Origin of the sequence: Pantoea sp. MT58 (genome assembly GCF_014495885.1) — a bacterium.
Classification (GTDB): domain Bacteria; phylum Pseudomonadota; class Gammaproteobacteria; order Enterobacterales; family Enterobacteriaceae; genus Pantoea; species Pantoea eucalypti.
This window is the reverse complement of sequence record NZ_CP061083.1, coordinates 1,312,747-1,428,089: the sequence shown is the minus strand read 5'-3', so window position 1 is coordinate 1,428,089 and position 115,343 is coordinate 1,312,747. Positions and strand designations below refer to the sequence as shown.

Genomic DNA, 115,343 nt, shown 5'->3' with positions numbered 1-115,343 from the left:
CCGGTGACCATGTCCGCTATCTCTGCGGTCGATATGGCACTGTGGGATATCAAAGGTAAAGCCGCCAATATGCCGCTTTACCAGTTGCTGGGTGGTGCCTCACGCACTGGCGTTATGGTCTATTGCCACACCACCGGCCATTCCATTGATGAAGTGATGGATGACTACGCGAAACACAAAGAGCTGGGCTTCAAAGCGATTCGCGCCCAGTGCGGCGTGCCGGGCATGAAAACCACCTATGGGATGGCGAAAGGCAAAGGCCTGGCTTACGAGCCGGCAACCAAAGGTCACTGGCCGGAAGAGCAGTTCTGGTCAACCGAGAAATACCTCGATTTCACGCCGAAACTCTTTGCGGCTATCCGCGACAAATTTGGTTTCGATGAGCATCTGCTGCATGACATGCACCATCGCCTGACACCGATTGAAGCCGCGCGTTTTGGTAAAAGTGTGGAAGATTATCGCCTGTTCTGGATGGAAGATCCGACGCCTGCTGAGAATCAGGCGTGTTTCCGTCTGATCCGCCAGCACACCGTCACGCCGATTGCGGTGGGCGAAGTGTTTAACAGCATCTGGGATTGTAAGCAGCTGATTGAAGAGCAGTTGATCGACTACATCCGCACCACCATCACACATGCGGGCGGCATTACCGGTATGCGACGTATCGCTGATTTTGCCTCGCTCTATCAGGTGCGCACCGGCTCCCACGGTCCTTCAGATCTCTCCCCGATTTGCATGGCGGCGGCACTGCACTTTGACCTCTGGGTGCCGAACTTCGGCGTGCAGGAGTACATGGGCTTCTCTGAACAGATGATGGAGCTATTTGACGCAAACTGGACCTTTGATCAGGGCTATATGCATCCCGGCGACAAACCGGGCCTTGGCATAGAGTTCAACGAGAAACTGGCTGCGAAATATCCCTATGAACCTGCCTATCTGCCGGTCGCCCGTCTTGAAGATGGCACCCTGTGGAACTGGTAAGGAGAAGCTCATGAAAAGTGTTGTTATTGAACAGCCAGGCGAACTGGTGATAGCTGAACGTCCACTGCCACAACCGGCGGCAGGTGAAGTCCGGGTCAAAGTGGCCTATGCCAGTATCTGCGGTTCGGATGTGCATATCTGGCACGGCCATAACCCGTTCGCGAAATATCCTCGGGTTATTGGTCACGAATTTTTTGGTGTGATCGATGCGGTAGGTACGGGAGTCGATGCGGCCCGACTGGGTCAGCGCGTGGCGGTCGATCCGGTGGTGAGCTGCGGCAGCTGCTATCCCTGCTCGGTAGGCCGCCCCAATGTCTGTACCACACTGCAGGTGATTGGCGTGCATCGCGACGGCGGCTTCAGCGACTATGCGCTGGCCCCGGCAAAAAATGCCTGGGAGTTGCCGGACGCCATCCCCGACAAGCTTGCCAGCCTGGTTGAGCCCTTTACCATCGCAGCCAACATCACGGCGTTTCTTAAGCCGCAGCCAGACGATGTCGCCCTGATTTATGGCGCCGGACCAATGGGGCTTACCGCGATTCAGGTACTGAAAAACGTCTATAAAGTGAAAAAAGTGATGGTGGTGGATCGTCTGCCGGAACGCCTGGCGCTGGCTGAAGAGAGTGGTGCCGATCAGCTGTTCGATAACAGCGAAATCCCACTGGCAGCACAGCTTGAGGGCGTCCAGCCCACGCTGATTATCGACGCCGCCTGCCATCCCGCTATTCTGGCAGAAGCCGCCGCGCTCGCCTCACCGGCCGCGCGTATCGGTCTGCTGGGCTTCTCCGGCGAACCGTGCAGCATTACTCAGCAGAGCCTGACCAGCAAAGAGCTGTCGCTGTTTACCTCGCGTCTCAACAGCAACCGCTTTCCACAGGTGATCGCGTGGATGGAAAAAGGCTTGATCCAGCCAGAGAAACTCGTGACGCACTACTTCCCGCTGCAGGAGATTGAACGCGCGATGAGCCTGTTCGAAAAAGATCCGCGCACCTGCTGCAAAGTGATCCTGCAAATGGGTTAACTCCCGCTGAACACCAGGTCTCCTTCGCCGGTGCGTACCCGCCGGCCTGATTAAAAAAGAAAACAGATCACGGAGTTTGTATGTTCAAGAATCTGCGCTGGACCCTCGTTTTGCTGCTCTTCCTGGTTTACATGATCAACTACCTCGATCGTGTTGCCCTGTCACTGACGGTGCCGCTGGTGGAGAAAGATCTGGCGATCAATGCTGAGCAGTTCGGCATGATATTCGGCAGCTTCTTTTTCGGCTATGCCCTGTTTAACTTTGTCGGCGGCCTCGCCACTGACCGCTTTGGCCCGAAAATCGTGCTGGCCGTGGCGGTGGGTGCCTGGTCCATTTTCTGCGGCATGACCGCACTGGCGACCGGCTTCTGGTCGCTGCTGATTCTGCGTGTGCTATTCGGCATGGCGGAAGGCCCAATCTGCTCCTCAGCCAACAAAGCCATTAACGGCTGGTTCCCGAAAAAACAGGCCGCAACAGCGATGGGCTTACTGAGTGCCGGCTCACCTTTGGGTGGCGCCGTCGCCGGCCCGATCATTGGCTATCTTGCTCTGGCCTATGGCTGGCGTCCGGCGTTTGTGATCGTCTGCTGTATCGGTCTGGTCTGGATGGCGTTCTGGCTCTTCTTTGCCGCTGATAACCCGGCAAAAAGCAAAATTGTCACCGAAAAAGAGCGTCTGCTGATTGATCGCCTGAAAGCCACCAATCCGAATGATGAGGTTGACCTGGCTGAAACGCCGCATCCGTTTGGCTACTACCTGCGCCAGCCGATTATCCTGGTCACGGCGTTTGCCTTCTTCTGCTACAACTACATCCTGTTCTTCTTCCTGAGCTGGTTCCCGGCCTATCTGGTGCAGGCGCACGGCCTGGATATCAAATCCATGAGCATCACCACCATGATCCCGTGGATAGTCGGATTCGTTGGTCTGGCGCTGGGTGGCTGGATCTCCGATAAAATCTTCAATATCACCGGCAAACTGTTGTTGTCCCGTAAAATTGTGCTGGTTGTCTCACTGCTGGCAGCCGCAATTTGTGTGGCACTGGCGGGTACGATAAAAGAAGTGGTTCCCGCCGTTATGATGATGTCGGTGTCGATTTTCTTTCTCTATATCACCGGCGCGATCTACTGGGCGATTATTCAGGATGTGGTACACAAGAGTCGTATCGGCAGCATCAGCGGCTTTATCCATCTGGTGGGTAGCCTCTCCGGCATCATCGGGCCGATCGTCACCGGCTTTATTGTCCAGCACACCGGTAAATTCGATAGCGCCTTTGTACTGGCGGGTTGTGTCGCCGCGCTGGGGGCTTTCCTGGTGCTGTTCGTGATTCGCAGTCCGAAATCCCAGGATAAACCGGTTTCGGTCTGAGTGTTGTTCCGCTAACAGAACGATGATTTCGGGGCGCCATGCGCCCCGTTTGCCATAAGGACGGAGTATGTTACAGATTGATCGCCTGCCCGCTGAGGTCCAGCGCCCCACTTACGACCGCAGCAATTTAAAGACTCGCATGGTACATATTGGTTTTGGTGCGTTTCACCGCGCGCATCAGGCACTCTGCAGCGATAAGCTGGCTGAACAGGGCAGTGACTGGGGCTACTGCGAAGTTAACCTCAACAGCGGCAATCTGATTCAGGCTCTGCGTGAGCAAAATCTGCTCTATACCCTGACAGAGATGGCCGATGACTCACTGCAAACCCGGGTCATTGGCGTGATTACTCAGGCGCTGCACGGCAAAAGTGATGGGATTGAGGCGGTGATCAACGCAATGAGTCAGCCAGAGGTGGCCATTGTCTCTATGACCGTCACCGAGAAAGGCTATTGCCATCAGCCCGCCAGTGGAAATTTAAACCCCGATCATCCTGACATCGTGCACGATCTGCAGAATCCAGACTCGCCTCGCTCGCTGCCGGGTCTGATTCTGGCCGCGATTCGCCGCCGGCGGAAGCAGGATCTGCCTGCGTTCAGCGTCATGTCCTGCGACAACATGCCGGAAAATGGTCACGTCATCCGTAATGTGATTGTGCAGCTGGCACAGTATCAGGATCCGGCGCTGGCAGACTACATTCAGCAGCACATCACCTTCCCCTCCACCATGGTGGATCGCATCGTTCCGGCCATGACCGATGCGGCATTTGCCGCGCTGAACGCGCGCCTGGGTTGCAGCGATCCCGTTGCGGTTGAAGCGGAACCCTTCTTCCAGTGGGTGATCGAAGATAACTTCGTTAATGGTCGTCCGGCGTGGGAAAAAGCAGGCGCAGAGCTGGTCAGCGATGTCCTGCCCTATGAAGAGATGAAACTGCGGATGTTGAATGGCAGCCACTCTTTCCTGGCCTATCTTGGCTTCCTGGCCGGTTATGAGTACATCAGCGACTGCATGGCCGATCCTCATTTCCGCGCCGCCGCCCGTTCACTGATGGTGGATGAGCAAGCCCCGACGCTGCGCACTCAGGGCGTGGATCTCAATGCATACGCCGATTCGCTGATTGCCCGTTATGAAAACCGTGCGATTAAACATCGCACCGGACAGATTGCCACTGACGGCACCCAGAAGCTGCCACAACGTATGCTTGATAGCCTGCGCTGGCACCTGCAGCGCGGCAGCGACTGCGACCTGCTGCTGCTGGGCGTGGCGGGCTGGATGCGCTATGTCGGCGGCATTGATGAGAAGGGTCAGCCGATTGAGATTCGTGATCCGATGAAAGCGCAACTGGCAGAATGCGTCGCCAGCAGCGAAGAGGGTGAAGCGCGTGTTCGGGCGTTACTCTCCATGCGCGAAGTGTTTGGCGACGATCTGGCGCAGAATGCCGATGTGGTCGGCCGACTGACCGCCTGGTATAACAAACTGACCGCTCAGGGCGCGCGCACGACGGTGCATCAGTCTCTCAACCGCAGCTAAAAGGGCTGGCGCAGACGCAGCGCGCTGATTAGACTGGCACTTTCCCATCGCGCTGGCTTTTGCCAGCCGTAATATGGATATTGCTGCATGTCGATCGCCTATACCATTACGACCAGCGAACCGGTAAATCAGCAGATTTACCGGTATCTGCGCAAAGATATTGTCACCTGCGCAATTCAGCCAGGCTCGCTGCTTTCTGAAAAGGAAGTGTCCGCGCGCTTCAACGTCTCACGCCAGCCGGTGCGCGAAGCGTTCATCAAGCTGGCTGAAGCCGGACTGGTACAGGTATTGCCGCAGCGCGGCACCTTTGTGCGCAAAATCTCCGCTAAGCGGGTAGCGGATGGCCGCTTTATCCGTGAAGCGGTGGAAGTGTCGGTGGTTCGTCGTGCGGCGCTGGAGATAGACGATTCGTCGCTGATGGCGCTGGAACATAACCTGCAGCTGCAGCGCATGGCTGCTGAGCGCCATGACAGCCAGGCTTTTCTTACGCTGGACGATGAGTTTCATCGCCTGATCGCTGAAAGTATCGACTGCAAGCTGGCCTGGGAGACGGTGGAGAACATCAAAGCGGCAATGGACCGCGTGCGCTTTCTGACGCTGAGTGAAGTCTCGCCGCCAGAAAAGCTGATTGAGCAGCATGAAGAGATTTTTGCCGCGCTCAAGGGCCATGACGACAATGCCGCCGAAGCGGCGATGCGTCGCCACCTGCAGGAGATGATCTTCTCAATCACCCCCATTGCCGAGCGTAACAGCGCCTGGTTTGAAGCACCCTAATCGCTCATCACCCGCACCGCCTGAATGTCAGGCCGGTGCGGGTCTTCGCCGTCACCACCATTGATGAAAATGGTGAACCGGCCCGATGCCCTTCCCGACCTCCAGCGTATCTGCCATTAACAACGCCTGTTGTAACCAGTTTTTGGCTTCCCCAATCGTCTCTGCCCAGTCAGCATGACGCGGACGCAACGCGGCTAAGGCGGCCGACAGCGTGCAGCCGGTGCCATGGGTGTGACGGGTGTTGACGCGAGACGTGCTGAATCGCTGCTCAGTGGAATGCGTGATCAGCCAGTCCGGGCTCTCTGCCGCCGTAAGATGTCCGCCTTTCATCAGCACAGCCTGACAGCCCAGCGCCAGCAATGCCCGTCCCTGCTCGCGCATCTCCGCCTCATCGCTGGCGACAGCACAGTTGAGCAACGCCGCCGCTTCCGGCAGATTCGGTGTGATCAACGAGACCTGCGGCAATAACAGCTCACGTACGCTGGCCACGGCGTCTGGCGAGAGCAGCGCATCGCCACTTTTTGCGACCATCACGGTATCCAGTACCACAAACGGGATATCAGCCTTTCTCAGCCGGGCAGCAACCTGCTCTACGATAGCCGTTTCTGACAGCATGCCAATTTTTGCGCTGTCGATGCGCACATCACTCAGCACCGAATCGAGCTGGGCGGCAACAAAGTCAGGTGCAATCCGGTAAACAGACTGCACGCCTTGCGTGTTTTGTGCCACCAGCGCGGTTATGACGCTGGTGCCATAGGCGCCCAGAGCCGAGAAAGTTTTCAGATCGGCCTGAATGCCTGCCCCGCCGCTGGGATCGGTACCGGCAATCGTCAGGGCATTAATGCGCTTCATTGCCGACCTCCAGCGTCCAGAGGGCATCAATAAACGCGGTGGCAAAACTGCCCGGCCCGGCAGCCTGCGCCGCTGCCTTTTCCCCCGCCAGGGCCATGAACTGACAGGCGGCCGCGACATTCATTAGACGATCACCAGGCAGACTGCTGAAGCCCGCTACCACGGCGGAGAGTGCACAGCCGGTGCCCACCACCCGTGTCATTAACGGGCTGCCACCGCTTATGGCGAGGATCCGCTGACCATCCGTGGCGTAGTCCACTTCACCGGTGACGATCACCAGCGTTTTCCAGGTCTCAGCGAGTTGCTGTGCTGCATCAATTGCCGCATCCGCCTGATGCAGTGTATCAACGCCCCGCCCGCCACTGGCCTGCTGTGCCAGCGCCAGAATCTCTGATGCATTGCCGCGGATCACCGCCGGTTGCTGACTCAATAACTGCTGACAGAAGTCACTGCGCAGCGTCAGCGCGCCGACCGCAACCGGATCGAGTGTCCAGGGTGTGCCCGCCAGATTAGCGGCAGTGATGGCAGCCTGCATCGCCTGCTGCCGTTCGCGGGTTAACGTGCCCACATTAATCAGCAGCGCATCGGCCAATTCACTGAACTCTGCGGCTTCTTCCGGATCGATCACCATCGCCGGTGAGGCATTAAGTGCCAGCAGTACATTGGCGGTGAAGTTCTGAACCACGTCATTGGTCATGCAGTGCACCAGCGGTGACTGACGGCGGAAAGTGTGCAGGATGGGCGCGAAGTGCGCGGCAGAAAGGTGTTGAGATTGATGTGTCATCGTAGCTCCCAACCGGCGAACAAGAAGGCGAATGCGGTCAGGCATCAGACTTCCCTACGCTGGCATTATCCAGTTCAGGTCAGCGGGTTTTTCTCAGCCCTTTCCGTGTGGAAAGCGGCACCCCGAGTCGTGTTACGGCTTGCAGCATAGGAGAGCTATACGGTGAAAGCAAGCGACACCTGTCGGGGAAATAATCCGTGCTGAAACAATTCATATGATCCCGATCAACGCCTGAGGTCACAAAAAAAGGCTTAATGCTGCGGGTTAACGAAACACCTCTTTATAGTTAGCTTTATTTATCCCCTGACAGGAAATATTTCCTGCAGTGTCTCTGACTGCATAATAATAATTAACCTGCTTGCAGCATCATCGTAAAAAATATTTTATTTCATGAGGTTAGTTACCTCCTGAAGCGGAACTTCATACTATGCAGGATGTATGATGCGATTTTTAGCGCTTATTCCACACCGTCATCGATGGCAGGATATTATTATTGAACGTCAGGGTGCCGTCGCACCCAGTGGCAGATATTATTTTTCAACCTATATTTCCGCACGCTGCTCAGGCTGTAACGAAATAATCCATCGCGTCTATTATCGTGATATCACCGATGAACAGGCGCGTCGCTGGTTAGATTAGTCGCCCTCACGGCGGAGGGTTCAGACACCGTTCCAGTTAACAGTTAGTTAGCAATTTGTTAGTCTGGTAACTAATCATCGCCTGATCAGACGCCCTCTATGCCACTGCTGTTTGAAAGCTTAAGCCATCAAATTTATCTTTCTGCCCCGCTATTTATCCTGATCTTACTGGGATACTGCCTGACACGCCTCGGAAAATGGCCTGCCAGCATCAGCGAAGGGATGAACCGCTTTGTGTTTAACGTTGCACTGCCCTGCATGCTGTTTCGGGTAATGAGTACCTTCTCACAAAGCCCGCCGGTGGATGCGCGCCTGTTACTGGCCTTCTTCGGCAGTTGCCTGCTGGTGTTTATCGTGGGGCGACTGCTGGCAACAAGGCTGTTCGATCTGGATGGCGTGGCGGCTTCAGTCTTTGCCCTGGGCGGTATCTTCTCTAATAACGTGATGCTGGGGATCCCGGTGGCCACCGTGTTACTCGGGCCAGAAGCGCTGCCACCGGTGGCACTGGTATTGGTGTTTAACAGCCTGATCCTGTGGACTTTACTGACCGTCTCAGTCGAGTGGGCGAAACAGGGCAGCTTCTCGCTGAATGGCCTTTGGCGCACATTGATCGGTGTGCTGAAGAATCCGCTCATCATTGGCATTCTCAGCGGCACAGCCTGGAGTTTTCTGCAACGCCCGTTGCCACTGCTGGCCGCTGAACCATTAAAGATGCTGGCCTCGCTGGCCGCGCCGCTGTCGCTGGTCACGCTGGGCATGAGCCTGGCGCACTATCGGGTGCGGGACGGCTTAAAAGAGAGCTACACCATTTGCCTGCTGAAGCTGGTGCTGCAACCGATGACGGTATGGGCTATCGCGTGGCTGACCGGTCTGCCGCCGCTGGAGAGTAAAGTGGTAGTCCTGCTGGGATCAATGGCGGTGGGAGTAAACGTTTATCTGATGTCGCAGAAGTTTAATGTCATTACCGGCCCGGCGGCGGCCAGCATGCTCTTTTCTACGGTGTTTGCCGCGGTAACGACGCCGATATGGATGATGCTGATGACGCTGGCGGGCTATTAACAGACTAAAAAAAGCCCCTCAGCACGAATGCTGAAGGGCTATTGTCTGTCTGGCTAAACGTTATTAAGCTGATTTAGTGCGAATCAGATAGTCAAAAGCGCTCAGTGAAGCTTTTGCGCCTTCGCCGCTGGCAATAATAATCTGCTTGTACGGCACGGTGGTGCAGTCGCCCGCCGCGAACACGCCTTTCAGGCTGGTTTCGCATTTACCATCAATGATGATCTCACCCATTTTATTGCGCTCAACCGCGCCTTCCAGCCACGGGGTATTTGGCAGCAGACCGATCTGAACGAAGATACCAGAGAGCGGCAGCTCATGGGTGGTCTGCGTCGTACGGTCAAGATAGTGCAGGCCGGTCACTTTAGTGCCGTCGCCTTTCACTTCGGTGGTCTGCGCGTTCAGGATGACATCAACGTTCTTCAGGCTACGCAGCTTATCCTGCAATACCTGGTCGGCACGCATCTCACCGGCAAACTCCAGCAGCGTAACATGTTCAACGATACCCGCCAGGTCAATGGCTGCTTCAACGCCGGAGTTACCGCCGCCGATCACTGCCGTACGCTTGCCTTTAAACAGCGGGCCATCGCAGTGTGGGCAGTAGGTGACGCCTTTGGTGCGATACTCTTCTTCACCCGGCACACCCATGTTGCGCCAGCGTGCGCCGGTCGCCAGAATGATACTGCGTGACTTCAATACTGCGCCGGAGGCGGTTTCGATGGCATGCAGTCCGCCCTCTTTCGCCGCCGGGATCAATTTAATGGCGCTCTGGCTTTCAATGACATCCACATTGTAATCATCAACGTGTGCGCGCAGTGAACCTGCCAGTTTCGCGCCTTCGGTTTTCGGTACGGAGATGTAGTTTTCGATATCCACCGTATCCAGTACCTGGCCGCCAAAACGTTCGCCCATCAGGCCAGTACGGATACCCTTACGCGCTGAGTAGATGGCTGCCGCTGCACCCGCCGGGCCACTGCCGATAATCAGGACTTCATAGGCGTCACGCTTGTTCAGCTCTTCCGCTGCACGTTTATCCGCGTTGGTATCTACTTTGCTGACGATTTCCGCCAGGCTCATGCGGCCCTGACCAAACTCCTTACCATTCAGGTAAACCGCTGGCACGCCCATCACGTTGCGTTCCTGAATCTCGTTCTGGAACAGGCCACCGTCGATAGCGGTATGGCTGATGCGTGGGTTAATCACCGCCATCAGGTTCAGCGCCTGGACGACGTCCGGGCAGTTATGGCATGAGAGTGAATAATAGGTTTCGAAATGGAAGTCACTGTCCAGCGCGGCGATCTGGTCCAGCAGGCTCTGTGCTTCTTTAGACGGATGCCCACCGGTCTGTAACAGTGCCAGCACCAGTGAGGTAAATTCGTGACCCAGAGGTGAACCGGCAAAACGCGGGCCGCTGTTCGAACCTGGGTTGGTGATCAGAAATGAGGGCTTACGCACCTGACGATCGTTCTCTTCGCGGAAGCTGACTTTGTCAGACAAGCCGGCGATATCAACCAACAGTTCACGGATCTCGGTTGATTTTGCACCCTCATCCAGGGTGGCAATCAACTCAACAGGTCTGGTTAATTTCTCAAGGTAGGCCTTGAGCTGGGTTTTCAAATTTGTGTCGAGCATAGTGATATCCTGGTCAAAAAATCGGGTGCCGCAGCACCCGATTGGAGAATGATCGAAAGAGCAAAGCGGGATTAGATTTTGCCAACCAGGTCCAGAGACGGAGCCAGTGTTGCATCACCTTCTTTCCATTTAGCCGGGCACACTTCACCTGGGTGAGAAGCCACGTACTGAGCCGCTTTCACTTTACGCAGCAGGTCAGAGGCGTCACGGCCAATGCCTTCAGCGGTGATTTCGATTGCCTGGATTACGCCTTGCGGGTCAACGATGAACGTACCACGGTCAGCCAGACCTTCGTCTTCACGCATGATTTCGAAGTTACGGGTCAGCGCGCCAGTCGGGTCACCGATCATTGTGTATTTGATCTTCGCGATGGTGTCTGAAGAACCGTGCCAGGCTTTGTGGGTAAAGTGGGTGTCGGTAGAAACGGAGTAGATGTCTACGCCCAGTTTCTGGAACTCTTCGTAATGGTCAGCTACGTCGCCCAGTTCGGTCGGGCAGACGAAGGTGAAGTCAGCTGGATAGAAGAAGAACACACTCCATTTACCTTCAACGTCTTTCTCGGTTACGTCGATGAATTCGCCGTTTTTGAATGCTGCGTTTTTGAACGGCTTAATTTTGGTATTGATAATAGACATCTGGTGGCCTCCGTTAAAATATGTGATGCAGGTTACATAATTTTCGGGCCAACATCTAATATGCGGACGTTATCAATCTGATAAACGAAAGCTATCAAACGCTGAGAGCCTGATGCTCTCTGGCCCGGCAGGCAGTGTACAGCGATTTACGTGACATTTAACCCGCTTTATCTTTTACGCGATCTTTTAGGCACGTCTCCGCTAATCACTGCTAGTTTTGTAAGACCAGATGATAAGGAGCTGACCCGTGGAGATTCGTCCGTTTACTGAAGCCGACCGTCCTTTCCTGCGTACGCTGTTTCTGGCAGCGCGACGACATAACTGGCGCTGGCTGGAGGGCAGCGAGTGGCAACTGGAAGATTTTGATGGCGTTATTCTGGGGGAGACCGTCCTGGTTGCGGAGGCTGATGGCCATCGGGTCGGCTTTGCAGGTCTGCTGGAGAACGACAACTTCCTGCACAGTCTCTATGTCGATCCAGACTGGCAGGGGCGCGGCGTGGGCAGCGCGTTGCTGGAGGCGGTAGAGGCGCGTTTTACCTCAACCGGCGCGCTTAAGTGCCTGCAGAAGAACAAAGCGGCGCAGGCATTTTATCTGAAGCATGGCTGGAAGATGATTTCACAGGGCGAAGGCGAGCACGGCGGTTATGTGCTGATGCACTACCCGCTGGCCTCACAATACGCCAGCGGGTCGGGCCGGGCTTAAAGCGCGCGGAAGGCGATATCGCCAGGGATGACCTCGCCCTGCCAGTAAAGCTGGGCCGCGACGCGTCCGGCCAACTGGCGATACAGCGTGGTAAACTCGCTATCGGGCCGGCGAATCACTGTCGGTTCACCTTCATCAAGATCCTCGCGCAGATCAATGTGCAGTGGCAACTGGGCCAGCAGTTGCGTCTGGTAATCTTCCACCAGTTTCTGCGCGCCGCCGGTGCCGAAAATCGGCTCGTGGAAGCCACACTGGCTGCAGACATGCAGGCTCATATTCTCTACCACGCCCAGCACCGGCACATTGACCTTTTCAAACATGACCAGTCCTTTGCGGGCATCAATCAGGGCGATATCCTGCGGCGTCGTGACCACCAGCGCACCGGTTACCGGCACGTTCTGCGCCAGCGTCAGCTGAATGTCGCCCGTGCCGGGCGGCATATCCAGCACCAGATAATCCAGCTCAGGCCACAGAGTCTCATTCAGCAACTGCATAAGCGCTTTACTGGCCATGGGTCCGCGCCACACCATCGCATTGTCATCCGTGACCAGATAACCAATGGAGTTGGTGGCCAGCCCATGTGCCATGATCGGCGCCATATGGGTCCCATCCGGCGAGGTTGGCCGCTGGTCCTGAGTCCCAAGCATGCTCGGCACAGACGGGCCGTAGATATCCGCGTCAAGAATGCCGACGCGCGCGCCCTCAGCTGCCAGCGCCAGTGCCATATTTACGGCGGTGCTGGATTTACCCACGCCGCCTTTGCCGGAGCTGACCGCAATAATGTTTTTAACCCCGTTAACGCCCGGCTGGTTTTTCACCCGCTTCAGGGTGGCGATATCGTGGCTGAGCCGCCAGTCGATGGCGCGTGCGCCGGTCTGACGCAGCAGGTCGGCGCTGACCTGCTCTTTCAGGGCATCGAACCCGCTGGCCCACGCAAACGGCATCAGCAGTTCAACATGCAGCGTTCCATCCAGCTGCGCCACGTGGTGCAGCGCTTTCAGCGAGGTGAGATTCTGTTTAAGGGTCGGATGCTCAAAGCTTCTCAATACGCCCGCTACGATGGCGCGCAGGCCCTCTGGCGTATGCGGTTCCCGGGATTGTACTGTCATCCCCTGCTCCTTATTTCTGCTGTGCTTACGCTGTGTTTCAGCGATGTATTGTCAATGATATCAGATGCTCGTGGATCTGCGGCGACTGGCGGGGTGAATCCCTTATGTTTACGCAGGAGAAGCCATCAGTTACCATCTAAGCCCGTTTTTTCAATCAACAGAAAGCTACGCAAACTATGACTCAAGTCGCTAAAAAAATTCTGGTAACGTGCGCACTGCCTTACGCGAACGGATCAATCCATCTCGGCCACATGCTCGAGCATATCCAGGCAGATATTTGGGTGCGTTACCAACGAATGCGTGGCAATCAGGTTTATTTCATTTGCGCCGATGATGCGCACGGCACGCCTATCATGCTGAAAGCTCAGCAGCTGGGCATTGCGCCGGAGCAGATGATTGCAGAAATGAAAAGCGAGCATGAAGCCGACTTTGCCGGTTTCAACGTCAGCTATGACAATTATCACTCCACTCACGGCGATGAAAACCGCGAGCTGTCTGCGCTGATTTACGGCCGCCTGAAAGAGAACGGTTTTATTAAAAACCGCACCATTTCCCAGCTTTACGATCCGGAAAAAGGGATGTTCCTGCCGGACCGTTTTGTGAAAGGCACCTGCCCGAAATGTAAGTCACCTGATCAATACGGCGACAACTGTGAAGTCTGCAGCGCGACCTACAGCCCGACCGAGCTGATCGATCCGAAGTCTGTGGTTTCTGGTGCGACGCCAGTTCTGCGCGACTCTGAGCACTTCTTCTTTGATCTGCCGTCCTTCAGCGCCATGCTGCAGGCGTGGACCCGCTCCGGTGCGCTGCAGGATCAGGTGGCGAACAAAATGCAGGAGTGGTTTGAGTCAGGCCTGCAGCAGTGGGATATCTCACGCGATGCGCCTTACTTCGGCTTTGAAATTCCGGATGCGCCAGGCAAATACTTCTACGTCTGGCTGGATGCGCCTATCGGCTACATGGGCTCGTTCAAGAACCTGTGCGACAAGCGCGGCGACATCGACTTCGACGAATTCTGGCGTAAAGACTCCACCACCGAGCTGTATCATTTCATCGGTAAAGATATCGTCTATTTCCATAGCCTGTTCTGGCCAGCGATGCTGGAAGGCAGCAACTTCCGCAAGCCGAACAATCTGTTTGTACACGGCTATGTCACCGTTAACGGTGCCAAGATGTCGAAGTCGCGCGGCACCTTTATCAAAGCCAGCACCTGGCTGCAACATCTGGATGCCGACAGCCTGCGTTACTACTACGCGGCGAAACTCTCTTCACGTATCGACGACATCGACCTGAATCTGGAAGATTTCGTCCAGCGCGTAAATGCCGACATCGTCAACAAAGTGGTTAACCTGGCGTCACGTAACGCAGGCTTCATTACCAAACGCTTTGACGGCAAACTGGCGGCAGAACTGGCCGATCCGGCGCTCTATCAGACCTTCGTTGATGCGTCAGAGAAGATTGGTGATGCCTGGGCTGCGCGCGAATACAGCCGTGCTATCCGTGAAATTATGGCGCTGGCCGACCTGGCGAACCGTTATGTCGATGAGCAGGCTCCGTGGGTGGTCGCGAAGCAGGAAGGCCGTGATGCCGATCTGCAGGCCATCTGCTCAATGGGCATTAACCTGTTCCGCATTCTTATGACCTGGCTGAAGCCGGTGCTGCCGTCACTGAGCGCCCGTGCAGAGGGCTTCCTGAACTGTGAATTGAGCTGGGATGCCATTGCGCAGCCGCTGCTGGATCATCAGGTTGCGCCATTCAAAGCACTCTACAGCCGCATTGAAATGGCGAAGGTTGAGGGACTGATTGACGCCTCAAAAGAGGATGCTGCCGCAGCAAGTGCACCAGCCGCAACCGGTCCGCTGGCAGATGCGCCGATTGGTGACACCATCACCATCGACGATTTCGCCAAAGTGGATATGCGCGTTGCGCTAATCGAGCAGGCGGAACGGGTTGAAGGTTCAGACAAGCTGCTGCGTCTGCAACTCGACCTGGGCGGTGAAAAGCGTCAGATTTTCTCGGGCATCCGCGCCGCTTATCCTGATCCCTCTGTGCTGGTCGGTAAAATGACCATCATCGTGGCCAACCTGGCGCCGCGTAAAATGCGCTTCGGCATCTCCGAAGGTATGGTGCTGTCAGCGGGTCCGGGCGGGAAAGATCTGTTCGTGTTGTCCGTTGATAGCGGTGCTGTACCGGGCATGCCGGTTAAGTAAAGGTCTGCCCTCTGCGGTTTAAGCTGCAAAGCACACTGCCGTTCTGAAACCCTTCGTGCCTTAGCTCTGGCGCGAAGGGTTTTCTCTTCTCTGTTCCCACGACTACCCAACCTCTCCTTTTCTTTCCCGGCACGCTTCACCCGGCACTGCCCTGTACCCATAAGTGTGATCGCTAGCACGCTAAGCGGTTAATGCGTATGATGAAGCTCAGTGAAAACAGGAGCCTGCCATGCTCACCGTGCTGTCTGTCTGCGGACGTTATCTTCGCGCTTTTATCATCATTTATCTCTGCTTATACGCCGGTATCGGTATCGCCTCGCTGCTGCCTATCAAAATGCCCGGCAGCATTCTGGGGATGTTAATTCTGTTTGCCCTGCTTGCGTCACAGATTCTGCCAGTGAGCTGGGTGAAGCCGGGATGCCATCTGCTGATTCGCTATATGGCGCTGCTGTTTGTGCCGATTAGCGTCGGGGTAATGAGCTACACCGATATTCTTACCGCGCAGTTCGGCCCTATCGTTGTCTCCTGCGTCGTCAGCACCCTGCTGGTCCTCTCCATTGTTGGCGTAAGTGCCCACAAGCTTCACAGCCGCCGTCCGGCCGGGGAGTCTGCTGATGAGTGAGATATGGTGGTCGCTGCCATTGACGCTGGCTGCCTTTTTTCTGGCACGCAAGCTGGCGATAAAACTGAAGATTTCGCTGCTCAATCCGCTGCTGGTGGCGATGGCGATCATTATCCCGATACTGCTGCTGTTACAGCTGCCCTACTCGCGCTATTTCGCAGGCAGTGAGATTCTCAATCAGCTGTTGCAACCGGCCGTGGTTGCGCTGGCATTGCCGCTGTATGAGCAGATGCACCAGATTCGTGCCCGCTGGAAGTCCATTATCGGCGTCTGCTTTATTGGCAGTGTGACCGCCATGAGTTCAGGTACTGCTATTGCTCTGTGGATGGGTGCCACGCCCGAAATTGCCGCCACGATCATGCCCAAATCCGTGACCACACCCATCGCGATGGCTGTCTCCGGCTCGCTGCATGGTATCCCCGCTATCAGCGCTATTTGTGTACTTATTGCCGGGGTGCTGGGTGCGGTGTTCGGGCACACGGTACTGAATCTGCTGGGCGTGAAGTCTAAAGCCGCGCGCGGACTGGCAATTGGCAATGCGTCACATGCCCTGGGCACAGCACGCGCGGCCGAGCTCGACTATCAGGAGGGCGCCTTCAGTTCACTGGCGCTGGTGATCTGCGGCATCATCACCTCACTGCTGGCGCCCTTTATTTTTCCGCTCCTGCTGCACTGGTTTGGCTGAAACTTTGCGATAGATCTCGCAAAGTTGAAACATGCAACACAGGTTACATTGTCAGAGCGATGTGGATCACATATAAACCGGTGACTGGCACATCGCCCTGCTGAATTTAATGAGGCTCACATGCAATCCCGTTTCCTCTCCGCTTTTGAGGCATTGCCGTCAACGCTGCAAACTGCACTGGCTCCCCTGCTGAACGAGGCTGACTTCAACGCCGTGCTCAGCGCCGACCAGGTCGCCTCGCTGCAACAACAGACCCAGATGGATGCCGATGCACTGGCGCTGGCGCTGCTGCCTCTGGCGGCGTCCTGCGCCGTGGCTACCGTGTCGCATTTTAACGTCGGGGCGATTGCCCGTGGCGTCAGCGGCAACTGGTACTTCGGGGCCAACATGGAATTTGTCGGCACGGCGATGCAGCAGACGGTTCACGCCGAGCAGAGCGCCATTACCCATGCGTGGCTGCGTGGCGAGCGCCAGCTTGAGACGATAACCGTTAACTACACGCCGTGCGGGCACTGCCGTCAGTTTATGAACGAGCTGAACAGCGGCACCAGCATTCGTATCAGCCTGCCAAAGCGCGCGATCAGCACCCTGGCCGACTATCTGCCCGATGCCTTTGGCCCACGCGATCTCGACATCACAACCTTCCTGATGGACGAGGTTGATCATGGTTACGTGGCCGTGGGCGATGAACTGGTACAGGCCGCCGTGGCCGCCGCCAATGCCAGCCATGCGCCTTACAGTCAGTCACACGCTGGTGTTGCCCTGCTGACCCAGGATGGCGCGATTGTCGCGGGTCGCTATGCGGAAAATGCCGCGTTCAACCCAAGCTTCCCGCCACTTCAGGCGGCGCTGGTCTTGCTGAACATGCAGGGCGGCGATGTTCATCAGATAAAAAAAGCGGTTTTAGCTGAAGTAGAAAATGCCACGTTAAGCCAGTTCGCCGCCACACAGGCAACACTTGAGACATTTGGTTGCGGTGAGCTGCTGCAGGTGACGCTGTACAAAGCATAACCCGCTGTCAGAGAGGCCACAGTTTTGTGAGCTTTTATGAACAAACGCTGTACTTCTGCGGGAAATTTCATAGGATCTGGCGCCAGAATTCACGTGATCACAAATTACTCTGAATAATTCAGGTTGCAGGATGGCACCGCGGTCGTGAATCTTTCTGGAGCGGTTACCCTGCCGCTGCCGGGCCTGCAGTCTGAGCTATAACGGGTAAGAAAACTGGCGCTACCTTTCCGGCGTGACGCCAGACAACACTGCAACCGGAGCATCACTGCATGGAACTCGACTACGAAAGTAAACGCCCGCTGTATATCCCTTATGCTGGCCCGATTTTGCTGGAATTTCCCCTGTTAAACAAAGGCAGCGCCTTCAGTATCGAAGAACGTAACGAATTCAACCTCAATGGTCTGCTGCCAGAAGCCGTAGAATCGATTGAAGAGCAGGCGCAGCGTGCCTGGCGTCAGTTCCAGGACTTCAAAAACAATAACGATAAGCATGTCTACCTGCGCAACATCCAGGACACCAACGAAACGCTGTTTTACCGCCTGCTGGATAACCATCTCGAAGAGATGATGCCGATTATCTACACCCCGACCGTTGGCGCAGCGTGTGAACACTTCTCTGAAATCTACCGCCGTGCGCGTGGCGTGTTCATCTCCTACCCAAACCGCGATCGCATCGAAGATATGCTGCAAAACGCCACCAAGCAGAATGTGAAGGTGATTGTGGTGACTGATGGCGAACGTATTCTGGGCCTCGGCGATCAGGGCATCGGTGGCATGGGTATCCCGATTGGTAAGCTTTCGCTCTATACCGCCTGTGGCGGCATCAGCCCGGCGTACACGCTGCCGGTTGTGCTGGATGTCGGCACCAACAATCAGCAGTTGCTGAACGATCCGCTCTACATGGGCTGGCGTCATCCGCGTATCACTGGCGAAGAGTATGATACGTTCGTGAATGAGTTTATTCAGGCCGTTAAGCGCCGCTGGCCGAAAGTGCTGTTGCAGTTTGAAGATTTCGCCCAGAAGAATGCCATGCCACTGCTGAACCGCTATCGCGATGAAGTCTGCTGCTTTAACGACGATATTCAGGGCACCGCCGCCGTGACCGTTGGCACGCTGATTGCGGCCAGCCGCGCAGCCGGTAGCCGCCTGTGCGAGCAGAAAGTGGTGTTCCTGGGTGCCGGTTCTGCGGGTTGCGGAATCGCTGAACAGATCATTGCGCAGATGAAATCAGAAGGTCTGAGTGATGATGAAGCGCGTGGCCGGGTAATGATGGTGGATCGCTTTGGTCTGTTGACTGATAAGCTCCCCAACCTGCTCGACTTCCAGAGCAAGCTGGTGCAGAAAAGCGAAAACCTGCAGACCTGGGATATCACCAATGATTCCATTTCGCTGCTGGATGTCGTACGCAATGCGAAACCCGATATTCTGATTGGTGTCTCCGGCCAGCCGGGTCTGTTCACCGAAGAGATCATTCGCGAGATGCACAAGCACTGTAAGCGCCCTATCGTGATGCCGTTGTCGAACCCGACATCACGCGTGGAAGCCACACCTGCGGATATCATTGCCTGGACTGACGGTGCCGCGCTGGTCGCCACGGGCAGCCCGTTCTCACCGGTGAGCTGGAATGGTAAAACCTATCCGATTGCGCAGTGCAACAACTCCTATATCTTCCCCGGTATTGGGCTGGGTGTGATTGCGTCAGGCGCCAGCCGCGTTACCGATACCATGCTGATGACCGCCAGCCGTGCGCTCGCCGACTGTTCACCGCTGGTGAATGAAGGCGAAGGCCCGGTGCTGCCTGAGATTAAAGATATTCAGGGTGTGTCGAAAATCATTGCGATGGAAGTGGGTAAAGCGGCTCAGCTGGCGGGTGTCGCCGTAGTGACCTCAGAGGATGTGTTGTCACAGGCTATCGCCAACAACTTCTGGCTGCCGCAGTATCGTCATTATCGTCGTACCTCGATTTAACCTTCAGACTGCCGGATCGCAGGCGATCCGGCAGTGTTCAAAAATAGCACAGCCAGCCGGCAGTAACTTGCTTCACTGCGACAGCTCAAGTAGCCTTGTCCCATCTCAACATTCTGACATCGAGTCTCCAGGCGCATGCTGAAACGCGTTTCCATTGGTCTGCTTTTCATCATCTTACTGATGATGGCAACGGCGCTCTGCCTTGATCGTTGGATCAGCTGGAAAACTGCGCCTTTTATCTACGAAAATGTCGCCTCTTTACCCCATCGTCAGGTTGGCGTGGTGCTGGGTACGGCTAAATATTATCGTACCGGCGTCATCAATCAGTATTACCTCTATCGCATTCAGGGCGCGCTGAACGCCTACAACAGCGGCAAGGTCAATTACCTGCTGCTGAGTGGTGATAACGCGCTGCAAAGTTATAATGAGCCGATGACCATGCGACGCGACCTCATCAAAGCTGGTGTCGATCCGGCTGATATCGTGCTCGATTATGCCGGGTTCCGTACGCTGGACTCCATCGTTCGCACACGTAAAGTGTTTGATACCAACGATTTCATTATTATCACGCAGCGTTTTCACTGTGAGCGTGCGCTGTTTATCGCCTTACAGCTGGGTATTCAGGCGCAGTGCTATGCGGTGCCCTCACCGAAAAACATGCTCAGCGTGCGCTTCCGTGAAGTCGGTGCCCGACTGGGCGCGCTGGCGGACCTCTTTCTGCTCAAGCGTGAACCTCGCTTCTTAGGTCCGCTGGTACCTATTCCCGCCGTACGCGATGTCCCTGAAGATGCGCAGAGTTACCCTGCGGTGACGCCGGAGCAGTTGCTGGAGCTGGAACAAAAACTGCGGAAATAGCTGGCGCTCAGCGGCTTCTTTTAGCTTTGCTGAAATCGCATTGTTAGCAGTTTGCTGCGGTCTGGCAGCAAGGTACAAGGTTCAGGGAATTCTGACAGCAACGACTAAGCTCAACGCGCAGGGAACAGGGTCAGAAGAGGAAAGCGTCCCGCGCCATGAATGGCGCGGGCCGAGCGTGTCATGGATGACGGCCTTTGCGACTTTCCGATCTGACCCTGTTCCCTTCGCTGACTCGATCTCACAGCAATGCCTCCAACACTCTCCCTCATAAAAAGCGTTCTGCAGAGGAATAACACGAGCCGAGCGTGTCATGGATGACAGGTTTTGCGTCTTTCCGATCTGACCCTGTTCCCTTCGCTGACTCGATCTCATAGCAATTCCTCACAACATCTGCCCATAAAAAAAGCGACCCGAAGGTCGCTTTCTTAGCGTTGAATCAGACTTACTTCTTACGAGAGTATTTCAGTGAATCCAGCGCAACGGCGAAGATAATGATGCCGCCTTTAATGATGTACTGCCAGTAAGGGTTGACGCCGATATAGGTCAGACCGTAGTTGATAACGGTGAAGATCAGTACACCGGTCACGACGCCCGCTACGCTACCCACACCACCGGCGAAGGAGACGCCGCCGACCACACAGGCCGCAATCGCATCCAGCTCATACATAAAGCCGAGGTTGTTGGTGGCAGAACCGATACGACCCGCTTCCAGCATCCCGCCGAAGGCGTAGAATACACCTGACAGGGCATAGATCATGATCAGGTTCATCGGGACGTTCACGCCTGACACTTTCGCCGCTTCCGGGTTACCGCCGATAGCAAAAATGTTTTTGCCGAAGCGGGTTTTGTTCCACAGCACCCAGACGAAAATAATGGCAATCACAGCGTAGAACGTGATGAACGACAGTTTGAAATCACCAAAGCGCAAGAAGCCCTGGGTGAATTTCGAGAAGCCTGCGTCAAAACCGGCAATCGGTGATGCGCCAACAAAGTCATAATAGAGTGAGTTGATACCGTAAACGATAATCATGGTGCCCAGCGTGGTGATAAATGGCGTTACCTTCAGGTAAGCAATAATCACACCGTTGACCAGACCAATCACACCGCCGATGATGCACACGGTCAGAATAACCAGTGGAATCGGCACGGTATCCAGCGTCGGGAAGACTTTGTTCGCGTTATCCATCGCCTGCAGCAACGTCGCGGCGACAACCGCAGCCAGACCAACCTGACGTCCGGCTGACAGGTCAGTACCCTGGGTCACAATCAGACCCGCCACACCCAGTGCAATAATAATGCGCACTGAAGATTGGGTCAGAATATTACTCAGGTTCATTAAACTTAAGAACGATGGATCCTGGAAGATAATAATAGCCAGCAATACCAGCAGAACGACGTAAATGCCGCCCTCTTTTAACCAGGTTAGCGCATTCTTTTTTGTGGTCGCTTTCATGTTAACAGCCCTTGCTTCATTAAAGGTGTAATGACGCTAAACGCAATATTTCGTTCTGCGTGGTCGTTTTGGTATCAACTATGCCTGCTACCAGTCCATTACTCATTACCAGAATACGATCGGTAATGCCTAACAGCTCCGGCATTTCAGAAGAGATAATAATGATGCCCTTTTCTTTCTTCGCCAGCTCAGCAATCAACTGGTAAATTTCGAATTTTGCACCAACATCAATACCGCGAGTTGGTTCATCAAGCATCAGGATTTCAGGCTGGGTCAATAACCAGCGGCCAATAATCACTTTTTGCTGGTTACCGCCCGAAAGCGAACCAATTTGAGTATGATGGCCTGGTGTCTTAACGCGCATAGAATCGATCACCCACTGGGTATCACTCTTCATGCGTTTATTATCCAGCAGCCCCATACTGTTTTTATATTTTTTAATATTGGAAATAAGCGAGTTAAAACCAATATCCAGATAAGCATAAATACCGGTTGAGCGACGCTCTTCCGTCACCAGCGCGAAACCGTGGTTAATGGCTTCGTTGGCACTGTGATTATTAATCGGTTTACCATGCAGTTTAATGGTGCCACCCGATTTTTCGCGAATGCCAAACAGCGTTTCGACGATATCGGTACGTTTGGCGCCAACCAGCCCGGCAATGCCGAGTATCTCCCCTTTACGCAGATCAAATGAGATGTCACGAATCGATGGCTGACGCAGCGACGTCAGATTGCGCACCTCAAGAATGGTCTCGCCTGGCACGTTGGTACGGTCAGGGAAACGCTGGTTCAGTGAACGGCCGACCATCATAGCGATGATCTTATCCATATCCAGCCCTTCCAGCGGCTGAGAGGTAATCCACTGACCATCACGCAGAATGGTGATCTCATCGCACAGCTGGAAAATCTCTTCCATCTTGTGCGAAATATAAACAATGCCGCAGCCGCGATCTTTCAGTTTGCGAATAATCGTGAACAGGTGATTAACCTCTTTCTCAGTCAGCGAGGAAGTCGGTTCATCCATAATCACAATTTTCGCGTCGTAAGAGAACGCTTTGGCAATTTCAATCATCTGCATCTGAGATACAGAAAGATTGGCAACTTTGTCGCGCGGATCGATATCGATATCCAGCTCGTCAAAAATCGCTTTTGTATCCTGATACATTTTATCCTGATCGACAAAAAAGCCTTTGCGCGGATAGCGCCCAAGCCACATGTTGTCCATCACGGTACGTTGCAGTACCAGGTTTAATTCCTGATGCACCATCGACACGCCATTTTCCAGCGCCTCTTTGGAGCTTTTATAATCGATCTCGTTACCCTGAAACAGGATACTGCCGGTATCTTTTTTATAGATACCAAACAGGCATTTTAATAATGTGGATTTCCCGGCACCGTTCTCGCCCATTAATGCATGAACAGAGTGAGGCCGCACTTTCAAATTAACATTATCTAACGCTTTAACGCCGGGAAATGATTTTGAAACATTCGTCATTTCCAGCAAATATTCTCGCTGCGCGGTCGTGTTATCACTGGCCATATTTTACCTGGCTAAAAAACGGTGGTGACATAAAAAAGGCGCGACCGCGGTCGCGCCCGTAATCGATCTTATTTCACGAACTGAGACAGATTTTCTTTATCAACCGGCACGTAAGGAACGCGGACGATCTTATCAACCATCTTGAAGTTAGTGCCGTCAGTTGCCGCTTTGCCGTTCGCCAGGTTATTGGCAATATCCAGCGTCGCTTTCGCCTGGTTTTCCGCATCGTTCAGCACGGTACCGGCCAGCGCACCGGATTTAACCAGCGCCAGCGCTTCTGGCAGGGCATCGACGCCGAACACAGGGATTGACGTCATGTTGTGCGCTTTCAGCGCTTCAACCGCACCCATTGCCATCGCATCGTTGTTGGCAATCACCACTTCGATTTTTTTGGCGTTCGGGCCTGACAACCATGCATCCATCTTATCTTTAGCCTGAGCGGTATCCCACATGGCCGTATCCATTGCTAACTGCTGGGTTTTCAGACCATCTTTGTTCAGGGTGTCGATCACATATTTGGTACGGGCTTCTGCATCAGGATGACCCGGCTCGCCTTTCAGCAGCACGAACTGAATGGTGCCATCTTTGTTCAAATCCCAGGCTGGTGTCGCTTTCCAGTGTTTCTCGATCAGCTGACCCTGAATGATGCCGGACTCTTTAGAGTCGGTACCGACGTAGTAGGCTTTGTCATAACCCGCCAGCACTTTGGCGTTCGGTTCTTTGTTGAAGAAGACAACCGGCACATCGTTAGCACGCGCTTTGTCTACGATCACCGCAGCGGCAGCCGGGTCAACCAGGTTAATCGCCAGCGCTTTCACGCCTTTTGCCATCAGCACGTCAACCTGATCGTTCTGTTTGGACTGGTCGTTCTGTGAGTCATTCATCAGCAACTGTACGCCACCGATCGCTTTCGCTTCTTTCTCGATGTCTTTACGCACCATTGACATGAAGTTGTCATCGTATTTGTAAATGGTCACGCCGATACGGGTGTCAGCTGCGTGAGCGGTTGCACCAAACATCATGCTGGCAACCAGTGCTGTAAGCGTGAAAACCTTCTTATTCATGGTATCTCCGGTTTTATTATGCAGGGTCTTTTTAGCGCTACCGCGCAACATGCGGGAGAGCAATCGGTAAAACAGATCGGCACGTCGGCTAACGTAATGGGGATGGTGAGCCGTTGAATACCGTCTAAAACCTGACATCCTTGTGCCTGAATGCTTCCATGAAGAGGGGGTGAACCCTATAACCGGCTACTGAGACCACAACTGATGCCGTTACACTGGCGTTACATAATGTTTCAGTCCGGTAAGACGCTGCCATCATAGTGAGAGCAATGTTAATTAACTGTGAATGTAATCACAGATTGAAAACGGTTACATGCCTGAATCGCCTGAATTAGTGACGGACTCCACATTTTGCCGCTGCGCCACCGAATGACGCCGCACCAGCGTCGGCATAAAGATATGTGTTGCGGTGTCATCAAGCAGGCCTGCTGCGCCCTGCAATGCCAGTTCTGTGGCGATTTTCGCCATAGATACAATGGGATAGCGAACAGTCGTTAACTGTGGGTCGGTGTAACGGGAAATGGGAATATCATCGAAGCCAATGACAGAAAAATGCTGTGGAACCTGAATGCCGTTGTCTTTCAACGCAGTGAGCGCGCCAGCAGCCATGCCGTCGTTATAGGCAAACACCGCCGTAAGGTTGAGATTGCGCCCCAGCAACTCCACCATCGCTGCTTCACCGCCCTGCATGTCGGGCTCTGCACTGGCTATCCAGCTCTCCTGGGGCCGAATGCCCTGCTCTGCCATTGCCTGCATCCATCCTTCACGACGCTGGGCCACATCTTCGATCGGATGACTGGAGCAGAGATAGCCGATGCGGCTATGTCCCTGTTGTAACAGGGTTCTTGAAGCCATCAATGCGCCAGTGACGTTATCCAGACTGACGCTGCGGTGTTCAAAACCGGGAACGATACGGTTAATGACTACCATGCCGGGTACGTGCTGCATAAAGTCCGCCAGTTCCGCATCCGGCAGTGTTTTTGCATGCACCACCAGCGCGCTGCAGCGCTGACGGATCAGCACTTCAATGGCATGACGCTCTTTCTCTTCCTGATGCCAGGAGTTGCTGATTAACACATGTTTGTGCACGCGCTGCGCTACGGTATCGACTGCTTTAACCAGCGCCCCGAAGAAGGGATCGGAGACATCCATCACCACCACCCCAATCGTGTCGCTGACCTGCGTCGCTAGCGCCTGGGCGTTGGCGTTAGGGCGATAGCCCAGCGCTTCAACCGCCTGTAACACGGTGTCACGGGTATCTGAGGTCACGGCGTTGCTCTGATTAAGGACGCGCGACACGGTCGCCACTGACACGCCAGCCTGACGGGCAACATCACGAATAGTTATCATGCAGCAGTTCCAGAAAGGAAAATTAGGCATCACGCCGGGTTGAACACCGGCGCTATTTTGTCAGGGGCGGGAGGCGAGCAGCGTGAATTGCGTCACATCAATGAAAACGGTTACATACAATTCTGCAACCTTTGTGATGGCGGTCATTATCCTGCGTTGTCAGTGATGCGTGATTTACCGGCTGAGAGCAGCGTAAACCGCCGCCACAGCCATTCCAGCGGACCCTGTGCGAAGAAATGTAACCAGATGAGAGAAAACAGAATATTGATGAGCCACACCGCAGGCACCATCAGCACCAGCTCCAGCCGGGTGAAGTGCATATAGAAGCCAAAGCGATAGAACAATGTAGTGCAGATCACGGTCTGAAGCAGGTAGTTGGTCAGCGCCATCCGGCCCACGCACTGGATGGCATAGCTGATGCGCCAGCGCGCGATCTGCGGCCAGTAAGCCAGGCAGAGTGCGGTGTAGCCCAGACTAATTAGCGGGCTGGCAAGGTCGCGCGGCGCTTGCAGGTAAAATGCGGTCCAGCGAAACTCCCAATGTAACAGCCATTGCGCTGCCACACCGGCCACCGCAATGGAGAACCCAATGATTAACAGCAGCGCCGCCGCCTGACGATAATGCCGTGCAGGGAATTCGCCAATCAGCCAGCCGCTGCGCAGCAGTGCGCCACCGATCATCATCAGACCTGCCAGCTGCCAGCCATACTGCGCTGCAAGCGCCATCAGCCCTGACGAAAGATGGTCCAGCCGGTTCTGTATCGCGTCCCAGCCGCCAGCAAGTTTCCAGAACTGTTCATATTGCAGTTCTGCTGCACCCGGCAGCCAGGAATTAGTCGGCTCAGGAGAGGAGATCGACCCAAACACCAGCAGCACCCCGCAGCCGACCAGGTAGAGCAGAATGCCGGTATTCATCAGGCTGCGGGTGGAGGGAACATCACGCAGCACCCGCCACACCACCAGCCCGATAATGCCGTAGTCCAGCAGGATGTCACCTTCCCAGAGAAAAACCCCGTGTACAAAACCGATCAGGACCAGAAGGGAAAGCCGGGCTGTGAGCCAGCGACTGCCGCGCGGCAGCTGCATTTGCAGACCCGCGCCAAACAGCAGCGCAAACAGCGTGAGGAATTTGAGCTGAGCAAAAACGTCAGAGAGTGCCCATGTCCAGGCATCGGAAAGCGTGACGCTACCCTGCCAGGCTGGATTAAGGTAGGCGGCTGAAGGCAGACCGAAGCCGACAATATTGAGCAGCAGAATGCCGAGAATGGCACATCCACGAATGAAATCCAGCGCGTGATAGCGTTGCATGCGGCACCTGCACATTGAGGCGGGCAACGTTATGCGCCCGCCATAAACTCAACTATGGCGCACCGCGCGCAAAAATTCCTGACGGGTGTTCTGACTTGACTTGAACAGGCCACCCAGCGACGTCGTGGTAGTGGCGCTGGTGGCATCTTTTACGCCACGCGCTTTGACACAGTAGTGCACCGCATCAATAGAAACAGCCACATTGTTAGTGCCCAACAGCGTCTGCAATGCAACCAGAACCTGCTGCGTCAGCCGCTCCTGCACCTGCGGACGCTGAGCAAAGAACTGCACGATGCGGTTAATTTTCGACAGGCCAATCACCTTTTCTTTGGGAATATAGGCGACGGTAGCCTTGCCATCGATGATCACAAAGTGGTGTTCACAGGTGCTGGTCAGGGTGATATCACGCACGGTCACCATCTCATCGACCTTCATTTTGTTCTCAATGACGGTGATTTTCGGGAAGTTTGCGTAGTCGAGGCCGGAAAAGATTTCATCCACATACATTTTGGCGATGCGATGTGGCGTTTCCATCAGGCTGTCATCTTCAAGATCCAGATTCAGCAGCTGCATAATCTCGGTCATGTGCCCGGCAATCAGGCTCTTACGCGTTTCGTCATCAATGTCGCGCGTCGGTGCACGTAACGGCGTTTCCAGTCCACGCGCCAGCAGCGCTTCGTGAACCAGGGCAGCTTCCTGACTTAAGGTGCTCATCTACTCTTCTCCGGCTGGTGTTGCGCCCGCAAGCCTTTGCCTGCGGGCCCTGTAATCAGGCGCGTATTGTGAAACTTTCTTTGCGGGGAATCCAGCAATCAATCAGATTGGTGATGAAAGCTTTTCACTCAATTCTTCGCCAGACCAGCAGGCCTGCCCAGACCAGACTCACCCCTGCCACCCAGAGCGCAGGCTCAAGCCGATGTAACAAGGCCGTTGAGAGAAAAGAGAGCAGCGGGCCGACAAGTTGTCCAATCGCATAGCCGGTCGTCAGCAGGCCAGCCATGAATCGCAGATGGTTGGGCGCCAGTTCGCGGGCGCAGAGCATAGACAACTGCACCACACTCAGGAAGCCGCCTCCGACCAGCAACGCACCGGCCAGCAGGCCACTAAAGCCGGGCAGCAGCGCCGCAGCAAACACACCCAGCGCCTGTGCCCAGAGCACCAGCGCCAGGCGGACATGGCTGTGCCCCCAGCGCCGCGTCAGAATACCCAGCAGGATGCCGATCATTGCCGCCCCGCCAAATATCGGCCAGACAAACTGCGCGAAGATGCCGTCAGGAAAACGTGTGGCGGCCATCTGCGACAGAAAAGTCGCGGGCAGGATGTAGCCAAACCCTGCCAGACTGTAACTCAGCACCAGCCGTTTAAGATTGCGGTTCAGCACCAGCGGCTCGGGTGCCTGATCCGGACGATGCAGTTCGCCGCGACGCGGTAAATTACGGGTGATTAACGCAATCAGCAGCAGCGCCAGCGCCCCGTAAGCAGCCCAGGCAAGACCGGCGGAGACCTGGAATGTGTGCAGCGCTACCCCCAGTAAACCACTGACAAAAATGCCGCAACCCGGCCCGGCGAACACCGCCGCCGACAACCCTGCCCGCCCATGCCGATGCAGCTGTTCGTTGCTCCAGGCCGCCACCAGCACCATCGCCCAGCCGCTGGCCCAGCCAATCAGAAAACGAATAGCGCCATGCAGCCACGGGCCGGTTGCCAGTGCCGAGAGCAGCGTCAGGATTACCGCTCCCCATACACCCGCCTGCAGCCGCAGTTCGACCCTTTGATGCGCCCGCATCGCATCAAAGGAGCCACACAGGTAGCCTAAATAGTTGAGGGCTGCGACCAGGCTGGCACTGGTAAGCGTCAGCTGGTGAGCCTGAATCATCAGTGGCACCTGCGGCGTAAAGGCAAATCGCCCTATGCCCATCGCCACAAATAAAGTTAAAAATGCACTGAGCGCGACGCGTAACGCCATTGCTGAACTCCTGTTGTTCTGCCCTGAGATCTCTTCTGACTTGCTAATAGCATGCAGGATGACTAAACTCACGGAAAGTGAATAATATTAACCAACTTGCTTACAGGAAGAGAAGATATGGATTTAGTTCAGCTGCGTATGTTCTGTTCCGTCGCCGAAACGGGTTCACTGGCGCGCGCAGCAGAACATCTGCATCGCGTCCCCTCTAATCTCACCACGCGGCTGCGTCAGCTGGAAGAGGAATTAGGTGTTGATCTCTTTATTCGTGAGAAGCAGCGCATTCGCCTGTCGCCGATGGGCCATAATTTCCTGAATTATGCGCAACGCATTCTGGCGTTAAGTGAAGAAGCGATGAGCATGACCCGAACCGGCGAACCGGCGGGAAACTTTGCACTGGGCTCCATGGAGAGCACCGCAGCGACCCGTCTGCCTGGCCTGCTCGCCGCCTATCATCAGCGCTTTCCTAAAGTGGCGCTGTCGCTGATTACCGGCACCTCAGGCGAAATTATTGATCGGGTCCGTGAAGGCACCCTGGCCGCTGCGCTGGTGGATGGCCCGGTTTCTCATGATGACCTGAATGGCTGCATCGCTTTTCGCGAGGAGATGGTGCTGATCACCGGGCTGGATCATGGGCCAATCACCACGGCGCGCGACGTGCAGGACGATACTCTGTTTGCGTTCCGCAACAGCTGCTCTTACCGGGTGAAGCTGGAGAGCTGGTATCGCGACAGCCAGACCGCACCCAACAGTGTGATGGAGATTCAGTCCTATCACGCCATGCTGGCCTGCGTAGCGGGCGGTGCAGGGGTCGCGATGATTCCGGCTTCGGTGCTGAAGCAGATGGCGGATCGGTCGCGGGTGCAGGCGCATACCCTGCCCGCAGCTTATCGCGACACCGCCACCTGGCTGATGTGGCGGCGTGACGCCTTTACCCCGAATGTCGAAGCGCTGAAATACCTGATTATTGAACAGTTTGACGATCGTCCGCTCAACGATGAGCTGATCCACCCATTGCAGGCGACGGAATAAGCGTTCCACGCTATGTTTAACTCACGAAAAAAGGCGCTATTACGCGTCACAATCTGACTGGAAGAGGGATTGCATGAACATGATCAAAACCCGTGCCGCGGTTGCCTGGGCTGCTGGCGAACCACTGAAAATCGAAGAAGTGGATTTAATGCCACCGCAAAAAGGTGAAGTGCTGGTGCGTATTGTCGCGACCGGTGTCTGTCATACCGACGCCTACACGCTCTCCGGCACTGACCCGGAAGGTGTTTTCCCGGCGATCCTTGGCCATGAAGGCGGCGGCATCGTGGAAGCGGTGGGCGAAGGAGTAACCAGCGTGGAAGTGGGAGACCATGTCATCCCGCTTTACACCCCGGAGTGCGGCAAATGTAAGTACTGTCTGTCGGGCAAAACTAACCTCTGCCAGGCGATTCGCGCCACCCAGGGTAAGGGCCTGATGCCGGACGGCACCACCCGCTTCTTCAAAGATGGCAAACCGATTTTCCATTACATGGGCACCTCGACCTTCTCTGAATACACCGTCATCCCGGAGATCTCACTGGCAAAAATCAGTAAAGAAGCACCGCTGGAAGAGGTTTGTCTGCTGGGCTGTGGCGTCACGACCGGCATGGGCGCGGTAATGAACACCGCCAAAGTGAAAGAAGGCGACACCGTGGCGATCTTCGGTCTCGGCGGCATCGGTCTTTCTGCGGTGATTGGCGCGAAAATGGCGAAAGCAGGCCGTATCATTGCCATCGACCTCAACACCAGCAAATTCGATCTGGCACGTAAACTGGGTGCCACCGATCTGATTAACCCGAAAGATTACGACAAACCGATTCAGGATGTGATTGTCGAGCTGACCGACGGCGGCGTGGACTTCTCGTTTGAGTGTATCGGTAACGTCAACGTAATGCGTTCCGCACTGGAGTGCTGCCACAAAGGCTGGGGCGAGTCTGTGATTATCGGTGTTGCCGGTGCCGGTGAAGAGATCTCTACCCGTCCGTTCCAGCTGGTTACTGGTCGCGTCTGGCGCGGTTCCGCGTTTGGTGGCGTAAAAGGCCGTTCACAGCTGCCAGGCATTGTGCAGGATTACCTCGACGGTAAATTTGCCCTTAACGACTTCATCACTCACACCATGCCGCTGGAAGAGATCAACGACGCCTTTGATTTGATGCACGAAGGAAAATCGATTCGCTCGGTCGTGCACTTTAACAAGTAATCAGGAGGCGTTATGGCATCCACTCTGGAGCTACTGGAAGAACACCGTATTTTTGGCGGCTGGCAGCAGCGCTGGCGTCATCAGTCAGCCGTGCTGAACTGCCCGATGACCTTTAGCATCTATCTGCCCACCCCGCACGGTGATGCACCGCCGCCGGTGGTCTGGTTTTTAGCCGGCCTGACCTGTAACGACGAGAATTTCACCACCAAAGCGGGCGCGCAGCGCGTTGCGGCGGAACTGGGTCTGGTGCTGATTATGCCGGACACCAGCCCGCGCGGTGACGGCGTGGCGAACGATGAGGGATACGATCTGGGTCAGGGTGCGGGATTTTATCTCAATGCCACCCAGCAACCCTGGGCGAGTCATTTCCGCATGTTCGACTATCTGAGCAGCGAGTTACCTGCCCTGATTGCGGATAACTTCAAGGTCAGTGAACGCCAGTCAATCATGGGTCATTCTATGGGCGGACACGGCGCGCTGATGCTGGCGCTGCGTCTGGGTAACCGCTTTGCCTCGGCTTCAGCCTTTGCACCGATTGTGAATCCAATGCAGGTGCCTTGGGGCCAGAAAGCGTTTCAGGCCTATCTGGGCGACGATCGTGCGGCGTGGCGGGAATATGACAGCTGCCAGCTGATGGCGGAAGTCTCCCATCGGTTGCCAATGCTGATCGATCAGGGTGACAGCGATCAGTTCCTGGCCGATCAGCTGCAACCAGAGCGGTTAGAGGAGATCGCCCGCGAGGTGGGTTTCCCGCTGACGCTGCGTATTCAGCCGGGTTATGACCATAGCTACTTCTTTATTGCCAGTTTTGTGGAAGATCATCTTCGCTTCCATGCCCAGCATCTGCTGGCGTAAATAATCAGGGCCGCTATTGCGGCCCTCTTTTTTTGCATGCTGTAGAGGCGGGAACATGGTTGCAACGTCAGCGCCCTGCCAGCCCTGCACTCTCCTTTCCGAAAGAGGCGGATACTTCAGCCGCCGCAACCTTAACCTGACGCTCAGACTAAGGCCGGACCGGTCAGCCCATCGATCATCACCTGCGGAATGCCGCGTGAGCAGTGTTCGATACGCCCGTTGACGCCATACACTTTTGCCAGCGTAGCCGGCGTAATCACTTTATCCGGCTGCCCTTCTGCGACCAGCGCGCCCTGCTTAAGCATCAGGGCATGTTGCGCATGACGCAGCGCGATGTTGATGTCATGCACCACCACCACCGTCACGATGTTGCGCTGGGCCGTTTCGCGGCGCACCAGGTCCATGACGTGGAACTGGTAATTGAGATCCAGCGCGCTCAGCGGTTCATCCAGCAGCAGCAGTTTAGGGCGACGGATTAAAGATTGCGCCAGCCCGACCAGCTGCTTCTGTCCGCCCGAAAGCTGATCAAGGTAGCGCATCGCCAGATGGGCAATGCCCAGTTGTTCCAGCAGATGCATGATTTCCGCTTCACTGCTGGCACTGTGCAGGCCACCGGAGGCACGCTGTGCCACGATAATCGATTCCAGCACATGCAGATGCACGCCCGCAGGCAGCGACTGTGGCAGATAGACTACGTTTTTCGCACGGCGGGCAAACGGCTGAGTCATGAGATCTTCACCGTTAAGCCACATCTCGCCCTGACCTTTATTCAGACCAGCCAGTGCACGCAACAGCGTCGATTTACCGCAACCATTCGGTCCCAGCAGAACGGTAATCTCACCGCGTGGCAACGGAGCCACGTTGAGGTTTTCAATCACTTTATGTTTGGGATAACCGGCACTGAAGCCGCGTAATGTCAGACCCGTTTCCATTATACCGTCCCCCGATGACGCAGAATAATACTCAGGAAGAACGGCACACCAATCAGTGACGTCACAATACCCACGGGAATAATGACACCCGGCAGCAGGTTTTTCGACGCGACTGACGCCAGGGAGAGCACCAGCGCGCCAACCAGCGCACTGGCAGGCAGATAGAAACGGTGATCTTCACCAAACATCATGCGGGCAATGTGGGGTGCGACCAGGCCGATGAAGCCGATGGGGCCCACAAACGCCACCGCCAGCGCCGAAAGGATACTGATGCGCAGCAAGGTGGTCAGGCGCAGCCGGCGCACGTCGATACCAAAGCTCACGGCGCGATCTTCACCCAGACGCAGCGCCGTCAGCTTCCAGCTGCTCATCATTGAGAACGGCACCAGGATGGCCAGCGCCACGGTCAGCACGCCCAGCTTCTCCCATGAGGCGCGCGCCAGGCTGCCCATGGTCCAGAACACCAGACCCTGCAGCGTATCTTCGCTGGCAATGAACTGCATCATCGAGACCAGTGCGTTAAAGGTAAAGACCAGTGCGATACCGAACAAAACGACGCCCGCAGAGGAGACCTGCGTCCAGCGGGTCACGGCATCCAGCATCAGCGCGGCAAACAGTGCAAAGACAAAGGCGTTGGCTGAGATTAACCACTGATCAGGAATGCCAGGAATACCGACGCCGAGAATGATCGCCAGCGCGGCACCAAATGCCGCCGCCGATGAGACACCGAGCGTAAACGGGCTGGCCAGCGGGTTATTCAGGATAGTCTGCATTTCTGCGCCGGCCAGGCCCAGCGACAGCCCGACCACCAGCGCCATCAGTGCATAAGGCAGACGAATATCCCAGACGATAACACGGGTACCGGCATCGACACTGTCGGGGCTGAGCAGCGTATTCCACAGCGTGTCCAGTGAGAGCCCGGCCGGACCGAGCGTAAAGTCGAGGATTAACGAGGCAACAATCGCCACCAGTAATACGCCAATCCAGATCAGGCGGCGGCGCAGCACCTGATGATAGTTTTGCATGGTGTGGTGAAGCGTCTCTTCCCCCGCCAGCAGCGAAGTTTCGGTAGTCATTTTTGAACCCTGTGTGGCTATCACGTCAGAAAACGCAGTCACAATAGTGCAGGTGATAATAATTATCAATTCGTTCGCATAAGCGAGGCGAGAAAAAGCAGTAAAAAATGGTGTTGTTAGGGGAACGATAATGGCAGATATAGCGCCTTGACGTTAAAGATGGGGAAGATGCTCAGGGCGCATACGTCTTTCGCAAAGACGTATGCGCCTATCGCTTTAAGGCCGGGAGCTGCCTCAAGGCGCTGTGTCAGGTACCTGACTTAACAGCGCCAGCGCACAGTTCTAATCTTTATGAACCGGGAACTCCATCTCGCTGTACTTCACGAAACGGCTGCCGCGCGTCAGCCTGTAGCCGAACCAGATAATCAGGAACAGCGGAAGGCCAATGTAGGTGGCCGCTACGCTGTACCAGTCAATGCTGTCGTTAAGGAATGCCTGATAGTTCTGACCCAGCGTAATGATCAGGCAAAGCACAAAGGCGAAGATCGGCCCCAGCGGGAAGAAGCCGGAACGGTAAGGCAGATCGTTAAGATCATGACCCTGGGCAACATAGCCGCGGCGGAAGCGATAGTGACTGATGGCAATACCCAGCCAGGCGATAAAACCGGTCATGCCTGAGGTATTTAGCAGCCACAGATAGACTTCCTGATTGCCAAACTTAGAGGTCAGGAAGCACAGCCCGGCCACGACGGTCGTCGCCCATAAGGCATTGCGCGGAACGCCGCCTTTAGAGAGTTTCGCGAAAATGCGCGGCGCTTTGCCTTCACTCGCCAGGTTGTAAAGCATACGCGTTGAGGCGTACATACCGGAGTTACCGGCTGACAGCACCGCCGTCAGGATCACCGCATTCATCACCGCTGCCGCAGAGAGCAGACCGGCGTTCTGGAACACCAGGGTGAACGGGCTGACGCTGATATCGTCAATGTCGTTATGCAGCAACTGCGGATCGGTGTACGGCAGGATCAGACTGATAATCAGGATGGCGAACACATAGAACAGCAGGATACGCCAGAAAATCTGCCGCACCGCGCGCGGGATATTTTTCGCCGGATCTTCAGATTCGCCCGCCGCGATACCGATCAGCTCGGTGCCCTGGAAGGAGAATCCCACAATCATCGCCACGCCAATCATTGCCGCAAAGCCACCCGCAAACGGCGCATCGCCAACCTGCCAGTTATGCCAGCCCGCATGCTCCGCACCGCGCATAATGCCGGTAATCATCAGCACGCCAACAATGATAAAGATAATCACGGTGGCCACTTTAATCAGCGAGAACCAGTATTCCGCCTCGCCAAAGCCTTTCACCGAGATGTAGTTAAGCAGGAATATCAGACCCAGGAACAGCGCGCTCCAGATCCAGCCTGGCGTGTCAGGGAACCAGTAGGTCATCACCAGCTGGGACGCCACCAGGTCAACCGCGATGGTCACCGCCCAGTTGTACCAGTAGTTCCAGCCGAGGGCGAAGCCAAAGCCCTCTTCAACATATTTCGCGCCGTAGGTGGCGAAAGAACCCGATACGGGCATAAAGGCGGCCAGCTCACCGAGACTGGTCATCAGGAAGTAGACCATCAGGCCGATGAGCATATAGGAGAGAAGTGCTCCACCGGGGCCAGCCTGTGCGATGGTTGCGCCAGAGGCGACAAACAGGCCAGTACCGATTGAGCCGCCGATGGCGATCATCGTCAGATGACGGGCTTTTAACGCACGTCGTAATGCAGGTTGTTGTGTTGTATTTGGGTCATTATGCATGTGTTAACGCTACGCTGGGTAAAAATGAGGCGCGATTGTAGCAGCCAGACCGCCTCTGTATAGCTGATGCCATGCTGTTATAAGTTATGTTCATGATCGCGCCCGAATTATTAGCGGTCACTCACGGCAATAGGACAAAAAGCGCGTCAGAGCTTTTGAAATATGCTTCTGCCGGTGATGAATGCGGTAGAGCGTTCGGGTCAGACGCGGCAACGGAATCGTCAGTTCTGTCAGCGTGCCCGCCTCCAGCAGATCGGCAATCACCCGGCGTGAAAGACAGCTGATCCCCATGCCATGCCGCACTGCATGCTTGATCGCTTCGGAGTTGCCCAGCTCCATGCCCAGCTGAAAACTTGGCAGGTGTGACAACAGCAGATAGTCGACGATTTCACGGGTGCCCGAGCCGCGCTCGCGCAGGATCCAGGGCGCTTCGGCCAGCGTTTTCAGCGTCACCGGCTGTTGCAGAATCGCGGCGTCAGGTGCGGCAAACACCACCAGTTCATCTTCCAGCCAGGGTTCACTGACCAGCTCGGTCATGTGACACGGCCCTTCAATCAACCCGACGTCTACGCGAAAATCGGAAACCGCCTGAATCACATCCTGACTGTTTCCGACGCTCAGCTCCAGCGGCAACCCCGGAAAATCACGGCGATAAGCGGCCATCATGCCCGGCAGCAGATAGTTACCGATGGTGCTGCTGGCGAAGATGCGAATTGCGCCGTTATCCTCTTTGAACAATTGCTCAATTTCACCTGCCTGCTCCAGCAGTCCTACCGCACGCGGATAGAGCAGCCGCCCGTGCTCATTTAGCACCAGCCGTTTGCCGACCCGATCAAACAGCTGCACCCCAAGTTGACTCTCCAGATCGGCCAGCGCCGCGCTGACTGCGGACTGCGACAGCGCCAGCAACTGCGAAGCCTGCGTCGTTGAACCGCTTTTGAGCACTTCGGTGAACACTTCGATTTGCCGCAGCGTAATGTGCATTGTTGCCTCTTAACTCAATGAATGCCTGACAAGATAAATCATTAATGCCAGCCAGAGCAGCCCGGCGATGCCCAGCCAGCCTGCCATTTTTTTACCGCGCGCACGCTGAGACTGCGCTTTCGCGATGCTGCTGATACGCACGTCTTTCGGCAGCAACCGCATCAGCACCATGACGCCCGTCGGGATAATCACCGCGTCATCCAGCAGACCAACAAACGGGATCACATCCGGGATGAGATCGATCGGGCTGACGCCATACGCGACCAGCCCCAGCATCGCCACTTTGTTCCACCAGGGCGTGCGCGGATCGCGAAAGGCAAACCACAGCACCCGGGCATCTCTTTTGATCAGCGTCGCCCAGCGGCGCAGACGCGAAACTATCATGATTGCGGCCTTATCGTTTATTCTGGTCAATTATAAATATATTATCAATTTCACTTTTAAGCCAGTCGCCGTCATGATCATGACTCAACCATGAGGAGTGACCACCATGACCGAACTGAGCATCGCTAAACCCCATCATCCTGTTACGCTCTGGTTCCCCGGTCTGCTGCTGACTGCCGCGATTGCCGCGGCTGCCAGCTGGCTCGCACAGCAACCGGTGGTGGCAGCAGCGGGGCTGGGTTCACTGACCCTGGCAATCATGCTGGGCATCCTGGTCGGCAATAGCGTCTATACGCCTCTGGCGTCGCGCTGCGACAGCGGCGTGATACTGGCTAAGCAGAAGCTGCTGCGGCTGGGGATCATCCTGTTTGGATTTCGCATCACCTTACAACAGATTGCCGACGTTGGTTTTAGCGGCATCCTGATTGATGCGCTGACGCTGAGCAGCACCTTCTTTATTACCTGCCTGCTGGGCATCCGGCTGCTGAAACTGGATCGCGATACCGTCTGGCTGATTGGCGCGGGCAGCAGCATCTGTGGGGCAGCGGCCGTACTGGCGACCGAGCCAGTGGTAAAAGCCGCCTCCTCGAAAGTGGCGGTGGCTATTGCAACCGTGGTGCTGTTCGGCACGCTGGCAATCTTTATCTATCCAATGCTGTGGCCGCTGGCGCACCATCTTTTTCCAGGCCTGAGTGCATCGCAGTTTGGGGTATTTACCGGTTCGACCATCCATGAAGTGGCACAGGTCGTGGCTGCCGGACACAGCATCAGTCCCGATGCCGAGAACAGCGCGGTGATTGCCAAAATGCTGCGGGTGATGATGCTGGCCCCGTTCCTGCTCTGCCTGAGTGCAGTGCTACGCGGCAAACGCAAAGCGCGCAACGCGCGTCAGCCGGTGACGTTTCCCTGGTTCGCCCTGCTGTTTATCGCAGTCGCGCTGTTTAACTCGCTGCAGCTGCTGCCTGCCACGGTAGTGGCCACGCTGAACGAGCTGGCGGGTCTGCTGCTGGCGATGGCGATGGCGGCTCTGGGATTAACCACCCGTTTTAGCGCATTACGTGAGGCGGGCGTTAAACCGCTGCTGCTGGGCGCACTGGTATTTGGCTGGTTAATCGCGGGTGGCGGCACCATCAATCTGCTGGTGCAACATTTCATGGGCTAACAGCATCGGGTATCATGCCGTTTCATCCGTGCATAGCCCCAGGAGAAAGGCATGAAATATATCGGCGCACACGTGAGTGCGGCAGGTGGTGTGGATCAGGCAGTGATTCGCGCCCATGAAATAGAAGCCACCGCCTTTGCCCTCTTTACTAAAAATCAGCGTCAGTGGAAGGCCGCCCCGCTCTCCACTGAGGTGATTGATGCTTTTCGCGCCGCCTGCGAGACGTACAAATTCAGTCCGCAGCAAATTCTGCCGCACGACAGTTTTCTGATTAACCTCGGTCATCCGGTTGAAGAGGCGCTGGAGAAATCCCGCGCGGCCTTTATTGATGAATTAAAACGTTGTGACCAGCTCGGCCTGACGCTGCTGAACTTCCATCCCGGCAGCCATCTGCATCAGATTGAAGAAGAGGCCTGCCTGAAGCGGATTGCGGAGTCGATCAACATCGCCCTCGACCAGAGCCAGAATGTGACCGCCGTCATTGAGAATACCGCCGGTCAGGGCAGTAACCTCGGATTCCGCTTCGAGCACCTCGCCACCATTATTGAACATGTCGAAGATAAGTCGCGCGTCGGCGTCTGCATTGATACCTGTCATGCGTTTGCTGGCGGGTATGACCTGCGTACCGAAGCGGACTGCGAGGCAACCTTTGCTGAGTTTGAGCGCATTGTCGGCTTTGATTATCTGCGCGGTATGCACCTTAACGATGCCAAAAGCGCCTTCGACAGTCGCGTTGACCGCCATCACAGCCTGGGTGAAGGGAATATCGGCAAAACGGCGTTTAGCTGGCTGATGAAAGATCCGCGGTTTGATGGTATTCCGTTAATTCTTGAGACTATTAATCCCGACATCTGGAAAGATGAGATTGCCTGGCTGAAAGCCGAACAGCAGGGATAGAAAAAGGGAGCCAGCTGGCTCCGAGATTTTTGACAAAGTCAGGCCTGGTTGCTGTAAGACTGAGCCTGCACAGGGAACAAGGTCAGATCGGAAAGACGTAAAAGCAAACAGGGAGCCATCGGCTCCCTGTTATTATCACTTCAGCAGATTATGCATTTCTGCACATCAGGCTTTCGCCAGCTGCTCTTCCGGACGTTTCAGTATCGCATAGCCCAGACCCGCAACCGCAGTACCGATGACAATCGACATCAGATAACCGACAACCGGGGTAATGGCGCCAGGGATCAGCAGTACAAACAGTCCACCGTGCGGTGCCATCAGTTTCGCGCCAATCGCCATGGAGATCGCGCCGGTGATTGCGCCGCCCACGATACAGCAAGGCAGAACACGCATCGGGTCACGGGCTGCGAATGGAATCGCACCTTCAGAGATAAAGCAGAGACCCAGAACCAGTGCCGCTTTACCACCTTCCTGCTGACCTTTGTTGAATTTACGACGGGCAACCAGCGTAGCCAGACCCATCGCCAGAGGTGGCACCATACCGGCTGCCATGATGGCGGCCATCGGTGCATACGTCTGCGAACTCAGTAAGCCGACGCCAAATGCGTAAGCCACTTTGTTCACCGGACCGCCCATATCGGTACACATCATGCCGCCCAGGATTGCGCCCAGCAGGACCGCATTCGCCGTGCCCATGTTAGCCAGCCAGTGTGTCAGGCCACTCATGATGCCCGCAACCGGTTTGCCCACCACGTAGATCATCAGCAGGCCGGTGATCAGACTCGCGAACAGCGGGATAATCAATATCGGTTTCAGCGCTTCCATACTCTGCGGCAGTTTGACTTTGCCGCTGATCAGCTTCGCTGCATAACCGGCAATAAAGCCCGCGATAATACCGCCTAAGAAGCCTGCATTGATGCTGGTGGCGATCATACCGCCAATCAGACCTGGCGTCAGACCCGGACGGTCAGCGATGGAGAAGGCGATAAAGCCCGCCAGCACTGGTACCATCAGAGCAAAAGCGCTGCCCCCACCGATTTGCATCAGCGCAGCGGCCAGAGTGCCCTGTTCTTTAAACGCTGTGATACCAAAAGCAAACGACAGGGCGATGCTCAGACCACCCGCGACCACCATCGGCAGCATGTAAGAAACACCGGTCAGCAGGTGACGATAAGCCCCTGCCCCGCCTTTTTTCTCTTCTTCACTGCTATTGCTCTGTCCGCCAGCCACCTCTTTATATGGCTTCGCTTCTGCAACCGCTTTATCCAGTTCCTGCGCGGTTTTCTTCAGCGCCAGACCGGTTGAGGTGCGGTACATCGGCTTCCCGGCAAATTTCGCCAGATCCACTTCGATATCAGCTGCGACGATCACCAGATCGGCGGCAGCAACTTCTTCCGGGGTGATGGCGTTACCCGCACCCACTGAACCGCGAGTTTCAACTTTCACCCACCAGCCGCGACGGGTCGCTTCAGCCTGAATAGCTTCGGCAGCCATAAAGGTGTGTGCCACGCCGGTCGGACAGGCGGTAACGGCCACAACGCGTTTCTGCGCGCCAGCCTGAGCCGGTGCTGCAACTGATGCACCTGCAGGTGTTGCCACAGCCGCAGGAGCCTGCCAGGTTTTAGCTTCAGCTTTGGCGCGGTTAAGGAAGGTTTCCGGCTCGCGGACCGCCAGCTGGATATCACCCAGCCAGACCGCTTTGCCGTTCAGCGCCGCATCATCCGGCACGTTTTTACCCAGCACAATCGCCAGTTCAGCGTCGGCAGGGTTCTCAGTCAGGGTCAGGCCCGCAGCAGCTGCGGCGGCAGCCAGACGTTGTTGCGCCATATATGCGGAAGCCAGTCCCAGTGTAGGGTCTTTAATCAGCAGCGTTTTCATTATCGCTCTCCTGCTGTCAGTTAACGGGTTGTAAGTCGACACGCGCCATCATTGCGGCCAACTGCGTACGATCGGAAACGCCAACGTTGCTCTGGCTGACGGCCATCGCCGCCACGGCAGTCGCAAGACGCAGCGTGTGTTCGCTGGATTCACGCATCAGCAGGCCATAAATCAGGCCGCCCACCATCGAATCACCGGCACCCACGGTGCTGACGACTTCACACACCGGCGGTTTAGCAATCCATTCGCCTGACGCGTTGACCCACAGTGCGCCTTCCGCGCCCAATGAAATCACCACATGGGCGATGCCCTGCTCGCGCAGTTCGTGCGCAGCGCCAATCACATCCTGCAGACCAGGCAGTTTGCGACCGGCCCAGATCTCCAGCTCACGGCGGTTAGGTTTCACCAGCCATGGTGCGGCTTTCAGTCCTGCAACCAGCGCCTCGCGGCTGCTGTCAAAAATGATGCAGGGGCAGTGAGTACGCAGTTCGGTCATCCAGCGGGTAAAGGCATCGTGATCAACGCCTTCTGGCAGGCTGCCGCTGACGCAGACCATGTCGAACTGGCCCAGCCAGGTCAGAGAATCAGCCGTAAAACGATCCCAGTCCTGACCCGTGACCTGGAAACCGGAGAAGTTGAGATCGGTAACGTCGCCGGTCTGTTCAGTGAGTTTAACGTTAATACGGGTACGGCCCGGCACCACCTGGAAACGGTTGGCAATGCCCAGCTCGCTGAACAGCTGCTGGAAGCCGTCCTGATTCTCTTTACCCAGAAATCCACCCACGGTGACATCGATACCCAGGTCTTTCAGGACTTTAGCAACGTTGATGCCCTTGCCCGCCGCGTGCAGCCCGGTGGTTTTCACCAGGTTGACTTCGCCGCGTTCAATTTCAGGGGTATATCCCACCAGGTCATACGCCGGATTCAGCGTGATGGTGGCGACGCGTCTGCTCATGCTGCCCCCTCGCCCAGACCGCTGTTGATCGCCTCTTCAATGGCGGTCAGCGCCTGCTGTGCATCGTCACCGCTGGCGGTGAAGCGCAGGCGATGGCCTTTCTTCACGCCCAGCGCAACCACTTTCATCAGGCTACGGCCGTTAGCAGGTTTACCGCTGCCGTCGAGATTGGTCACAGTGATGTCGCAGTTGAACTGCTTGATTACGCTAACCAGCGCGGTGCCTGGACGGGCATGGAGACCATGCTCGTTGCGAATAGTGAATTCTGCGGTCAGCACCTCAGCCTGCTCATCAACTTCGCTGGTCAGCAGTGCGTAAACGCCTGCTGCATCCGCTTTAAGCAGGCGATCTGCTTTGTTCTGCTGCAGTAATGCGCTGAGGTAACCCAGCACTTCCAGTGGACGTTCATCGGTCGCTGAAACGCTGATTAACATCGCCGCGGATTCGCCCTGATGGTCGAATGCATGTTCAGCGCGGCTGATGGCAACACCGCTGCGCAGGTTGCCGAGGCTGCTGTCGCTGAGCCAGATGCCCTGACCCAGATTCAGCGGAGCCGTCGAGACCACGTCTGCGACGTAGCTCGCATCCACCACACCCGCGGACTGCAGCCGGCCAGCATTCATTGCCTGCAGAGTCATCAGATCGCTGGCAGCGACGTTGAGCGTAATTAATGAGGTGTCGAAGCTGAACTCGGCGGCCTGTTTTTCGCCCATCAGCAACGCACGAAGATCTTCAGCAGAGGCGGTTTTGAGCTGTTCAGCAATGGTGTCATCGCTCAGAACATGGGTCAGCTGACGCAGTAGCGCCAGATGCTCATCCGACTTAGCGGCAATCCCGATGGCGACATAAGCAGTCTGATCGTCACCCCAGGCAATGCCCTGCGGGAACTGAAACACCTGAACACCGGTTTTCAGGACCATGTCGCGGGTATCGGTGGTGCCATGGGGAATTGCGATGCCGTTGCCGAGGAACGTTGAGGTTTGCTGTTCGCGGGCCAGCATGCCATTGACGTAGCCTTCCGTCACATTACCCGCAGCGGTTAACGCGGCAGCAACCTGACGAATGGCCTCTTCTTTATTCTGGGCGCTGGCTCCGGTATGGATGGCCTGCAATTCGAGCTGGAACATAATTCTCCTCGCTTGCTGAGATTGAATCGTTTCAGCCAGTGGGGATTTTTTTACGCCATGCTGTTGAAAACAGGTGGCGTAGTCACCGCTGAAACGTTTCAGGGATTGTGGTACAGCAATTTTCCGGAGGCAAGAGAATGCGCAAACGGCGTAACAGATTTTTGACGTTACGCACATTTCAGGGGGATTATGGGGAATAAAAAGTGAACAGGCTGACGCGGTTGCTGTAATGCAGAGATCTGTGGACCGAAAATGTCAGCAGCGTCAGCGCTTCAGGGGGCAGTATCGGCTTCGAGCTGAAGTAAGTATGTCATCGCCTCCTGGCGTGAGTTGCCACACATGCTGTATGCAGGCTGCAGGCCTGCGCAGACGGCAGGACGCAATGGCGAACCAAACAGTTTGCAGCGCAGTAAGTCATCGAGCTGAACGCAGGGCGTGTTCGCGGGCTTGCCGTCAGGCATGCCAGGAATGGGTGAAGAGATCGAGGGCGCTGTACAACAGGCACCGCACTGGCTACGGCATTGCATGCTGTGCTCCGGCAGAGAAAGTCGCGGCGACAATAGCAGTCCGGGGCAGAAATTGCCATGAAAGCCGCGGCCTGACACAAAATTTCGCCTCCACCATATTGCCAGTTTTCACCGGCACGCGTAACGTTGCGCGCACTTCACTCTCAAGATAGCGAGAACAGCAATGCCAAAAGCCAATGAAATCAAAAAAGGGATGGCCGTCACGCACAACGGTAAACTGCTGCTGGTTAAAGACATTGATGTGCAGAGCCCCAGCGCACGCGGTGCTGCCACCCTGTATAAAATGCGCTTTACCGATGTCCGCACCGGTTTAAAAGTTGAAGAGCGGTTCAAAGGCGACGAGATTATTGATGCGATTTCGCTCAGCCGTCGCAGCGTCACCTTCTCTTATATAGATGGTGACGAATATATTTTCATGGATGACGAGGATTACACCCCTTACTCCTTTAAGCAGGAGCAGATCGAAGAAGAGCTGCTGTTTATCCCTGAAGGCGGCATCCCTGGCATTCACGTGCTGACGATGGAAGGTCAGGTACTGGCGCTGGAACTGCCACAAACTGTGGATATGGAGATCGTGGATACTTCACCAGGCATTAAAGGAGCTTCCGCCAGCGCCCGAACCAAACCAGCCGGAATGAGCACAGGCCTATCTATTCAGGTTCCGGAATATTTGAGCAACGGTGACCGCATCCGCATCCATATCGCTGAACGCCGTTACATGGGCCGCGCTGACTAACCGCCAGCCTGCTGCTGATCGCGATAGTGTTATAGTATTACACTATTGCGTTATTTTCTGGCGGAGGCGTCCCATGACACGCGTTAATCTGATTACCGGTTTTTTGGGCAGCGGCAAAACCACGCTGCTCTGCCATCTGCTGGCAGCGCGGCCCGCAGGAGAAAAGTGGGCGGTGCTGGTCAATGAATTTGGCGAGATTGGGATCGACGGTGCCCTGCTGGCCGATCGCGGTGCCACGCTGAAGGAGATTCCCGGCGGCTGCCTGTGCTGCGTTAACGGTCTGCCGATGCAGGTTGGGCTGAATATGCTGCTGAAGAGCAAGCCCGACCGACTGCTGATTGAGCCAACGGGTCTGGGCCATCCGCGTCAGGTGTTGCAGATGTTAAGTGCGCCGGTGTATCAGGCGTGGCTGCAACTGAACGCCACTCTGACGCTGCTGGATGCTCGTCAACTGGCTGAGCCGCGTATTGTTGCCAATGAAAACTTTCGCGATCAACTCGCTGCCGCCGACATTATTATTGCTAATAAGCGCGACTGCTGGAGCGAAGAGGACCGTCAGCGCCTGGCTGACTGGCAGCAGCAGATGCAGCCTGCTCGTCCTCTGATACAGACCGAATTCGGTCAAATCCCCCTTTCCCTGCTTGATGCCCCTTATCTGCCGCGCGACCTCCCTGCGCCGCATCATCATCATTCGTCGCCCCCGACCAGCGGTCTGGCGGCATTACGACTGGATGGCGAGGCGCGATGGCGTCGGGCGCTGAACCACGGCCAGGGCTATAGCGCCTGCGGCTGGCTGTTTGATGCTGACACGCTGTTTAGCCGCGATGCGCTGCTGGAGTGGGTCCGGCTGGCAGCGGTCGATCGCATTAAAGGGGTAATGCGCACGCCAGAAGGCACAATGCGTATTAACTGCCAGGCAAAAGAGTTGCAAAGTGAGACATTCACCTCACTGCCGCCCGATAGCCGTATTGAGATCATCCATTCTCAGCAGGTCGACTGGAATCAGCTACAATCGGCATTGTTGAAGTGCCGTTTACGCTAAGACAGGTATTGTCGGCGGTTATTTTTTTAATGAGTTTTAATTATGCGCGTAACCCGCCTTATTACTATCCTGCTGCTCAATGCACTGGGCATAGTGCTGTTTCTTTCCTGGTATTTGCCGCCTGAACACGGTTTCTGGTTTGGCATCGATAAATCTGTTTTCTTTGGCTTCAATAATCAGATGGGCACTCATCCGCTCTTCGCGCTGATCGTCGCTATCACCAATTTTCGTGGTTTTGATGCGGTATCCCTGCTGGCGATGGGTCTGCTTTATCTGTCGATCTGGCGGCAGGAAACGCCAGAGGCCAGGCGTCGGATGCTGGCCATTGGTATCACCATGTTGTTAACCGCCGTGGTGCTTAATCAGCTGGGCCATTTATTGCCCGTGAAACACTCGAGTCCGACGCGATTCTTTGATCACGTTTATCGCGTCAGTGAATTAACCGGTATTCCCGCTAAAGATGCCTCAAAAGACAGTTTCCCTGGGGACCACGGTATGATGCTGATCATCTTCGCCTGCTTTATCTGGCGTTATTTTGGTTTCAGCCGTTTTATCGTTGCCGCCGCTATTGTGGTGATATTTTCACTGCCGCGCGTCATGGCGGGCGCGCACTGGTTTACCGATATTGCCGTCGGTTCACTGTCGGTCGTTTTAGTCGGACTGAGCTGGTGGCTATTAACACCAGCGAGTGACGTATTGGTTAACTGGTTTTATCGCAAATTACCGGGTAAATATAAGCCCGTGACGTAAATGTTAAGCGCGGTCGGTTTACCCGCTAGGTTCATAACCGCCCGCGCTTATAAAAAACAGCTCCTCACTATTAGGCTGCTAATTAAATTCACGAAAAGAAAAGGTTATGACCCGGCTTACGCGTTAACGGGTCTTCACACCAGGCTGTCAATTAAGAAAACACTGAAACAGCAGGCTATGCCCCGAATTGACCTCCCTTTCATCCCCTGTTCTCACCATTATTTCCCCACAATTGTCTCTAAAATAGTCAGTGTGTTACGGTTTGATTCTCATCAAAAAAACCTATATGAAATTGATTAAAAGCACTCGCCACGGCGTCTGTAATCAGTTAACCTCAGTCGCAGTGAGACTACAGCGGCAGAAAATTCAGATTTTTTACCGTTAAAGTGTGTCCATTAACACATTTTAGTAATTAAGGATTTGTCTTAGCCTGTTTCGCTTATTAATCTCCCTGTTTTGTCATCTGGCTGGCGACAATTTTGTCGTAAGGAAATCGAAGGAAAACCCGAATAATGGTCAAGTCTCAACCAATACTGAGATATATAATGCGGATCGTGCCCGCATTGGCGCTAGCCACACTCCTCTCAGCTTGTAGCAGTACCCATAGCAGTCAAAACGCGAATAACGAGAATCATGAAGTTAACAACCACAATGGTTTTTTACTTCAGGCGTCTCAGGATGAGTTTGAAGAAATGGTGCGTAACGTCGATGTTAAGTCGCGCATCATGGAACAATACGCCGTCTGGAAAGGTGTGCGCTATCGCCTCGGTGGCGATACCAAACGCGGGATCGATTGTTCCGCCTTTGTACAACGCACCTTCCGCGATCAGTTTGGCTTAGAATTACCTCGTTCTACCTCTGAGCAACAAGACACAGGCAAAGAGATCACCCGCAGTAAATTACGCCCTGGCGATCTGGTGATGTTCCGTGCCGGTTCAACGGGCCGCCACGTGGGCATTTACCTGGGTAACGATAACTTTGTTCATGCATCTACCAGCAGTGGCGTGATGATCTCCAGTCTCAATGATGACTACTGGAAAAAGCGTTACCGTGAAGGGCGTCGTGTATTAAGTCGTAACCCGACCTGATTATCACCTTCGATTTTCTCTCGCCAGAGAATAAGAAACGCTGCCTGTGCAGCGTTTTTTTTCGTGCCTGAAGATGGCAGGCAGATTTTTATCAGATAAAAGCATTGTATTTCAGATAAATAACGAGACATTTCAGACTCTCTCGTTATATTCTCGGTCGCTTAAACCGAAGCAGTCGTGCGCAATAACATAATAATAATTTATCAGGAGCACCTCATGCCATTGTCGGGGGCACTACGGCGCCGTGACACTACTCCTCGCCGTATCGCATGCAGTAGCGCGATGGCTGGCGGCTTATTCTTTCTTTTGTTCGCCGTACTCTCTTTTCACCAGACCTGGCAGAAGCGCGAACGGCAGCATCAGCAACTGCTGGAGAACAGTCGCACGGCATTGCAGCAAACGCTCTCCACGTTGATTAACAGCACTCTCACTCCCCTGCTTCCGTTTACCCACACTGCCTGCCATAACATAGATCGTGAACTGACCTCACGCGCCGCCTTTGCCGGAAACCTTCGCGCCATTCTGCTGGTTGATAACGGTACAGCCTTTTGCTCGTCAGCGACCGGCAGTTTTAGTCTGCCACTTAATGTGATTGCGCCGCACAGTGACATTTCTCGCGATACCGACCTGCAACTGATGCCAGGCACGCCGTTGCAGCCGAATAAACCGGTGCTGGCCTTGTGGATCAAAAATCCAGGCAGCCTGCAGTCAGGCGTTTTCGCGACGCTCAATATCACTCTCGCGCCTTATCAGCTGCTGGCGTCCCGGCGACCGGAAATCACCGGCATGGCACTCGTGGCACAGCGCAGCGCCTTAACCAGCTGGCAGCCCGGCCTCATTGAGAATAAAAACCTGCCGACGCCCCTGCACCAGCAGGCGCTGACAGGATATCCGCTCCAGTTTGTCGTGTACGGCTCCACTCTGGCAGTCAGCGACTATCAAACTATCCTGCTAAGTGGCCTGTTGCTGTCGCTGCTGTTTGCAGGGGGATGGTGGCTACTGTTGTCGGTGTATCAGCGTCCCGGCAGAGAGCTGATTCGGGCCATGAAACGCGGCGAGTTTCACGTTGAGTATCAGCCGCTGGTGACGTCTCATGATGGCCAGCCTTATGGTATGGAAGCATTATTACGCTGGACTCACCCGACGAAAGGCCCGGTTCCGCCCGATGTCTTTATTCATTTTGCAGAATCACAGAATCTGATTATTCCGCTGACGCGGCATCTGTTTCAGCTGGTTTCCCGTGATGCACATCTGCTGTGTCATACCATTCGCCGTCATGCCAGCCTGAGTCTCAACATTTCGCCCCTGCATCTGGCTGACAGTGGTTTCCGTCAGGATGTGCTGCACTGGCTTGATACCATGCCTGCGGGACACTTTAACTATGTGTTTGAGATTACTGAGCGAGCCATGGTGCGGGATGAAAACGTCGGAGAACTGTTTGACTGGCTGCATCAGCAGCAGATTCATATTGCTATTGATGATTTTGGTACCGGGCATAGCGCGTTAATCTATCTGGAACGTTATGACTTTGATTACCTCAAAATCGATCGCGGTTTTGTTCAGAGCATCGGTACAGACACCCTGACCTCACCGGTTCTGGATTCCGTGTTGCAACTGGCGAAGAAACTCAACTTAAAGAGTGTGGCCGAAGGCGTTGAGACCGGTGAGCAGGCCACCTGGTTAATTAATCGTGGTGTAACGCATTTGCAGGGTTATATCTTTAGCCGTCCGTTACGGCCAGAAACGCTGATAGACTATTTCCGTCGTCATAAGGCCTGACATGACCTGGCCTGAAACGCCCCGGACATCTGACTGGAGGAATCATGCTGTTTCGCTTTGGACTCATACTGCTGTGTGGCCTGCTCAGCGCCCCGCTGCTGGCTGCCTCTGTCCAGCAAAGCTATGCATTCACCCAGGCTGGTGAAGCAAAATATCCGCCCGGTTTCAGCCATTACGACTATGCCAACCCCAGCGCGCCCAAAGGAGGCAGCATCACCCTGGCGGTGATCGGTACCTATGACAACTTCAATCGCTATGCCTCACGCGGCAATCCAGGCATTAACACCGGCACGCTTTATGACGGGCTTTACACCAGTTCAGACGATGAACCCGGCAGCTATTATCCGCTGATTGCCGAGTCGGCGCGCTATGCCAGCGATTTTTCGTGGATCGAGATCCAGATGAATCCCCACGCCCGCTTCCAGGATGGCACACCGATCACCGCCCGCGACGTGGCGTTCACCTTTGAAAAATTCATGACTGAGGGCGTGCCCCAGTTCCGCGTCGCCTACCGTGGCGTTAGCGTAAAAGCGCTGAACGACCTCACAGTGCGTATAGAAGCACAGAAGCCGGATAAAGATCTGCTGCTTGGATTACTGACGCTGCCGGTGATCGCCGAGTCGTTCTGGCACGATAAAAATTTTAACGAGCCGTTAAGCGCACCGCCGTTGTCGAGCGGACCCTATCGCATTACCCGCTGGAAGCTGGGCCAGTTTATTGAGTTCAGTCGGGTAAAAGATTACTGGGCCGCCGATCTGCCGGTAAACCGCGGACGTTTTAATTTTGATCGCATGCGCTATGACTACTATCTGGATGACAATGTGGCGTTTGAGGCCTTTAAGGCTGGCGCTTTCGACTGGCGTGAAGAGACTTCGGCGAAGAAATGGGCCACCCAGTATCGCGGCCGCCATTTCGACGATGGCAGCATCGTCAAAGAGACCACGCCCAATGACGCTGCTATTGATACCCGCTGGCTGGCATTTAACAATGAAAAACCGCTGTTTCAGGATCGACGCGTGCGTCAGGCTTTCTCACTGATGTTCGATTTCGAGTGGATGAACAAAGCGCTTTACTACGGAGCCTGGCATCGCGCCAGCAGCTATTTCCAGAACACGGAGTATGCTGCCAGTGGTGTGCCGGATGCACAGCAACGGGCGCTGCTTGAACCCTGGCGCGCACAACTGCCGCCAGAGCTGTTCAGCCAGCCCTATCAGCCACACAAAACGGATGGCAGCGGCTATGACCGCGCCAGTCTGTTAACCGCATTTGACCTGTTAAAACAGGCGGGCTGGCAGATTAAAAATCGCCGCCTGGTCAATGATAAAACCGGTCAGCCGTTCACCGCAGAGTTGCTGTTACGCAGCGGTTCTGACATCGACTGGGCACTCCCGCTGCAGCACAATCTTTCGCGGCTTGGCATTACGCTGAATCTGCGGCAGATCGACAGCTCGCTGTATCTGCGGCGCAAACGGGAAGGTGACTACGATATGATTGCCACCGCCTATTCAGCGATGCCCATCCCGACGTCCAGCCTGCAGATCCTCTGGCACTCCGACTACATCAACTCGTCGTGGAACAGTGCGCGGGTTAAAGATCCGATAGTGGATCACTTTGTGAAACAGATTGTGGCGCATCAGGACGATCCTGCTGAACTTCGCCCTCTGGCACAGGCGCTGGATCGGGTGCTGCTGTGGAATGCCTATATGATCCCAATGTGGTACAACGCTGAACAGCGGCTGGCATACTGGGATAAGTTTTCTCACCCTGCACGCAAGCCCGCCTACAGTACAGGGCTGGAAAACTGGTGGTACGACACAAACAAAGCCGGACGCCTGCCGGCCAGTAAACGCTAAGGAGATCACCGTTGGCCGCTTACTTTCTGCGCAGACTGCTGCTGATTATCCCGACCTTGTGGGCGATCATCACGCTTAATTTTTTTATCGTGCAAATCGCGCCCGGCGGCCCGGTCGATCAGGCGCTGGCAAATATTGAGTTTGGTCAGACAACCGGCCTGCCCGGCAGCGGGGCGGAGAGCGCCAGTTCACGCGCCAGCTTCAGTCACATTAATCCTGGCGATAATCAGTATCGTGGCGCACGCGGGCTGGATCCTGAAGTGATTGCTGAGATTAAAAAGCGTTACGGCTTCGATAAACCTCTCTGGCAGCGCTACGGCGAGATGCTGTGGAATTACCTGCGTCTGGATTTTGGCGACAGCCTGTTTCGCAGCGCCTCGGTGATCGGGCTGATCAAAGAGAGCCTGCCAGTCTCGATCAGCCTGGGACTCTGGAGCACCCTGATTATTTATCTGGTGTCGATTCCACTGGGGATCCGCAAAGCGGTGCGCAATGGCAGCGCCTTTGATGTCTGGAGCAGCGCCTTTATTATCATCGGCTACTCCATTCCGGCCTTTCTGTTCGGCATCATGCTGATTGTGCTGTTTGCCGGTGGCAGCTATCTCGACTGGTTTCCGCTGCGTGGGCTCACCTCTGCGCAGCACGATACACTGCCCTGGTATGGCAAAGTGCTGGACTACTTCTGGCATATCGCTCTGCCGGTGCTGGCGACAGTGATCGGCGGCTTCGCCACGCTGACCATGCTGACCAAAAACGCCTTTCTGGACGAGATCCGCAAACTCTATGTGGTGACCGCGCGCGCCAAAGGGGTGCCAGAGCGACGCATTCTCTATCATCATGTGTTTCGCAATGCGATGCTGCTGGTGATCGCCAGCTTCCCGGCCACGTTTATCAGCATGTTCTTTACCAGTTCGGTACTCATCGAAGTGATGTTCTCGCTCAACGGGCTTGGGCTGCTCGGCTATGACGCGACATTGCAACGCGACTACCCGGTGATGTTTGGCACGCTCTATATTTTCACGCTGATCGGTCTGCTGATGAATATCCTCAGCGATCTGACTTATACGCTGGTCGATCCCCGCATCGACTTCGGGAGCCGCTCATGACGCTCTCACCGCTGAATCAGCAGCGCTGGCAGCGCTTTCGTCACAACCGACGCGGCTACTGGTCGCTCTGGATCTTTCTGATCATTTTTCTGCTGTCGCTGGGTGCTGAACTGATCGCGAATGACAAGCCGTTGCTGGTGCATTACCAGCAGCGCTGGACGGTGCCGCTGCTGTTTGACTACAGCGAAACCGACTATGGCGGTGTACTGGCGACAGCGGCGGATTATCAGGATCCCTGGCTGCGGCAGCGCATCAGGCAGAATGGCTGGGCGCTGTGGGCACCGATTCGTTTCAGCGACGGAACCATTAATTTTGCTACTCAGGTGCCCTTCCCTTCTCCGCCTTCTGCGCAGAACTGGCTCGGCACGGACGCCAACGGCGGCGACGTACTGGCTCGGCTGCTCTATGGCACACGTATCTCTCTGCTGTTCGGTCTGCTGCTGACGCTTCTCTCCAGCGTCATCGGGATTGTGGTCGGCGCGGTGCAGGGCTATTTCGGCGGCAGAATTGACCTGATTGGGCAGCGGATGATTGAAGTCTGGTCTGGCATGCCCGCGCTGTTTCTGCTGATTCTTCTCTCCAGCGTGATTCAGCCTGGCTTCTGGTGGCTGTTGCTGGTCACCGTGGCGTTTGGCTGGATGAGTCTGGTAAGTGTTGTCAGGGCAGAGTTTCTCCGTACCCGAAATTTTGATTACATTCGTGCCGCGCAGGCGCTGGGCGTCAGCGATGGCCGGATTATGTTGCGCCATATGCTGCCTAACGCGATGGTAGCCACACTGACCTTTCTGCCGTTTATTTTGTGCGGATCGATTACCACGCTGACCTCACTCGACTTTCTGGGCTTCGGCCTGCCGCTGGGTTCGCCCTCGCTGGGCGAGTTACTGCTGCAGGGCAAAAACAACCTGCAGGCTCCCTGGTTGGGTCTGGCAGGCTTTTTCACGCTGGCGATCCTGCTTTCGCTGCTGATTTTTATCGGCGAAGCGGTGCGCGACGCCTTTGATCCGGGCAAAGGAGCCTGAATGACGACGCCATTGCTTGCTATCAATCATCTCTCAGTCGCCTTTCGTCAGGGCAAGCAGCTTCGACAGGTCGTGAATGACGTGTCGCTGCGCATTGACGCAGGTGAAACGCTGGCGCTGGTGGGTGAGTCTGGTTCCGGCAAGAGCGTCACCGCGCTGTCGGTAATGCGACTGCTGCATGAGGCTTCAGTGATTTATCCCAGCGGCGAGATTCTGTTTAACGGTGAAGATCTGCTGCGCGCCCGCGAGCAGCGTCTGCGGGGTATTCGCGGCAACCAGATCGCGATGATTTTTCAGGAGCCCATGGTGTCACTGAATCCGTTGCACACCGTGGAGAAGCAGCTGTATGAAGTGCTGTCACTGCATCGCGGGATGCGTCGTCCGGCCGCACGCGGTGAGATTCTCAGCGTGCTCGATCGGGTCGGTATCCGGCAGCCCGCCACCCGGCTCAATGATTTTCCCCACCAGCTTTCCGGCGGTGAACGCCAGCGGGTGATGATTGCCATGGCGCTGCTGACCGAGCCGCAGCTGCTGATTGCCGATGAGCCGACCACGGCACTGGATGTGACGGTTCAGGCCCAGATCCTGACGCTGCTGCGCGAACTGCAACGTGAGCTGAACATGGGCATGCTGTTCATCACGCATAACCTGAATATTGTGCGTCAGCTGGCAGATAATGTCAGCGTGATGCGCAACGGTCACATCGTGGAGCAGAATCGCTGCCAGACCCTGATGAACCAGCCGCAGCATCCTTACAGCCAGCAGTTGCTGGCTGCGGAACCGGAGGGAAAAGCCGTTCCGCTGCCCGCAGCGTCGCCCATTCTTCTTCGTGTCGAGCAGCTTCAGGTGAGCTTTACACAGCGGCGCGGGCTGTTCCGTCGCCAGAACAGTGAAAAGCGGGTGCTTTCCGGATTGAGTTTTAGCCTGCGGCGTGGCGAAAGTCTGGGCCTGGTGGGTGAGTCCGGCTCGGGTAAAAGCACCACCGGGCTGGCACTGCTGCGGCTGATTGCCTCACGCGGCGAGATCTGGTTTGACGGTCAGCCGCTGCATCAACTGTCGCGTCAGCAACTGTTGCCGCTGCGTCAGCGTATTCAGGTGGTGTTTCAGGACCCTAACTCCTCACTCAATCCGCGCATGACGGTGCAGCAGATTATTGCTGAGGGTCTGGCGGTATATCAGCCTGAACTCGACAGTGTGCAGCAGACGCAGCGGGTTATCGCCGTCATGGAGGAAGTGGGGCTTGAAGCGGAAAGTCGCCATCGTTATCCGGCCGAATTTTCTGGCGGTCAGCGACAGCGTATTGCTATTGCGCGGGCATTGATTCTGGAGCCGGAGTTGCTGGTGCTGGATGAACCGACTTCATCGCTGGATCGCACGGTGCAAAAGCAAATTCTGACGCTGTTACGCCGTTTGCAGCAGCAGCGGCAGCTCAGTTATCTGTTTATCAGTCACGACCTGGATGTGGTTCGCGCGCTGTGCCACCAGCTTATCGTGCTGTGCCAGGGAGAGGTCGTGGAACAGGGCGAGTGTGAAAGGCTGTTTGCTTCACCCGTGGCAGATTATACCCGCGAGCTACTGCAGTCGGCGCAGCTTAACCTCCAATAAAGGTTTCTGCTATCGCCACGCCCTGATTTTTCAAACAGCAGTTAGTGGCACTTTCGTCACGACGCTGAATGAACAGGCAGGGCTGCCCTTCGCACTCAGCAACTTTGCAATCAACCTGAATATCCGCCAGAACCTCTTTTAACTGCTGCAGAATCTCCCACGCCGGAATGCCGTCATGGCTGATCAATCGCAGCGCCACGAAATCCTGCTCATCCAGCGTTGCATCATCGGAATCAATGGCGCTGTGGTGATCGCTGGCCCAGCGAAAATGCTGTGGCAGACGATGCACAATTGAAAGTTGCAGCATAGTTTACTTTCCCCGGATGAGTTTATGTCGCAACACCGACCTGCCCGCAGCCAGCGGGTCATTCACCGCAGAGTCCGGACAGGGAGGCCCATCCGTGCGGATTGCAGAAGCGCATTTTTGCGACTTACATCGCACTTCAGCCTATATGTACCGCGTTCACTCACCGTTAACAATCATTTTAGACGCATTGTGATTACTTTTTTAACTAAAAATTTTCACAATAAAGAAACAAAACCGTCGGGATATGCATCACTGCGGGCAATCGGGGAAGAAACCACTGCGCCCGGTTAACGGGTCGCAGTGCGGGGACGTGAAGCGTAGAAGAAGAGCAGCAGAGAAATTGTCGCGCACAGGGCAATTGTGCCGACCATCGGCCAGGCGCTGTTGAAACTCACCAGCGACAGCAGTGCACCGACAAAAGCACCCACGCCAAAACGCAGCGTGCCCGCCAGAGAGGATGCCGTTCCGGCCATATGCGGAAACTCATCCAGGATCACCGCCATCGCATTCGATGAGACCATCGACACGCAGCCGATAAACATCGCGATTCCCATCACCAGCGGCAAAAAGCCGAGGCTGAAGGCGCTGACAACCAGCAACCAGATGCCCATGCAGAACTGTATCAGCAGCCCCAGCCGGAACATCGCCACCGGGCCAAAGCGGCGCACGGCACGGCTGTTAATCAGCGTCAGGACAAACAGAAACACCACGTTGAGACCAAAGTAGTAGCCAAAGTTTTGCGGTGAGACGTGATTCAGCTCAATGTAAACAAAGGGGCCGGCATTGAGAAAAGTAAAGAGCCCGGCAAAGGAGAAGCCGCTCGACAGCATGTAACTGAACGCCCGTTTGTGGCGAAACAGCGTCACGAAGTTGCCGAGCGTGGTGCGCAGATGAAAACGCTGTCGCTGCTCCGGCTTCAGGGTTTCGCGGATTTGTGTGGTTACCAGCACAGTGGTCACTAATGCCGCACCCGCGAGCGCCCAGAAAATTGCGTGCCAGCTCCAGAGCACCAGCAGCCAGCCACCGATGATCGGCGCCAGCAGCGGCGCGATGGTGGTAATCAGCATCACAAAGGACATCATGCGCGAGAAGTCCTCTTTCGAGTAACTGTCACGCATCAGCGCGTTGATCACCACACTGGCTGCGGCGGCAGAAAGTCCGTGCAGGAAGCGCATCAGAATCAGCTGATCGATGGTCTGTGACAGTGCACAGGCCGCAGCGGCGCAGGCAAAGATCAGCGTGCCGAGTGCAATTACCGGCTTACGCCCATAGCTGTCTGCCAGCGGACCATAGATAAGCTGGCCAATCGCGAAGCCAAGGATGTAGAGGTTAAGCGACATCTGCACGCTACCGGCTGACACCCCGAACTCACGCGCAATCTGCGGCATGGCAGGCAGATACATGTCAATCGACAACGGCATCAGCATGGCTAACAGACCGAGGATGACGACCAGTCCTGTTGGCGAGTTCTTTTCCTTACGCACACCTTCTCCTGCACAAATGAGTCTGGGTCGGGCCGCCTGGCCCGCCCGGTTATTTTGTCTGCAGCTCTTTCGGCAGACCAATACTGGCGATCTCGTCTTCTGTCAGCGCACGGTATTCGCCCGGTTCCAGATCCTCGTCCAGCACGATGTCACCGATGCGTTCACGATGCAGCTCAATGACCCGATTGCCGACGGCTGCAAACATCCGTTTCACCTGGTGGTAACGACCTTCGCTCAGTGTCAGCCGCACATCTGTGGGGGTAATCACCTCCAGCTGTGCCGGTTTCGTCAGGCTCTTCTCATTGTGCAGCTGCACGCCCGCTGTAAACTGCGCGGCCGTATCGTCACTGATCGGCGATTCCAGGGTGACACGATAGGTTTTCTCGCAGTGATGACGTGGCGAGGTAATGCGGTGTGACCACTGGCCATCATCTGTCAGCAGCACCAGTCCGGTGGTGTCGATATCCAGACGCCCTGCCGCATGCAGTTTGAATGACATCGGCTCTTCGATGAAATAGATGATGGTGGGATGATCGGGATCGTCGGTTGAGCAGACGTAACCCTGCGGTTTGTTCAGCATAAAGTAGCGAGGACCGGTCTGCATCTGCAGTACGTTGCCGTCATAGACGACTTCGTGGTCGGGCAGCAGTTTGAACGCGGTATCGCGGACAACTTCCCCGTTAACGGTGACACGCTGGCCACGGATCTCGCGATGAGCGATGGCGCGGCTGATTTCCAGTTGCTGAGAGATGAATTTGTCGAGTCGCATGAATTCGTTTTGCCTGTTACTGCGGAGGGAATCTGAAACGGCCTGGTTAACCGTTGAAAATGTGCGGGAAGTATAACGTGATCCGCGCCAGCCTGACAGCGCGTTTACCGCACTTTCATGGCATAATTGCCGCCAGTTAGACAAAAGTGAGCAACATGTCTTTTACCTTACGCCCCTATCAACAGGATGCGGTGAATGCCACCGTGGCGCATTTCCGTCGCCATCAGGAACCTGCCGTCATTGTGCTGCCAACCGGTGCCGGCAAGAGTCTGGTGATTGCCGAGCTGGCCCGGCTGGCCCGTGGCCGGGTGCTGGTGCTGGCGCACGTCAAAGAGCTGGTGGCGCAGAACCACAGTAAATATCAGGCCTACGGGCTGGAGGCGGATATCTTTGCTGCCGGACTTCAGCGCAAAGAGAGTCAGCGCAAAGTGGTGTTTGGCAGCGTGCAGTCAGTGGCGCGTAACCTCGACCAGTTCGACAGCGCCTTCTCGCTGGTGATTGTCGATGAGTGTCACCGCATTGGCGATGATAAAGAGAGTCAGTATCAGCAGATCTTTAATCATCTGCGTCAGCACAATCCTCAGTTGCGTTTACTGGGACTGACCGCTACGCCGTTCCGTCTGGGTAAAGGCTGGATTTATCAGTTCCATTATCACGGCATGGTGCGTGGCGATGAAAAATCGCTGTTTCGCGACTGTATCTATGAACTGCCCCTGCGCTACATGATCAAGCATCAGTTTCTGGTGCCGCCGGAACGACTGGATATGCCGGTGGTGCAGTATGACTTCAGCCGTCTCACGGCGCAGTCCAACGGCCTGTTCAGCGAAGCCGATCTGAACCGTGAACTGAAGCAGCAGCAGCGCGTGACGCCCCATATCATCCGCCAGATCGTGGAGTTCGCTGAAGATCGGCTGGGCGTGATGATTTTCGCCTCAACGGTGGAGCATGCACGCGAAATCCTGCGGCTGCTGCCAGAAAACAGCGCGCTGGTCTCGGCCGAAACGCCAGCCAGAGAGCGCGATGCCCTGATTCTGGCGTTTAAGGCGCAGCAGCTGAAATTCCTGGTGAATGTGGCGGTGCTGACCACCGGGTTTGATGCGCCGCACGTTGACCTGATTGCAATCCTGCGGCCGACCGAGTCGGTCAGCCTCTATCAGCAGATCGTCGGACGCGGCCTGCGGCTCTCACCGGGTAAAACCGACTGCCTGATCCTCGATTACGCGGGTAATCCGCACGATCTCTTTACGCCCGAAGTTGGCGCCCCCAAAGGGGCCAGCGACAATCAGCCGGTTCAGGTTTTCTGTCCCGCCTGCGGTTTCGCCAACACCTTCTGGGGCAAGGCGACCGAAGATGGCATGGTGATCGAGCATTTTGGCCGGCGCTGTCAGGGCGTACTGGAAGATGACGAAGGTGAGCGCGAACAGTGTGATTTCCGCTTCCGGTTTAAAAGTTGTCCCGACTGCGGCGCAGAGAATGATATTGCCGCCCGACGTTGTCACCAGTGCGACAAAATTCTGGTCGATCCGGACGATATGCTGAAAGCGGCGCTGAAACTGAAAGACGCACTGGTGCTTCGCTGTGGTGGCATGACGCTGGAACAGGGCCATGACGCCAAAGGGGAATGGCTGAAGGCGACCTATTTTGATGAGGAAGGCACCAGCGTCAGCGAACGCTTTCGTCTGCAGACGCCGGCCCAGCGTAAGGCGTTTGAACAGCTCTTTATGCGTCCCCATCAGCGCGCCCCCGGCGTGCCGCTGGGCTGGCAGACCGCCGCTGACGTCCTGGCACTCCAGCCGCTGCTACGTCATCCCGATTTTGTCGTCGCACGGGCCAAAGGCCAGTTCTGGCAGATCCGCGAGAAAATGTTCGATTATCAGGGCCGCTATCGCCGCGCCAATGAGCTGCGTTAACAGGTGATGCCAGCGAGGGCTGACCGGATGCTGAACCCGGCGAGCGGGTATATCGTTTGCTACCACCCGGCATAACGGCTATACTGCCGCCCGCTTTTGCATGTGCATCAGCGGTATTGAATAACCTGCCTGTTACTGGGTCGCCTGTAGCAGGATTTAAATAAAGAGATATATTAATGCTCACTATCAATGCAGTAGAACGTAAAGAGCAGGGTAAGGGTGCGAGCCGCCGCCTGCGTACAGCAAACCGTTTCCCGGCCATCATCTACGGTGGTTCTGAAGCGGCTGTTGCCATCGATCTGGATCACGACTCAGTAATGAACCTGCAATCTAAGCCAGGTTTCTACGACGAAGTTCTGACCCTGTCAGTTGACGGCAAAGAAACTAAAGTGAAAGTTCAGGCTGTTCAGCGTCACCCGTTCAAGCCAAAACTGTTCCACATCGACTTCGTTCGCGCTTAATCGCGAATTACGTTGAAATGTAAAAGGGCCGGTTGAGAAACCGGCCCTTTTATTTTGTCCCTGATACACAGAGATAATCGACGTGTCAGAGAACAGAAGCCGGGCTAAGCCCGGCTTTTTTTATTTGCTGCTGGTACGGCGCTGAAGCTGGTCGCGCAGATTGGGTGGTGTGCCCTTAATCGTCAGGGTATCCGTGGCCGGATCCCAGAAAATGCGCTCGCCCAGTAACATCGCATCAAAATTCAGGGTCAGTCCCCCGCCGCTGCCGGCAAACTTCGTCAGCTGACGCAGCGTACTGCGATCCGCCGGGAAGCTCTCTTCCAGCTCGTAGCCCTGCTCCTGGGTAAAGGCCTGGAAGGTTTTCTCGCCCAGTGGTGGCAGCTCGCTCGACAGATCTTCCAGTGCAATTTCCTCGCCCGCCTGCAACTGTTCGTTGCAGTAGCTGTAAACCTGCTGGCGATAGTTCTGCCGTTCCTGCTTATCCAGTTCGGATTCGTTGCAGTAATCATCAACGGCCTGCAACAGACCGCGGTTCTGCGCCTTCGTGTCTAATCCCACTTCGGCACCCAGGAAGTCCATAAAGAAGTCAGCCACTTTACGTCCGACGCGGCCGCGCAGGAAGGTCAGGTAACGGGTCGATTCCGGGTTGGTTTCCCATTCGGTTAAATCAATTCGCGCCACGATATCCGCATGATTGATGTCGAGATAGTGGGTGCTGCTGATATCCATCTGCTCATTGACGCGCATACTGGACTGGCTGTTCAGCACCGCAATCAGCAGATATTCCACCGCCAGATAGCGATAGTGAATAAACAGCACCACGCCGCCTTCAGCGAACGGATATTTGGCCAGCTCGTCGCGCAGACGACCTGTTGCAGCGCGGCTAAAAGCGAGAAAATCATCGTTGCCCTTACGACAATTACGCAGCGCTTCTGCCAGTTCACTTTCTGCATTGAACAGGCCATAGGCTTTGCTTTTTGCGCTGTAAACCCGGTGTAACTCCTCCACCATCGCGTTAACCGTGTTGGTGGCAGGCAGCAGTGAATCGCGCAGCGCCAGTTCAAGCTGGTTTTCATCGCGTTTGATTAACTGATGCAGGGCAATCTGGTCGATATCCAGACTCATGGTAGACTCTCCTTTTAGCACAGGCGCGTATTCAAACACCGCCAGCATCGGCTTTCAACTCTATGCGTGAAGCGAACGTACTGCTTTCGATAAAATTGCGGTAAAAAGTGCGCTATTCCGGTAATATATCGCCTTTTGAAATGAGCTTAGACGACGATATGGCACAATCATCCCGTTACAGTGACGAACGCGTGGAACAACTCCTCGCGGAAATGGCCCAAATCCTGCACAAGGACAAGGCCCCCACCGATCTCTCCCTGATGGTTCTGGGAAATATGGTGACCAACTTAATTAACAGCGATGTCGCTCCGGCGCAACGTCGTTCACTGGCACGTTCTTTCGCCGATGCCCTTCAGGCATCAGTGCGTGACGATAACGCCCATTAATTGGCTGATTTGATTTCATAATATGGTAACCAACCGGCAGCGCTACCGCGAAAAAGTCTCCCAGATGATCAGTTGGGGGCACTGGTTTGCTCTGTTTAACATCTTATTCGCGCTGATTTTAGGCAGTCGCTACCTGTTGGTCGCCGACTGGCCTTCTTCGCTGGCGGGGCGCATCTACGCCTATACCAGCTGGGTTGGCCACTTTAGTTTTGTCGTTTTCGCTGCCTATCTGCTGATTATCTTCCCGCTGACCTTTGTGGTGATGTCGCAACGGCTGATGCGGGTGTTATCCGCGGTGGTCGCCACTGCCGGACTGACGCTGATAATGGTCGACAGTGCAGTGTTCAGCCGTTTCCACCTGCACCTTAATCCTGTGGTGTGGGAGCTGGTCATTAACCCCGACCAGAGCGAGATGGCGCGCGACTGGCAACTGATGTTTATCAGCGTGCCGCTGATATTCCTGGTCGAGATGCTGTTTGCGACCTGGAGCTGGCAGAAGCTGCGTAGCCTGAATCGCCGCTCGTTTGGTAAACCTGTCGCCGCTCTGTTTATCAGCGCCTTCTTTGCCAGCCACCTGATGTATATCTGGGCCGATGCCAACTTCTATCGCCCGATTACCATGCAGCGCGCCAATCTGCCGCTCTCCTATCCGATGACGGCCCGTCGCTTCCTTGAACGTCACGGTCTGCTGGATGCGCAGGAGTATCAGCGCCGGTTGATTCAGCAGGGCGATCCGGAAGCGGTGGCGGTAGAGTATCCGCTGAGCGATATCACCTTCCGCGATGCTGGCACCCGTAACAACCTGCTGGTGCTGACTGTTGATGGTCTGAACAATGCTACGCTTGCCAAAGCGCTGCCGCAGCTTAATCAGTTCGCCAGCGAAAACGTGCGTTTTACCCAGCACTACAGCGCCGGTGATACACCTGAGAAAGGGTTGTTTGGCCTGTTCTATGGCATCTCCTCCAGTTACATGAACGGTATTCTGGCATCACGAACACCGTCGGCACTGCTGGGGGCACTGAGTACTCAGGGTTATCAGTTTGGCCTGTTCTCCTCGGAAGGCTTTAATCCGCCGCTCTACCGTCAGGCGCTGCTGACCGACTATTCACTGCCTGCGACAACCAGCCAGCCCAACGCCAGCACCGTGGCGCAATGGCAGAACTGGCTGGAGAAACAGAAAGCTTCGCAGGCGCCGTGGTTCTCATGGATTGCTCTGAACGGGCCTGATGTCACCGGCGACAACAGCAAAGCGCGTCAGCGCAGTTATCTCCGTCAGGCACCTGCTGTTGATGAACAGATTAGCGCCGTGCTAAGCAGCCTGCAGGCGCGTGATTTGCTGAAGAACACCGTCGTAGTGATTACGGCGCAGCGTGGTCTGGCACTGGATGGCGATCCTGACAGCGCCGGAAACCGTCAGACGCTGCAGGTGCCACTGGTGATTCACTGGCCTGATACACCGGCGCAAACTGTTGATCGGCTCTCTGATCATCAGGATGTAATGGCAACGCTGATGCAGCGACTGCTGCATGTGCGGACCAATCCGGTGAACTATTCACAGGGTGAAGATTTGTTTGCTGCACGTCGCCGTCATGACTGGGTGGCGAGCAGTGAAGAGAATAAGCTGGTGATTACCACGCCGCAGGTGACGCTGGTGCTCAACAACAACGGCAGCTATCGCGCTTATGATGCACAGGGCAACGCGCTGAAAGATCACAAGCCAGAGCTGGCGTTGCTGTTGCAGGTCCTGACCGAGGAGAAGCGGTTTATCGCTAACTGATTAATTATCAGGCAAATAGTCGGCAGGTATCTTGCATTCATGACGATAACCAGTAGACTAATCCTCCAGTGTTCGGCACGTAGCGCAGCCTGGTAGCGCACGGTCATGGGGTGTCCGGGGTCGGAGGTTCAAATCCTCTCGTGCCGACCAAATTCCCTGAAAAGCAGCCCAAAAGCCTGCTTTTTTCGTTTCTGTCATCAAAACATAACTTTCATCACATCTCCTGCAAAGCGTTCTATACTTAATAGCGTGTGGGTAACAAGAGGAGAGTTCATGACATTAATCGAAAAAGATGATCCATCCGAAGCACCCGAGTCCGGCGATAAGCAACCTTCCCCGCCAGACCAGAAGTAACCCACAGGGCCGCGTATGACGCGGCCTTTCTGTTTCTGTTATCTCTGCCCACTCTCCGGCTTAACATTCAGAATTGTCCGCTGAAGCAGTTAACATTTCTCTTACAATCAGCAGGTTAACGCGGGCGCCCGAAACTGATCTGCCTCACAAAATCGGCCATCAGTCGCGTCTTTTCATCAAACTGAAACAAAAATGTCACAGAAATTGCCTACTCTAAACTCCCCAGAAATTGACGGATAATTTTTATGGCGATCAAAGCGAAAAGCCTGAAAGATGCGGAGGCTTTACTGCATTCAGGCATTAGCAAAGTGGAACTGGCGTATGACATTGGTAGCGACGACTTCTTTCGTCTGGCGAGCCACTGGTGCGACCGGGGTGCACGCATCAGCAGGGGTCACCACCATTTTGTTGTTTCTCTGAAGAGTTTTGCCATTCCTCCCAACGACTGATTACGGCGGGCTGCTTGCCCTGATGCATCGTGCCTGATTTAATGCCTTTTTGGCTTAAATGGTTTCGCATGCGCTATCCCGACCTGCCGCTGCCGCCTGTTCCAGGCGGCTTTATTCTTTCCAGCCACCTGAACCACAGCGATTATTTGCTGGCGGTGAGTCGCTTTGACCCGCAAAAGTATCATGACGTGCTGGCTGTCGAATGGGGTATTCCCTTACCCGCCCGACTGCAGCAGGCTGTCACTAAACGGCGTGCTGAATACCTCGCCAGCCGTTTACTGGTCCGGTCGGTAATGACAGAGCTGGGCATTGCTGATTTCATCCTGACCAACGCATCCGATCGCTCCCCCTGCTGGCCCGCTGGCGTTCAGGCGTCGCTGTCGCACAGTGCCGGTGTCGTCGTGGTAGCGGCAACCCGGCAACGCTGTGCGGTTGGCGTCGATGTTGAGCAGTTGATGTCAGAGACGACGGCGCAGGAAACGGCAGAGTTGTTGATGAATGCGCAGGAACAGCAACTGTTGCAGACGCTGCCCGTCTCCTTCAGCACTGCCGCGACGCTGCTCTTCTCTCTCAAAGAGAGCCTTTATAAAGCGCTGTGGCCACAACTGCATCAGCCGATGGATTTTCTGGATGCTGCACTGGTGTCGGTAGATTTCGCGCAGCAGCGCGCGACGCTGCAACTGGCTCAGGACTTCGGTGGCTGTTTTGCGATGGGGACGTTACTGGAGGCGGAGTTTATGTGGCGCGATAATCAGGTGATCACGCTGATTATGCATCGGCTTTAAAAGCGTTCTAAACAGAACGCCAGTATGTTTTTTCCTGGCCTGTCACCTTGTGATTTGCGACAACCACTAAATCAGAATCCACAATAAGCAGAGGCACAACAGGGGCGATGCGTTCCGCCAGCCACAGGCATATTTCACCACCAAAAAAGAGTAACACGCGATAATGGCTGGATTTGTGCTGTTTTGTGAACCAGACATGAGTGGGTATTACGGAACTTCAGGTATAAGAAATATTTCCCTGGAACAAGGTACGCATGAAAAATTCTCTGTTCAGATTGTCCCCGACCTTTTTACTCTTTTTGCTTGCCTCATCAGCCACTGCACAAACGATCTCCCCTGAAATTACGACGCAGTCAGGCAAAGTCAAAGGCGCAGAGCATCAAAACACGCTGTCCTGGACCGGTATTCCTTATGCAAAAGCACCGGTCGGGGAACTGCGCTGGAAAAAACCGATTTCCCCTGACGCATGGCAAACCGTTTTCGATGCGACCCGGCCCGCGACAGACTGTATCCAGGTTTCCCCGGACGGAGCCAAAGGTGATGAGGATTGCCTGAATCTCAATATCTATCGCCCGACAGAGAGCAGCACACCGCTTCCGGTGCTGGTCTATATTCATGGTGGCAATAATCAGCTGGGCAGTTCCACTGAGTTCGCGCCGGCGTTTATCGCTGAAAAATACAATGCCGTGATTGTCACCGTAAACTACCGTCTTGGCGCACTCGGCTTTAATCCATTGAAAGCGCTGAACGATGGCAACCCGCTGGATGACTCCGGGAATTACAGCTTACTCGACATCAAACAATCGCTGGCGTGGATCAAAGACAATATTTCGGCTTTTGGTGGTGACAGAAATAATATTACCGTTTCCGGATTTTCAGCGGGTGGCAGAGACGTGATGGCGATGCTTATATCGCCCCTTTTTAAAAATACGTTCAACAAAGCCATTGTTTTCAGTGGTGGCATGACCACCTCTGACAAACATGAAGCGGAAAGCATCTTCGCGCAAAGAATAGCGCCTCTGGTCGTTAAACAGGGCATTAAACCGGATGCCGGCGCAGCGAAAAGCTGGCTCCTGTCGGGCTCACCAGAGGTTCGTCATTTTCTCTATCAGCTTCCGGCAGCAGATCTGGCAATGCTTTTTGGCGATGCGGGAATTCGCATGAATCAATTCCCGCATCTCTACCGCGATGGTGTGGTGATCCCGAAGGATGGATTTGAGACCAAAAATTATAATGCCGTCCCCGCCATCATGGCCACAGGACAACAGGAGTTTTCTTTCTTCGCCCGTAACGACCCACTGTTTGCAACACAGGTGAAAGACGGTTCGCTTAAAAATGATACCGCGCTGCTGAATAAATACACCTTTGCAAATTATTATGGCGGGCTGCTATATAGCCTGTTTAATGTTAACCAGTCTGCTGAGCGCATGTATAAAAATTATAACGCGCCGCTGTATGGGATGGAGTTCCGTTATGGCACGGATGCGTTTGTCACAGGTGATAAACTATCGGCCATCGGTTCTTTCCACGGCGTGTTTATGCCTTTTTGGGATAAAAATAAGTATGCTGAATTTACGCAGGATGCGCTGAAGCTAAAAGGCTCTCAGGCATTAGGTGAATCTTTTAATTCCTACATTAAAAACTTCCTGGCAACAGGGTCACCCAACGATCAGACCCTTCCGGAATGGAAGAAATGGACACCGGAAAATGCCGCAGCGGGGGAATCGCTGCTGGTGATGGATGCTAACAAGCAGAAAGCCATTATCTACATGAGCAATAAGACTTATAGCTATAACGATATTCTCACCCGCATTGAACAGGACAACGCCCTGTCAGCGGCAGACAAAAATAGTGTTATCAAAAACGTGCTGAACAATCGCTGGTTCAGCGCACCGCTTGATCAACATTTCGCCCACTAATCCGCGGCCTCCTGCGCTGGCAGGAGGCAAACTTTAACGGATCGACTTCACTGCAGATGACCTGCCGTACAGGGCTGTTATCTGTGATGTACTGCGTATGAGGCACACCTGCCAACGGATTGTTCAGTCAGCACGGCTGCCTGCTGCTGACGCTTACAGAAGTGTTAACACCGTGTTCAGCGACCTGCACGGAACTTAACGCGCTAGCTGCTGAGTGTGCCATCTGCCGTCAAAGCCCGGTATCGGTGCGTTTAACCGAGTCGAGCGTGGCGAGGTCGCGTTCATTACCGGTCAGCTCCGTCAACTGGCCTTCGCGCATCTCCAGCAGCCGATCGGCATGAATGAAGTAGTGATCGTCATGGCTGATAGCAAACACCGTTTTACCTGCCTGCTGCAACCACGGCAGCAGCTCACGATAGAAGATGCGTCGGAAATGTGGGTCCTGATCTGCCGCCCACTCATCCAGTAGCAGCACATCGCGTTCTTCTGCCACCGCCAGCAACAGCGCCAGTCGCTTACTCTGTCCTTTTGAGAGCCGCAGATTGAGCACTTTATTGCCTTCAATCTTCAGCTTGTCCTGCATCTTCAGCCTTTCCAGCCACTGCTGCACCAGCGCCGGATTGGCGGCAACGCCTTCCCGCCCGATTAACCGGTCAAACAGATGCAGGTCGGTAAAGACCGCGGAGAACTGACTGCGCCAGACATCCAGCTCGTCTGCCGTGATCGCTTTACCATCCAGCAGCAGCGTGCCGGACTGCGGTTGATACAGCCCGGTCAGCAGCATCGCCAGCGTCGATTTTCCGCTGCCGTTGCCACCAATCAGAAACACCAGTTCGCCCCGGCGCAGCGTCAGGTTAATCGGCCCGACCTGGAAGCCGTTGTCACCATAGTGAAAAGAGACGTCGCGCAGCTCCAGAGTTTGCCAGTCTGACGACGCCGAGGGCGCGTGAAACCCTGCCTGATAAGGCGCGAGGTCAAAGGCGTTGAGCTTACGGAATGCGACCTGGGCGCTAAGCAACGTGGGTAACGCGCCCACTGCAGAAAGCAGCGGCGTGCGTAAGAACAGCAGTGTCAGGGAGAAAGTCGCGGCCACAGCAGTATTGGCCCAGCCCAGGCTGTTAGCCATGAAAAAGACCATGCCGATAGCGCCCAGGGTCATGATATTTGACCAGTTGACCGCACTCAGATGATAAGTATCGGCACGCACAATATGGTGACGCCAGGCGCGGGCATCTTCCTGATAAACCGTGTCATAGACCTGTTGCGCACGTGAGCGGTTAAGCTGTAACTCTTTACGCCCCTCAATCACCGTCTGGTAATCACGATAGAGGTTGTCTTCGATTTCGCGCAACTTTGCCATGTGCTGGTAAACCCGCGAGACCAGCATCCAGCCGCCCACCAGCGTCACACCCAGCCAGAGACTGGTCACCAGCAGCATTTTTGGTGACAGCCACGCGAGATAGATGGCTGAGCCGAGGGTAATGATTACGCCCTGAAACAGCTCCGGCAGACGCACAAAAGCCAGCGTAATTGCCCGCACGTCGCTGGTCAGTCCCGCCAGCAGTTGTGCACTGCCGAGTTGCTCGATGCGTTCAACCCGGCTATCAAGGATTCGCTTGATGAACTCGCCACGCAGTCGCCAGACAAACTGATGCCCGAGCATCGTCAGTGCCAGCTGCGAAGCCAGCGTCACCGCCATCAGCACCACCAGCTGCAACAGGAACTGCGGCAGCACCGCGAATGAGGTGTTGATGGCGACAATCATTTCGCGGTTGATAAAGGCGATCATGCCGATACCCAGCACGGCGCTTAACAACGTCAGGGCAATGACCCCGATAAAAGGCCAGCGAAACTGGCGAAAAACAACGCTTAACAACGTCATGCAGGCAATCCATCAGCTAAAAAACAGCCTGCAGTGTAATGGGATGCCAAATGATAGCAATAGTTATTCTCACCACGCCGTGACTGCCGTAGTGGGTTAAAAGGCGCGACGAAATGTCAGGTTATAACGCCAGGCGCCGGCCAGCGGATGCACGCCTGGCTTAAGCGGCAAAATGCCGTGGTAACGCAGGCGCGACGGCCCGCCCCACACCACAATATCACCATGCTCAAGCAGCACACGCTGGGTGCTGTCGCCCCGTTCGAAGCCACCGAACTGAAACACGGCCGGCAGACCCAGCGACACCGAAACGATGGGCTGGTGCAGGTCTTTCTCATCTTTATCCTGATGCAGCGTCAGCTTCGCACCCGGTTCATAGCGATTAAGCAGACAGGCATCCGGATTAAAGCCAGGAAAGCCCGCCTCCGCCGCGGCCTGCTGCGCCAGCTCGCGAAACAGCGGTGGCATGGGCGGCCATTTGCGGCCATTGAGGTTATCCTGCTGCTGATAATTGTAGCCGCGTGAATCCACCGACCAGCCAAAATCGCCGCAGTTGGTCATCGCCACCGACATGCGATGGCCACCCGGCGTAATGCGATGGGCAAAGGGGTTCTGATCCGCAATCGCCAGTATCTGCTGATACAGCGCCTCTGCGTCATCACGTGCGCGGCGCCGCAGGATCACGGCCCCCTCCGCCAGCGGCTCCTGCCAGGGTTGCTCTTCACTAAAAAGATCTAACATCAGGGTTCTCCGGATTCAGCGGGAATCAGAAAAGCAGCAAACTGCGGCGACATCCAGCTGACAAATTTATCGCCCTGCTTGCTGATCAGATAGACCGCCAGATGCTGTTCAATTGCCAGCGCTTTGGCTTTCTCGGTGCCGAGCACCATCAGTCCGGTGTCCCAGCCATCGGCTTCCAGCGCCGTGGTGGCAATCACCGTGGCAGAAACCAGTTTATGCTCAATGGGTCGTCCGGTAACGGGATCGATCACATGAGAAATGCGCTTGCCGTCCAGTTCATAATAGTTGCGATAGCTGCCGGATGTACTGATACCGTGTCCCTGCAGACTCACGCGTGCCTGAACCGCATTCTCCCGATCGGTGGGTTTCTGGATCGCCACCCGCCACGGCTGCTGTTGCGCATTAAGACCCCGGCTCAGCACGGCACCGCCGACTGACACCAGATAGTTGTTGATACCGAGCTGCTCCATCAGCCGTGCCAGATGATCGGTGGCAAAGCCCTCACCCACCGTCGAGAGATCGACATAGAGCTCTGGCAAATCTTTCTGCAACCATTGTCCATCCGCACCCTGCAGCACTCTCAGATGCTGCAATCCGGTCTGCGCACGGGCGGCGGCAATTTGGGCTACATCCGGTGTATGGATGGGCTGTTTCGTCGGGCCAAAGCCCCATAAATTAACCAGTGGACCGACGGTAATGTCCATCGCCCCGCCGGTTTTACGGCCAATCCGCAGCGAGGTCGTGACAATGTCCGCCATGTTTTCACTCACCGGCTGCGGTGACAGGTCACGGCTCTGGTTAAAGCGCGATAACGCAGAGTCCGGCTTCCAGGTGGAGAGCTCAGCATCATCCGCGTCCAGCTGCTGCTGAATCCGCTGCTGAAAGGCCGCTTTACGCTTACTCTCAACACCCGCCAGGCTCACCCGCCAGACGGTGCCCATGGTTTTTCCTTCCAGCACCATCGCTGTTGTCGGTGCTGATTGATCACAGCCCGCCGCCGTCAGAATTAAAATCGACATAAACAGCAGATTAATCTTATAAATCATCATTCCTCGCCTGTAACACTTTATGAATAGCCACTACAAAGCATAAAGTTTGGGTAAATTCGCTTAAATAGAGTTGAATATTTCACTGAATCACGAGAGCATTCCCCGGTCATCTATCCTGATCCCGCCTCGCGACAGGGGATTAACATTAATCAAAGTAAGGAGCTACAGATGATCTATGCGATTCTGGTCGTTGCCCTGGGTCTGTTTGTTTACGGCAGTTATAAAGTTGTCGAACAGCGTCGTCATCGTCACATGACCCCTTCCCGGCCGCGCCAGTAACGGGCTTAACTGCACCTGATTGGGGCAATCGCTCCCTGACGTGCGCGGCAAGTGTATCAAAACGGGCGTAACGCCTGTGGCTGTGAGAGCGGTAAAGCTGGCATGAATTCTGCACTGTTGAAACAGTGTTTATCTCTGAGAGGTGCAGAATGAAAAATTCACAGAAGTGGCAGTCAGCATGGCATCACTGGTTGAGCTTTTCTGCTTTCACTCTGGCAGGCGTGGCATTTGAAGGCGCGCGGTTTGGCAGCGTTATGTCATCAGAAACAACGGCGCCGGAAGCAACGAAGTGGCCAAAGGCTGATGCGTTTAGCCCGGAAGATAACGCAGGAGCGCAGCCGTAACTGCGCTCCCTTATCACTTAGAACTGGTAAACCAGGCCTACACCCACCACGTCGTCGGTATTGATACCGGCCGCGTCGGTGAAGGCGTTGTCGTCCAGCAGGTTGATCTGGTAATCAACATAGGTAGACATGTTTTTGTTGAAGTAATACGTCGCGCCAACATCGATATATTTTTTCAGATTCTGTGTGCCCCAGTTCTGAACATCAGTGCCGCGTGAGGTCACGTACGCCAGAGATGGACGCAGACCAAAGTCGAATTGATACTGCGCAACCAGTTCCCAGTTATCCGCTTTATCCGCATAACCAAACGCTGAAGAGTCGGTGCTGCCGAAGCGAGTTGCGTTGAAGGAGCGTGAGTACATCGCTGCCAGATAGACGTTGTTCGCGTCATATTTCAGACCGCCAGTATACACTGCCGCTTTATCGCCATGGCCGAGGATACCTGATGTTTCGCTGTTCTGGTCGTTGGTACGGTCAGACTGGAAGGTTGCCGCACCAATGCCGAAGCCTGAACCCAGATCATAGGTCGTGCTCAGACCCCAGCCGTCGCCGTTCTGGCCCAGCACGTCACGGCCATTCGGTGACTCGCTGCTGTTGCCATTCTTGCCCTGATACTGGACTGCGAAGTTCCAGCCATCCACCAGACCGAAGAAATTGTTGTTACGGTAGGTCGCCATGCCGTTACCGCGCTGATACATGAAGTTATCCGCGCCATAGGTATCGCCGCCGAACTCAGGCAGCACGTCAGTCCATGCGCCGATGTCATAGGCTACGCCGTAGTTACGACCATAGTCGAAGGATCCCGCATCACCAAATTTCACACCGGCGAACCCAACACGGGTAAAGCTGTCTGCTGTCCCCTGGTCTTCAGAGTTGTTTAGTGCTGCCTGGTATTCCCACTGGCCGTAACCGGTCAGCTGATTGCTGATTTCTGTTTCGCCTTTGAAGCCGAAGCGAACGTATGACTGGTCGCCGTCGGAACTGCTGTTGTCAGAGAAGTAGTGCAGGCCGTCAACTTTACCGAAGAGATCTAATTTGTTGCCGTCTTTATTATAGATTTCAGCTGCGTTTGCTGATCCTGCTGCAACCAGCAGTGCAGGAATCATCAGGGAGAGAACGCGACGTTTCATTTTATTACCCTCTGTTATATGCCTTTATAATTTGCCACTGCTAACTGAATGATTAAAAATTCAGCCTGCAGGTCATTGTTGTTTTATAGCGGGTAATAATCCACCAGGAAAATGCTACTAAATTTCCAAAACTGTTTCATCCATCGAAACAGTTATTTCATAATGTAAATAGCGGGGAACTAATAACCAGCACAGATCGGTAAAAAAAACCGCACAAATTGATACACCCCTTCCGATATCTTTGTTATCAACAGCTTACATCAGAGCATTCTGAAGCACTGAATGATAAAACTTATACGACATCTGGTAATAGAATAGACCCCGCTATCATCATTTATTCCATTATTACCTTCATTCTCCCCGAATGAGATGTACAACTTATTATTTCCCGCCGGACAATCTGTCCGGCATTTTTTTGCCTGTCATTTGCCGTCGTACTATATCCTCGTAAACATTTTTAATCTGGTTAAATTAACTTCACTCTGCTTCCGCACAGTTTGTTAAATTGCGCACACTTTGTGCCCGGATAGTCTGAATATCCGCCATGTTAATTTATCACCGTAATTAAGCAAATAAGCCTCTCAGCTGGACCGCATTTCAGCGCTCGCGCAGCGATTCTTTGACTTTATTCAGTGGTTTAATCAGGTAATCCATGACGGATTTCTGACCGGTTTTAATCTCCACATTGGCCACCATTCCGGGCACAATCGGGAATTTTCGGCCAGCGCGGTTGGTCAGCTCGGCTTTCTGGGTACGAACGTAGACACGATAATAATATTGATCACGTTTCACCTCATCCTGCAGCGTGTCTGGCGACACCGTTTCCACTTCGCCGTGCAGATCGCCATAAATAGAGGAGTCATAGGCGGTGACTTTCACGGTGGCGGCCAGTCCGGGCCGAATCCAGGCGATATCGCGTGGATTGATACGCGTCTCAATCAGCAGTTGATCCTCCAGCGGCACAATTTCCATCAGTTTACCGCCCGGTTCCAGTACACCACCCACCGTGGTGACCTGAATATCTTTGACGATGCCGCGCACCGGCGAGTAGAGCGTCGCGCGCGTCAGCTGATCCTCTTTGCCTGCGGCAACCTGCAACTGCGCATCCAGTTCCGCATTGTTTTTCACCTGCTCTTCGTGAGCGCGCACCAGATAGTCATTGCGCGCTTCGTCGATTTTGCCACGTAGATCGCTGACCTGACGACGCAGACGGATCACCTCAACCTGCCCTGCCGCGCCTTTCGCCACCAGCGGTTCGGTGAGCCGCAGCTCATCCTGCACCAGTTTCAGCGACTGCTGCAGGTTACTGATGGTTTCAGTGAGATTACGACGTCGCGACTCATAGAGCTGCCGCTCGCGCGTAACCAGATTCGGCTCCTTCAGCGTTTCGGCACTGAACTTCAGCGGCGTGCCCGACAGCTCCGCTTCCAGCCGCTCGGACGAGGCACGCAGCGTGCGCACTTTAGCCTGCGCTTCACCGAAATTTGACTGAAAGCGCGTTGGATCGAGGGTCGCCAGCACCTGCCCTTTCTCAACAATGTCACCTTCATGCACATTAAGCTGTTTGACGATGCCGCCATCCAGGCTGTCGATCACCTGCGCGCGGCTGGAGGGCGTCACTTTACCGGTGCCCACTGTGACCTCATCCAGAATGGCAAAGTGCGCCCAGATCAGAAATATCGCCAGCGCGGCGGTGCAGAGCCAGATAATCGCTGATGTCCGGCGCTCATGACGGGCAAGATCTTTATCAACAATCACCAGACTCATGCCACATCTCCTTTACCTGCCGTAGCAGGTGCAGTCGCGCGGCGCAGGATCTCGTCGCGCGGACCATCAGCGACAATGCGCCCGTTATCCATCACCACAATACGATCGACCATTTTCAGCAGTGCCGGACGGTGCGTCACCAGCACCAGCGTCCGGCCGCTGATCCAACCCTGCAGCTGACGAATCACATGCTCCTCCAGCTGTTCATCCATTGCCGCAGTGGGTTCATCCAGCAGCACCACCTGCGGCTGACGCAGGATCAATCGGCTCAGCATCACCATCTGACGTTGCCCGCCAGAGAGCCCGCGACCGCCTTCATTGATAATACGATCCAGGCTGGCGGCGTCCTGCTGGATCAGCGACAGTGCGCCGCTGATACGCAGTGCCTGCAGCATCTCCTGTTCGCTGGCATGGGGATTGCCCAGCATCAGGTTCTGCCGCAGCGTGCCAAAGAAGAGGCGAGAGTCATGCGACAGCCACCCGAGCTGACGGCGTAAATCAGTGGGATCGATACGCTCAATATCGACACCATCAACAATCACCTTGCCCTGACTGGCCTGTGCCTGACCGGCAAGAATCTTCAGCAAGGTCGACTTCCCTGCCCCGACCTTACCCAGAATGGCAATCTTCTCGCCGGGCTTGATCTGCAGCTGCTGCACGTTGAGCACATTTTTTTCATTATCTTCGTCATAGCTGTAATGCACATTGCGCAGATCGTACTGGCCGGTGAGCGTCGGACAGTGCGCCAGCGTGGCGGCTTCAGGTTGATCGAGCGGCTTTTTCAGCAACTCATCCAGCCCTTTCATCGCCATTTTGGCGTGCTGCCAGCGTGAGAAGACCATGGTCAGCTGCATCAGTGGAGCGATAGTGCGGGATGAGAGCAGGCTACAGGCGACCAGCGTACCGGTGGTGATGTGTGAATCGAGCACCAGGTAAACCCCAAACACCAGCATCCCTGCATAGGTGAGCTGCTGCACCGTCGATGCCCAGCCGGTAAGGCGCGCGCCCCACAATCGCTGCTGATTGCTGATCGCGGCGCTGACTTCATGCGTCTGCTCCCACTGACGCTGGAAATAGGGTTCGGCCTGAAGCGCCTTGATATCCTCAATGCCTTCAATGGTCTCCACCAGCACGGCATTACGCAGCGCGCCCTCACGCAGCCCCTCTTTAGCCAGCCGCGCCATGGGAATCTGAACCAGCAGACCCGGAATGACGATCAGCGGGATCGCCGCCAGCGGAATCAGCACCAGCCAGCCGCCTATAAACGACATGATGAACAGGAACAGGATAACAAACGGCAGATCGGCCGCGGCACCAACCGTGGTCGAGGTCAGCAACTCGCGCACCTGGTCGATCTCACGCAGCTGCGAGATAAATGAGCCGGTGGATTTCGGCCGCGCCTCATTACGGATGCTCATCGCCCGGGCAAACAGCATGGCGGAAACTTTCAGGTCGATGCGTTTACCCATTAAATCTGAGACCTGGGTTCGCATCAGCCGGATAAGATATTCAATCGCCGCAGCAATCAGTACCCCGACAAACAGCACCCACAGCGTGGACTGTGACTGCGCCGGAATCACCCGATCGTAGACCTGCATCGAAAAGAGAATTCCGGCCAGCGCCAGCACATTACCGATCACCGACGCCAGTGAGATCTCGGTGATACGACGCCCCATGCCGCGAAAGTTTTTCCAGAACCAGTGTGGCTCATAAGGCTGAATGAATTCGTCGATGCGCGCATCACGGCCACGCGCCGCCACCCCAATCACGCCGACATCGCCCTGAGCACGTGTCAGCAGCTCCGATAAGGCGCTTTCACGCACCACATCGCCGCCTTCACTGAGCCAGTAACGCGCGCTGCCGTCCGCATCGATATTCTCCAGCACCGCTACGCTGGCATTTTCCAGCACCAGCACCACCGGCGTGATCTCCTGACGCCAGCGCAGTTTGTTCTGCGGCACCATGGTCAGATGCAGTCCCAGCAGGCCGGAGAGCCGCTCCAGCTGCTGTGACACCGGCAGATGTTCAAACCAGCGCATCTGCTGACGCAGGGTTTTGCCATCGGCAGGCTTACCGAATCGCGCGGCGACGCGCAGCATGGCGGCAATCCAGTTATCGGTATTCAGGGTTAACGTACTCATGATTTTTGCCTTATCGCTATTGCAGCGAAGGAAGGAGATCGCCGCTGCTTTGCTGGCGATCGATACCCATGATATCGAGCAGATTGTCTACTGCGGCGGCATAGCGCACGGTGGCGTCCCAGCCATCGTAGAGCGCGGTGATACGTGAGCTGTCAGCCTGAAACACATCCTGTTCTACACTCAGCAGATCGTTCAGGCTGCGCTTGCTCAGGCGATATTCATCGGCATAGACATTGCGGGTATGGTCGGCGCTGGCCAGCTGCACTTCCCCGGCAGCCTGCCGTTGCTGCGCGCCAATCATGTCGGCATAGGCGGTTGAGGCGTTCTGATTAATGGCGAGTTTGGCTTGCTGCACTGCAGCCTGCGCTGCCTCACGGTCGCCCTCCGCTGATTCAGTTTTGGCATTGACCATGCCACCCTGATAGAGCGGCGCTTCCACCTGCAGCTGCACTTCATCATCCCAGTAAGACTGGCGATCGTTTTCATAGCGGGTCCGGCCCGCCTGCACTTTGATGGTTGGCCAGTGACCGGACTGTGCCTGGCGTACCCGTTCACGGGCGGCCTCCTGTTTAGACTGTGCGCTGCGCACCGCCGCGCTGCTTTCATAGGCAATTTTGTCGAGGGTGATCTGCTGTTTCAGGAGTGCCTGGGGCAGTTCTGGCAGTGTGGCGGGCACCACGCCGGTCAGTACAGTGAGTTGGGCGGTAGCGGAGCGCAGCTGGGCGCGATACTGCTCAAGCGTGGCCTGCATTGCGGCGATGCGGGTTTCCGCCTGCAGCACGTCTGACTGTGAGTTGAGCCCCGCATCGGCGCGCAGTTTCGCGATATCCCGCACCCGCTGCAGTGAAGCGATATTAGTGTGCGCGATGTCTGCCAGCGCCTGGTAGCGTTTGACTTCGAGGTAGGCCTGCAGCGTATCTTCCGCCACGGTGGTCATGGAGTCGAACAGGCCGAAGCGATAAGCCTCTGACAGTGCATGCTGTTCATCGATGGCGCTGCCGGTACGCCCAAAGTCGTAGAGCAGCTGGCTAAGCGTGATACCGCCGGAGCCATTGTTGTTGAGGCTCCCGGCGGAGTCAGTCTGATGGGAGCGGCCCGCCGCACCCTGTAGTGAAATCTGCGGATACCAGGCGCTGCGGGCGGCATCAAGATCGCCCTCGCCAACGTGGATCTGTGCCGCCGCTTCCGAGATTTTCGGATTACGGGCGAAGGCCCGGAGAATGGCGTCGCGCAGCGTTAAGCTGGCAATCTGTTCTTCGGTCGGCGCTGCGCGCCAGTTAAATTCTGCTTTGGGTAAGGGTGCGGAAAAGACCGCATTCACTGACACGCCGCTCAGGGCGCACAATAAAAAAGTTAACTGCGCTTTGTTCATTATCCATACCAACAGGGGGTTTTATCATCATGATGTTTTTCCTGGTGAACAAAGCGAGCAAAAGGGATGACGATCAGATCCTGACAGAGTTATTGCATTATTTTATTTATGATTAACATCAGAGACACTAAATAACTATTAACATTATTAGATCATATTCTGTACTTATTCCTGTTAAATAGTGATGAAATCTTTAATATTCCGCCTGAATGAATGAAAATTAACCACCCAGCCACGCCTGACCACTCCAGACAGGCTTAACAGACCTGCCCGGAAGTCAGTACTTTTACTAATGATTTAGCGTCACACTATCGACTGTGCTGCCGGATGCTGCAACAGGTGATCGGCAAGCGTATAAGGCACATCTGAGAAGAGATGGCTCTCCTGAGGGAGGACAGCAACAGATGCCTGTGCCACATGCCCGGTCTCTGCCTGCTGAGTCTGACTAACGGTTTCCAGCAGGTGATCCAGCGTCTGCCCCTCTATCAGGCTCGCCGTTTCGGTATGCGATGCCACCTGCACCGTCTGGCTGGCCGTCGCGATATTACCGGCGCTGTCTTTGGCGCTGACCGTCATCGGATATTCCCCCTCATCCAGTGGAGCCAGTTGTCCGGCCAGAATGGTCAGGGACCAGCCACCATCCGCTTTGACACTGGCGCTGTAATGCTGATCGCCCAGCGTTAATTCCACCTGGCTCCCCGGTTGCAGATTGCTGGAGCTGCCCTGAATCAGATGCCAGCTGTTCACATCGGCAGCATCGATTTTGTTGTCGCCAAAGGCGATGTCCAGCGTCAGGGTTGGCCGCTGATGTACGGCAACGGTAAATAGCGTGTCCCAGCTTTGGGTATCGCTGTTGCCATAGTCATCCTGGCGATGGAAAGTGGCGGTGACCGGACCATCCGGCAGCGCCATAAGCTCGCTGGAGGTCATCGTGACCATGCCTTTTGCGTCAGGCTGGTAGGTTATCCCATTGATTTCCAGTGTTCTGCAACCCTCAATATAGAAGCTCAGATCGTGCTGCGCTTCCTGATAGTTGAGGATCATGTCACCACCGATATCCATTTCGGTGTAGACCTGCTGTAAATCCGTGTGGATATTCAGTTCATGGGTGACGTCGGTGTAGTTTTTTGCCCCATCAATGGACCAGGCACGGATTTCCCCGGCGCTGATAAAGGCGTTCACCTCCGCTGCCGGGATGATCACCTGCCAGTGTCCTTCCTGGCCCAGGGTGGCGTTATAATCTTTTCCGTTGGCGCCGCTGATAACCAGCTGATGGCCCGGCATGACGGTGGTCAGCATGCCGCTCAGCAGCAGATCCTGCTGGCTTTCCGCAAGGTTAATCACATCGTCCGCAGTAATCTTATCGAAGGTTATCTGTGGCAGGCTGCTCTGATGAGTGATCAGCGTCAAATCGTGAGAGTCAGTTGCCGTTTTTCCGTTGGGATCGGTCGCCGTGACGTTGAGGCTGTAAACGCCATCCGGCAGCGCGGTTAAATCACTTTCAGCAAAAGAACCGTACCATTTGCCGTCACTTTCCATGTGCGCGGTGGTGGTTTGCGTGCCCAGCGTTAGTTTCAGCACCGACCCCACCGGCAGGTGTGTTGCGCTGCCGCTGATCTCAACACCATAAATGCTCTCGGCAATACTCACCGCGTTGTCACCACTGACCGTATCCACGGTCAGTGTCGGTTTGATGGTGCGATCAGCATAGAGACCAAAATCGACGTCGGTAGTGGTACTGTGGCCCGCTTTATTGGTGAGGGTCAATTGCAGGCTGTGATTGCCATCCGGCACCCCTTTTAGCGCCTCAGCGGGCATAGAGGCGTTCCAGTAGCCCCACTTATTGACCGTACTGTGCCAGCTCTGGTCGTTAAAAGTCAGTGTCACTGTTGAACCCGCTTCACCTTCAGCACGCCCCCGCAGATGTACTGGCTTATGCGCTTCCCAGCTGGCGATAACGCCGTCCATGGCGATGGGTTCGTAAGGCCGTAGTGCCGGGGGAGATGAACTCTTCACCGTGGACAGCGTGTTGTCATTAACCGGGCTGCTATGCAGCGATTCCGCGGAGAAAGTGCTGATTGGCAGGTTCAGGCTTTGCGCAGCCACCGGAAGGCTCAGGCTTTGCAGGGGAAGTGGCACGATGGCTGGCAGCGTGCTGTCGGTAACGGCAAAGTCGCTGACTGCCGTCTGGAAAATGGATTCAAGCCGGACAGAACGAAACGTATCACGTGTTGACATAGGTAACCTCAGTTCAGAACAGAAACGCAGACTAAAACGCCCGGATAAACCGGACGTTAAGGCTGTCGACAGGTGGTGGGTCAGCTGATGCTGCCCGTTTCCGCTGGTCGGAACTGGTTACCCGCAGGTAACAGGGATGGAGAAAGAGGACGCTGATAAAGCGACAAAGGGAGCCAGAATAATGATTCACGGCGTGACGCCGTTTGTTGCACCTACCCTAATCTTTCATTCTGCTAATGAATATTGGCGATTATCTGGAAAATAAATTATCACGTGACTAAATAAAAAAGCGGGTGCTTTCGCACCCGCTTCTCCGATCAGCCTGACCGACGTTATTATTGCTACACCACATGAACCTGCAGATTCTGCTGCACCAGCACATCACCCAGGGTGTTCTCACTGGTCAGCGCCGAGTTGTGGTAGATCTCAAAGACTCTGCCCTCTACCGTGCGCTCGCCAGTCACTTCCCAGATACCGCCGTTGCTGTTTGCCAGGGTGACCTGACTGCCATCCGCGCCTTTGATCATCAAATCGTCACTCTGTTTGTCCGTAATATTGAGTGCCTCATTGAGATCGAGTTTCACGGAGTTGGTGCCGGTTTTACCCAAATCGAGCACTTCAATGTGTTCAACTTTCAGGCCCAGCGCGGTGAGGTCCAGACTGAGGTACTCACCGTTAAGCACAAGTGTATCCGTGCCTGCGCCGCCATCAATATGGGTAAAGTTAAGGTCACTGACCGTCACGGTATCCGCGCCGCTGCTGCCGGTAACCGACGCCCCTTCTGCCGTCGTGCCATCAGCCAGCGTAATCACTACGCCGCCGATGGTATAGCCCGCCTCCTCTGCCGGTGCCGCTGCCACCGCGGTGTCACTCGCTGTGGCGGTTTCACTGCTGACCGGCGTTACGGTATCCGCTTCGGTAATCAGCGTCGAGGTCACTGCGACATGGGCGCTGTTATCGTCGCTGCTGGTGCTCGTATTGTGCTGCGTTTCCGTGCTGGCACTGGCGACCGTGGCGCTGTCATCCGCTATTGAGAACAGCGCAAGCGACTCGGATGCCGCCAGCGTGACCGGCAGCACAGCACCCAGCAACAGCGTGTTTGTGGTGGTGTAACTGTTACCGGCTGCGTCGGTAATCGAAACTTTTGCCAGCGTACTCAGCGACAGCAGCAGGCCACCCACCGACAGCAGTGACGGTGAGAAGTTAACCGCATAACGCCCCAGCGCATCGGTTGTGGTGTTCAGCGTCGGACCGTTGTTGCCGTTGGCCAGAAGCAACGTTACGCTGACTTTTGAGCCCTGCGCGGCATTCAGCGATCCGCCCTGCACCACCAGACCGCTGAGCAGAGAACCCACAATGCTGAGTACAGGATCAACACCCACCAGCGGCTGATTATGCGACAACGCGGTAAAGCTGCTGGTACTGGTCGCGGTGTTGCCACCAATATCCGCCACCGTCACGGTCAGCGGATGGCTGCCGTCCGGAATGCCTTTCAGCGTCGCTGATGGCACGCTGATGCTCCATGCGCCGTTCGCACCGATGGTGGTGGTGAGAATGTTGCCCGCCACGTTCACCGTTACCGTGCCACCCGCCGCGTTAGTGCTGGTTCCTCTGATGGTCTCAGGGGCATTGGCCTCTGAGATGTTGAGGTAGCCATCGCCACCAAAGAAGCTGTTCACGCTGACCGTCGGCGTGGTGTGACTCACCACACCCAGCGACGCCGAGGTGGAACCACTGGTACCTGCACCGTTGATGACGCTGGCGGTGACAGTCTGGAGTCCATCTGCAATGGCGGCGAGGTTAGCTGCCGGAACAGAGAGACTCCAGTTGCCATTGCTGCTCACGGTAGTGCTGTATGTCTGCCCACCCAGCGTCACCCGCACCACCGATCCCTCAGCATTGCTGGCGGTACCTGAGATAGTCTGTGCGGTTTTTACATCCACCGCGCTCAACGCACCGTCTCCAAACAGTGAGGTAATGGCGACCACTGGCGTCGACTGGCTGATGGCGTTCAGCGTTCCACTGCTGTTCACCACATTTCCGTAGGCATCGGTGCCAGTGACCGTCACGGTTTTAATGCCGTCAGTGATCAAGGCAAGGTCCGCTTTTGGCACGCTGATGCTCCAGTTGCCGCCACTCACTACTTTGGTGGTATAGGTCTGGCCATTCAGTGTGGCGCTGACGACAGAACCCGCTGAAAGGCTGGAGGTCCCGCTCAGGGTCTGGCTGGAAGCCAGATCCAGGGCGCTCAGCACACCGTCGCCAAACACCGTATTCACTGTCAGGGTTGGCTGGACCAGTCCCAGGGAGACGCCCGCGCTGGTGCTGCTGACGTTGCCGACCGTGTCGGTGACAGACGCACTGACGGTAAAGTTACCGTTAAGCAGCGTCGAGAGCACCGCTGGCGAGACGGCTGTAGAGAACGTGCCGTCGGCGTTGACCTGCGCGGTGACGTTGGTATTACCAATCGCCAGCCTGACGCTGCTGCCCGCTGCCAGCCCGGAGACGGTGCCGCTGATAGTCTGCGTGACCAGCGATTCCGCCAGGTTAAGCACGCCGTCACCAAACAGCGGATTGAGCGTGACCTTCGGCAGATTGTGAATGCCCACCAGCGCCCCGGCAGTGGTGCTGGTGGTGTTACCGGCGCTGTCGGTGACACTGAATCCGACCGTCAGGTTACCATCGGCAATCCCCTGCAGCAGCGCAGGCGTCAGCGAGACGGTAAAGTTGCCATTCGCATCCGTTGCCGTCACAAACTGCTGTGCGCCCACCGACACCACCACACGCGAACCCGTTTCCGCACCGCCCACGACGCCGCTGATGATCTGCGTCGACAGCGCATCTGCCACGTTCAGCAGACCGTCGCCGAACAGCGGATTCACCGTGATGGTCGGCAGCAGCGTATCGACGCGGACACCGGCGCTGGTGCTGGCGGTATTGCCCGCTGCATCCGTGACCGAAGCCCCTACCGTCACGTTGCCCTGTGCCAGCGTGCCCAGAATATCCGGCGTTACCGTGGTGCTGAAGGCGCCGCCCGCACCCACGGTAGCGCTGAGCTGGCTGTTGCCCACCGAGAGTGTGACCACACTGCCCTGCGCAACGTTATTTACCACGCCGCTGATCACCTGTCCGGTGGCGATATCGGCCAGATTAAGTACCCCATCACCAAACAGTGACGTCAGCGAAATGGACGGTGTCTGGGTAAAGATACCAATTGAGGCGCTGTTAGAGGCAACGTTACCCACGGCATCCCTGACACTGACGCCCAGCGTCAGATTGCCATCCAGCAGTGAGGTCAGATCGCTGCCCGGCAGGTTAACGCTCCACCTTCCGCCCGCCTGCACCGTTGTACTGTACGTCTTGCTGCCAAAGGTCACAGTCACCTGTGAACCTGCAGCTGCGTTGCTGATGACGCCACCGACCAGCTGTCCGGCTGCGGCTTCTGCAATGTTCAGCAGGTTATCGCCGCCAAACAAGCCGGTGAGCGGACCAACGACCGGCACCGCATCGACAATCGCCGTAGCGGTTTCACCCACCGTGCGGGTGTTGCCTGCGGCATCCGTCAGGGTGACGTCAATATCCAGCTGACCATCGGTGAGCAGACCCAGTACCGACGGTGGCACCACGATAGCCCATTTACCATCCTGACCCACTGAGGCAGAGAGCGTGGTCCCGCCCAGCACCACGGAAACTGTGGCACCGACGCCCGCGGAGAGTGCGGTCCCGGAGATCGTCTGCGCGACGGTGGTATCCAGCGCACTGAGCGTGCCGTCGCCGAACACCGAATCAACCACCAGCGTCAGCGCACTGTTGACCACTTTATTGACCGTTAGCGTGGCGTCGGTCTGGTTGCCTGCAAGGTCATTGACCCGCACGCCAAACACCAGCGCGCCGTCATTGAGGCTCGACAGGACGTTCGGCGCAAGATCGATGCTCCAGCGTCCGTCAGCCCCCACCGTCGCGGTGGCGATCGGCGAGGCATCACCCAGATAGAGGCTGATGGTCTGGCCTTCGGCTCCCTGCGCGCTACCGGTCAGCACCTGACCGAGCACCAGGTCTGCGGCGTTGACCACGTTGTCGCCGAGGAATGCGTCCACCAGTACCAGTGGCGCGGCGGTATCGACCGTCACTGTCTGGGTAGCCGTCCCCACGTTGCCGGCGGCATCCGTCAGCTGCGCGGTGATTGGCGTGGTGCCATCGGTAAGTGCCTGCATTGCGCTGGCAGGAACGGTAGCAGACCAGGTGCCGTTACTCTGCACCACCGCGTTGTAGGTCTGGCCATTGAAGGTCACAACGACCGTGCGGCCAGCCTCAGCGATATCGGCGGTGCCGGTAATCGCCTGGCTTAGGGTGCTTTCATTGCCATTAACCTGGTTATCACCCGCAAAGGTATTGATCGACAGGGTTGGTGCAGTCAGATCGATCAGCACGTTACCGCTGGTCGTCACCGGTGTTGTGCCATCTGTGCCCGTCACGGTGATGCCGACGCTGCCGTCCGCATTGCCAAAGGCGGTGACGGGCAAGGCCCCGGTCGACCAGTTGCCCGACGCATCCAGCGTGGTGGTGTAGGGAACACCATTGATCACCACCTCCACTGACCCGTTCGCGCCGAGGTTAGCCGAAGTACCACTTACCGCTACCCCACCCGCCACATCCTGGGTGCTGATAATGTTGTCGCCCGAGACTGTGTCCAGCGTTACCAGCGGGCCTGGTGGTGGCGTCAGATCGACGGTCAGCGAGACAGGCACGGTTGCGGTATTGCCAGCCAGATCGGTCACTGCCAGCGTCAGCGTGGTCGATGGCGTAAAGGTGGCCATCTGCTCTGGCGTCAGCGTCACGCTCCAGTTGCCGTTACCGTCAACAATTGCGGTGCCAAGGATGTTGGTATTCAGCGAAACCGTGACGACAGCACCGGTTTCTGCGCCGGTCGTGGTGCCGCTGAGTATCTGCGGCTGAATGCTCTCGGCGTAGTTAACGACGTTGTCGCCAGTGAAGTCGGTAAAGCTAAGCACCGGCGGGGTTTTGTCGAGCACCAGCGAACTGGTAATGGTGGTGCTGTTGCCCGCTGCATCGGTTGCTGTCACGCTGACCGGATAGGTGGCATCCGGCAGTGCTGAAAGCTGCGCCTGAGTCAGGGGCACCGTCCAGTTGCCATTCGCATCCACTGTTGCGGTATAGGTCGTGCCGTCAAGCGTGAGCCCCACCGTCTGATTCGCGCCCACCTCACCGGTGGTGCCGCTCAGGGTAATGCCCGCGGCAACATCGCTACTGTTTACATAGCTGCCAAGGAATTCCGGATTGACTGCAGGCTGTGGCGCGGTGAGATCAGCGGTGAATGGCAGTTGCGCTGATGCGCTATTGCCCGCTGCATCCACCACGTTGACCGTCAGCGTCTGCGGCCCGCTACCCAGTGAACTCAGGGCATCCGGCGGAATATCCACGGTCCAGTTACCGTCGCCATCCACTGAGCCAGAATAGCGACTGCCGTTAACATCGACGGTGATGCTGACCGCCTGATTCGCCCCCACACTGCCGGTGGTGCCGGTCAGGGTCACGCCTGCCGAAGCTTCACTGATGTTCAGCAGATTATCTCCGCCAAATGCACCAGGGTTAAAGCCGGGTACCGGCACGGCCACTTCGGTGACCACATTCAGCGCCGTGTTATCGCTGTTACCCGCGATGTCGGTTGCGGTCACGGTAATGGTGTGAGTGCCGCTGGTGAACGTGGCCAGCTGCGCTGGCGACAGGGCCAGAGACCAGCTGCCGTCGGTCTGCACCGTTGCAGCCAGCGGCTGATCATTATTAAAGCCGGAGATCAGTACCGATACAGTCTGACCGGCACCGCTAATGCCGGTGGTACCCGTCAGGATCTGTTCCGTTCCCGCCTCGGCAGCGTTCAGCGCACCGTCACCAAACGGCAGATTCAGGCTGACATCCGGCAGCGAGTTAATCGCCACCAGCACCGTACCGCCGAAGCTTCCGGTGTTGCCGTTCACATCGGTGACGGTCACCGTCACCGGCCAGTTGCCATCCGGCAGTGGCTGCAATACAGCAGGTGGCAGGTCCAGTGACCAGCGGGAACCATCCTGACTGAGCGTTGCGGAATAAACAGTCCCATTGAGCGTGACGGTGACCCCCGCTGCGTTATCAACATTCACCGCACCGGTAAGCGATCCCCCTGCGGCCGCCTCTGCGGCGTTAATCCGCCCATCAATAAAGGGTGTATCCAGCGAGGGGTCAGCAATCGGTGTAATCGCAGAGATAAATGTTTTGGTCGCCTCGGTCGTGTTTCCTGCCCGATCCGTGGTTGTGAGGGTCAGGGTATGTTCCCCGCTCCCCAGGCTGGCGATCACCTCTGGCGTCAGGCTGGCCGTCCAGTTGCCACTGGCATCGACCGTGACGGATAGCGGGATAGCGTCATCACCTGCCGTGACGCTCAGCGTCTGACCCGCCACGACGGTGGAGGTGCCGGTAACCTGCTGAACCGAGGCGGCTTCACTGATATTAATGACGTTGTCGCCGAACTGCGTAACAGCAAAGTCAGCGGAAACCGGTGGGGTTTGCAGGATCTCAACGCCTGCAGTGGCCTGCGCCAGATTTCCGGCAGCATCAACAGCAGTGACCACCACCTGTGTCAGTCCATCGTCAAGGCCTGTGAGCGCACCCGATGCCAGGTTCAGCGTCCAGCTGCCGCTGACATCCGTGGTGGTGCTGAACGTCAGCCCGCCAAGAGCGATGTTTACTACACTGCCTTCCGGCAGGTTAGTACTGTCACCACTCAGCGTTATCGGGCCTTCGGTTTCTGCCAGACTGAGCAGCGAATCGCCAAACGGTGTGTTCAGGGTCAGCGCTGGCAGGGTGTTAAACGCCACATCCAGTGAGGTGGTGGTGTCCGTGGTGATATTGCCCGCCGCGTCAGTAACAGAAACGATGATCGCATTGGGGCCATCCGCCAGTTGTTGCACGTCGGCCGTCGGAACAGTAATTGTCCAGTTTCCGTCGGCATCTGCCGTGGCGGTGTAGCTGACATTATTCAGCGTTACCGTCACGGGTATTGCGCCCGTGGTGGTGCCGCTGATGGTGAGATCCTGCAGCGACTCCGACAGGTTAAGGGTGTCGCCCGCACTGACCGTAATATCCGTCAGCACAGGGCGTGTGGTAATAAAATCAACCTCCTTCGTGGCGATTGCCGGATTACCCGCGACATCCGTTGCGCTGACGGTAAAGGTCTGGCTGCTACCTGGCACCACATCGGCAAAGGCCGCGGACGGTACATTCACCGTCCAGTTGCCGTTTGCATCGAGCAGGGTCGTCGTCGTGTAATCCGTGCCGCTCAGTGACACCGTTAAGACAGTACCCGCTGCCAGCAGCGTGCTGCTGCCACTGACCGCAACCTCTGCAGTGGACTCGGTGGCATTGATCACATCATCGCCGGCGACCACGTTCATGGTCAGCGTCGGCTGAACCTGCGCGCTGGCCAGCACAACCAGACTGCCACTGGCACTGGCCGGGTTACCAGAGGCATCCGTTGCCACCACCTGCACCAGTTGATCGCCATCCGGCAGATTACCCAGCGCGGCGGCCGGAACGGTTACCGCCCAGCTGCCATTCGCGGTCACCGTGCCGCTGTACTGCAGGCCGTTCAGCGTCACCGCCACCAGCTGGCCCTCAGCCAGATTGGTGCTGGTGCCGCCGATGCTCAGATCCTGCTGCGACTCGGCCTGGTTAAGGAAGTTATCCTCACTGAGCGTCCCGAGGGTCAGGGTCGGCAGATTCAGACTGTCAGCATCGCGCGTCAGTGTGGTCTGAACCGCAACCGCCGGGTTGCCCGCTGCATCGGTCATTGAGACAATAACCGGGTAGGTGTTGTCCGCCAGCCCCTGCACGACGCTGGCAGGCAGCGTCACCTGCCAGGTGCCGTCAGAGAGCACCAGAGTGGTGTAATCGACATTCTGGAAACTGACCGTCACTGTCTGCCCGGCATCCGCCACCGTTGCCGACCCACTAATGGCGACCGCTTCCAGTACCTCCAGGGAATTGATGATGTTATCGCCGCCGATGGGGTTGACGCTCAATACCGGCGGTGTGAGATCAACGGTGACGGCGCTGGTCAGCAGACCGCTGTTACCGGCCGCATCGCTGGCATTGACCACCAGGGTATTGATCCCCTCGTCCAGCGTCTGCACCTGCGCAGGTGTTAAATTCAGAATCCAGTTGCCCTGCGCATCCACCGTGGCCGGGTAATCATTCCCGCCTAGCGTCACGGTGACGGTCTGGCCGTCGCCCGGCACACCGGTGCTGCCGGTCAGTGTCTGGCCGACACCCTGCTCAGCCAGATTCAGATAACCATCACCAAACGGGGTGTTTATGCTGACCGACAATGCCCCGGTTGCCACGGTGATTTCACGCGTTTCCGTGACCGGGTTACCCGCCGCATCACTGACTGTCACAGTCAGGATGTAAGCGCCGGCCTGAATACCGGCCAGCGAACCGGCAGGCAGTGTCAGGCTCCAGTCGCCCTCCTGGGTAACGGTAGTCGTCCAGAGCTGATTGTTCAGGGTAATCGTGACCTGCTGCCCGGCTTCAGCATTGCTGCTGCCGCTGAGGACAATCGGAGCGAGGCTTTCGGCGATATTAACGCTGTTATCGCCCGCAACGGCGTTCAGGGTCAGCGTCGGTGGCGTCAGATCCACCGTTACGCTGCCCGGTGTGCTGCCGGTGTTACCCGCCGCATCCTGCACCGTGACGGTATAGCTAATGACATCTTCTGGCAGGTCAGCCAGCGCCGTAGCAGGCACGTTGATCTGCCAGTTGCCGTTGCTGTCGACCGTACCGTTATACGTGACGCCATTCAGCTGCACGCTGACGCGCTGTCCGTCACCTGTTACACCTGTGGTGCCGCCCAGGGTTTGTGCTGTGGCGATCTCGCTGCTGTTGAGCACTCCATCGCCAAAGGCAGAGAGGATTTGTGGTGCCGGCAGAGTGGTCGCCAGTACGTTAAGCGTCGCCTCACTGCTCAGGGTCGACCCGCCGCTGTCTGTCGCGGTGACGGTCACGGTGTAAGGCCCATCGGCGAGCGCCGTGAGTGCCTCAGCCGGCACGATCGCACTCCAGCGGCCAGTGGCCGAGACCTGCGCGGTATAGCTGATGTTGTTAAACAGCAGCGTCACCGTACTGCCCTCAGGCACATTCACCGAGGTGCCGGTCACGATCAGCGACTGACCCAGCTCCTGTGCATTCAGGTAGTTGTCCTGGCTGATGGCGTCCATCGCCAGGCCAGAGGCGTTGCTGTTCACGTCAAAGTTGAGATCACGGCTAGTGGTGTTGCCTGCCACATCGCTGACCGCCACAGTGAAACTGGCGCTACCGTCATTAATGGCCGCCAGCGCACCGGCTGGCACGGTCAGGCTCCACGCGCCGCTCGCCTGCACGGTGGCGCTGTAAACCGTCCCCTCAATGTTCACAGTGACCAGCTGGCCCGCTTCAACATTGGTGGTGGTGCCCGAGAGACGCTGATCGGTGAGGCGTTCCGCGCCATCAACCACGTTGTTACCGGCAAACGCATCCAGCGTCAGGGTTGGCAGTGTGCCGGGTTCCACTTTCAGCGCCAGGTCACGGCTGGTGGTGGTGGCATTGCCTGCCGCATCGCTGGCGGTCACGGTCAGTGGATAGCTACCGTTGCCCAGCCCGGTGTAAACCGTGGCAGGCAATGCCAGCGACCAGCTGCCATTAACGTCAGCGGTGGTGCTCAGCGTGGTGCCGTTGAAGCTGGCCACAATCAGCGCGTTTGCTTCGCTGCTGCCGGTCAGCGTGAGCGGCTGCTGACTTTCGGCAGCATTGATAATGCCATCGGATGGCGTGATGAAGTTCAGCACCGGAGGCACGGTATCCACCACAATGTTGCCATTCGCCTGGCTGGTGTTGCCTGCTACATCACTGACAACCACGGTGTAAGGCGCATTGCCCTGTGGCAGCGCAGCCAGAATATCGGCCGGAACCGCGACCTGCCAGTTGCCCGTGGCATCCACCGTACCGCTGTAGTTACTGCCGCCCAGCGTCACAACGACCGTCTGGCCGTCACCGGTTACGCCGGTGCTGCCGGTGATCACGCCACCTGCCGAGGCTTCCTCACCGTTGAGAATGCCATCATTAAATGCCACACCGGGAGTGGCCACTGGCAATGCGCTGGCGACAACCGTCAGCGTGGCGTCACTGGTCGCAAGCTCTGTTCCGTTAGCGTCGCTGGCGGTGACCGTGATGATTTGCGGGCCATCTGCAGTGCCGGTAAAGGTGCCAGCCGGTAAGGTGAGGCTCCAGCTTCCCTCTGCCGCCACGGTGACACTGACCGGCGTCCCATTAGCCACGACGGTGACAATGCTGCCGTCCGGCAGACCACTGGTGCTGCCGCTCACGACGATGGCGCCATTCACTTCCTGTGCATTGAGGTAGTTGTCGTCGCTAATCGGTGCCAGCGCAATCGACGGCAGGGTGTTGTCCACGCTGAAGTTAAGCGGGCTGCTGGCCGTATTACCCACGACGTTAATCACACTGACGTTCAGTGTCTGATTACCCTCCCCCAATTCAGCCAGTGCACCTGCAGGCAGAATGATACTCCAGTTGCCACTGGCCGCGACCACGCCACTGTATTCGGTGCCATTCAGAGAGATGATGACCTGCTGGCCCGCTTCAACATTGCTGCTGCTGCCGCGGACCGTAATCGGCTGTAGCTGCTCTGCCGCCGTCACGATGCCATCACCGGCAAAGGTGCTGCTATCTATGGTTAGCGCAGGCTGTATCTCCGGCGAGGTAGCCACATTCAGATCAATCACCTGGCTGCTCTGATTACCGTTCGCACTGGTTTCCGTCACCGTTACCAGATTACTGCCTGACGGCAGTGCTGCTAGCGCTTCAGAGGCGATCTGCAGCGTCCACTGTCCATTTACGCCAACCGTGGTGCTGTAAATCTGGTCATTAAGCTGGACCGTGACAATATCGCCATTCTGACCGCTGCCACTGACGACCAGCGGCTCCGCCAGTTCACCTGTGTTCAGCGCATTGTCGCCGCTGATCGGTGCGACCACCAGCGGAGGCGGCGTTGTGGCAACTGTCAGCGCACTGTTCTGGCTGTTGCTGTTCCCCGCCTCGTCGGTGACGGTGATCACCACGGGATAGCTGATGCCGTTAGTCAGACCGGCCAGTGCCGCTGGCGGCACAGCCAGCGTCCAGTTTCCGCCCGCCTCAACGGTGCCTGTGTAGGTGACGCCATTCAGCGTGACACTCACGCTGTCGCCTTCAGTGCCTGCACCGCTGAAACTGAAGCCGTTGGCCTGTTCTGCAATGTTCAGCACGCCATCGCCAGCAGGCGTATCAAAGCTGAAGTCGGGTGGCGTGGTATCCACGGTAACCGGGAATGGCGTGGTGGCGACGTTGCCGCTCAGAGTCGTGACAGTCACGTTAAGATCGTAACGACCCTCTGGCAGCAGTTGCAGACTGGCAGCAGGCACGGTAGCCGTCCAGCTGCCGTCGGCGGCAACTACTGCCTCATAGGTCTGGTTATTCAGTACAAGGCTGACGCTGCCGCCGGGCGCAACAGTGCCGCTCAGGTTCAAATCCGTGGTCGTTTCAGTCGCATTGATAATGCCATCGATGGCAATCGGATTAACGGTCAGCGCGGGTAAGCCGGTATCAACAATCAGCGGTTCACTGATGCTGGTGCTGTTACCTGCCACATCGCTTACCGTCACGGTAACCGGATTGCTGCCCTGCGGCAGTGCCTGTAGCGCATCTGGCGGCAGCGTGACGCGCCATTCACCATTTGCTGCGACCGTTGCCGGATAACTTATGCCGCCCAGGGTCACGCTGACGGCCTGGCCTGGCTGGACTGAGCCGGTCAGCGTCTGCGCCACGCTGGCTTCATCCGTGTTGAGAATGCCGTCAGTGAAAGGCGTATTGATTTCCGGGTCTGCCAGCGGCGTAGTCGCCACCAGCAGCGGCTGATTGATCTGCACATCACCCGAAGAGACGGTAACCGTGGTGTTACCCTGCGGCAGATTTGCCAGGTCAGCAGCGGGCACCGTCAGGGTCCAGCTGCCGTTTATATCGGTTGTGGTGGTGTAAACCGTGCCGTTGGGTTCCAGCGTCACGCTGATCGGACTGTTAGCCGGCAGGTTTGCCGAGCCGCCACTTACAGTGAGATCACTCTGTGCTTCCAGCCCATTCAGCGCATTGTCACCACTGATCGGAGAAATCGACAGCGACGGTTCGGGTAAGATAACCACGCTGAATTGCCCTTCAGCAGGCAGCGCCGGGTTACCGGCCTGATCAGTAATCGCTACGGTAAAGGTTTTTTCGCCCAAACCGCCCAGCGATCCGGCGGGCAGCGTCACACTCCAGCTACCGTTCGCCAGTACCTCACCGTCGTAAGACTGCCCGTTAATGGTCAATAATACCGGCGAACCGGCCGGTACGCCGGTGACATTGCCGGTGACCAGAATGTCGCTGAGCTGTTCCGCGCTATCGACCTGATTGTCGCTGGTGACGGGATCAATGGTCAGGGCGGGTGACGTGGCCGCCAGCACGGTAACGCTGGTCAACTGTGTGGTGGTGTTGCCATACGCATCGCTGATGGCAACGTTGATCGGATAGATCTCATCGCCCAGCTGGCTGACAATCGCGGCGGGAACCGTTACGCTCCACGCGCCGTTGGTATCCACGGTGGCGGTGTAGGTTTCATTATTGAACGTTACCGTGACCGTATCGCCCTGCGCACCGCCACGCCCGTCGAGAGTGAGATCCTGGGTGTGCTCAGCGATATTGATATAACCATCGCTGCCCGGCGTGGAGACTTCCAGCAGCGGCGGCGTGGTGGCGAAAATCAAGGGACTGCCGGTTTGTGTGGTGTTGCCATCGGCGTCCGTCGCCACCACCGTTACGGTCTGGGTGCCATTCGGCACATTCGCCAGATCAGAGGCAGGAATATTGACGCTCCAGTTGCCACCCTGCGCCACCACGGCGCTGTAAGTCACGTTATTCAGCGTGACGCGAATGATGTCGCCTTCGTCGCCAGTGCCGCTGACGATCAATGGCTGCTGCGCATCGCTGTTGTTGATCGCGCCATCATTAGTGAGATCGTTGATCGTCAGAGCCGGTACGGACGTGGCGACCCGCAAAGACGTATCCTGCGAGCTGCTGTTACCGGCCGGATCGGTCACCGTAACCGTTACCGGATAAGTCTGATTGGTCAGCGGGCCCAGATCGGCAACCGGAACGGAAGCACTCCAGGTTCCGTTTTCATCAACAACGGCGTTATAGGTCTTGCCGTTTAACCCCACCGTTACGGTGTCGCCCGTGGTGCCGGTGCCGCTGATCAGCAGCGGCTGAGTCAGTTCGTTGCTGGTCAGAACCCCATCACCGCCCGGTGCGGTCACGGCCGCAACCGGAAGTTGTGTGTTGACTAACAGCGGTTGCGTCTGGGTGGCGATGTTCCCGCTGGCGTCGGTCAGCGTCACGGTCAGCGTATAGCTGCTGCCATCAGACAATGCCTGCAATGCTGCTGGCGGCAAATCAACCGTCCAGTTGCCCTGCTCATCGACTGTGGCGCTGTAACTCTGGTTGTTCAGCGAAACAGAAACCCGCTCGCCCGGCAGTGCACCTGAACCACTGACCGGCACACCCGCCGTCACTTCACTGCTGTTGAGAATGCCATCGCCACCTGCGACCTCAGCCACAATCAGCGTCGGTGGCAGCGTGTCGACGCTGAAATTCACCGTCTGGTCCGCGCGGTTGCCCGCCTCGTCAATGGCGGTAATGATCAGGCTGTTAGCGCCCTGCGCCAGTAAAGCGAGATCGCTGGCAGGCACTGGCAGGCTCCAGCTGCCGTCGGCATTGACGGTGGTGCTGTAAGTTTTGCCGTTAAGTTCCACTTCAACCTGCTGGCCCGCGACGGCCTTGCCGGTGCTGCCGCCGATCAGCAGATCGCTATCCGCGTCCGTCCGGTTGAGAATACCATCGGTGATCGCACTCTCGTTCAGCGTGATTTGCGGCAGCGCAGATGCGACCACATTCAGCGGAGCGGAGGCGGTCAGCAGCGTATTGCTGGCATCGACGGTCGTCACTGAAATCTGTTTCACACCGTCGGTGATATCGGTGAGTGCACTTGCCGGAACGGTGACGCTCCAGACGCCATTGCTGCTCACCACTGCGCTGTAATTACCGCCGTTAAAATTAAGCTGCACCGTCTGGCCTGGATTAACACCCACCGCCGAACCGCTGATGATCAGATCGCTGCTCAGCTCCTGCAAATTGAGGAAGCCATCCGCGCTGACCGGTTCATTGATTGAGACGATGCCAGGTTCGCCTGCTGCTGGCGCGACGTTAATGTCACGAGTGTCAGTGGCCACAGCACCGGCTACCGTCGTGACGCTAACCGCAATGGCGGTGCTGCCCGCTGCCAGTGCGCTGAGCGCTGCAGACGGGATCTGTGTACTCCAGCTGCCATCAGGATTGACCGTGGCACTGTAATTCTGACCGCCCAGGCTGATGGTGACCGTCTGGCCCGCCTCCACATTGCTGGTGGTGCCGGAGAGCGTCTGATCCAGGGCTTTTTCGCTGTTATCCACCAGATCGTCACCGGCGAACAGGGCAATAGCCACTGTCGGCGTTTCCGGTTGCGCCGGGGTATCCACCACAATCGCCCGATCTTCGCTGGCGATTATGCCCGCCTGACTGGAAACCGTGGCCGCGATAGTTGCACTGCCCGCCGCCAGTGCTGCCAGTGCGCTGGCTGGGACATTCAGGCTCCAGCTGCCATCCGCGCCGACCGTGGCGCTGTAAGTCTGGTCGCCCAGCGTGACTGTGACGATCTGACCCACCTCGACATTGGTACTGCTGCCGCTCAGCAACTGGTCGCTGGTTTTCTCGTCGTTGCTCAGGACGTCATCACCGGCGAACTGATTGATGATGAGGGTGGGCTGGCCCGGCTCAGTCACCGGTGGCTCGACGGTGATCGGCAGCGTGTCGCCAACGCTGGTGCCCGCTGCGTTGCTGACCGTCACCACCAGCGAGGCAGATCCTGCGGCCAGCGCACCGAGTGCATCGGCTGGAATCGCGATATTCCAGCTGCCGTCAGGATTGACCGTGCCGCTGTAGCGCTCTCCGCCCAGGGTTACGGTCACAATCTGGCCCGCTTCGATGTTGGTGGTGCTGCCTGAGACCGCCTGAGCCTCCAGCTTCTCATCGTTGCTCAGGATGTTGTCTTCAGCGAAGGCATTGACGGTTAACGTTGGGGCATTCGGTGAAGTGCCCGCTGACGCCACCAGGAAGTCACGGGTTTCACTGACGGCTGCGCCGAGCGTATCGGTGACTGTAGCGTTCAGGGTCGTGCTACCGGCGGCCAGCGCCGCCAGCGAACTGGCTGGGATCGAGACGCTCCAGTTGCCATCCGCGCCAACCGTGGCGGTAAAGGTCTCACCATTCAGGGTGATAGTGACCTGCTGGCCCTCAGCAATATTGGTGGTGGTGCCGCTCAGCAGCTGATCGGTGGCTTTCTCGCTGTTGCTGAGGATATCGTCACCGGCAAAGGCGTTGATGGTTACGGTGGCTTCACCCGGCTGCGTCGCCGGGGCTTCGACGGTGATCGACTCCGAAGTTGTCGCGGTGTCGCCCGCCGCATTGCTGACCGAGGCGGTCAGGGTAGTGGTGCCTGCTGCCAGTGCGTTCAGCGCGGCGGATGGCACGGTGACGCTCCAGCTGCCGTCACCCTGCACGCTGGCGCTGTAGGTCTGACCACCGAGGGTCACGGTGACGATCTGTCCGGCTTCAACGTTGGTGACCGTGCCGCTGACAGGCTGATCGGACGCTTTCTCGGCGTTGCTCAGGTCGTTATCGCCAGCAAATTCATTCAGGGTCAGCGCCGGCACGCCAGGCTCAGTCACAGGTGCCTCAACCGAGATATCGCGGGTTTCGCCTGCGCTCACACCATCGACGTTGCTGACGGTGGCGCTGATGACATTGGATCCCGCAGGCAGGTTGCCCAGCGCACCAGCCGGAACAGTCACGCTCCAGTTACCACTGCCATCCACGATGCCAGCGTAAGTCTGGCCACCAAAGGTGATCGTGACCGTCTGGCCCGCTTCGACGTTGGTGGTGGTGCCAGAAAGCGTCTGGGCGGTCCCTTTTTCGTCGTTGCTGAGGATGTCATCCCCGGCAAATTCATTGATGGTAACGGTCGGTTCGCCCGGTTGCGTCACCGGCGCTTCCACGCTGATGGGCAGGCTGCTGGTCACGGTGTTACCGGCCGCATTGCTGACCGAAACCGTCAGTGTCGTTTCACCTGCCGCCAGTGCGCTCAGGGCCGCTGAGGGTAGCGTGATGCTCCAGTTGCCCTGCGCATCTACGCTGCCGCTGTACGTCTGACCGCCCAGCGTGACCGTCACAACCTGACCCGGTTCGATATTGCTGGTGCTGCCGGTCACCGTCTGATCGGTGGTTTTCTCTGCGTTGCTCAGCTGGTTGTCACCGGTAAATTCATCCACCGTGACCGCAGGCGGACCAGTAACGACAGGCGTATCGACGCTGATTGCGCGGTTTTCACTGGCTTCAATGCCAGCCTGATTAGTGACGACCGCAGAAATCGCAAGTGAACCGGCATTGAGCGCATTCAGCGCCGCAGGTGAGAGCGTGACGCTCCAGTTGCCCTGCGCATCCACGACTGCGCTGAAGGTCTGATTGCCCAGCGTGATGGTGACAACCTGACCCGCTTCCACATTGCTGGTGGAGCCGCTCAGCAGCTGATCGGTGGCTTTCTCGCTGTTGCTGAGGACATCATCACCGGCAAACTGATTGATGGTGATAACCGGCGTTCCCGGCTCGGTCAGGGGCGGCTCGACGTTAAAGGTCAGGCTGCCACTGGCGGCGGTGCCTGCCTGGTTAGTGACGGTTGCTGTGAGGGTGGCGTTGCCGGTGGCCAGCGCGCTCAGCGCATCCACAGGCACAGTAATACTCCAGCTTCCGTCCGCGGCTACGCTACTGCTGTAGCTCTGGCCGCCCAGTGTCACGGTGACCACCTGCCCGGCTTCAACGTTACTGGTGCTGCCGGAGAGCGTTTGTGGCGTTGTTTTTTCGCTGTTATCCAGCAGGTTGTCGCCGGCAAAGGGATTCAGACTGATAACCGGTGTCGCGGGTGTACCGGGATCGGCGGCAGCGACGGTAACCGGCAGGCTGCCCGTAGCGCCTGTGCCCACCGCGTTACTGACGCTGACGTCGATGGTGGTGGTGCCTGCGGGAAGTCCCGCCAGCGCGGCGGCAGGGATCGTAACGCTCCAGCTGCCATCCGTGCCGACTGTGGTGTTGTAGGTCTGTCCGCCCAGCGTAACCGTGACAATCTGACCGGCTTCGACATTGCTGGTCGTGCCGCTCAGCGCCTGATCGGTCGTTTTTTCCGCATTATCCAGCACATTATCGCCAGCGAAGGCATTCAGGGTGATGGCAGGTGTCCCGGGTGTGACCGGTGTTCCCGGATCGGTGCCACCGGCGTTGCCGCCGCCGTTACCTCCACCCCCTCCGCCACCGCCGCCGATGCCCACTGCCAGTCCGGCTAAACCGAGCACACCCAGACCGCCTGCGGTGATGACGCCCATTGACGTATTGGCGTTATCCGCCAGCAGCAGCGGCTCTACGCTGTCGAGTGATTCATAGGTCGGTGTGATCGAACGGGAAGCGAGTTCAGCCCCTTCTGCGGTCTGCGGGAAAAGTGCATGTTCCGGTGGATTGACGCCATCATCGAACACCAGTTCGCTGTGCTGACCATCGGCGTCATCAAGAAAGAATTTTTGGTAGCGTACTGTGCTGCCGTCACGCATTTTCAGCACCAGATCGTTACCCTGGCGCTCAAACTGCGTCACCATGTCTCGCGTGCCGCTGATACGTACAACGCTGGGTTCGGTGAGGTTAATGGACTGTGATGAACCGCCAGTGGTCTGTGAGAGGAGTGTACCGTTTTCGCGCGAGATGATATCTACACGGCTCTGTGTGAGTTCTGCCATTTATAACCTCTGTTACACCAGATTAGCTAATATACTGAATCCTTAAACATAAATTTATTTTATGCTTAAAGTCTTCACGCATCATTTCACCTCCTGAGATGAAGAAGGTGTCTTAACCTGGCGCAGGTAAAAATGGCGAAACTAAGCCGCGTCACTAACGCACATAAAATAGGCGCGCAGCGGTATTATTATTAGTTTTTGAGTGTTTTTAGCTGTACAGACTTTCACACAAGGTAAAGGTTGTGACTGATTAACTTTTAGCGTAACCATGTTAAAAATCAATTTCAATGTACAGATTTGGTTATGATTAAAACATTATTACATTAGCCATAACCGAAAATTCGTTTTCAGGTAATGCGCTTTGTCTTTGTTTTTTCATGTCAATTTATTGCTGACTGTTTCCATAAATGATGCGATGAGGCTTAAAACCACTGCGTCATTAACGTGAGGGCAATGACAGGAATTTTTTTAATTGTGTGATTCAGTCAGCATTTACAGGTGGTGCTGTTCTGCGTTTTTAACAGCAAGCCCTTGAAAAAAGGCAGGGAAATTTGAGTTAAGTACTCCCGGATGAGCGGTGGTCATACCAGGAAAGTTCTGGAAAAAATTTGCGATGCAACAAAAGTCGGTAAACTGCCGGTTTTGCCATTTATGCGATGTGACTGCACCACTTTTGACAAGAGGCGCAACGGCCACTGACTCGCGGCCAGTGCTACACTTTTCCGCTTTAACATTGATGAATCCGACCTATGACCGCACTGGACGCTTCACAACAACATAAACATCAAAGCCGCCTTAACTGGGGTACACGCACTATCTTTTTAATTAATGGCTTAGGGATGTCAGCCTGGGCTCCGCTGGTGCCGTTTGCCCGGGATCGTCTGCAGCTCAGTGGCGCGTCCCTGGGCGCCTTGCTGCTCTGTCTGGGTATTGGTTCGCTGGCGGCGATGCCGGTGACCGGCACGCTGGTGGCGCGTTTTGGCTGCCGTCGCGTGATGTGCGTCTCCACCCTGTTAGTACTGATGATGATGCCGCTGCTGGCGACAGCAGACTCTCATCTGGTGATGGCGGCTGCGCTAATGCTTTTTGGTGCCGGGCTGGGCATGCTGGATGTGGCGATGAATTATCAGGCGGTTCAGGTTGAGCAGGCTGCAGATAAACCGATGATGTCGGGCTTTCATGGTTTCTTCAGTCTTGGTGGTATTCTGGGCGCAGGAACCGTCAGCCTGTTGCTGAGCCGGGATTTCACTCCACTGACCGCTACGCTGGTGGTAATGGCAATAATGCTCTTGCTGCTGCTGTGGCGATTGCCGGTCCTGATGAATGCGCGACTGCATCAGCCCGATCAGCCCTGGCTGGTGATCCCACGTGGCTGGGTTGCGTTCCTTGGCCTGCTCTGCTTTATCCTTTTCCTGGCGGAAGGGGCCGTACTGGACTGGGGCGCGCTGCTGCTGCTGCAGAACCCGGCGATGTTACCCGCCTATGCCGGACTCGGCTATGCCGTCTTTTCCGTCGCGATGACGCTGGGCCGTTTTAGTGGCGACAAGATCATCCAGCGTTTTGGCCGCTATCCTGTGATGCTCTCCGGCGCCCTGACCGCCGCAGCGGGTATGTGTCTGGCCGTCTGGCTGCCGTGGCCGGAGATCGCTCTGCTGGCTTTCCTGCTGGTCGGCTTTGGTTTATCCAATACGGTGCCGATGTTGTTCAATGCTGCCGGGAATCAACAGGATATGCCTGCGAACCTGGCGATTTCTGCCATGACAACGCTGGGATATGCGGGTATTCTCTCAGGTCCGGCTTTAATCGGATTCATTTCGCAATGGATCAGCCTCAGCGGCGCATTTTTACTGATCGCCCTGTTGCTGTTAGCGGTAGCCGCCAGTGCGCGAAAAGTTGCGCGATAATTCAGGTACCTGACACGCTATGTTGTATAAGTTTCCACTGACCTCCGGCAATGTCACCCGCTTTTTTGTGGTTTTCAATCTGGTGCTCCTGCTGGCGCTGGGCTTTATGGTGCATAACTCGGTCAATGCCTGGCTGACCGGGAAACGCTATGCCATGGACGATCTGGCGCGTGACGTACAGAAACGTATTGATGCCTATCGCTTTGCCACCTGGCAGATATATGAAAACCTCTCAACCAGCGCAGCCGGTGCGCCACCTGGCAGTAACCTGCAGGAGACGCGGCTGCGTCCTGATGTCTATTATCTGGAAAAAACCCGGCGTAAAACGGAAGCACTGATTTTCGGCTCACATGACAGCAGTACGCTGGATATGACCATGCGGATGTCGAACTATCTCGACACGCTGTGGGGCGCGGAAAATCCCACGTGGTCGATGTACTTTTTAAATGGTCAGGACAACAGCCTGATTATGATTTCGACCCTGCCACTGAAAGATATGGCAACGCGCTATAAAGAGAGCGCCATCAGTTCAATGGTGGATAGCCGTCGCGCTGAGATGCTGCAGCAGGCCAATGCGCTGGATGAACGCGAGAGCTTCTCGCCACTGCGCCACCTCGCCTTCCAGAACGATCACTATTTCACGCTGCGCACCACCTTTAACCAGCCGGGCCATCTGGCCACTGTTGTCGCCTTTGATCTGCCGGTTAACGATATTGTTCCGCAGAACATGCCGCTGGAAAACTTCCAGCTGCGTCAGGACACCTCAATGCCTGCCAGCAGCAGTGAACAGCAGGATGTGGAAAATACCCGTGTCTCACTGGTTAATCCCAATATTGAGATTGCGGCCACCCTGCCAAGTACGCCGTTGCAGCTGGTTTATCAGGTGCCGATTACTCGCCTGATTATCGACAGCCTGCATAATCTGCTCTGGCCGCTCCTGATCAATCTGCTGCTGTTCCTGCTCTCGCTGGCGGGGATCGTGCTGCTGCGTCAGCAGTCACTGCGTCCCAGCGAAAACCAGAGCGCTGAACTCGATTCACTGCGGGTGCTGAATGAAGAGATTGTGGCCAGCCTTCCGGTCGGTCTGCTGGTTTATGACTTTGCCAGCAACCGCACTCTGCTGAGCAATAAGATTGCTGAACATCTTTTGCCTCACCTCAATCTGCAGAAGATCATTAATATGTCCGACCAGCATCAGGGCGTGCTGCAGGCCACCATCAACAACGAAGTGTATGAGATCCGACACGCCCGCAGCGTGCTGTCGCCGCATACGCAGCTGTTTATGATGCGTGATCAGGATCGCGAACTGCTGGTTAACAAGAAATTGCAGAAAGCGCAGCAGGTGCTGGATCGCAATCATCAGATGCGCCAGCAGCTGCTGCATAATCTGGGCCATGCGCTGAATCAGCCACTGGAAAAAATGGTGGCGCAGCTGGTGCAGCTCAGCCAGCGTGATGCCGATGAAACCGTACTGGACCTGCTCGACGAGAGCCAGGGCCTGGCGCGACTGGTAGATGATATCGTGCTGCTGAACCGGCTTGAAGCACACGACTGGTCACCGGATGCGACCGTCTTCAACCTGCAGGAACTGCTGGATGAGATTGCGCTGGAAAGCCTGCCGTTGATGCGCCGCAAAGGGCTGTCGCTGGTGGTGAATAATCATCTGGCGAATGACGAGACGCGCTTTGGCGACCGTCGCGCCCTGCGCAAAGTCCTGACCACGTTGATGCACTACGCCCTGACCACGACCCGCTGGGGGAAAATTACCCTGGAAGTTAAGGCTGCGGAGAAGCAGGCCGACAGAGTGATCATCGAACTGGTGGATACCGGTGCGGGCCTGACGGTGGATGAACTGGCGAATGTCGACTTCCCGTTCCTGGGGGATACCAGCCAGGATCGTTACGGACAGGCCTCCGGCATGGCGTTCTTCCTGTGTAAGCAGCTCTGCAAGCAGATGGGTGGCAGTCTCGATATCGTGGCAAAAGCGGATATCGGCACGCGCTATAACATGCAACTGCCGCTGGTGCTGGAAGAGAAGCGTGAGGAAGAAGAGGAAAAAATTCTGGATGGCGTGACCGCGCTGGTGGAGATCACCGTGGAGGACGTACATAAAATCGTCTGCCGCCATCTGGAGAACTGGGGAGCGCGTTGTCTGACACCTGATGAGCGCATTTCCGGTCAGGATCACGATGTCATGGTGACCGACGATCCCTCGAAGCTTAGCGGCTGGGCACTGCTGCTGGCGGAAGATGAATTGGGTCATCATGCACTGAACGACCAGCAGTATCGGGTCAATTTCAATCTCAGTAATGCGATGCTGGATGCATTGCTGGCCCTGATTGAGAAACAACTGTCGCATGATGTGATGGATAACGACATGGAAGACGACGCGGCCACGCCATTAATGAGCGGCGGCTATTTCCAGCTGTTTACGGAGACAGTACCGGTTGATGTGAAGAGACTGTATACTGAGTCGGCGGAAAAGGACTACGCCTCGCTTGCTCAGACAGCGCATCGCCTAAAGGGCGTGTTTGCCATGCTCAATCTGACTCCCGGCAAACAGCTTTGTGAAGAGTTAGAACACCACATTAAAGCGTGTGACGATTCAAACATTACAAATACCACCAGTGATATTGACGCTTACGTCAATCAACTGCTGCAGCAAGGTAACCAATAAGATGAATAACTTAAACGTAATTATTGCCGATGACCATCCAATTGTCCTTTTCGGTATCCGAAAGTCTCTGGAACAAATTGAATGGGTCAACGTTGTAGGTGAGTTCGAAGACTCAACAGCACTGATCAATAATCTGTCCAAGCTTGATGCCAACGTCCTGATCACCGACCTCTCTATGCCAGGTGAGAAGTATGGCGATGGTATTACGCTGATTAAATATATTAAACGCCACTACCCGGATCTCTCGATTATTGTTCTGACCATGAACAATAACCCCGCGATTCTGAGTTCAGTCCTTGATCTCGATATCGAAGGGATTGTCCTGAAACAGGGCGCGCCTACCGATTTACCAAAAGCATTGGCTGCACTGCAGAAAGGCAAGAAATACACGCCAGAAAGCGTTGCGAAACTGCTGGAGAAGATCAGCGCGGGTGGTTATGGCGACAAGCGCCTGTCACCGAAAGAGAGTGAAGTGCTGCGTCTGTTTGCAGAAGGTTTCCTGGTAACCGAAATCGCCAAGAAACTGAACCGCAGTATCAAAACCATCAGTAGCCAGAAGAAATCAGCGATGATGAAACTGGGCGTGGATAACGATATCGCACTGCTGAACTACCTGTCCTCTGTCAGCCAGAGTCAGGTCGAAAGAGACTAAGTTCCTCCTGAAGCGGTGCAGCTGCACCGCTTCGCCTCTGCCCTTTCCTGCCCTATCCCCGCCGCGTTTTACGAACCCGTTCAGCATAGATTGCCAGCGTCACTTTCAGCACGTCTAACGTCACCGGCTTCGACAGACAGTTATCCATACCTGCATCCATACAACGCTGTTTCTCTTCTGCCAGCGCATTCGCCGTTACGCCCACAACCGGGAACAGATGGCCCAGCTGACGTAATCGCTGCGTCAGGCGATAACCATCCATGTTCGGCATATTCACGTCGGTGAGCACGATATCAATCTCATTACGACTCAGGACATTCAGGGCATCAACGCCATCCTGGGCCGTTTTCACCTGATAGCCCAGCGTGCCAAGCTGTTCAGACAGCAGCATGCGGTTAATAGGATGGTCATCGACGATCAGCACCATGATGTCATCGTTATGAACTTTCTCTTCTACCGGGGTGGCCAGCAGCAGCGCATCGGCGGCGTCATTGCCCAGTGCAATCCGGTAGATGCGTGCCAGCAGCGCCGGCACCTCGTGCAGTGTGGCGGTGGAGTGGATCCAGCGTCCCGGCTGACGTTCACGCGGCATATCGACATGGGATCCGTCAAACGTGACCAGTGCGCGAAGCGGTGCATCAGTCTCCAGTTCGTAATCCGTCATGACCACATCATCCGGGCCTGGCTTACCGTTATACTCCGCTACCTGAATGCCCTGCTGCTGAATCTGACGCGTGATAAACGCCGCAAGATACTCATTGCGCATCGCCAGCCAGATTTTCTTATCCTGTAAGTCCTCCAGCAGCATCAGTGATGGCTTCTGTCCCTGGTAGATCGGAATACGCACAATAAACTGGCTGCCCATGCCTGGCTCTGAGTCGACCTCAATGTCGCCATCCATCATATTGATCAGCTTTTCACAGATCGCCAGTCCCAGCCCGGTCCCCTGGAAATTGCGCTGCACGCCATTTCCCACCTGGAAAAAAGGATCAAACAGGCGCGGAAGCTCTTTCGCCGGAATGCCGACACCGGTGTCACGAACGCGGAAAGCCAGATAGCCCTGTGCAACGTAGGCGTGAAGAATAATACAGCCGGTATGCGTAAACTTAATCGCATTGTTAAGCAGGTTCGAGATCACCTGCTGCAGGCGCAACGGATCGCCGTCCAGCACCTGCGGAACGTCATGTTCGATAAAGCAGTAAAGCGTCAGCCGCTTCTTCACCACCAGCGACAGATAGTTGCCGACAATGTGCGTGACAATTTCGCGAGGGGCAAACGGACGTGGCTCAATTTTCAACTGCTCTGACTCGATTTTCGAGAAGTCGAGAATATCACTGATGATCTTCAGCAGCAGGCTGGAGGAGTTATTCATGGCCGTCACCAGCGAGTCGATACCGCTGGGTAGCTCTTTGGTCTGCAACAGATCGAGGTTACCGATAATGCCATAGAGCGGCGTGCGCAGTTCATGACTGACGGTGGCAAGGAACATCGATTTTGACTGACTCGCCTGCTCTGCCGCGTGGGCCATCTCCTGCAGAGACTGCTCCATCCTTACGCGCGCCGAGACATCAACCAGCACACAAATCGCGACGTTCTCATTACGATAGCGCGAATGCACAAAGCTGATTTGCAGGTTGGTATTGCTGCCGGTCAGCACATCGACAAAGTTAACCTGCTGCCCGCCAATGATTTCATTCAGCCGAAGCCGGTCCTCCTGCGTCAGCAACGTCAGATAATTATGTGCCAGCTCATTACTCAGAATATTGGTGCCGTCGCTGGTGCGTAAGATACAGATCCCCACCGGCGCCGAGGCGACAATCTTACGGTTAAACTGCTCATGCTCTTCCAGACGGTGTGCATTCTCCTCTGCCGGCAGGAACATCCGGCGCTCGAATACCCAGGCGAGAGTAAACAGGATAACGGCACTGAAAATATTGAGCAGCAGCGCATTGATGATCATCAGCTTGAGCTGATCCACCATCACATCGGTAGGTACTGACCACACCACATTCAGATCGGAGGGCGGAAGTGGCTTTTTCAGCACCAGCTGACGATAACCATTCAGGTAACCGAACCAGGTTTTATCATCAGGCAGATTGTCGAGCGAGAAGCCCAGGCCGCCGCGTCGTGAGTTAAGCAGTGGCCGATAGTTCTCATCGGTAATCGACGCAATGATCGGCAGACTGCCCGGCTGAATAAACTCATCCAGTCGGATATTTTGCTCAACACCCAGCAGTGCCTGTAACTTGTTCGCGACGTAAACCGGCACCACCATATAGAAAGTGCCGACGCCAGGCTGAGCACTGCTGTTGATCCAGTACATCGGATTTCGGCGCTCTTCTTCACTGCTGTTGCGATAACGCAGCACATTCTCACGCAGCGATTTCAGGCTGCGTTCCCGATCAGCGTTGCTGCTGCCAATCGTAAAGTCGGCCAGACACTGACTTTCTCCACCGATAAAGAACACCCGATTCAGTTCATACGACGAGGCGAAGTTACTTTTCCAGTAATTGATGTAGTAGCTGAGAGAATCGAGCGAGTTGCGCCAGGTATTGCTCATTGAGGTACAGTCGCCATCCGAAAAGAGTGGCGTAAACTGCGGCTGGGTTGTTTTGCCTGGCATCATGCCGGTCAGTACATCCAGGCCACTGCTGGCATTGGTTAAGCGGTTCTCGGTGATATATTTCAGTTCACGCACCATGTCCGCCGAATGGCGCACATACCACTGAATCGTGCCGTAGTTGCTGGCAAACTCCTGCCGAACCTGCGTCTCTTTATTATGCAGTACGCTGATAATATAAAACGCTGTCAGAACGGCGCCCAGCGTCCAGATTAGCAGCGCCAGCGCGCGGAAAAGGTAGCGCGAGATGCGAAGCGTAGTGCGGAAAGAGACAGGATATTTCAAAGGTGACTCGCAGTTGGCAAGGTTAGTCGCATCATCGATTTTTAATGCCCATACACTAGCTTTATCGGGCGAAAAAAGCCAGCCAGCCGCAGGTTTAGCGGAAAGTTTGGGAATCTTTTAAGACAGTGAAAGCGACACGTTAACTCCAGCATCCAGTGGCCGCTTCTGCGCACTCAAACAAACAGACGCTCACAACATTGAAAAGCGACGCCGCTGACTAAACAAGAAAGGCCCGCACTGCCCGAAGAGCAAAGCGTCCACGCCAGGGATGGCGTGGCCGATCCGCAGGGATGCGGGATTCCTTTGCAATCGGGCAGTGCAGGCCTTTCGGCTACACCCGACTGACAGCCACCGCCTCCCCCACCCAGTCACCTCTGTCCTGCAATCCACACAAAACGACGCCGCCGCCCAAACAAGAAAGACCCGCACTGCCCGAAGAGCAAAGCGTCCACGCCAGGGATGGCGTGGCCGATCCGCAGGGATGCGGGAATCCTTTGCGATCGGGCAGTGCGGGCCTTTCGACGGCTCCCCTCTCACAGCCACCAGCTCCCGCCCCTCTGCCACCTCTGTCCTGCAACCCACTTAACGCGACGCCGCTGCCTGAACAAGAAAGACCTGCACTGCCCGAAGAGCAAAGCGTCCACGCCAGGGATGGCGTGGCCGATCCGCAGGGATGCGGGATTCCTTTGCGATCGGGCAGTGCGGGTCTTTCGGCGGCCCCCCTCTCACAGCAACCGACTCCCGCCCCTCTGCCACTTTGTCCTGCAACCCACACAAAGCGACGCCGCTGCCTGAACAAGAAAGACCTGCACTGCCCGAAGAGCAAAGCGTCCACGCCAGGGATGGCGTGGCCGATCCGCAGGGATGCGGGATTCCTTTGCGATCGGGCAGTGCGGGTCTTTCGGCGGCTCCCGACTTGCAGATACCGTTGCGATCGGGCAGTGCAGGCCTTTCGACGGCTCCTGACTGACAGCCACTTGCTTCCAAATCCCATAAAAAAACGGCAGGCCGGGTTTCCCCTGACCTGCCGTTTCTGCAACGAACCTCAGCTCACATCAGACAAATTATTCTTCGTCTTCAGCCGCGTCGTCTTCGTCTTCTGCATCCGCTTCCGGTGCAATCTCTTCATCGTCGATCTCTGCTTCTGGCGCGATATCATCCTCGCCTTCCGCTACGCTACCGTCGATTGAATCCAGCTCTTCTTCTTCAACCGGCTCGGCAACACGCTGCAGACCGACCACGTTCTCATCCTCTGCGGTACGAATCAGAATCACACCCTGGGTATTACGACCCACGACGCTCACTTCTGACACGCGGGTACGCACCAGCGTACCAGCATCGGTGATCATCATAATCTGATCGCCATCGACAACCTGAACCGCGCCAATCACCGGACCATTACGTTCGGTCACTTTGATAGAAATAACACCCTGCGTCGCACGCGACTTGGTCGGGTATTCGCTGTTGGCAGTACGCTTACCGTAACCATTCTGGGTCACGGTCATAATTGCACCCTCTTCACGCGGTACAATCAGCGAGACCACACGATCGCCTTCAGCCAGCCTGATGCCGCGAACGCCAGAGGCAGTACGACCCATCGCACGGACTGCGGTTTCTGCAAAGCGCACCACTTTACCGGCCGCTGAGAACAGCATCGCTTCGTCATTACCATTGGTCAGCGCCACACCGATCAGCTCATCATCGTCACGCAGGTTCACGGCAATAATACCGGCGCTGCGCGGACGGCTGAACTCTTTCAGCGCGGTCTTCTTCACGGTTCCCAGCGCGGTCGCCATAAAGATATTGAAGCCTTCGGTATACTCACGTACCGGCAGAATCGCTGTAATACGCTCGTTGGCTTCCAGCGGCAGCAGGTTCACGATCGGACGTCCCCGCGCACCACGACTCGCTTCCGGCAACTGATAAACCTTCATCCAGTAGAGACGACCACGGCTTGAGAAGCAGAGAATCGTGTCATGGGTATTGGCCACCAGCAGACGATCAATGAAGTCCTCTTCTTTAATACGTGCGGCTGACTTGCCTTTACCACCACGACGCTGCGCTTCATAATCGGTCAGCGGCTGATACTTCACGTAGCCCTGATGCGACAATGTCACCACAACATCTTCCTGATTGATCAGGTCTTCGATATTAATATCAGCGGTATTGGCAGTAATCTCTGTGCGACGCTCATCGCCGAACTGATCACGCATCAGCTCCAGCTCTTCGCGAATCACTTCCATCAGACGATCGGCGTCAGACAGAATGCGCAACAGCTCTGCGATCTGCTCCAGCAGACCTTTATACTCATCCAGCAGCTTCTCGTGCTCAAGACCGGTCAGTTTCTGCAGACGCAGATCCAGAATCGCCTGAGCCTGCTGCTCGGTCAGATAGTACTGACCGTCACGGATGCCGTACTGCGGATCCAGCCACTCCGGACGAGCGGCATCGTCGCCCGCACGTTCCAGCATCGCTGACACATTACCCAGATCCCACGCCTGCGCAATCAGACCCGCTTTCGCTTCTGCCGGGTTAGGTGCACGACGAATAAGCTCAATAATCGGATCGATATTCGCCAGCGCAATCGCCAGACCTTCCAGAATATGCGCACGGTCACGGGCTTTACGCAGTTCGAAAATGGTACGACGCGTCACGACTTCACGACGATGGCGAACGAAGGCGTCCAGAATCTCCTTCAGTGCCATAATCTTTGGCTGGCCCTGATGCAGCGCCACCATATTGATACCAAAAGAGGTCTGCAGCTGGGTCAGTGAATAGAGATTATTCAGAACCACTTCGCCGACGGCATCGCGCTTGATCTCAATCACGATACGCATGCCGTCTTTATCAGACTCATCGCGCAGTGCGCTGATGCCTTCAACGCGCTTCTCTTTCACCAGCTCCGCAATCTTCTCAATCAGGCGTGCTTTGTTAACCTGATACGGAAGCTCATGAATGATGATGGTCTCGCGGCCCGTTTTCGCATCGGCTTCCACTTCGCCACGCGCACGGATATAAATTTTACCGCGACCGGTGCGGTACGCTTCTTCAATACCACGGCGACCATTGATGATGGCGGCTGTCGGGAAATCTGGCCCCGGAATGTGCTCCATCAGCTCTTCGATGCTGATGTCTTCATTTTCAATATATGCCAGGCAGCCGTTAATCACTTCACGCAGGTTATGCGGTGGAATGTTGGTTGCCATACCCACGGCGATACCGGAAGAACCGTTCACCAGCAGGTTAGGGATTTTGGTTGGCAGAACTTCAGGGATCTGCTCAGTGCCGTCATAGTTCGGGACGAAATCGACGGTCTCTTTTTCCAGGTCAGCTAACAGGTCGTGGGCAATTTTCGACATGCGAATTTCGGTATAACGCATCGCCGCGGCGGAGTCGCCGTCGATGGAACCGAAGTTGCCTTGTCCGTCCACCAGCATGTAACGCAGGGAGAAAGGCTGGGCCATACGTACAATGGTGTCGTAAACGGCGGAATCACCATGCGGGTGATATTTACCGATAACGTCACCGACGACGCGGGCAGATTTTTTATAGGGTTTGTTCCAGTCGTTACCCAGTACACTCATCGCAAAAAGAACGCGACGGTGAACCGGCTTCAGGCCATCACGCACATCGGGTAAAGCTCGGCCAACGATGACCGACATGGCGTAACCGAGGTAAGAATTTTTTAATTCTTCTTCGATATTGACCGGTGTAATTTCTCTCGCAAGGTCGCTCATGGAGCCGCTATCCCTCTACTTAATCCCGGATTTTAAAGGTGCGAAAGTATATCACACTGCAATGCTCTGGTGAACGTTAACCACCGATTTCCCCCGCTTTTCATTGTCCCTGAAAGGTGTGCCAACTGCGGTTAAGCGTTTATACTGTGGGCACATTTTGTCAGGAGTTACGATTCAATGAATGCACAACCGCAGAATCATCAGCATAACGTCGATGCGCAGGAAATTGCCAAGTTTGAGGCCGTTGCCTCGCGCTGGTGGGATCTGGAGGGTGAATTTAAACCGTTGCACCGTATCAACCCGCTGCGCCTGGGCTACATCGCGCAGCACAGCAACGGTCTGTTCGGTAAAACTGTGCTCGACGTCGGATGCGGCGGCGGCATTTTATCCGAAAGCATGGCGCGTGAAGGCGCCGTCGTGACCGGTCTGGATATGGGTGCGGAACCGCTGGCCGTGGCGCGCCTGCATGCTCTGGAGAGCGGCGTGACGCTGGACTATGTGCAACAGACCGTTGAAGAGCATGCCGATCAGAACGCCGGAAAGTATGATGTGGTGACATGTATGGAGATGCTGGAGCACGTGCCGGATCCGCGCTCGGTGATTCACGCCTGTGCGAAGCTGGTCAAGCCCGGGGGCGAAGTCTTTTTCTCAACGCTGAACCGCAATCCAAAGGCCTGGCTGCTGGCGATTTTCGGCGCGGAATATGTGCTGCGCATGTTGCCGCGCGGCACCCATGATGTGAAGAAATTCATCCGCCCATCCGAACTGCTGGGCTGGGTCGATGAAACGCCCCTGCGTGAACGCCACATTATTGGCCTGCATTACAACCCGGTGACCAACCGCTTCAAACTGGCGCCCGGCACTGATGTGAATTATATGGTGCACACTCACCACGCGGGTTAAGTCATCTGCCCGCCTGAATCCGGGCGGGCACTTTTTCCTCTGCCTGCTCTTCCTGTCAGAGCGGTTAGTGCCCTCGCCTGGTGGCAGGCATTCCGATGGCTGCCAATAGGTTACGTCAGCCATGCCCGCATCCGCTCAACGTCGCGGCCCCCTGCTAGCGGCTTTTATCCATTTTTCATCCCTTTTCTGGCTGAATCCTGAGGATTGAATAAGAAACACGCGCCCGATCATAATAAGAAAAAAAAGTGTGATCCGGTTGACATGTTGCCAGGCCTTACAAGGCGTGGGCTAAGAAATTTCGCAAGAATTACAACCCCTCCAGCCATCATTTTTTGCTCTTGTTAAGCGGCCGTAAAATACTAAAATATGCCCCCATGTAGTTATGACTTTTCTCTTCACCCCCTAGATGTAGTGTTTATCCACACATTATTCACAATGAATAGGCTGTGTATAAACCGGGATTTCTTTTAATTTTTGGATACTCACGCAAAGGTAAATACGCGACATGAACCAGAGTCTGCTCGTTACTAAACGCGATGGCCGCCAGGAGCGCATTGATCTCGATAAAATTCACCGTGTGCTGGACTGGGCAGCTGAAGGGCTGAACAACGTCTCAGTGTCACAGGTGGAACTGCGCTCTCACATTCAGTTCTATGATGGAATCAGAACGTCTGACATTCATGAGACTATCATCAAGGCCGCAGCAGACCTCATCTCTCGCGATGCCCCTGACTATCAGTACCTGGCTGCCCGCCTGGCGATCTTCCACCTGCGCAAAAAAGCGTATGGTCAGTTTGAGCCGCCGAAGCTTTATGACCAGGTCGTTAAGATGGTCGACATGGGCAAATATGATCGCCACCTGCTGGAAGATTACAGCCAGGAAGAATTCGCGCAGATGGACGAGTTCCTCGACCACTGGCGAGACATGAACTTCTCCTATGCCGCCGTGAAGCAGCTGGAAGGCAAATATCTGGTGCAGAACCGCGTCTCGGGTGAAATCTACGAGAGTGCGCAGTTCCTCTACATTCTGGTCGCGGCCTGCCTCTTCTCTGGCTACCCGCGCGATACGCGTATGGATTACATCAAGCGTTTCTATGATGCGATCTCAACGTTTAAAATCTCGCTGCCGACGCCAATCATGTCAGGCGTGCGAACCCCGACGCGTCAGTTCAGCTCCTGTGTGCTGATCGAGTGCGGCGACAGCCTGGACTCCATCAACGCCACCTCAAGCGCGATTGTGAAATATGTTTCTCAGCGTGCTGGTATCGGCATCAACGCCGGTCGTATCCGTGCGCTGGGCAGCCCGATTCGCGGGGGTGAAGCGTTCCACACCGGCTGTATCCCGTTCTACAAGCATTTCCAGACTGCGGTGAAGTCCTGTTCTCAGGGCGGCGTGCGTGGCGGTGCAGCAACGCTCTTCTACCCGATGTGGCATCTGGAAATCGAAAGCCTGCTGGTGCTGAAAAACAACCGTGGTGTTGAAGGCAACCGCGTGCGTCACATGGACTACGGTGTACAGCTCAACAAGCTGATGTATCAGCGCCTGCTGAAAGGCGAAGATATCACCCTGTTCAGCCCGTCTGACGTGCCAGGCCTGTATGATGCGTTCTTCGCCGATCAGGATGAGTTCGAACGTCTCTACACCAAATATGAGCAGGATCAGAGCATCCGTAAGCAGCGTGTTAAAGCGGTCGATCTCTTCTCGCTGATGATGCAGGAACGTGCTTCAACCGGCCGTATCTACATTCAGAACGTCGATCACTGCAACACTCACAGCCCGTTTGATCCGCGCATCGCCCCGGTTCGCCAGTCTAACCTCTGCCTGGAAATCGCCCTGCCGACCAAACCGCTGGAAGATGTTAACGACGAAAACGGTGAGATTGCCCTGTGTACGCTTTCTGCGTTCAACCTTGGCGCCATCGAAAGCCTCGACGATCTGGAAGAGCTGGCTACCCTCGCCGTTCGTGCGCTCGATGCGCTGCTCGATTATCAGGATTACCCGATTCCGGCTGCCCAGCGTGGCGCAATGGGTCGTCGTACCCTGGGTATTGGCGTGATCAACTACGCTTACTATCTGGCGAAGCACGGTGTGCGCTACTCCGATGGCAGCGCCAATGGCCTGACGCACAAAACCTTTGAAGCCATTCAGTATTACCTGCTGAAAGCGTCCAATGAGCTGGCGAAAGAGCAAGGTGCCTGCCCGTGGTTCAATGAAACCACCTATGCGCAGGGCATCATGCCGATCGACACCTACAAGAAAGATCTGGACGCGATCAGCAACGAACCGCTGCATCTCGACTGGGAGAGCCTGCGTGAAGAGATCAAAACGCACGGCCTGCGTAACTCGACCCTGTCTGCGCTGATGCCGTCTGAGACTTCGTCGCAGATCTCCAATGCCACCAACGGCATCGAGCCACCACGCGGTCACATCAGCATCAAAGCATCGAAAGATGGCATCCTGCGTCAGGTGGTGCCGGAGTATGAGCGTCTGAAAGATCAGTACGAACTGCTGTGGGAAATGCCGAACAATGACGGTTACCTGCAACTGGTGGGTCTGATGCAGAAATTCATCGACCAGGCGATTTCGTCTAACACCAACTACGATCCATCACGCTTTACTAACGGTAAAGTGCCGATGAAACAGCTGCTGAAAGATCTGCTGACCGCGTACAAGTTTGGCGTGAAAACGCTCTACTATCAGAACACCCGTGACGGTGCGGAAGATGCGCAGGATGACCTGGCACCTTCTATCCAGGATGATGGCTGCGAGAGCGGCGCCTGTAAAATCTAATGGTCAGGCGGGAGATTCTCCCGCCTCATTCATTTCACGAGGCCTGGCTTCGTCTACTTTTGGACAACTTTTATGGCTTACTCCACTTTCTCACAGAACAAAAATGATCAGCTGAAAGAGCCGATGTTTTTCGGTCAGTCCGTAAACGTGGCGCGCTTCGATCAGCAAAAATATGACATCTTTGAAAAGCTGATCGAAAAGCAGCTCTCCTTCTTCTGGCGTCCGGAAGAGGTTGATGTCTCACGCGACCGAATTGACTACCAGGCGCTGCCGGACCACGAGAAGCATATCTTTATCAGCAACCTGAAGTATCAGACACTGCTGGATTCCATTCAGGGTCGCAGCCCGAACGTCGCCCTGCTTCCGCTGATCTCGATTCCTGAGCTGGAAACCTGGATTGAAACCTGGGCGTTCTCCGAGACGATCCACTCCCGTTCTTACACCCATATCATCCGTAATATCGTTAACGATCCGGCGGTAGTATTCGACGATATCGTCACCAATGAGCAGATTCTGGCGCGTGCCCAGGATATCTCTCGCTATTACGACGATCTGATTGAGATGACCAACTACTGGCATCAGCTGGGCGAAGGCACTCATAAGGTCAACGACAAACAGGTTGTGGTCAGCCTGCGTGCTCTGAAGAAGCAGCTCTATATCTGCCTGATGAGCGTCAATGCGCTGGAAGCGATCCGTTTCTATGTCAGCTTCGCCTGTTCATTCGCTTTCGCCGAGCGTGAACTGATGGAAGGCAATGCCAAAATCATCAAACTGATCGCCCGCGATGAAGCGCTGCACCTGACCGGCACCCAGCATATGCTGAACCTGCTGCGCAGCGGCGAAGACGATCCGGAAATGAAAGAGATTGCGGCAGAGTGCCGTGAAGAGTGCTTCGAGCTGTTTAAGAAGGCAGCGCTGCAGGAGAAAGAGTGGGCGGAATATCTGTTCAGCGGCGGTTCAATGATCGGCCTGAACAAAGACATTCTCTGCCAGTACATTGAGTACATCACCAATATCCGTATGCAGGCAGTTGGCCTTGATCTGCCCTTCCAGACGCGCTCTAACCCGATCCCATGGATCAACTCCTGGCTGGTGTCTGACAACGTGCAGGTTGCGCCACAGGAAGTGGAAGTGAGCTCCTATCTGGTGGGTCAGATCGATTCTGAAGTGGGCGCTAACGACTTCGACGACTTCCAGCTTTAATCATGAGCCGCGACGTTGTTATTCTGCGCAGTTCCGGCGCCCGGCTGGAATGCGCAGAAGATCACCCCAATCTGCTCTCCCTGCTGGAAGCCAATAATCTCTGCGTGGAGTTTCAGTGCCGCGAAGGTTACTGCGGCTCCTGCCGGATGCGGCTGCTGAAAGGCGAAGTGCATTACCCACAGCGGCCGCTGGCCTTTGTGCAGCAGGATGAGATTCTGCCCTGCTGCTGCAAAGCTAAAGGCGAGATCGAGCTTGAGTTATAACTGAGACGGAACAAGTCTGGCTTGATTTGCTGTTAGATCGAGTCAGCTTATTTATTGCTGTGAGAATGCCCCCGCAAAGGGTCATTCACAGTCACATACAAAACGGGCGCCTCTGGCGCCCGTTTTGTTTTCACTGAAATTACTGTCTGACAGTTTCAACCACATCAATCCAGCCGTGACCGGTGCTCACTTCGCTGCCGTGTAACCAGCGGCGCAGCATATTCATCGCCATCATCGCTACCACCTTCTGGCGCGTCTCCAGGTTATGACGACCGGTGCTGAACTTCACGCGCTGACCAAAGCCGCCATCCGGCGTATGTAACGCTACCGAAATCGTTTCCTGTTCCAGGCTGCCAACAGAAAGCGCCAGCGCTGCCTGCTGCTGTGCGGCAAGTTCGCGGGTGCGCGTCACCTGCTGCTCCAGCGTCTCCTGCGTTGATGGCAGAATGTCAGCGCCCCGCAACGGCACGCTGGCGGCAGCCAGCTGCCAGTAAAGCAGCCCGGCGGTGTATTGCTCACTGACCGCCAGCTGCTCGCCACGCTGCGTCAGCTCGCGTGCCAGCAGCGCCGGTAACCCTTCCGTGCCTTCAAAGATAGTGCACTCCGCCAGTAGCAGACGCACCTGCTGCCACACCTGCTCCATCGCGACACGCTGACTGGCCGGGCCGGTCAGTTTGATCTCAATGATCGGCATCGACGAGCGATAGCCCATCACCACACCTTCCGGCAGCGCCAGCGGCTCCAGCTCAGCGGCAATATCACTTTC

The 115,343-nt window shown here is 55.9% G+C and carries 81 protein-coding genes, 1 tRNA gene and 1 riboswitch (2 of these 83 only partly in view); of the genes, 45 read left to right on the top strand and 37 right to left on the bottom strand.

What is annotated here, in order from left to right; genetic code table 11:
* The 5 genes from manD to IAI47_RS06815 all read left to right on the top strand — a co-directional run.
* Nucleotides 1-978: the 3' portion of a D-mannonate dehydratase ManD gene (manD, locus tag IAI47_RS06835; RefSeq protein WP_008926100.1), read on the top strand. It extends 237 nt beyond the left edge of the window; 978 of the gene's 1,215 nt are visible here — the last part of the coding sequence; the start codon falls outside the window, past its left edge; it ends in the stop codon at nucleotides 976-978.
* A gap of 10 nt (nucleotides 979-988) precedes the next feature.
* Nucleotides 989-1,999: a Zn-dependent oxidoreductase gene (locus tag IAI47_RS06830; protein WP_004571264.1), complete on the top strand. Its 1,011-nt coding sequence runs from the start codon at nucleotides 989-991 to the stop codon at nucleotides 1,997-1,999.
* 80 nt (nucleotides 2,000-2,079) lie between these two features.
* Nucleotides 2,080-3,363 carry an MFS transporter gene (locus IAI47_RS06825; protein ID WP_004571263.1) on the top strand — a complete coding sequence of 428 codons (1,284 nt, stop codon included), beginning with the start codon at nucleotides 2,080-2,082 and terminating at the stop codon, nucleotides 3,361-3,363.
* Between the two features lie 67 nt (nucleotides 3,364-3,430).
* The gene (locus IAI47_RS06820; RefSeq protein ID WP_008926101.1) at nucleotides 3,431-4,891 is read left to right on the top strand and encodes a mannitol dehydrogenase family protein; all 1,461 of its coding nucleotides are present in this window, start codon (nucleotides 3,431-3,433) and stop codon (nucleotides 4,889-4,891) included.
* A gap of 87 nt (nucleotides 4,892-4,978) precedes the next feature.
* Nucleotides 4,979-5,665 carry a GntR family transcriptional regulator gene (locus tag IAI47_RS06815; RefSeq protein ID WP_004571261.1) on the top strand — a complete coding sequence of 229 codons (687 nt, stop codon included), beginning with the start codon at nucleotides 4,979-4,981 and terminating at the stop codon, nucleotides 5,663-5,665.
* 51 nt (nucleotides 5,666-5,716) lie between these two features.
* Here the strand turns inward: IAI47_RS06815 and thiD are convergent, their stop codons facing one another.
* Nucleotides 5,717-6,517 carry a bifunctional hydroxymethylpyrimidine kinase/phosphomethylpyrimidine kinase gene (gene thiD / locus IAI47_RS06810; protein ID WP_008926102.1) on the bottom strand — a complete coding sequence of 267 codons (801 nt, stop codon included), beginning with the start codon at nucleotides 6,515-6,517 and terminating at the stop codon, nucleotides 5,717-5,719.
* Complete coding sequence (gene thiM, locus IAI47_RS06805) at nucleotides 6,504-7,301, bottom strand: hydroxyethylthiazole kinase (protein ID WP_008926103.1); 798 nt, start codon at nucleotides 7,299-7,301, stop codon at nucleotides 6,504-6,506. The genes thiD and thiM overlap by 14 nt, the downstream gene beginning before the upstream one ends.
* Before the next feature lie 34 nt (nucleotides 7,302-7,335).
* Nucleotides 7,336-7,436: riboswitch (TPP riboswitch) on the bottom strand.
* Between the two features lie 306 nt (nucleotides 7,437-7,742).
* Between thiM and IAI47_RS22160 the strand changes: the two genes are divergently transcribed.
* Nucleotides 7,743-7,940, top strand: coding sequence for a hypothetical protein (locus IAI47_RS22160; protein WP_004571258.1), 198 nt, complete (start codon nucleotides 7,743-7,745; stop codon nucleotides 7,938-7,940).
* Between the two features lie 98 nt (nucleotides 7,941-8,038).
* Nucleotides 8,039-8,998, top strand: coding sequence for an AEC family transporter (locus IAI47_RS06800; RefSeq protein ID WP_004571257.1), 960 nt, complete (start codon nucleotides 8,039-8,041; stop codon nucleotides 8,996-8,998).
* Between the two features lie 63 nt (nucleotides 8,999-9,061).
* On the opposite strand, the gene ahpF is transcribed toward IAI47_RS06800, so the two are convergent.
* Nucleotides 9,062-10,627 (bottom strand): alkyl hydroperoxide reductase subunit F, encoded by a 1,566-nt coding sequence (gene ahpF / locus IAI47_RS06795; RefSeq protein ID WP_004571256.1) that lies wholly within the window; start codon nucleotides 10,625-10,627, stop codon nucleotides 9,062-9,064.
* A 71-nt stretch (nucleotides 10,628-10,698) separates the two neighbouring features.
* Complete coding sequence (gene ahpC / locus IAI47_RS06790; protein WP_004571255.1) at nucleotides 10,699-11,262, bottom strand: alkyl hydroperoxide reductase subunit C; 564 nt, start codon at nucleotides 11,260-11,262, stop codon at nucleotides 10,699-10,701.
* Nucleotides 11,263-11,509: 247 nt separating this feature from the next.
* Between ahpC and IAI47_RS06785 the strand changes: the two genes are divergently transcribed.
* Nucleotides 11,510-11,965, top strand: coding sequence for a GNAT family N-acetyltransferase (locus IAI47_RS06785; protein ID WP_004571254.1), 456 nt, complete (start codon nucleotides 11,510-11,512; stop codon nucleotides 11,963-11,965).
* Here IAI47_RS06785 and apbC read toward each other — a convergent pair.
* Nucleotides 11,962-13,074 carry an iron-sulfur cluster carrier protein ApbC gene (gene apbC, locus IAI47_RS06780; protein WP_187961244.1) on the bottom strand — a complete coding sequence of 371 codons (1,113 nt, stop codon included), beginning with the start codon at nucleotides 13,072-13,074 and terminating at the stop codon, nucleotides 11,962-11,964. The genes IAI47_RS06785 and apbC overlap by 4 nt on opposite strands.
* A 176-nt stretch (nucleotides 13,075-13,250) precedes the next feature.
* Here apbC and metG point away from each other — a divergent pair, with 176 nt between their 5' ends.
* The 6 genes from metG to sanA all read left to right on the top strand — a co-directional run bounded on the left by metG (nucleotide 13,251) and on the right by sanA (nucleotide 20,424).
* On the top strand, nucleotides 13,251-15,284 hold the full coding sequence (metG, locus tag IAI47_RS06775; protein WP_008926104.1) for a methionine--tRNA ligase: 2,034 nt from the start codon (nucleotides 13,251-13,253) through the stop codon (nucleotides 15,282-15,284).
* A gap of 229 nt (nucleotides 15,285-15,513) precedes the next feature.
* A complete protein-coding gene (locus tag IAI47_RS06770; protein ID WP_004571250.1) occupies nucleotides 15,514-15,906 on the top strand; it encodes a CidA/LrgA family protein in 393 nt (130 codons plus the stop codon).
* On the top strand, nucleotides 15,899-16,591 hold the full coding sequence (locus IAI47_RS06765) for a CidB/LrgB family autolysis modulator (protein ID WP_004571249.1): 693 nt from the start codon (nucleotides 15,899-15,901) through the stop codon (nucleotides 16,589-16,591). Before IAI47_RS06770 ends, IAI47_RS06765 begins: the two co-directional genes overlap by 8 nt.
* 120 nt (nucleotides 16,592-16,711) lie before the next feature.
* Nucleotides 16,712-17,602 carry a cytidine deaminase gene (cdd, locus tag IAI47_RS06760; RefSeq protein ID WP_004571248.1) on the top strand — a complete coding sequence of 297 codons (891 nt, stop codon included), beginning with the start codon at nucleotides 16,712-16,714 and terminating at the stop codon, nucleotides 17,600-17,602.
* 269 nt (nucleotides 17,603-17,871) lie between these two features.
* A complete protein-coding gene (locus tag IAI47_RS06755; RefSeq protein ID WP_004571247.1) occupies nucleotides 17,872-19,569 on the top strand; it encodes an NAD-dependent malic enzyme in 1,698 nt (565 codons plus the stop codon).
* Between the two features lie 135 nt (nucleotides 19,570-19,704).
* Nucleotides 19,705-20,424, top strand: a complete 720-nt coding sequence (gene sanA, locus IAI47_RS06750; protein ID WP_008926105.1) for an outer membrane permeability protein SanA — start codon at nucleotides 19,705-19,707, stop codon at nucleotides 20,422-20,424.
* 442 nt (nucleotides 20,425-20,866) lie between these two features.
* On the opposite strand, the gene mglC is transcribed toward sanA, so the two are convergent.
* The 7 genes from mglC to IAI47_RS06715 form a co-directional block, all read right to left on the bottom strand.
* Nucleotides 20,867-21,877: a galactose/methyl galactoside ABC transporter permease MglC gene (gene mglC / locus IAI47_RS06745; RefSeq protein WP_003854114.1), complete on the bottom strand. Its 1,011-nt coding sequence runs from the start codon at nucleotides 21,875-21,877 to the stop codon at nucleotides 20,867-20,869.
* Nucleotides 21,878-21,896: 19 nt separating this feature from the next.
* Nucleotides 21,897-23,417, bottom strand: coding sequence for a galactose/methyl galactoside ABC transporter ATP-binding protein MglA (gene mglA, locus IAI47_RS06740; protein WP_003854115.1), 1,521 nt, complete (start codon nucleotides 23,415-23,417; stop codon nucleotides 21,897-21,899).
* A 68-nt stretch (nucleotides 23,418-23,485) separates the two neighbouring features.
* Nucleotides 23,486-24,481 carry a galactose/glucose ABC transporter substrate-binding protein MglB gene (gene mglB, locus IAI47_RS06735; RefSeq protein ID WP_003854116.1) on the bottom strand — a complete coding sequence of 332 codons (996 nt, stop codon included), beginning with the start codon at nucleotides 24,479-24,481 and terminating at the stop codon, nucleotides 23,486-23,488.
* Nucleotides 24,482-24,790: 309 nt separating this feature from the next.
* Entirely contained in the window at nucleotides 24,791-25,831 is a 1,041-nt protein-coding gene (gene galS / locus IAI47_RS06730) for an HTH-type transcriptional regulator GalS (protein WP_003854118.1), read from the bottom strand.
* 146 nt (nucleotides 25,832-25,977) lie between these two features.
* A complete protein-coding gene (gene yeiB, locus IAI47_RS06725; protein ID WP_008926106.1) occupies nucleotides 25,978-27,138 on the bottom strand; it encodes a DUF418 domain-containing protein YeiB in 1,161 nt (386 codons plus the stop codon).
* A 48-nt stretch (nucleotides 27,139-27,186) separates the two neighbouring features.
* Nucleotides 27,187-27,852 (bottom strand): GTP cyclohydrolase I FolE, encoded by a 666-nt coding sequence (folE, locus tag IAI47_RS06720; RefSeq protein WP_008926107.1) that lies wholly within the window; start codon nucleotides 27,850-27,852, stop codon nucleotides 27,187-27,189.
* 124 nt (nucleotides 27,853-27,976) lie between these two features.
* Nucleotides 27,977-29,104 carry a YbfB/YjiJ family MFS transporter gene (locus IAI47_RS06715; RefSeq protein WP_008926108.1) on the bottom strand — a complete coding sequence of 376 codons (1,128 nt, stop codon included), beginning with the start codon at nucleotides 29,102-29,104 and terminating at the stop codon, nucleotides 27,977-27,979.
* A 117-nt stretch (nucleotides 29,105-29,221) separates the two neighbouring features.
* On the opposite strand from IAI47_RS06715, the gene IAI47_RS06710 reads away from it, so the two are divergent.
* The 3 genes from IAI47_RS06710 to fghA all read left to right on the top strand — a co-directional run bounded on the left by IAI47_RS06710 (nucleotide 29,222) and on the right by fghA (nucleotide 32,186).
* Nucleotides 29,222-30,133 (top strand): LysR family transcriptional regulator, encoded by a 912-nt coding sequence (locus IAI47_RS06710; RefSeq protein WP_003854125.1) that lies wholly within the window; start codon nucleotides 29,222-29,224, stop codon nucleotides 30,131-30,133.
* 73 nt (nucleotides 30,134-30,206) lie between these two features.
* Nucleotides 30,207-31,331: an S-(hydroxymethyl)glutathione dehydrogenase/class III alcohol dehydrogenase gene (locus IAI47_RS06705; protein WP_003854127.1), complete on the top strand. Its 1,125-nt coding sequence runs from the start codon at nucleotides 30,207-30,209 to the stop codon at nucleotides 31,329-31,331.
* A 12-nt stretch (nucleotides 31,332-31,343) separates the two neighbouring features.
* Complete coding sequence (gene fghA, locus IAI47_RS06700) at nucleotides 31,344-32,186, top strand: S-formylglutathione hydrolase (protein ID WP_008926109.1); 843 nt, start codon at nucleotides 31,344-31,346, stop codon at nucleotides 32,184-32,186.
* 143 nt (nucleotides 32,187-32,329) lie between these two features.
* On the opposite strand, the gene IAI47_RS06695 is transcribed toward fghA, so the two are convergent.
* From IAI47_RS06695 to IAI47_RS06675, 5 genes are all read right to left on the bottom strand, one after another.
* A complete protein-coding gene (locus IAI47_RS06695; RefSeq protein WP_003854130.1) occupies nucleotides 32,330-33,118 on the bottom strand; it encodes an ABC transporter ATP-binding protein in 789 nt (262 codons plus the stop codon).
* On the bottom strand, nucleotides 33,118-34,194 hold the full coding sequence (locus tag IAI47_RS06690) for an iron ABC transporter permease (RefSeq protein ID WP_003854131.1): 1,077 nt from the start codon (nucleotides 34,192-34,194) through the stop codon (nucleotides 33,118-33,120). Before IAI47_RS06690 ends, IAI47_RS06695 begins: the two co-directional genes overlap by 1 nt.
* Nucleotides 34,195-34,476: 282 nt before the next feature.
* Nucleotides 34,477-35,943: an amino acid permease gene (locus IAI47_RS06685; protein WP_003854132.1), complete on the bottom strand. Its 1,467-nt coding sequence runs from the start codon at nucleotides 35,941-35,943 to the stop codon at nucleotides 34,477-34,479.
* Nucleotides 35,944-36,060: 117 nt separating this feature from the next.
* Nucleotides 36,061-36,927: a DNA-binding transcriptional regulator YeiE gene (gene yieE, locus IAI47_RS06680; RefSeq protein WP_003854133.1), complete on the bottom strand. Its 867-nt coding sequence runs from the start codon at nucleotides 36,925-36,927 to the stop codon at nucleotides 36,061-36,063.
* Between the two features lie 9 nt (nucleotides 36,928-36,936).
* Nucleotides 36,937-37,311: a YkvA family protein gene (locus tag IAI47_RS06675; protein WP_003854134.1), complete on the bottom strand. Its 375-nt coding sequence runs from the start codon at nucleotides 37,309-37,311 to the stop codon at nucleotides 36,937-36,939.
* Between the two features lie 106 nt (nucleotides 37,312-37,417).
* Here IAI47_RS06675 and IAI47_RS06670 point away from each other — a divergent pair, with 106 nt between their 5' ends.
* Both IAI47_RS06670 and nfo read left to right on the top strand, forming a co-directional pair.
* Complete coding sequence (locus IAI47_RS06670; RefSeq protein ID WP_008926111.1) at nucleotides 37,418-38,473, top strand: YeiH family putative sulfate export transporter; 1,056 nt, start codon at nucleotides 37,418-37,420, stop codon at nucleotides 38,471-38,473.
* Between the two features lie 51 nt (nucleotides 38,474-38,524).
* Entirely contained in the window at nucleotides 38,525-39,370 is an 846-nt protein-coding gene (nfo, locus tag IAI47_RS06665) for a deoxyribonuclease IV (protein WP_008926112.1), read from the top strand.
* Nucleotides 39,371-39,535: 165 nt separating this feature from the next.
* Here the strand turns inward: nfo and fruA are convergent, their stop codons facing one another.
* The 4 genes from fruA to IAI47_RS06645 all read right to left on the bottom strand — a co-directional run bounded on the left by fruA (nucleotide 39,536) and on the right by IAI47_RS06645 (nucleotide 43,857).
* Nucleotides 39,536-41,248, bottom strand: coding sequence for a PTS fructose transporter subunit IIBC (gene fruA, locus IAI47_RS06660; RefSeq protein WP_008926113.1), 1,713 nt, complete (start codon nucleotides 41,246-41,248; stop codon nucleotides 39,536-39,538).
* 16 nt (nucleotides 41,249-41,264) lie between these two features.
* Nucleotides 41,265-42,203: a 1-phosphofructokinase gene (fruK, locus tag IAI47_RS06655; protein WP_003854138.1), complete on the bottom strand. Its 939-nt coding sequence runs from the start codon at nucleotides 42,201-42,203 to the stop codon at nucleotides 41,265-41,267.
* Nucleotides 42,200-43,330 carry a fused PTS fructose transporter subunit IIA/HPr protein gene (gene fruB, locus IAI47_RS06650; RefSeq protein ID WP_008926114.1) on the bottom strand — a complete coding sequence of 377 codons (1,131 nt, stop codon included), beginning with the start codon at nucleotides 43,328-43,330 and terminating at the stop codon, nucleotides 42,200-42,202. The genes fruK and fruB overlap by 4 nt, the downstream gene beginning before the upstream one ends.
* Nucleotides 43,331-43,602: 272 nt before the next feature.
* Nucleotides 43,603-43,857, bottom strand: a complete 255-nt coding sequence (locus IAI47_RS06645) for a YkgJ family cysteine cluster protein (protein ID WP_003854141.1) — start codon at nucleotides 43,855-43,857, stop codon at nucleotides 43,603-43,605.
* 163 nt (nucleotides 43,858-44,020) lie between these two features.
* On the opposite strand from IAI47_RS06645, the gene yeiP reads away from it, so the two are divergent.
* The 9 genes from yeiP (at nucleotide 44,021) to yejF (ending at nucleotide 54,835) form a co-directional block, all read left to right on the top strand.
* A complete protein-coding gene (yeiP, locus tag IAI47_RS06640) occupies nucleotides 44,021-44,593 on the top strand; it encodes an elongation factor P-like protein YeiP (protein ID WP_003854146.1) in 573 nt (190 codons plus the stop codon).
* Nucleotides 44,594-44,666: 73 nt separating this feature from the next.
* Nucleotides 44,667-45,635, top strand: coding sequence for a GTP-binding protein (locus IAI47_RS06635; protein ID WP_003854147.1), 969 nt, complete (start codon nucleotides 44,667-44,669; stop codon nucleotides 45,633-45,635).
* Nucleotides 45,636-45,677: 42 nt separating this feature from the next.
* A complete protein-coding gene (locus IAI47_RS06630) occupies nucleotides 45,678-46,385 on the top strand; it encodes a phosphatase PAP2 family protein (protein ID WP_008926115.1) in 708 nt (235 codons plus the stop codon).
* Between the two features lie 512 nt (nucleotides 46,386-46,897).
* Nucleotides 46,898-47,473: a bifunctional murein DD-endopeptidase/murein LD-carboxypeptidase gene (mepS, locus tag IAI47_RS06625; RefSeq protein WP_071591717.1), complete on the top strand. Its 576-nt coding sequence runs from the start codon at nucleotides 46,898-46,900 to the stop codon at nucleotides 47,471-47,473.
* 216 nt (nucleotides 47,474-47,689) lie between these two features.
* Nucleotides 47,690-49,252, top strand: coding sequence for a cyclic di-GMP phosphodiesterase (locus IAI47_RS06620; RefSeq protein ID WP_187961243.1), 1,563 nt, complete (start codon nucleotides 47,690-47,692; stop codon nucleotides 49,250-49,252).
* Between the two features lie 44 nt (nucleotides 49,253-49,296).
* A complete protein-coding gene (locus IAI47_RS06615; protein WP_008926118.1) occupies nucleotides 49,297-51,105 on the top strand; it encodes an extracellular solute-binding protein in 1,809 nt (602 codons plus the stop codon).
* Between the two features lie 11 nt (nucleotides 51,106-51,116).
* Nucleotides 51,117-52,211, top strand: a complete 1,095-nt coding sequence (locus tag IAI47_RS06610; protein ID WP_003854153.1) for a microcin C ABC transporter permease YejB — start codon at nucleotides 51,117-51,119, stop codon at nucleotides 52,209-52,211.
* The gene (locus tag IAI47_RS06605) at nucleotides 52,208-53,230 is read left to right on the top strand and encodes an ABC transporter permease (protein WP_008926119.1); all 1,023 of its coding nucleotides are present in this window, start codon (nucleotides 52,208-52,210) and stop codon (nucleotides 53,228-53,230) included. The genes IAI47_RS06610 and IAI47_RS06605 overlap by 4 nt, the downstream gene beginning before the upstream one ends.
* Nucleotides 53,231-54,835 carry a microcin C ABC transporter ATP-binding protein YejF gene (gene yejF, locus IAI47_RS06600; RefSeq protein ID WP_008926120.1) on the top strand — a complete coding sequence of 535 codons (1,605 nt, stop codon included), beginning with the start codon at nucleotides 53,231-53,233 and terminating at the stop codon, nucleotides 54,833-54,835.
* On the opposite strand, the gene IAI47_RS06595 is transcribed toward yejF, so the two are convergent.
* The 3 genes from IAI47_RS06595 to rsuA form a co-directional block, all read right to left on the bottom strand.
* Complete coding sequence (locus tag IAI47_RS06595) at nucleotides 54,822-55,142, bottom strand: hypothetical protein (protein ID WP_003854157.1); 321 nt, start codon at nucleotides 55,140-55,142, stop codon at nucleotides 54,822-54,824. The two genes, yejF and IAI47_RS06595, sit on opposite strands and share 14 nt — an antisense overlap.
* A 287-nt stretch (nucleotides 55,143-55,429) precedes the next feature.
* The gene (locus IAI47_RS06590; RefSeq protein WP_008926121.1) at nucleotides 55,430-56,626 is read right to left on the bottom strand and encodes a Bcr/CflA family multidrug efflux MFS transporter; all 1,197 of its coding nucleotides are present in this window, start codon (nucleotides 56,624-56,626) and stop codon (nucleotides 55,430-55,432) included.
* A gap of 49 nt (nucleotides 56,627-56,675) precedes the next feature.
* On the bottom strand, nucleotides 56,676-57,395 hold the full coding sequence (rsuA, locus tag IAI47_RS06585) for a 16S rRNA pseudouridine(516) synthase RsuA (protein ID WP_003854163.1): 720 nt from the start codon (nucleotides 57,393-57,395) through the stop codon (nucleotides 56,676-56,678).
* Nucleotides 57,396-57,550: 155 nt separating this feature from the next.
* Between rsuA and IAI47_RS06580 the strand changes: the two genes are divergently transcribed.
* On the top strand, nucleotides 57,551-59,305 hold the full coding sequence (locus IAI47_RS06580; RefSeq protein ID WP_008926122.1) for a DEAD/DEAH box helicase: 1,755 nt from the start codon (nucleotides 57,551-57,553) through the stop codon (nucleotides 59,303-59,305).
* Nucleotides 59,306-59,481: 176 nt separating this feature from the next.
* Nucleotides 59,482-59,766 carry a 50S ribosomal protein L25 gene (gene rplY, locus IAI47_RS06575; RefSeq protein WP_003854168.1) on the top strand — a complete coding sequence of 95 codons (285 nt, stop codon included), beginning with the start codon at nucleotides 59,482-59,484 and terminating at the stop codon, nucleotides 59,764-59,766.
* Between the two features lie 120 nt (nucleotides 59,767-59,886).
* Here the strand turns inward: rplY and yejK are convergent, their stop codons facing one another.
* Nucleotides 59,887-60,891, bottom strand: a complete 1,005-nt coding sequence (gene yejK / locus IAI47_RS06570) for a nucleoid-associated protein YejK (protein ID WP_033743236.1) — start codon at nucleotides 60,889-60,891, stop codon at nucleotides 59,887-59,889.
* 158 nt (nucleotides 60,892-61,049) lie between these two features.
* On the opposite strand from yejK, the gene IAI47_RS06565 reads away from it, so the two are divergent.
* The 6 genes from IAI47_RS06565 (at nucleotide 61,050) to IAI47_RS06540 (ending at nucleotide 66,561) form a co-directional block, all read left to right on the top strand.
* On the top strand, nucleotides 61,050-61,277 hold the full coding sequence (locus IAI47_RS06565) for a YejL family protein (RefSeq protein WP_010248348.1): 228 nt from the start codon (nucleotides 61,050-61,052) through the stop codon (nucleotides 61,275-61,277).
* A gap of 22 nt (nucleotides 61,278-61,299) precedes the next feature.
* Nucleotides 61,300-63,054 carry an LPS biosynthesis-modulating metalloenzyme YejM gene (yejM, locus tag IAI47_RS06560; RefSeq protein ID WP_003854173.1) on the top strand — a complete coding sequence of 585 codons (1,755 nt, stop codon included), beginning with the start codon at nucleotides 61,300-61,302 and terminating at the stop codon, nucleotides 63,052-63,054.
* 73 nt (nucleotides 63,055-63,127) lie between these two features.
* Nucleotides 63,128-63,204: transfer RNA gene (locus tag IAI47_RS06555), tRNA-Pro, on the top strand.
* A 449-nt stretch (nucleotides 63,205-63,653) separates the two neighbouring features.
* Nucleotides 63,654-63,857, top strand: coding sequence for a hypothetical protein (locus IAI47_RS06550; RefSeq protein ID WP_003854174.1), 204 nt, complete (start codon nucleotides 63,654-63,656; stop codon nucleotides 63,855-63,857).
* Nucleotides 63,858-63,925: 68 nt separating this feature from the next.
* Entirely contained in the window at nucleotides 63,926-64,642 is a 717-nt protein-coding gene (locus IAI47_RS06545; RefSeq protein ID WP_003854175.1) for a 4'-phosphopantetheinyl transferase, read from the top strand.
* 254 nt (nucleotides 64,643-64,896) lie between these two features.
* A complete protein-coding gene (locus IAI47_RS06540) occupies nucleotides 64,897-66,561 on the top strand; it encodes a carboxylesterase family protein (RefSeq protein ID WP_003854178.1) in 1,665 nt (554 codons plus the stop codon).
* Between the two features lie 229 nt (nucleotides 66,562-66,790).
* Here the strand turns inward: IAI47_RS06540 and IAI47_RS06535 are convergent, their stop codons facing one another.
* From IAI47_RS06535 to apbE, 3 genes are all read right to left on the bottom strand, one after another.
* Complete coding sequence (locus IAI47_RS06535; protein ID WP_003854180.1) at nucleotides 66,791-68,443, bottom strand: multidrug ABC transporter permease/ATP-binding protein; 1,653 nt, start codon at nucleotides 68,441-68,443, stop codon at nucleotides 66,791-66,793.
* A gap of 96 nt (nucleotides 68,444-68,539) precedes the next feature.
* The gene (gene alkB / locus IAI47_RS06530) at nucleotides 68,540-69,181 is read right to left on the bottom strand and encodes a DNA oxidative demethylase AlkB (RefSeq protein WP_003854182.1); all 642 of its coding nucleotides are present in this window, start codon (nucleotides 69,179-69,181) and stop codon (nucleotides 68,540-68,542) included.
* Nucleotides 69,181-70,230, bottom strand: coding sequence for an FAD:protein FMN transferase ApbE (apbE, locus tag IAI47_RS06525; RefSeq protein WP_008926125.1), 1,050 nt, complete (start codon nucleotides 70,228-70,230; stop codon nucleotides 69,181-69,183). The genes alkB and apbE overlap by 1 nt, the downstream gene beginning before the upstream one ends.
* Nucleotides 70,231-70,398: 168 nt before the next feature.
* Between apbE and IAI47_RS21925 the strand changes: the two genes are divergently transcribed.
* Together IAI47_RS21925 and IAI47_RS06520 are read left to right on the top strand one after the other, a co-directional pair.
* A complete protein-coding gene (locus tag IAI47_RS21925) occupies nucleotides 70,399-70,509 on the top strand; it encodes a hypothetical protein (protein WP_008926126.1) in 111 nt (36 codons plus the stop codon).
* Between the two features lie 149 nt (nucleotides 70,510-70,658).
* Entirely contained in the window at nucleotides 70,659-70,853 is a 195-nt protein-coding gene (locus IAI47_RS06520) for a hypothetical protein (RefSeq protein ID WP_003854187.1), read from the top strand.
* Nucleotides 70,854-70,870: 17 nt separating this feature from the next.
* Here IAI47_RS06520 and ompC read toward each other — a convergent pair whose 3' ends face one another.
* The 6 genes from ompC to IAI47_RS06490 form a co-directional block, all read right to left on the bottom strand.
* Nucleotides 70,871-71,983 (bottom strand): porin OmpC, encoded by a 1,113-nt coding sequence (gene ompC, locus IAI47_RS06515; protein WP_003854188.1) that lies wholly within the window; start codon nucleotides 71,981-71,983, stop codon nucleotides 70,871-70,873.
* A 597-nt stretch (nucleotides 71,984-72,580) separates the two neighbouring features.
* A complete protein-coding gene (locus tag IAI47_RS06510; protein WP_008926127.1) occupies nucleotides 72,581-73,750 on the bottom strand; it encodes an HlyD family efflux transporter periplasmic adaptor subunit in 1,170 nt (389 codons plus the stop codon).
* Complete coding sequence (locus IAI47_RS06505; protein WP_003854193.1) at nucleotides 73,747-75,891, bottom strand: type I secretion system permease/ATPase; 2,145 nt, start codon at nucleotides 75,889-75,891, stop codon at nucleotides 73,747-73,749. The genes IAI47_RS06510 and IAI47_RS06505 overlap by 4 nt, the downstream gene beginning before the upstream one ends.
* Nucleotides 75,892-75,907: 16 nt before the next feature.
* Nucleotides 75,908-77,263 (bottom strand): TolC family outer membrane protein, encoded by a 1,356-nt coding sequence (locus IAI47_RS06500; RefSeq protein ID WP_003854194.1) that lies wholly within the window; start codon nucleotides 77,261-77,263, stop codon nucleotides 75,908-75,910.
* 303 nt (nucleotides 77,264-77,566) lie between these two features.
* Nucleotides 77,567-79,501 carry an Ig-like domain-containing protein gene (locus IAI47_RS06495; protein ID WP_008926128.1) on the bottom strand — a complete coding sequence of 645 codons (1,935 nt, stop codon included), beginning with the start codon at nucleotides 79,499-79,501 and terminating at the stop codon, nucleotides 77,567-77,569.
* A 341-nt stretch (nucleotides 79,502-79,842) separates the two neighbouring features.
* Complete coding sequence (locus IAI47_RS06490) at nucleotides 79,843-97,542, bottom strand: Ig-like domain-containing protein (protein ID WP_008926129.1); 17,700 nt, start codon at nucleotides 97,540-97,542, stop codon at nucleotides 79,843-79,845.
* A 749-nt stretch (nucleotides 97,543-98,291) separates the two neighbouring features.
* Between IAI47_RS06490 and IAI47_RS06485 the strand changes: the two genes are divergently transcribed.
* The 3 genes from IAI47_RS06485 to rcsB are packed head-to-tail and all read left to right on the top strand — an operon-like array spanning nucleotide 98,292 to nucleotide 102,775.
* Nucleotides 98,292-99,446, top strand: a complete 1,155-nt coding sequence (locus tag IAI47_RS06485) for an MFS transporter (protein ID WP_187961242.1) — start codon at nucleotides 98,292-98,294, stop codon at nucleotides 99,444-99,446.
* A 19-nt stretch (nucleotides 99,447-99,465) separates the two neighbouring features.
* Nucleotides 99,466-102,123 (top strand): phosphotransferase RcsD, encoded by a 2,658-nt coding sequence (rcsD, locus tag IAI47_RS06480; protein ID WP_008926131.1) that lies wholly within the window; start codon nucleotides 99,466-99,468, stop codon nucleotides 102,121-102,123.
* Nucleotide 102,124: 1 nt separating this feature from the next.
* Entirely contained in the window at nucleotides 102,125-102,775 is a 651-nt protein-coding gene (gene rcsB / locus IAI47_RS06475) for a response regulator transcription factor RcsB (RefSeq protein WP_003854204.1), read from the top strand.
* A gap of 52 nt (nucleotides 102,776-102,827) precedes the next feature.
* On the opposite strand, the gene rcsC is transcribed toward rcsB, so the two are convergent.
* Together rcsC and gyrA are read right to left on the bottom strand one after the other, a co-directional pair.
* Nucleotides 102,828-105,680 (bottom strand): two-component system sensor histidine kinase RcsC, encoded by a 2,853-nt coding sequence (gene rcsC, locus IAI47_RS06470; protein ID WP_008926132.1) that lies wholly within the window; start codon nucleotides 105,678-105,680, stop codon nucleotides 102,828-102,830.
* Nucleotides 105,681-106,744: 1,064 nt separating this feature from the next.
* The gene (gene gyrA / locus IAI47_RS06465) at nucleotides 106,745-109,417 is read right to left on the bottom strand and encodes a DNA topoisomerase (ATP-hydrolyzing) subunit A (protein WP_003854208.1); all 2,673 of its coding nucleotides are present in this window, start codon (nucleotides 109,415-109,417) and stop codon (nucleotides 106,745-106,747) included.
* A gap of 177 nt (nucleotides 109,418-109,594) precedes the next feature.
* On the opposite strand from gyrA, the gene ubiG reads away from it, so the two are divergent.
* The 4 genes from ubiG (at nucleotide 109,595) to yfaE (ending at nucleotide 114,577) form a co-directional block, all read left to right on the top strand.
* Complete coding sequence (gene ubiG / locus IAI47_RS06460) at nucleotides 109,595-110,320, top strand: bifunctional 2-polyprenyl-6-hydroxyphenol methylase/3-demethylubiquinol 3-O-methyltransferase UbiG (protein WP_003854209.1); 726 nt, start codon at nucleotides 109,595-109,597, stop codon at nucleotides 110,318-110,320.
* Between the two features lie 505 nt (nucleotides 110,321-110,825).
* Nucleotides 110,826-113,111 (top strand): class 1a ribonucleoside-diphosphate reductase subunit alpha, encoded by a 2,286-nt coding sequence (nrdA, locus tag IAI47_RS06455; protein WP_003854215.1) that lies wholly within the window; start codon nucleotides 110,826-110,828, stop codon nucleotides 113,109-113,111.
* Nucleotides 113,112-113,183: 72 nt separating this feature from the next.
* The gene (gene nrdB / locus IAI47_RS06450; protein WP_003854217.1) at nucleotides 113,184-114,314 is read left to right on the top strand and encodes a class Ia ribonucleoside-diphosphate reductase subunit beta; all 1,131 of its coding nucleotides are present in this window, start codon (nucleotides 113,184-113,186) and stop codon (nucleotides 114,312-114,314) included.
* Between the two features lie 2 nt (nucleotides 114,315-114,316).
* On the top strand, nucleotides 114,317-114,577 hold the full coding sequence (gene yfaE, locus IAI47_RS06445; RefSeq protein ID WP_003854219.1) for a class I ribonucleotide reductase maintenance protein YfaE: 261 nt from the start codon (nucleotides 114,317-114,319) through the stop codon (nucleotides 114,575-114,577).
* Nucleotides 114,578-114,716: 139 nt separating this feature from the next.
* Here yfaE and IAI47_RS06440 read toward each other — a convergent pair whose 3' ends face one another.
* On the bottom strand, nucleotides 114,717-115,343 hold the 3' portion of the coding sequence (locus IAI47_RS06440) for a nicotinamide mononucleotide deamidase-related protein YfaY (RefSeq protein WP_008926467.1). 570 nt of this gene lie beyond the right edge of the window; the window shows 627 of its 1,197 coding nt (coding positions 571-1,197); the start codon falls outside the window, past its right edge; it ends in the stop codon at nucleotides 114,717-114,719.

Bases quoted from the DNA above. Each gene is read 5' to 3' on its own strand.
- IAI47_RS06830 (WP_004571264.1), top strand. From the start codon at position 989: ATGAAAAGTGTTGTTATTGAACAGCCAGGCGAACTGGTGATAGCTGAA.
- IAI47_RS06825 (WP_004571263.1), top strand. From the start codon at position 2,080: ATGTTCAAGAATCTGCGCTGGACCCTCGTTTTGCTGCTCTTCCTGGTT.
- IAI47_RS06820 (WP_008926101.1), top strand. From the start codon at position 3,431: ATGTTACAGATTGATCGCCTGCCCGCTGAGGTCCAGCGCCCCACTTAC.
- IAI47_RS06815 (WP_004571261.1), top strand. From the start codon at position 4,979: ATGTCGATCGCCTATACCATTACGACCAGCGAACCGGTAAATCAGCAG.
- thiD (WP_008926102.1), bottom strand. From the start codon at position 6,517: ATGAAGCGCATTAATGCCCTGACGATTGCCGGTACCGATCCCAGCGGC.
- thiM (WP_008926103.1), bottom strand. From the start codon at position 7,301: ATGACACATCAATCTCAACACCTTTCTGCCGCGCACTTCGCGCCCATC.
- IAI47_RS22160 (WP_004571258.1), top strand. From the start codon at position 7,743: ATGCGATTTTTAGCGCTTATTCCACACCGTCATCGATGGCAGGATATT.
- IAI47_RS06800 (WP_004571257.1), top strand. From the start codon at position 8,039: ATGCCACTGCTGTTTGAAAGCTTAAGCCATCAAATTTATCTTTCTGCC.
- ahpF (WP_004571256.1), bottom strand. From the start codon at position 10,627: ATGCTCGACACAAATTTGAAAACCCAGCTCAAGGCCTACCTTGAGAAA.
- ahpC (WP_004571255.1), bottom strand. From the start codon at position 11,262: ATGTCTATTATCAATACCAAAATTAAGCCGTTCAAAAACGCAGCATTC.
- apbC (WP_187961244.1), bottom strand. From the start codon at position 13,074: ATGACAGTACAATCCCGGGAACCGCATACGCCAGAGGGCCTGCGCGCC.
- metG (WP_008926104.1), top strand. From the start codon at position 13,251: ATGACTCAAGTCGCTAAAAAAATTCTGGTAACGTGCGCACTGCCTTAC.
- IAI47_RS06770 (WP_004571250.1), top strand. From the start codon at position 15,514: ATGCTCACCGTGCTGTCTGTCTGCGGACGTTATCTTCGCGCTTTTATC.
- IAI47_RS06765 (WP_004571249.1), top strand. From the start codon at position 15,899: ATGAGTGAGATATGGTGGTCGCTGCCATTGACGCTGGCTGCCTTTTTT.
- cdd (WP_004571248.1), top strand. From the start codon at position 16,712: ATGCAATCCCGTTTCCTCTCCGCTTTTGAGGCATTGCCGTCAACGCTG.
- IAI47_RS06755 (WP_004571247.1), top strand. From the start codon at position 17,872: ATGGAACTCGACTACGAAAGTAAACGCCCGCTGTATATCCCTTATGCT.
- sanA (WP_008926105.1), top strand. From the start codon at position 19,705: ATGCTGAAACGCGTTTCCATTGGTCTGCTTTTCATCATCTTACTGATG.
- mglC (WP_003854114.1), bottom strand. From the start codon at position 21,877: ATGAAAGCGACCACAAAAAAGAATGCGCTAACCTGGTTAAAAGAGGGC.
- mglA (WP_003854115.1), bottom strand. From the start codon at position 23,417: ATGGCCAGTGATAACACGACCGCGCAGCGAGAATATTTGCTGGAAATG.
- mglB (WP_003854116.1), bottom strand. From the start codon at position 24,481: ATGAATAAGAAGGTTTTCACGCTTACAGCACTGGTTGCCAGCATGATG.
- galS (WP_003854118.1), bottom strand. From the start codon at position 25,831: ATGATAACTATTCGTGATGTTGCCCGTCAGGCTGGCGTGTCAGTGGCG.
- yeiB (WP_008926106.1), bottom strand. From the start codon at position 27,138: ATGCAACGCTATCACGCGCTGGATTTCATTCGTGGATGTGCCATTCTC.
- folE (WP_008926107.1), bottom strand. From the start codon at position 27,852: ATGAGCACCTTAAGTCAGGAAGCTGCCCTGGTTCACGAAGCGCTGCTG.
- IAI47_RS06715 (WP_008926108.1), bottom strand. From the start codon at position 29,104: ATGGCGTTACGCGTCGCGCTCAGTGCATTTTTAACTTTATTTGTGGCG.
- IAI47_RS06710 (WP_003854125.1), top strand. From the start codon at position 29,222: ATGGATTTAGTTCAGCTGCGTATGTTCTGTTCCGTCGCCGAAACGGGT.
- IAI47_RS06705 (WP_003854127.1), top strand. From the start codon at position 30,207: ATGAACATGATCAAAACCCGTGCCGCGGTTGCCTGGGCTGCTGGCGAA.
- fghA (WP_008926109.1), top strand. From the start codon at position 31,344: ATGGCATCCACTCTGGAGCTACTGGAAGAACACCGTATTTTTGGCGGC.
- IAI47_RS06695 (WP_003854130.1), bottom strand. From the start codon at position 33,118: ATGGAAACGGGTCTGACATTACGCGGCTTCAGTGCCGGTTATCCCAAA.
- IAI47_RS06690 (WP_003854131.1), bottom strand. From the start codon at position 34,194: ATGACTACCGAAACTTCGCTGCTGGCGGGGGAAGAGACGCTTCACCAC.
- IAI47_RS06685 (WP_003854132.1), bottom strand. From the start codon at position 35,943: ATGCATAATGACCCAAATACAACACAACAACCTGCATTACGACGTGCG.
- yieE (WP_003854133.1), bottom strand. From the start codon at position 36,927: ATGCACATTACGCTGCGGCAAATCGAAGTGTTCACCGAAGTGCTCAAA.
- IAI47_RS06675 (WP_003854134.1), bottom strand. From the start codon at position 37,311: ATGATAGTTTCGCGTCTGCGCCGCTGGGCGACGCTGATCAAAAGAGAT.
- IAI47_RS06670 (WP_008926111.1), top strand. From the start codon at position 37,418: ATGACCGAACTGAGCATCGCTAAACCCCATCATCCTGTTACGCTCTGG.
- nfo (WP_008926112.1), top strand. From the start codon at position 38,525: ATGAAATATATCGGCGCACACGTGAGTGCGGCAGGTGGTGTGGATCAG.
- fruA (WP_008926113.1), bottom strand. From the start codon at position 41,248: ATGAAAACGCTGCTGATTAAAGACCCTACACTGGGACTGGCTTCCGCA.
- fruK (WP_003854138.1), bottom strand. From the start codon at position 42,203: ATGAGCAGACGCGTCGCCACCATCACGCTGAATCCGGCGTATGACCTG.
- fruB (WP_008926114.1), bottom strand. From the start codon at position 43,330: ATGTTCCAGCTCGAATTGCAGGCCATCCATACCGGAGCCAGCGCCCAG.
- IAI47_RS06645 (WP_003854141.1), bottom strand. From the start codon at position 43,857: ATGCAATGCCGTAGCCAGTGCGGTGCCTGTTGTACAGCGCCCTCGATC.
- yeiP (WP_003854146.1), top strand. From the start codon at position 44,021: ATGCCAAAAGCCAATGAAATCAAAAAAGGGATGGCCGTCACGCACAAC.
- IAI47_RS06635 (WP_003854147.1), top strand. From the start codon at position 44,667: ATGACACGCGTTAATCTGATTACCGGTTTTTTGGGCAGCGGCAAAACC.
- IAI47_RS06630 (WP_008926115.1), top strand. From the start codon at position 45,678: ATGCGCGTAACCCGCCTTATTACTATCCTGCTGCTCAATGCACTGGGC.
- mepS (WP_071591717.1), top strand. From the start codon at position 46,898: ATGGTCAAGTCTCAACCAATACTGAGATATATAATGCGGATCGTGCCC.
- IAI47_RS06620 (WP_187961243.1), top strand. From the start codon at position 47,690: ATGCCATTGTCGGGGGCACTACGGCGCCGTGACACTACTCCTCGCCGT.
- IAI47_RS06615 (WP_008926118.1), top strand. From the start codon at position 49,297: ATGCTGTTTCGCTTTGGACTCATACTGCTGTGTGGCCTGCTCAGCGCC.
- IAI47_RS06605 (WP_008926119.1), top strand. From the start codon at position 52,208: ATGACGCTCTCACCGCTGAATCAGCAGCGCTGGCAGCGCTTTCGTCAC.
- yejF (WP_008926120.1), top strand. From the start codon at position 53,231: ATGACGACGCCATTGCTTGCTATCAATCATCTCTCAGTCGCCTTTCGT.
- IAI47_RS06595 (WP_003854157.1), bottom strand. From the start codon at position 55,142: ATGCTGCAACTTTCAATTGTGCATCGTCTGCCACAGCATTTTCGCTGG.
- rsuA (WP_003854163.1), bottom strand. From the start codon at position 57,395: ATGCGACTCGACAAATTCATCTCTCAGCAACTGGAAATCAGCCGCGCC.
- IAI47_RS06580 (WP_008926122.1), top strand. From the start codon at position 57,551: ATGTCTTTTACCTTACGCCCCTATCAACAGGATGCGGTGAATGCCACC.
- rplY (WP_003854168.1), top strand. From the start codon at position 59,482: ATGCTCACTATCAATGCAGTAGAACGTAAAGAGCAGGGTAAGGGTGCG.
- yejK (WP_033743236.1), bottom strand. From the start codon at position 60,891: ATGAGTCTGGATATCGACCAGATTGCCCTGCATCAGTTAATCAAACGC.
- IAI47_RS06565 (WP_010248348.1), top strand. From the start codon at position 61,050: ATGGCACAATCATCCCGTTACAGTGACGAACGCGTGGAACAACTCCTC.
- yejM (WP_003854173.1), top strand. From the start codon at position 61,300: ATGGTAACCAACCGGCAGCGCTACCGCGAAAAAGTCTCCCAGATGATC.
- IAI47_RS06550 (WP_003854174.1), top strand. From the start codon at position 63,654: ATGGCGATCAAAGCGAAAAGCCTGAAAGATGCGGAGGCTTTACTGCAT.
- IAI47_RS06545 (WP_003854175.1), top strand. From the start codon at position 63,926: ATGCGCTATCCCGACCTGCCGCTGCCGCCTGTTCCAGGCGGCTTTATT.
- IAI47_RS06540 (WP_003854178.1), top strand. From the start codon at position 64,897: ATGAAAAATTCTCTGTTCAGATTGTCCCCGACCTTTTTACTCTTTTTG.
- IAI47_RS06535 (WP_003854180.1), bottom strand. From the start codon at position 68,443: ATGACGTTGTTAAGCGTTGTTTTTCGCCAGTTTCGCTGGCCTTTTATC.
- alkB (WP_003854182.1), bottom strand. From the start codon at position 69,181: ATGTTAGATCTTTTTAGTGAAGAGCAACCCTGGCAGGAGCCGCTGGCG.
- apbE (WP_008926125.1), bottom strand. From the start codon at position 70,230: ATGATGATTTATAAGATTAATCTGCTGTTTATGTCGATTTTAATTCTG.
- IAI47_RS21925 (WP_008926126.1), top strand. From the start codon at position 70,399: ATGATCTATGCGATTCTGGTCGTTGCCCTGGGTCTGTTTGTTTACGGC.
- IAI47_RS06520 (WP_003854187.1), top strand. From the start codon at position 70,659: ATGAAAAATTCACAGAAGTGGCAGTCAGCATGGCATCACTGGTTGAGC.
- ompC (WP_003854188.1), bottom strand. From the start codon at position 71,983: ATGAAACGTCGCGTTCTCTCCCTGATGATTCCTGCACTGCTGGTTGCA.
- IAI47_RS06510 (WP_008926127.1), bottom strand. From the start codon at position 73,750: ATGAGTCTGGTGATTGTTGATAAAGATCTTGCCCGTCATGAGCGCCGG.
- IAI47_RS06505 (WP_003854193.1), bottom strand. From the start codon at position 75,891: ATGAGTACGTTAACCCTGAATACCGATAACTGGATTGCCGCCATGCTG.
- IAI47_RS06500 (WP_003854194.1), bottom strand. From the start codon at position 77,263: ATGAACAAAGCGCAGTTAACTTTTTTATTGTGCGCCCTGAGCGGCGTG.
- IAI47_RS06495 (WP_008926128.1), bottom strand. From the start codon at position 79,501: ATGTCAACACGTGATACGTTTCGTTCTGTCCGGCTTGAATCCATTTTC.
- IAI47_RS06490 (WP_008926129.1), bottom strand. From the start codon at position 97,542: ATGGCAGAACTCACACAGAGCCGTGTAGATATCATCTCGCGCGAAAAC.
- IAI47_RS06485 (WP_187961242.1), top strand. From the start codon at position 98,292: ATGACCGCACTGGACGCTTCACAACAACATAAACATCAAAGCCGCCTT.
- rcsD (WP_008926131.1), top strand. From the start codon at position 99,466: ATGTTGTATAAGTTTCCACTGACCTCCGGCAATGTCACCCGCTTTTTT.
- rcsB (WP_003854204.1), top strand. From the start codon at position 102,125: ATGAATAACTTAAACGTAATTATTGCCGATGACCATCCAATTGTCCTT.
- gyrA (WP_003854208.1), bottom strand. From the start codon at position 109,417: ATGAGCGACCTTGCGAGAGAAATTACACCGGTCAATATCGAAGAAGAA.
- ubiG (WP_003854209.1), top strand. From the start codon at position 109,595: ATGAATGCACAACCGCAGAATCATCAGCATAACGTCGATGCGCAGGAA.
- nrdA (WP_003854215.1), top strand. From the start codon at position 110,826: ATGAACCAGAGTCTGCTCGTTACTAAACGCGATGGCCGCCAGGAGCGC.
- nrdB (WP_003854217.1), top strand. From the start codon at position 113,184: ATGGCTTACTCCACTTTCTCACAGAACAAAAATGATCAGCTGAAAGAG.
- yfaE (WP_003854219.1), top strand. From the start codon at position 114,317: ATGAGCCGCGACGTTGTTATTCTGCGCAGTTCCGGCGCCCGGCTGGAA.